This is a genomic window from Paracoccus sp. NFXS7, from assembly GCF_040148865.1.
Taxonomy (GTDB): Bacteria; Pseudomonadota; Alphaproteobacteria; order Rhodobacterales; family Rhodobacteraceae; genus Paracoccus; species Paracoccus marcusii.
This window is the reverse complement of the sequence record NZ_JAKEKV010000006.1, coordinates 57,672-170,652: the sequence shown is the minus strand read 5'-3', so window position 1 is coordinate 170,652 and position 112,981 is coordinate 57,672. Positions and strand designations below refer to the sequence as shown.

Genomic DNA, 112,981 nt, shown 5'->3' with positions numbered 1-112,981 from the left:
GAAGGGTCTGACGCTGGAGGTTCCGGCCGGAGAGGTCCATGCGATCATGGGCCCGAACGGATCGGGCAAGTCCACGCTGTCCTATGTCCTGTCGGGCCGCGACGGCTATGAGGTCACCGACGGCAGCGCCACGCTGGACGGCGAGAGCCTGCTGGACATGGAGCCCGAGGAGCGTGCGGCCGCGGGCCTGTTCCTGGCGTTCCAGTACCCGGTCGAGATTCCGGGCGTCGGCAACATGACGTTCCTGCGCACCGCCGTGAACGCGCAGCGCAAGGCGCGCGGCGAGGCCGAGCTGACTGCAGGAGAGTTCCTGAAGGTCGTGCGCGCCAAGGCGGCAGAGCTGCAGATCAGCCCCGACATGCTGAAGCGCCCGGTCAATGTCGGCTTTTCGGGCGGCGAGAAGAAGCGCAACGAGATCCTGCAGATGGCCATGCTGGAGCCCCGCATGTGCATCATGGACGAGACCGATTCGGGTCTGGACGTCGATGCGATGCGCCTTGTCAGCGACGGTGTGAACGCCCTGCGCAGCGAAGGCCGCAGCTTTCTGGTCATCACCCATTATCAGCGCCTGCTGAACCATATCCAGCCGGACGTCGTGCACATCATGTCCAACGGCCGGATCATCAAGTCGGGCGGCCCCGAACTGGCGCTGGAAGTCGAAGAGAACGGCTATGGCGACCTGTTGGCGGAGGCCGGCTGATGTCCGAATCCGCCGTTCAGGAAATCCAGACCCCGCAGGTCACCGGCGCGCCCAAGCCCGCCAATGCGCTGGATGCGCGGCTGGCCGCGACCACGCTGCCCACGGGTGGGTTCACCGCCGCCGCCCGCGCCGACGCGCTGGCACGGCTGCGCGCCATGGGCCTGCCGGGCCCGCGTGACGAATACTGGCGCTATACCGACCCGCGCCCGTTCAACGCGCCCGAGCCGCAGGCGCTGGCCATCGATACGGGCCCGGAATCGCCGCTGTTCACCGCGCGTGACAAACTGACGCTGGTCTTTGTCGACGGCGCGTTCGACGCCTCGGCATCCGACGACCTGTCGCTGGAAGGGATCGAGATCACCACCTTGGCGCAGGCCGACCGGGCGGGCGATCATTGGTCGGCCGACCTGTACGGGACGCTGGAACTGGCAGGTCAGACCCCGGTCAAGCGCCCCTTCGCGGCGCTGAATACGGCCGTGGCGGCCGATGGCCTGCTGATCCGCGTGACAGGCAAGCCCTCGCGTCCGGTGCATGTGCTGCATCGCCGCGGGTCGGACCGCGCGGATGCCGTCTGGCATCACGTGATCCGGGTCGAATCGGGTGCCGAACTGACGCTGCTGGAAAGCGGCATGGTCGGCGCGCGGTCGAACGGCATGATCGAGGCCGATCTGCTGCCGGGCGCCACGCTGCACCACATCGCGGCCAAGCGCGCCGTCGATCCCAAGGTCGGCCTGTCGCACCTGTTCGCCCGCGTGGGCGAGGGTGCGGTGCTGAAGAGCTTCGCGCTGGTCGTGAACGGCACCACCATGCGCCACGAGGCCGTCGTGGACATGGTCGGTGACGACGCGGTGGCCCATGTCGCCGCGGCGGTGCTGGGCGACGGCGATGTCGGTCCGTTCCACCACGACGACACCGTCTTCGTGACCCATGGCGCGCTGCGCGGCGAAAGCCGGCAGGTGTTCAAGAAGGTCCTGAAGAACGGGGCGACCGGCGTGTTCCAGGGCAAGATCCTGGTCAAGAACGGCGCGCAGAAGACCGACGGCTATCAGATCAGCCAGGCCCTGCTGCTGGACGAGGCCAGCCAGTTCCTGGCCAAGCCCGAGCTTGAGATCTATGCCGACGACGTCAAGTGTTCGCACGGGTCCACGACGGGCGCGATCGACGAGGGGGCGTTGTTCTACCTGCGCTCTCGCGGGGTGCCCTATGACCGGGCGATCGTGTTCCTGGTGCTGTCGTTCCTGGCCGACGCCCTGGCCGAGGTCGACGACGAGAGCCTGCGCGACGAGATCAACGAACGGCTGGACGCGTGGCTGACCGAACGCCCGCAGGGATGACCGGCCCGCGCGGCGGGATGGTGCTGCGCGTGCTGGAAAGCTGGTGGGCCCCGCGCCGGGTGGTGCGGGGCCTGTCGGCGATGCCCGACAGCACGCTGCTGGTCGTGCTGATGGTGGCAATGCTGATCACGCTGGTCGGGCAGGCGCCGGGCCTGTCGCGCGCGGCGCAGTTGGACCCGTCGATCCCGCTGGACGCGCGGATCGGGGGTGCGGCCCTTGGGACCATGTTCATGATGCCGCTGGTGGCCTATGCCATGGCGGGGCTGACCGCGCTGCTCAGCCGCCTGACCCCGTGGCGGCTGGAGGCGCGCCATGCACGTCTGGCGCTGTTCTGGGCGTTGATGGCGGTGGCGCCCGCGACGCTTTTGGGCGGGATGGTGGCGGGGCTGATCGGCCCGTCCCCCGCGCTGACCCTGACCCGCACGGTGGCGGGTGCGGGATTCCTGTTCATCTGGGGCGCCGGGATCATGGCGCTGGCGAGACGCAAATGACCTTCGACGACTTCAAGGCGCTGGCGCGCCGGACCCTGCGCGATCCCGAAGGGGCGGCCCGCTGGTTGATCGACCAGCGCTGGCCGATGCAGGTGCGCTGGATGGCGCTGGTTCTGGCGGTGTCGCTGTCGGGGCTGCTGGCCTACGGCTCGACCCTGCTGTTCCCGCTGCCCTCGGACGAGGGGGCGGCCGTGTTCTCGATCAGCCGGCAGCCGCTGGTCCTGGCCGGAATGCAGCTGGTCGCGATCGTTCTGGGCGCGGGTCTGATGGCCGGGGTCGGGCGCATGTTCGGCGGCCACGGCCGGTTCGAGGATGCCCTGCTGCTGACCGTCTGGATCGAGGTGATGCTGCTGGTCGTGCAATTGGCCCAGATCGTGCTGTCGCTGGCCCTGCCGGGGCTGGCGGGGATCCTGGGGATCATCGCGGTCGCGCTGTTCCTGTGGCTGACGGTGCAGTTCACCAAGGCGCTCCACGGGTTCACCAGCGGCCCCAAGGTGCTGCTGGTCATGTTCGGCACGCTGCTAGTCATGGGATTCGTCCTGTCGTTCTTCATGGCCGCGCTTGGCCTCATGCCGGAGATGCCGCAATGAGCTTTGACGTCAACGCCGTCCGCGCCGATTTTCCAATCCTGTCGACGACGGTCAACGGGCGCCCGCTGGTCTATCTGGACAGCGGCGCCAGCGCGCAAAAGCCGCGAGTCGTGATCGACGCCATCACCCGCGCCTATGAAGGCGAATACGCCAATGTCCATCGCGGCCTGCATTACCTGTCGAACCTTGCGACCGACAATTACGAACGCGTCCGCGGGATCATCGCACGGTTCCTGAACGCGCCCGCGGTCGACGAGGTGATCTTCACCAGTGGCTCGACCGAGGCGCTGAACCTGGTCAGCTATGCCTGGGCCGCGCCGCGCCTGCAGGCCGGCGACGAGATCGTGCTGTCGCTGCTGGAGCATCACGCCAATATCGTGCCCTGGCATTTCCTGCGCGAACGCCAGGGCGTGGTGCTGAAATGGGTCGAACCCGATGCGGATGGCAGCCTTCCGCCGGAAAAGGTGCTGGCCGCGATCACGCCGCGCACGCGGATGCTGGCGCTGACGCACATGTCGAACGTGACCGGGACGGTCGTGGACATCGCGGCGATCCGCCGCGGCACCGACCTGCCGATGGTCGTGGACGGGTCGCAGGCCGCGGTCCACATGCCGGTGGACCTGTCGACGCTTGGCGCCGATTTCTACTGCATCACGGGGCACAAGCTTTACGGTCCCTCCGGCTCGGGCGCGATCTGGATCCGCGCCGACCGCCAGGCCGAGATGCGGCCCTTTCTGGGCGGCGGCGACATGATTCGCACCGTCAGCCGCGACGCCGTCACCTATAACGACCCGCCCCTGCGGTTCGAGGCGGGCACGCCCGGCATCGTCAACCAGATCGGACTGGGCGTCGCGCTGGAATACATGATGTCCCTGGGGATGGAGAACATCGCCGCCCATGAGCGCGCGCTGCGCGATCATGCCCGCGACCGCCTGCGGGCGCTGAACTGGCTGCAGGTGCAGGGCGATGCGCCGGGCAAGGGCGCGATCTTCTCCATGACGATGGACGGGGCGCACGCGCATGACATCTCGACCATCCTGGACAAGAAGGGAATCGCGGTCCGTGCGGGCAGCCATTGCGCCATGCCCCTGATGGAGCATCTGGGAATCAATGCCAGCGCCCGTGCCAGTTTTGCGATGTACAACACGCAGGCAGATGTGGACGCGCTGGTCGAAGGATTGATCTTCTGCCGCGAGCTTTTCGCCTGATTCTTGCAAAGATTTCGAGGGGCGTCGAAGAATGCCCGATAAATCTTGCCGGATGGCGGGAATGTCTGCATCCCTGACCCATCATCAGCGATGGGGGCGGGAATGGCCGAGGTTCTGGTTCTGGGTGCGGGTATGGTGGGCGTCAGCACCGGTCTGGCGCTGCAGGCGCGCGGGCATGACGTCACCATCATCGAACGCGGCGTACCGGGGCGCGAGACCAGCTATGGCAATGCTGGCCTGATCCAGACCGAAGCGGTCGAGCCCTATGCCATGCCGCTGTCGCCCGGCGCGCTGTTCCAGATCGCCCTGGGGCGCGGCTATGACGTGAAATGGACGCCACAGGGCCTGCTGTCGCAACTGGGCGCGGTGGCCACCTATGCGTGGAATTCGCGGCCTGCCGCGCACAGGCGGGCATCGGTGACCTGGGGCAAGCTGATCCGCCAGTCGACCGACCGTCACGGCCCGCTGATCGCGGCGGCGGGCGCCGACAACATCATCCGCCGCAATGGCTATATCGAGATCCACCGCACCCCCGCCAAGATGGATGTCGCCCGAAAGACCGCCGAACGTTTCGCGACCGAGTTCGGCGTGCAGGCGCGGCTGATGAGCGGGGCCGAGCTGCGCGCCATGGAGCCCGCGATCCGCATCGAGGTCGAGGGCGCGACTCACTGGTCCGACAGCTGGAACTGCGCCGATCCGGGCGGCTTGGTCGCCAGCTATGCGGCGCTGTTCCAGAAGCGGGGCGGGCGCGTCGTGAACGGTGATGCCGGTGACCTGCACCGCCATGGCGCGGGCTGGTGCGCCGACGAGGTCGAGGCGGAACATGCCGTCATCGCACTTGGGCCCTGGTCGCCGATGCTGACGCAGCGCTTTGGCCTCAAGGTGCCGATGGTGTTCAAGCGCGGCTATCACAAGCATTATCACATGGAGCTGCCGCCCCATCACCCGATCGCCGATTTCGGCAATTCAGTCGTGTTGTCGCCCATGCGCCGCGGTTTGCGCATCGCCACCGCGGCCGAGCTGACGCCCCATCCGCGCCTGTCGCCGCCGCAGCTGAAGCATGGCGAGAAGGCCGCGCGCGAGCTGTTCGACATCGGGGCGGCGGTCGAGGCCGAACCCTGGACCGGACGGCGCCCCTGCATGCCCGACATGCTGCCCGTGGTGGGCCGCGTGCCGGACCAGCCGAACCTGTGGGCGCATTTCGGTCACGGCCACCAGGGCTTTACCCTGGGCCCGGTCACGGCCGAAATCCTGGCGGATGAGCTGTCGGGCGGCGAAGGCTGGGCGGAACTTCAGCCCGGGCGCCTGAAACGCGGTTGAAACCGGGCGGCTGCCATCACATCTTGAGGGCAACTCCGAACGGATCAGGAACCTCATGGGTCACAACAACACCAACGCGCCCGTGATGCGCGTTCCCGAAGTGACCCGCCCCAAGCTGGAGGGCGGGAAACGCTTTGCATTGAAAAGCGAATTCGAACCGGCGGGCGATCAGCCCACGGCCATCGCCGAACTGGTGGCGGGCGTCGGCGCCGGAGAGCGCGACCAGGTGCTGCTGGGGGCCACGGGGACGGGCAAGACCTTCACCATGGCCAAGATTATCGAGGAGACGCAGCGTCCCGCGATCATCCTGGCGCCCAACAAGACGCTGGCCGCCCAGTTGTACGGCGAATTCAAGGGGTTCTTCCCCGACAACGCGGTCGAGTACTTTGTCAGCTACTACGACTATTACCAGCCCGAGGCCTATGTGGCCCGCAGCGATACCTATATCGAGAAGGAATCGCAGATCAACGAGGCCATCGACCGGATGCGCCACAGCGCCACGCGGGCGTTGCTGGAACGTGATGACGTCATCATCGTGGCCTCGGTCAGCTGCATCTATGGCATCGGTTCGGTCGAGACCTATTCGGCCATGACCCAGGATATGGTCGTGGGCGAAAGCTATGACCAGCGCGAGTTCCTAGGCCAGCTGGTCGCGCAGCAGTACAAGCGGCTGGACACCAGCTTTCAGCGCGGCAGCTTTCGCGTGCGCGGCGATCTGGTCGAGGTCTGGCCCGCCCACCTTGAGGACCGCGCCTGGCGGTTCGACTTCTTCGGCAACGAACTGGAGGCGATCACCGAGTTCGATCCGCTGACCGGGGTCAAGACCGACAGCTTCAAGCAGATCCGCATCTATGCCAGCAGCCACTATGTGACGCCGCGCCCGACGCTGCAGCAGGCGATCAAGGGCATCAAGCAGGAACTGGCCATGCGCCTGAAGCAGCTGACCGAGGAGGGCAAGCTGTTGGAGGCGCAACGCCTGGAGCAGCGCACCGCCTTTGACATCGAGATGCTTGAGGCGACCGGCGTCTGCAACGGCATCGAGAACTACAGCCGCTATCTGACCGGGCGCGCGCCCGGAGAGCCGCCCCCCACGCTGTTCGAGTTCATCCCTGACAACGCCATCGTCTTTGCCGACGAAAGCCACGTGTCGGTTCCGCAGATCGGCGGCATGTATCGGGGCGACTTCCGGCGCAAGTTCACCTTGGCGGAACACGGCTTCCGCCTGCCGTCCTGCATGGACAACCGCCCGCTGAAGTTCGAGGAATGGGACGCGATGCGGCCCCAGTCGGTGTTCGTGTCAGCCACGCCTGCGCAATGGGAGATGGACCAGACCGGCGGCGTCTTCACCGAACAGATCATCCGCCCGACGGGCCTTCTGGACCCCAAGATCGAGATCCGCCCGGTCGAGATGCAGGTCGACGACCTGCTGGACGAGGTGCGCCGCGTGACCGCCGCAGGTTACCGCACGCTGGTCACCACGCTGACCAAGCGCATGGCCGAGGATCTGACCGAATACCTGCACGAGCAGGGCATCAAGATCCGCTACATGCACAGCGACATCGACACGATCGAGCGGATCGAGATCCTGCGCGACCTGCGGTTGGGCGCGTTCGACGTGCTGGTGGGCATCAACCTGCTGCGCGAGGGGTTGGACATTCCCGAATGCGGGCTGGTGGCCATTCTGGACGCCGACAAAGAAGGCTTCCTGCGGTCCGAGACGTCGCTGATCCAGACCATCGGCCGGGCGGCGCGAAATTCCGAAGGGCGGGTCATCATGTATGCCGACCGGATCACCGGCAGCATGGAACGCGCCATGGCCGAAACCGAACGGCGTCGCGCCAAGCAGATGGCCTATAACGAGGAGCACGGCATCACGCCCCAGACGGTCCGCAAGAACGTCGAGGACGTGCTGGCAGGCCTGTGGCAGGGCGACACCGACCAGTCGCGCGTGACCACGAAGGTGGACAAGCCGCTGATCGGCGCGAACCTGGCCGCCCATCTGGACGCGATGCGCACCCAGATGCGCAAGGCCGCAGAGAACCTGGAGTTCGAGGAGGCTGCGCGCCTGCGCGACGAGGTCAAGCGGCTGGAGGCGGTGGACCTGGCGATCTCGGACGATCCGATGGCGCGGCAGTCGGTGATCGAGGAGGCGGCCGAGGCCGCCGTCAAGTCATCGGGCCGTTCGACCGCCGGACGGGCCGGTCAACGAGGCGGCAACAAGCGATCCAAGCGCGGCCGCTAGCTGCATTCCACCCGGGCGATCCAGCCCTTGGCGTCCAGGAACATGGTCAGGCGCGCGGGATTGTAATCGCGCGTCATGACGCCCTGGTTGTGCACCTCGCGCTTGCGCAGGTTGGGCGGCAGACGGACCTCTCCGATGTTGCGTCCGACCAGGGCCTGGTGCTGGGACAGGTCGCACTGGCGGGCGGGAACGTCATAAGGGCTGCCGGCGCAGGCGCCCAGGGTCAGCATCAGCAGCGACGCGCAAAGGACAGGGTGGCGAAAGGGGGTCATGATCACGTCTCTCTCATGTGACAACGGCGTGTTGGAATGCCAACGTGGGCCATGTTCAGTTGTTCCGGTGGCAAGATGATGAAACATACGGTTTGGGTGGCGATGGTGGCATTCTGGCCCGCCGTCGCGCAATCCTCGACGGACGAGGCATGGGCCGAACTGCGCGACCGCACCGTGGCGGAATGCACACGCCTGGCAGAGGACGCGGCGCCCGACGCGGAACTGTCCGTGACCCCGAACGAATTCGGCACCGAGACCCACGCGCTGGCACTGGTCGTCGCCACGCTGCCGGACCTTCCCTCGGAACTGTCGGTCTGCCTGCTGGACAAGCAGACAGGCGTGGCGCAGCTGAGCGTTCCGTTCCAGGATCTGCCCGATACCCTACAGCCCTGACCTGCGTCGGCATGACCGGGGCAGGGGGCTTGATCCGCCGCGCGGATTTGGCGATACAGCGGACAGTCAATCCGAAGGATCACCCATGCCCGTGCGCATCTATCAGCCCGCCCGCACCGCGATGCAGTCCGGTACCGCCAAGACCAAGGGCTGGGTGCTGGAATTTCCGCCCGCCGACGCGCGCGAGGTCGATCCGCTGATGGGCTGGACCAGCAGCGGCGACACCCAAAGCCAGGTCCGCCTGCGCTTTGACACCCGCAAGCAGGCCGAGGATTACGCTCGCGATCATGGACTGGAATTCGTGGTGCAGGAACCGCACCGCCGCGGCACGAACATTCGCCCCCGCGGCTATGGCGAGAATTTCGCCACCGACCGCCGCGAGCCCTGGAGCCACTGAGGCCGCATCCGCCATCGACACAAATCTTTGCTGACCGCCCCCGGGCGGTCATCTGCATTTGAGGGATATTCCATGACCGTCACGCATCTCGTCACCCATTCCGGCGGCTTTCACGCCGATGAGGTCCTGTCCTCGGTCATCCTGACCCGCCTGCACCCGCAGGCTCGGATCATGCGGACGCGCGACGCCGACTGGATCACGCCTGCGGAAGGGCGGATCATCTATGACGTGGGCCGCGATTTCGACGCCGCGCGGATGATCTTTGATCACCATCAGAAATCTCCTCCGCTGCGCGACGACGGCCAGCCCTACAGTTCCTTCGGACTGATCTGGCGGCAGTTCGGGCGCGACTACCTGGCCGCGCTGCAGGTGCCCGAAGCAGATCTCGGGGCGATCCATGCGGCGATTGACGCCGACCTGGTGCTGCCCATCGACCTGGTCGACAACGGCGCGCTGTCGCCGACGGGGCCGCTGGCCGATCTGTCCCTGCCGATGCTGCTGGAGAGTCTCAAGCCCGTCTTCGATGACCGTAGCCCCGACGCCGACGACCGTGCCTTTGACGGTGCGGTCGCGATCGCCCGCGCCTTCGTCGAGGCGGCCGTGGCCCGCAAGGCCGCAAAACATCGCGCCGAGGCCGTCGTTAAGGCAGCCATTGCCGCCGCGGGCGACGGCCGGGTTCTGGAACTGCCGATGGGGATGCCGTTTCGTTCGGCCATTACCGCGGCGGGGGCGGACCATCTGCTGTTCGTGATCCATCCGCGGGACACGGACTGGGCGTTGACCGGCATCCGCCGCGATGCGGACGGGTTCGCCCTGCGCGCAGACCTGCCGGCAGCCTGGGCCGGCCTGACCGATGGCGCCTTCGAGGCTGCATCGGGCGTTCCCGGGGCGCGCTTCTGTCACAATGCCCGCTTTATCGCCGTGGCCGCCGATCGCGACGCCGCTTTGCATCTTGCAGACCTGGCGGTGGCGGCAAGCGAAGTGTGACGGCGGACAGCTTGAGCTATTGGACAGCCCTGCGGTCAGACGACTGCAGGGCGGCAGGTAGAATGTAAGAGATACCAACGTGAGGGCGCTGCGGGGATCATCGAAGTTGGGAGAGTGCTGTGCCGTCCGTCCGACACCCGTGTGTTTAACCAAACCTACTCAAGAACTTAGAGAGGTCTGGCTCCGGCGGTAGGGATCGAACCTACGACCAATTGATTAACAGTCAACTGCTCTACCGCTGAGCTACGCCGGAACACGGGGCGGATATAGCAACCTCGGTCAGGGGCGTCCAGTGGCGTTCTGGGGTTTTTTGTCATCCGGTCGAAAAAACCGTCTCGATCGTCAAAACGCCGGGAAAATCAACGGCTCCGATCTGGGACAGGGCGATCAGATGGGCCAGGACGTTGCGCGTGGCGATGGGAAGGACCGGTTCGGGCACCGCATAGATGCGGCGCGCGAGGCCCGCCGCGGAATCGGGCCGGACCCGCAGGGCGGCCAGGATCTGGGACGTGCGGTCGCGGCGGTGCCGCGTCAGTTCCGCGATCCGGTCCTGCGGGGCCGTGATCGCGGGCCCGTGGGTCGGCAGCAGGACGCGCGGCGACAGTGCCGCCAGCCGTTCCAGCGAGCGGAAGTATTCCGCCAGGTCCCCATCCGGCGGAGAGATCAGAGTCGAGGACCAGCCCATCACCAGGTCGCCGCAGAAGATCCGGTCACCCCATTGGAATGACAGGTGCCCTGCCGCATGACCGGGCGTGTGCCACGCGGTCAGCGACCAGTCGGGCGTGGTGATCACCTCCTGGTCGCGCAGGTGGCGGTCGGGCGCGAAAGCGTGGTCCAGCCCCTCGCCCCCGCCAAGACCCTCCAGCGCCAGGCGGGACATCAGCGGCGACCGCCCTGCCAGCGCATCGCCGAAGGCCAGCACCGGGGCGCCGGTCAGGCGGGAAAGGCGTGCGGCTCCGGCGCTGTGGTCGCGATGCGCGTGCGTGATCAGGATATGGCTGATGCGGCCGCGGCCGGCGCGGGCGACGGCGTCAATATGGGCGGGATCGTCGGGGCCGGGGTCGATCACCGCGACATGGCTGTCGCCCAGCAGGAAGGTGGTCGTGCCCGGCCCGGTCAGGGGGGACGGATTCGGGGCCAGGATCTGCAGCGGCTCTTTCGCAGGCGGGGTCATGGGGCTAGCCTAGCGCGCAACGCAGGAGGCCGCCATGTCGAACAATGCCGACGCCATGCAGATGCGCAAGCTGGTCCCGCGGGGCCTCTATGCGCGCGCGGCGCTGATCCTGTTCCTGCCGGTCGTGGTGGTGACGACTGTGGTCAGCGTGATGTTCCTGCAGCGCCATTTCGAGGGCGTGACGCGGCAGATGACCGCCAGCATGTCGCACGAACTGACCTTCGTCGCGCGGCTGATCGACAGTGCCGCGACGCCCGACGCGGCGCGGCGCGCCGGGGTGTCCGTGGCGCGCCCGCTGGAGCTGGAACTGGCGCTGCCGGTCGATCCGCCTACCGAGGATCGGCGGCTGTTCTACGATTTTTCGGGACGGGTGGTGACCGAGGTGCTGCGCGACGCGCTGCCGCAGGTGATCTCGGTCGATCTGGCCAGCAGCGACCGGCGGGTGTCGGTGGCGCTGGACGGGCCGCACGGACCCTATGCGCTGAGCTTCGAGCGGCGGCGGGTCAGCGCGTCGAACCCGCACCAGCTGCTGGTGCTGATGGTGTTCACGTCGCTCCTGATGACGGGGATCGCGATGATCTTCCTGCGCAACCAGCTGCGGCCGATCCGGCGGCTGGCCTATGCGGCCGAGGAATACGGCAAGGGGCGGATCGTGCCCTATCGCCCGTCCGGTGCGGTCGAGCTGCGCAGCGCGGGCACCGCGTTCCTGGACATGCGCAACCGGCTGGAGCGCCAGAACGACCAGCGCAAGCTGATGATGTCTGGAATCAGCCACGACCTGCGCACGCCGCTGACGCGGATGAAGCTAGGGCTGTCGATGATCGGGCCCGACATGCCGCCTGAGCCCGGTGACATCAGCGCGATGGAGGCCGACATCGCGGAGATGAACCGCATGGTCGACGGCTTTCTGGACTATGCCCGCGACGACGCGCAGGACAGCGCGCCCCAGCCCATCGCCGCCGCGGGTTTCCTGGAGGGCCTTGTCGCGGACGCGCAACGCGCCGGCCAGCAGGCCAGCCTGGTCCAGTTCGAGGGCGATCGGGACGGGTTGGCCACCTTCCGCCCCGACATGCTGCGCCGTGCGCTGGAGAACCTGATCGGCAACGCGGTGCGTTACGGCAGCCGGGCCGAGATGGACGCCTCACTTGGCCCGCGCAGCCTGCGGATCGGGATCGAGGATGACGGCCCCGGCATCCCGGAGGACAGCCTGGACGCGGCCATGCGGCCCTTTACCCGGCTGGATCCGTCGCGGCGCAGGAACAGCGCGCAGGGGGCCGGGCTGGGCCTGGCCATCGCTGCGGACGTGGCGCGCGCGCATGGCGGGCAGCTGCGGCTTGGCCGCGGCCCGCGTCTGGGCGGTCTGCGGGCAGAGATCGTCATTCCGCGCTGACGAAATAGGTGGCATTGTTGCGGTCATATTGAACGCGGGGGGCGACACCCCTAGATTGATCGCATGCAGAGGCCGCGCGTCGCCATGACGGGGCCGCGGCTTCGGGCAGAAAGGACATACCATGACGGAATTCACCACCCAGACCTATCCGGTGCTGCCCCTGCGGGATATCGTCGTCTTCCCGCACATGATCGTTCCCCTGTTCGTCGGACGCGAGAAATCGGTCCGCGCGCTGGAGGCCGTGATGGAATCGGACAGCCCGATCCTACTGGCCGCCCAGAAGGACGCGGCCATCGACGAACCGACCGAGGAGGGCATCTTCCGCGCCGGTGTTCTGGCCAACGTGCTGCAGTTGCTCAAGCTGCCGGACGGCACCGTGAAGGTGCTGGTCGAGGGCCGCGAGCGTGTCGAGATCACCGACTTCGTGCCCCATGACGACCATTTCATGGCCGAGGCCCGCGTCCTGGACGAGACGATGGGCGACGAGGCCACGGTGGCCGCGCTGGTGCGCACCGTGACCGAGGAGTTCGAGCGTTACGTCAAGGTCCGCAAGAACATCCCCGAGGAGGTCGTGACCGCCGTGTCCGAGGCGTCCGAGCCCGGCAAGCTGGCCGACCTTGTCGCTGGCCACATGGGCATCGACCTGGAGCGCAAGCAGGACCTGCTGGACACGCTGGAGGTCGCGGCACGCCTTGAGAAGATCTATGGCCACATGCAGGGAGAGATGTCTGTCCTGCAGGTCGAGAAGAAGATCAAGTCGCGCGTCAAGACCCAGATGGAGAAGACTCAGCGCGAATACTATTTGAACGAGCAAATGAAGGCGATCCAGAAGGAGCTGGGCGACGGCGAGGACGGCCAGAACGAGCTGGCCGAGCTGGAGCAGAAGATCGCCGCCACCAAGTTCAGCAAGGAGGCCCGCGACAAGGCCGACAGCGAGCTGAAGAAGCTGAAGTCGATGTCACCCATGTCGGCCGAGGCGACCGTCAGCCGCAACTACCTGGACTGGCTGCTGTCGCTGCCCTGGGGCGTCAAGTCGCGCACCCGCAAGGATCTTGGCCGCGCCGAGGCGATCTTGGACGCCGACCACTATGGTCTGGACAAGGTCAAGGAGCGGATCGTCGAGTATCTGGCCGTGCAGGCCCGCAGCCAGAAGCTGAAGGGCCCGATCCTGACGCTGGTCGGTCCTCCGGGCGTTGGCAAGACCTCGCTTGGACGGTCCATCGCCAAGGCGACGGGGCGCGAGTTCATCCGCATCAGCCTTGGCGGCGTGCGCGACGAGAGCGAGATCCGCGGTCATCGCCGGACCTATATCGGGTCCATGCCGGGCAAGATCATCCAGGCGCTGAAGAAGGCCAAGACGACCAACCCGCTGATCCTTCTCGATGAGATCGACAAGATGGGCCAGGATTTCCGGGGCGATCCGGCATCCGCCATGCTGGAGGTGCTGGATCCGGAACAGAACTCGACCTTCGTGGACCACTATCTTGAGGTGGAATACGATCTGTCGAACGTGATGTTCGTGACCACGGCCAACAGTTACAACATGCCGGGCCCGCTTCTGGACCGCATGGAGATCATCAGCCTGTCGGGCTATACCGAGGACGAAAAGCGAGAGATCGCCAAGGGCCACCTGCTGTCCAAGCAGATCGCCGCGAACGGTCTGCGCAAGGGAGAGTTCAGCGTCTCGGACGAGGCCCTGACCCACATGATCCGGTATTACACCCGCGAGGCCGGGGTTCGCTCGCTGGAGCGCGAGATCGCCAAGCTGGCCCGCAAGGCCGTGACCGAGATCCTGAAGGGCAAGGTCAAGTCGGTCGAGGTGACGCCGGAGAAGGTCGAGGAATACCTTGGCGTGCGCCGCCACCGCTATGGCCTGGCCGAGAAGGAGGACCAGGTCGGCGTGGTGACGGGTCTTGCCTGGACCTCGGTCGGGGGCGATCTGCTGCAGATCGAGGCGCTGCGCCTGCCGGGCAAGGGTCGGGTCAAGACCACCGGCAAACTGGGCGAGGTGATGAAGGAATCGATCGACGCGGCGTCCAGCTTCGTGCGCTCGATCGCGCCGGATATCGGGGTCAGGCCCCCGGAATTCGACAAGCGCGACATCCATGTCCACGTCCCCGAGGGCGCCACGCCCAAGGATGGACCGTCGGCGGGCATCGCCATGGTGACCTCGGTCGTTTCGGTCATGACCGGAATCGCGGTCCGCAAGGACATCGCCATGACCGGCGAGGTGACCCTGCGCGGCAATGTGCTGGCCATCGGCGGGCTGAAGGAGAAGCTGCTGGCGGCCCTGCGTGGCGGCATCAAGACGGTGCTGATCCCGCAGGACAATGAAAAGGATCTGGTCGAGATCCCGGACAACGTCAAACAGGGGCTGACGATCATTCCGGTCAGCAACGTTCGCGAGGTTCTGCGCCACGCCCTGGTGCGCCAACCTAAGGCCATCGAATGGGACGAGGCCGCCGAAGAGGCGGCCGAGGCCGCGCGGCTTGCCAACCATCGCGGCAGCGATGGACAGGGCAGCGCCGTCGCACACTGACAGGGAGAGGGCCGGGGCGATCCCCGGCCCTTTTTCCATGGCGCGGGCGGGCGTTAACAAAGATTGACGCAACGTCAAATCGCGCTAGGCTGATCCCATCATTGCCTGACGGGGGGGAACAGCAATGCCAGCCGAAATCATCGGGGCCGACGGCCCGACGCCCGTGCTGCACGATCCGCATGTGGCGATCGTCGTTCAGAAGCGCGACTTCATCGACCGGGTCGTGGCCGCGACGGGCGCCCGGCGCACCGATGCGCGCCCAATCATCGAGGCGACGCTGGCGCAGCTTGGCATGGTCCTGTCCGCCGGGCACACCCTTGCAGTGCCGCCCCTGGGGCGGGCGCGAATCAATCTGGAGCGTGACGCTCGCGGCGGCGATGTCATCACGCTGCGGCTGCGCCGCCGTGCCCCCCACCGGCCTGATGGCGTGGAAAACAGCTAGGCGAAACGCGCATCGCCCTCTTGCAACCGGCTGCGGCTGGCGGTAATGACCAGCCCGACGGGTGATTAGCTCAGTGGTAGAGCGCTTCGTTCACATCGAAGATGTCAGGGGTTCAAATCCCTTATCACCCACCATTTCCCTTGCCGGTTTGCGCTTTTCGCCGCGGGCGCCTATATCGGCGGCCTTGACCCGCAATCCCGGACCGCCCATGCCCGACCCGATCAGTGATGCCGCGCGCCTTTCGGTCGCGCCGATGATGGACTGGACCGACCGCAACTGTCGGCGGTTCCATCGGCTGATGTCGCGCCGTGCGCTGCTGTACACCGAGATGGTCACCGCGCCGGCGATCATCCACGGCGACCGGCCGCGCCTGCTGGATCATGACGCCGCCGAACACCCGGTGGCGCTGCAGCTGGGCGGATCGGACCCTGCGGAACTGGCCCAGGCCACGCGCCTGGCCGCCCCCTGGGGTTATGACGAGATCAACCTGAACTGCGGCTGTCCAAGCGACCGCGTGCAGTCCGGCGCCTTTGGCGCAATCCTGATGACCACGCCGCAGGTGGTCGCCGATTGCGTGGCGGCCATGCAGGACGCCAGCGCCGTGCCCGTGACCGTCAAGTGCCGCATCGGGGTGGACGACCAGCAGGCCGAACAAGTGCTGCCCGAATTTCTGGACATGCTGCAGCGCACCGGCATCCGGCGGGTGACGATCCACGCGCGCAAGGCTTGGCTCAAGGGCCTTAGCCCCAAGGAAAACCGCGAGGTCCCGCCGCTGGACTATCCGCTGGTCCACGCGATGAAGGCGCAGTTCCCGGCGCTGCATCTGTCGATCAACGGCGGCATCGCGACGCTGGATCAGGCCCGTGACCAGCTTGCTGTGATGGACGGGGCGATGATCGGCCGCGCGGCCTATCACGAACCGTGGAACATCCTGGGCGGCGCGGATGCGCTGTGGGGCGACGTTCCGCCCTTTGCCGCCCCGGCCGAGGTCGCCGTGGCGATGCGCCCGATCATCGTCGACCACATCGCCAAAGGCGGGCGGCTGCACCAGTTCACGCGGCACATGCTGGGCCTGTTCCACGGCCAGCCCGGCGCCCGCGCCTGGAAGCGCACCCTGTCCGAGGGGGCGTCCAAGGGCGGGATCGAGGTCTATGACGCGGCCCTGGCGCAGGTGACCGAGGCCGCGCTGGCCTAACCGGCGGTCTTCTCCGCGACCTTGGCCGCGTTCCACAGGCGGTCCATCTCGGCCAGGTCGCTGTCCTCGGGGCGGCGGCCGTCGGCGGCCAGCGCGGCCTCGATGGCAGCAAAGCGACGCGTGAACTTGGCGTTGGCGCGACGCAGGGCCAGTTCGGGGTCGATCTTCAGGTGGCGGCCCAGATTGGCCATCACGAACAGCAGGTCGCCGAACTCCTCCTCCATCGCGTCGGGGCCCAGGGTGTCGCGGGCCTCGACCAGCTCGGCCGTCTCCTCGGTGATCTTGTCCAGGACATCCGCGGGGCCGGGCCAGTCAAAGCCCACACGCGCTGCCCTATTCTGCAGCTTAAGCGCCCGCGTCAGCGCGGGCAGGCCCATGGCGACCCCGTCCAGCGTGCCGCGTTCGGCCTTGCCGGCCCGTTCGACGGCCTTGATCGCCTCCCAGTCCTTGACCTGCTGTTCGGCGGACTTGTCGCGGGATTCGTCGCCGAAGACATGCGGATGCCGGAAGATCAGCTTGTCGCTGATCGCGGCGGCACAGTCGGCGAAATCGAACATCCCGGCCTCGCGCGCCATCTGGGCGTGAAACACCACCTGCAGCAGCAGGTCGCCCAGTTCTCCGGGCAGCTCGTCCCAGGCCTGGCGCTGGATCGCGTCCTCGACCTCGTGGGCCTCCTCGATCGTGTAGGGCGCGATCGAGGCGAAGTCCTGTTCGATGTCCCAGGGGCAGCCGGTCCTGGGGTCGCGCAGGGCGGCCATGATGTCCAGCAGGCGCGTGATCTGCGCGGCAGGGTCGAGGGTCATTGCAATTCCCTTCGTCAGGCGGAAGATGGCCCATCGACTGCCACAGCATAAGGCCCAAGTCCACATGCCCGTCCTGAACCGCATCGCCGATTTCGCAGATCAGATGACCGAATGGCGCCGCCACCTGCACCAGCATCCCGAACTGGGCTTCGACTGCGGCCAGACCGCGGCGTTCGTCGCGGCGCGCCTGCGCGAGTTCGGCGTGGACGAGATCCACGAGGGGATCGGCCGCACCGGGATCGTGGCGATCATCCGCGGGCAGGGAGAGGGCCCGACCATAGGCCTGCGCGCCGACATGGACGCCCTGCCCATGACCGAGACGACGGGCCTTCCCTGGGCCTCGACCGTGGCGGGGCGGATGCATGCCTGCGGGCATGACGGGCACACGACGATGCTGCTGGGGGCCGCGAAGTACCTGGCCGAGACGCGCAACTTTGCCGGCCGCGTCGCGCTGATCTTCCAGCCCGCCGAGGAGAACGGCGGCGGCGGCGACGCGATGGTCCAGGACGGGATGATGGACCGCTTTGCCATCGAACGCGTCTTTGCGATGCACAACAATCCCGGCCAGCAGACCGGCAGCTTCCAGACCACCCCCGGTCCGATCATGGCCGCCGTCGACACGTTCGAGATCGACGTGCAGGGCCGCGGCGGCCATGGCGCGATGCCGCACCTGACCGCCGACCCGATCGTGGCCGCCGTGGCGGTGGTCGGGGCGATCCAGACGATCAGCAGCCGCAACCACCATACCGCCGACGACCTGGCCCTGTCGGTCACCCAGATCCACACCGGTAGCGCCGACAACATCGTGCCGGACACGGCCTATATCTGCGGGACGGTGCGGACCTTTGCGCCCCATGTGCGCGACATGGTGCGCCGCCGCATGACCCAGATCTGCGACGGGCAGGCCCAGGCCTATGACGTGGAGATCCGCCTGAACTATCAGGAAGGCTATCCCGCGACGGTCAACGACGCCGAACAGACCGCCTTTGCCGTGCGCGTCGCCAAGGAGATCGCCGGCCCCGCCAATGTCGATCCCGACGCCGGCCGCGAGATGGGGGCCGAGGATTTCAGCTATATGCTGAACGCGCGGCCCGGCTGCTACCTGTTCCTGGGGCAGGGGGACGGGGCGGGGGTCCACCACCCGGCCTATGACTTCAACGACGCAATCTCTCCGGTCGGGGCCAGCTTCTTCGCGCGGCTTGTCGAACGCGCGCAGCCGGCGCAACCCTGATCACAAGGACGTTCGCCGCCCTTGCCAGCAAGGCGGCGGGCGCTTTCTTGCCAAGGGCGGACAGCGCGGCTAGGTTGCGCGCCAATCCTGACGCGGCCCCGGTCGCGCCCCCAGACCGAAAGGACCCTTGATGTTCGTGACCCCCGCCTATGCCCAAGCCGCCGGCGGCGCCGGTGCCGGTGCTGCATTCGCGCAGTTCATCCCGCTGCTCCTGATCTTCGCGATCATGTACTTCCTGATGATCCGCCCCCAGCAGAAGCGTCTGAAGGCACATCGCACGATGGTCGAGAACGTCAAGAAGGGTGACCGCGTCGTCACCCAGGGCGGCATCCTGGGCAAGGTCGTGTCGGTGGGCGAGGACGAGCTGGAGGTCGAGATCGCGACCGGCGTGCGTGTCCGCGTGATCCGCAGCACCCTGGCACAGGTCGTCACCAAGACCGAACCTGTCGCCGCAAACAGCTGAAAAGGCCCTAGCCAAGATGCTTCAGATCGACCGATGGAAGCGCGTCCTGATTTTCGGGATCTGCCTTCTGGGCCTGCTATATGCCTTGCCCAACGCCTTCTACGCCCGCGTCGAGGCGCATAACGATGCCGTGGCCCAGATCGAGGCCACCGGCGTCGAGACGCCCGAACTGGCCGCGGCGCGGGATGGGTGGCCGTCGTGGATGCCGTCGCATCTGGTCAATCTGGGGCTGGACCTGCGCGGCGGCGCCCATCTGCTGGGCGAGGTGCAGGTCGACCAGGTCTACAAGTCGCGCATGGATGCGCTGTGGCCCGAACTGCGCCGCGCGCTGTCGGATGCCCGCGACACCGTCGGATCGGTCCGCCGCGTGGCCTCCCCCGACGGCGTCCTGGCCATCGAGATCGGCAATGCCGACCAGATGGCCGCCGCGACCGAGATCGTGCGCGGATTTTCCACGCCCGTCACCACGCTGACCGGCGCGGGCCAGCAGTCGCTGGCCATCAGCACCCAGGGCGCGACCCTGACCATCCAGCTGTCGGATGCCGAAAAGGCCGTCACCGACGACCGCACGATCCAGCAATCGCTGGAGATCGTGCGCCGCCGCGTCGACGAGGTCGGCACGCGTGAACCCACCATCACCCGCCAGGGCGAGGACCGCATCCTGATCCAGGTGCCGGGCATCGGATCGGCCGCGGAACTCAAGGAGCTGATCGGCACCACCGCGCAGCTGACCTTCAACCCGGTCGTGGGCACCACTGCCGACCCGCAGGCCCAGCCCGGCGTCGGCCAGACGATCGCACCGTCCATCGACCAGCCGAACCTGTTCTATATCCTGGAGCAAAGCCCCGTCGTCACCGGCGAGGATCTGGTGGACGCCATGCCCGCCAGCGACGAGAACGGCCTGCCTTCGGTCAACTTCCGCTTCAACCCGACGGGGGCGCGGGCGTTCGGGGCCTATACCTCGGCCAATATCGGCCAGCCCTTCGCGATCGTCCTGGACAACGAGGTCATCTCGGCCCCGGTCATCCGCTCGGCGATCACCGGCGGATCGGGCCAGATTTCGGGCTCGATGGACTTCGACCAGGCGAACCAGCTGTCGATCCTGCTGCGCGCCGGCGCCCTGCCGGCCGAGCTGACCTTCCTCGAGGAACGCACCATCGGCCCCGAACTGGGCCAGGACAGCATCGAGGCCGGGCGCATCTCGGCCATCGTCGCCACCGGGCTGGTCGCGGCCTACCTGATCGCCAGCTATGGGCTGTTCGGCGTGTTCGCCTCGATCGCGGTCACGGTCAACGTCATCCTGATCCTGTCGATCATGAGCATGATGGGCGCAACCCTGACCCTGCCGGGCATCGCGGGCATCGTCCTGACGGTGGGCACCGCGGTCGACGCCAACGTCATCATCTTCGAGCGCATCCGCGAAGAGCTGCGCCGCGCCAAACGACCGTTCCGCGCCATCGAGGACGGTTTCCGCGAAGCGATGAGCGCGATCATGGACGCCAACGTCACCAGCTTCATCGCGGCGGCGGTCATGTTCTATCTAGGCTCGGGCCCGGTCAAGGGCTTTGCCGTCACGCTGACCATCGGTCTGGTCACCTCGGTCTTCACGGCGATCTTCCTGACGCGCCTGATGATCCTCACCTGGCTGGAATGGCGCAAGCCCGTCCAGCTGAACCTGTAAGGGGGACGCAATCATGGCCTTCCGTCTGAAACTGGTCCCCGACGTCACCCGGATCGACTTCTTCCGCTGGCAATGGCTGACCGTCGGGGCGTCCGCCGTGGCGGTGGTCGTGTCGATCCTGGCCACGATCTTCATGGGGCTGAACTACGGCATCGACTTCCGGGGCGGCACGACGATCCGCACCGAAAGCACCACCGCCTTCGACATCGGCGACTATCGCCAGGCGTTGGACGGCATGGGTTTCAGCGACGTGTCCATCACCGAGGTGTTCGACCCGTCCTTCGGGGCCGACCGCCACGTCGCCATGGTCCGCATCGGCACCACGGACGAGGCGGGATCGGTCTCTCCCGAGCAGTTGGCCGAGGTCGAGGCTGCGTTGCAGCAGGTCGACCCGCAGGTGACCTTCGCCTCGGTCGAATCCGTCGGACCCAAGGTGTCGGCCGAACTGATCCGCACCGCCATCATGGCGGTGGCGGCGGCGACCGTGGGCATCCTTCTCTACATCTGGCTGCGGTTCGAATGGCAGTTCGCGGTCGGCGCGGTGGTGTCGCTTCTGCATGACATCATCCTGACCGTCGGCGTCTTCGCGCTGTTCCAGATGAAGTTCGACCTGACGACCATCGCGGCGCTGCTGACGACATTGGGCTTCTCGGTCAACGACACCGTCGTGGTCTTCGACCGGCTGAGGGAGAACCTGATCAAGTTCAAGACGATGAAGCTGATCGACGTCATGAACCTGACCGTGAACGAGACGCTGTCGCGGACCGTCATGACCGCGGTGACCACCGCCATCGCGCTGACCGCGATGCTGGTCCTGGGCGGCGACGTGGTGCGCGGGTTCGTCTTCGCGATGCTGTGGGGCGTGTTCGTGGGCACCTATTCCACGGTCTATGTCGCCAAAAGCGTCGTTCTGTGGCTGGGCGTGAAACGCGACTGGTCCAAGGACGGCGACGGTCCCAAGAAGAACGTGTCTCCCTTCGAGGGCGCCGAGGAGGTCTGATGCCCGCCCTGACGCCTACGGATTTCACCGGCCAGAACGCGGTCGACGGCTATGGACCCGGCTTCTTCCGCATTGCCGGAAAGGTCCATCAGGGCGCGCAGGTGGTCGAAGCCGATCGCGTGACGCCCTGGGGCGGGCTGGACGATCCCGGCCCGCTGCTGGCGCTGGCCGGGCGCGTGGACGTGCTGTTCCTGGGGCTTGGGGCGCAGGTCGGCTATGCCCCGCGCGACCTGGCAGCGCAGCTGGACGCGCTTGGCGTGCGGGTCGAGGCGATGGCCTCGGCCACCGCGGCGCGCACCTACAACGTCACCCTGTCCGAAGGGCGGCGCGTCGCCTGCGCCCTGATCCCCGTGTGAGCCTGCTGGCCGTCCATGACCTTGCCGTCGCGCGCGGAGGTCTGCGGACGGTCGAGGGCGTCAGCTTTGCCCTGGACCCCGGTCAGGCGCTGATCCTGCGCGGCCCGAACGGGCTGGGCAAGACTACGCTGCTGCGCACGGTCGCGGGGCTGCAATCCCCCGTCGCAGGGCGGATCGACATGGCCGACGACGTCGTCGCCTATGCCGCCCATGCCGACGGGCTGAAACCGGCCCTGACGGCGCGCGAGAACCTGACATTCTGGGCGCGGGTCTTTGGCGGGCAGGGCGTCGATCGGGCCTTGGCCGCGATGGACCTGACCACGCTGGCCACGCGTCCCGCCGCGGCGCTGTCGGCGGGGCAGAAACGCAGACTGGGGCTGGCGCGACTGCTGGTCACGGGCCGTCCGCTGTGGGTGCTGGACGAGCCGACGGTGTCGCTGGATGCCGCCTCGGTCGCGCGCTTCGCGCAGGTGGTGGCCGACCATCTGGGGCAGGGCGGTGCGGCGCTGATCGCCACGCATATCGACATGACCCTGCCGCAGGCGCGCGTCCTGGACCTGACCCCGTTCCGCGCCCGGCCCGGCGCGCCCGTCGCGCGGCCGTCCGGCTTCAACGAGGCGTTCGGATGATCGCGCTCTTGATCCGCGACCTGCGTCTGGCCACGCGGGCGGGCGGCGGGTTCGGCCTGGGCGTTGCGTTCTTCCTGATCCTATCGGCGCTGGTGCCGTTCGGCGTCGGTCCGGACCGTGCGACGCTGGCCCCCGTGGCGCCGGGCATCCTGTGGGTCGGGGCACTGCTGGCATGCCTTCTGTCGCTGGATCGCATCTTTGCGCTGGATCACGAGGACGGCAGCCTGGACCTGCTGGCCACCGCCCCCCTGCCGCTGGAGGGGGCGGTCGCGATCAAGGCCCTGGCCCATTGGATCACCACCGGCCTGCCGCTGGTGCTGGCCGCCCCGATCTTCGGGCTGCTGCTGCACCTGCCGCTGCAGGCCGTGCCGGCGCTGGTGCTGTCGCTGGCCCTGGGCACGCCGGCGCTGTCGATGCTGGGGGCCTTCGGGGCGGCGATCACCGTCGGACTGCGCCGGGGGGGGCTGCTTTTGTCGCTGTTGGTCCTGCCGCTGTATATCCCCACACTGATCTTCGGCGCCGAGATCACCCGCCGCGGGGTCGAGGGGCAGGCCATCGGCACGCCGCTGGTGTTCCTGGCGGGCATCACGCTGGCGGTGCTGGCGCTGATCCCGCTGGCGGCAGCGGCGGCACTGCGCGTCAATCTGCGGTGAGACGCCCTTGAGGGCGCGGGGAAAACAGGGAATACACGGACACATGTCGATCTGGGAATACGCAAACCCCGCCAAGTTCATGCGCACCACCGAAGGGGCCTTGCCCTGGCTGGTCGGCAGCGCCGCAATCTGCTGCGTGGGCGGGGTGGTCTGGGGCTTCCTGACGCCCGAGGATTTTCGCCAGGGATCGACGGTCAAGATCGTCTTCCTGCACGTGCCCGCCGCGATGATGGCCATCAACATCTGGGTGATGATGCTGGTCGCGTCGCTGATCTGGATCATCCGCCGCCACCATGTCAGCGCGCTGGCCGCCCGGGCCGCGGCCCCCATCGGGGCGGTGATGACGCTGATCGCGCTGGCGACCGGGGCCATCTGGGGCCAGCCGATGTGGGGGACGTGGTGGGAATGGGACCCGCGCCTGACCTCGTTCCTGATCCTGTTCCTGTTCTACATCGGCTATATCGCGCTCTGGGCATCGGTCGAGGATCCCGACAGCGCCGCCGACCTGACGGGCGTGCTGTGCCTGGTGGGGTCGGTCTTTGCGCTGCTGTCGCGCTATGCGGTGCTGTTCTGGAACCAGGGCCTGCACCAGGGCGCCAGCCTGTCCGTCGCCCCCGGAGAGCGGATGTCCGCGGTCTATCGCCATCCGCTGTACCTGTCGATGCTGGGGTTCTTCCTGCTGACGCTGGCGCTGATCCTGATCCGCACCCGAACCGAAATCCGCAAGCGCCGCCTGGCCGCGCTGCAAGCCAGGGAGATGCGCGCATGATCGATCTTGGACGGTATGCCGGCACCGTGCTGGCAGCCTATGGGGTCAGCATCGTGCTGATCGCGGGGCTGGTCTGGCACACCGTCGCGGCCAATGCCCGCGCCCGCCGCGCCCTGCAGGAGTTCGAGCGCAATGGCTAGGATCGCGCCGCTGATGCTGCTGCCCCCGCTGGCCTTCGCGGCGCTGGCCGCGACCTTCCTGTGGGGCATGAACCGCGATGATCCGGGCAGCGTGCCGTCGGCCATGATCGGGCGTCAGGCACCGCCCGTGCCCGCCACGACCCTGCCCGGCAAGACCCAGCTGACCGACGCGATGCTGCGCGAACCGGGGGTCAAGCTGGTGAACTTCTGGGCAAGCTGGTGCCCGCCCTGCCGGATCGAACATCCGACCCTGATGGCGCTGTCCGAACAGCTGCCCGTCTATGGCGTCGATCTGCGCGATGTCGAGGCCAACGCGCTGCAGTTCCTGTCTGCCGACGGCGACCCCTTCGCGGCGCTGGCGACCGATCCGCGCGGACGGGCAGCCATCGACTGGGGCGTGACCGCGCCGCCGGAAACCTTCATCGTCGATGGCGAAGGGACGGTTCTGTACCGGTTCGCCGGGCCGCTGGTCGACGCCGATTACCAGACGCGATTTCTGCCAGAGCTGGAACGCGCACTGGCCGACCAAGACTAGGCTGCTTGCACCCAGTCCCCTTGCGCGACATGCTGACCCAAAGGCACGCACAAATAGGGGAGACGGCAGATGACACGGACAGGTCTGGCACTGGCGCTGCTGATGGGCAGCACCACTTGGGGCATGGCCCAGCAGGCGACCGACGCGATCGCGCCCGAGGCCGCGTCGGGCACGCGGATCACGACCGAAGGCTTTGGTGATCTGACGCAGGCCGCCCGCGACGGGCTGGCCGCCAAGGCCGAGGGTCGTGCGGTCACCGCCCCCGACTGGATGATCAGCGCCGCCCACCCGCTGGCCGTGCAGGCCGGCGCCCGTGTGTTGGAACAGGGCGGCAGCGCGGCCGACGCGATGGTCGCGGTCCAGGTCGTGCTTGGCCTGGTGGAACCGCAAAGCTCCGGCTTGGGTGGCGGGGCGTTCCTTGTCTGGTACGATGCCGCCACGGGCGAGGTGACCACGCTGGACGGCCGAGAGACGGCACCGATGGCCGTGACCCCCACGCTGTTCCAGGATGACGAGGGTCAGCCGCTGGACTTCATGGAGGCGGTGGTGGGCGGTCGGTCCGTCGGTACCCCCGGCACGCCGCGCCTGCTTGAGACCGCGCACCGCAAATGGGGTCGCGCCAACTGGGCCGGGCTGTTCCAGGACGGCATCGATCTGGCCCAGAACGGGTTCACGGTGTCGCCGCGGCTGGCCTCGCTGGTCGCGTCCGAAGGCGATGCCCTGGCCCGCTATCCGGCGACGACGGACTATTTCTTTCCCGGCGGTCAACCCATCGCGCAGGGGGCAACCCTGACCAACCCCGCCTATGCCGACACGCTGCGGGCGCTGGCCCGCGACGGTGCGGATGCCTTCTATGACGGTCCCATCGCGGACCAGATCGTCGCGGCGGTCCGCGGGGCCGAGGACAATCCCGGCCTGCTGACCCGGTCCGACCTGTCGGCCTATCGCGTCGTGGAGCGTCCGGCGGTCTGTGTCGAGTATCGCGATCACGACGTCTGCGGCATGGGGCCGCCATCCTCCGGGGGTCTGACGGTGGGGCAGATCCTGGGGATGCTGGGCGGCTATGACCTGGCTTCGCTTGGCGCCGAAAGTCCCGAGGCGTGGCGCCTGATCGGCGACGCCTCGCGCCTGGCCTTCGCGGATCGGGGCCGCTTCATGGCGGATGCCGATCATGTGGCGATGCCGACCCAAGGGTTGATCGACCCGGCCTATCTGGACGAACGCGCAGCCCTGCTGCAGGGGGACGACAGCCTGCCAGAGGTCACCGCCGGCCAGCCGGGGTGGAGCCACGCCGCTCTGTGGGGCCAGGACAGCGCGCTGGAACTGCCCTCGACCACCCATATCTCGATCGTGGATGGCGACGGGAATGCGCTGTCGATGACCACCACCATCGAAAACGGTTTCGGGTCGCGGATGATGGCGGCGGGGTTCCTGCTGAACAACGAGCTGACCGATTTCAGCTTCGAGACGCATGACGCGGACGGCTGGCCCATCGCCAATGCCATCGCGCCGGGCAAGCGGCCGCGGTCGTCGATGGCGCCGACCATCGTGCTGAAGGACGACGCCCCGGTGATGGTGATCGGATCGCCGGGCGGCAGCCGGATCATCGGCTATGTCGCGCGGGCCATCGTGGCGCATCTGGACTGGGGCCTGGACATCCAGGCCGCCGTGGCCGGGCCGAACCTGGTGAACCGTTTCGGCCCGATGGACGTCGAGGCGGGGCTGCCCGTGGCCCTGACCGACGGGCTGACCGCGATGGGGTTCGAGCTGAACGAGACCGAGCTGACGTCGGGCCTGCAGGGGATCGTGGTCACCCCCGACGGGTTGCAGGGCGGCGCCGACCCGCGCCGCGAGGGTGTCGCCATCGGCGGCTGATCAGCGCCGGGCGGGGTCTGTCCCCGCGTCGGTCCTCGCGGGGTTTTCGGCAACAAAGATGCCCGCCCCGCCGTGGTCGGCGCCCATCCTGGCCTTGGTCATGAAAAAACCCCCGGCGCGGTGCCGGGGGTTTCCTTTTCGCAGCGCGGGCCGATCAGGCGGCGGCGAGGTTGCGCAGCACATAGTGCAGCACACCACCGTTCTTCAGATAGTCGATCTCGACCTCGGTATCGACGCGGGCCTTCAACTGGATCGTCTTCTCGGTGCCGTGGGCGTACTTGATCGTGCAAGGCACCATCGACAGCGGCTTGAAGTCGCCGGCCAGCCCCTCGATCGTCACGACCTCGTCGCCGGTCAGGTTCAGCGAATGGCGGGTGTCGCCATTGGTGAACTCGAACGGGATGACGCCCATGCCGACCAGGTTCGACCGGTGGATCCGCTCGAAGGATTCCGCGACCACGGCCTTGACGCCCAGCAGGTTGGTGCCCTTGGCCGCCCAGTCACGCGACGAACCTGCGCCGTATTCCTTGCCGCCGAAGATCACCAACGGGGTGTCCTGTTCGACATAGGACATCGCGGCGTCATAGATTGCAGCCTGGTTGCCCGACGCGTCCTTGGAGTAGCCGCCCTCGACCCCGTCCAGCATCTCGTTGCGGATGCGGATGTTGGCGAAGGTGCCGCGCATCATGATCTCGTGGTTGCCGCGACGCGAGCCGTAGCTGTTGAAATCGCGCGGCGAGACCTGGCGCTCCGTCAGGTACTTGCCTGCCGGAGTGGTAGGCTTGAACGAACCTGCGGGGCTGATGTGGTCGGTCGTGATCATGTCGCCCAGCAGCGCCAGGACGCGGGCGCCCTTCACGTCGCTGATCGTGCCCGCATCCTTGGACATGCCCTGGAAATAGGGCGGGTTCTGGATGTAGGTCGACGAGGCCGGCCAGTCATAGGTCTCGCTGTCGGTGATCTCCACGCCCTGCCAGCGCTCGTCGCCCTTGAAGACGTCGGCGTATTTCGCCTGGAACATCTCGCGGGTGACGATGGTGTCGACCAGGTCCGCGACCTCCTTGGAGGTGGGCCAGATGTCCTTCAGGTAGACCGGCTTGCCGTCGGGCGTGTGCGCCAGCGGGTCCTTGGTCACGTCGATGTTCATGTCGCCCGCGATGGCATAGGCCACGACCAGCGGGGGGCTGGCCAGATAGTTCGCACGGACGTCCGGGCTGATGCGCCCTTCGAAGTTGCGGTTGCCCGACAGGACCGACACGGCGACCAGGTCGTTGTCGTTCACGGCCTTCGAGATCTCGGGCTGCAGCGGGCCCGAGTTGCCGATGCAGGTGGTGCAGCCGAAGCCCACCAGGTTGAAGCCCAGGGCGTCCAGGTCTTCCTGCAGGTTCGCAGCCTTGAGGTACTCCTCGACCACCTGCGAGCCGGGTGCCAGCGAGGTCTTGACCCAGGGCTTGCGGGTCAGGCCCAGGGCGCGCGCCTTGCGGGCGACCAGGCCCGCGGCCATCAGCACATAGGGGTTCGAGGTGTTGGTGCAGGAGGTGATCGAGGCGATCACGACCGAACCGTCACGCAGGGTATAGTCCTCGCCCTCGACGGCACCGCTGTTCAGGTGGCCGTGGCTGCCGCCGGGGATTTCCTCGGGTGCGGGATCGGGGGATCCGGCTTCCTCGGTCATCTCGGCCTTCTCCTCGGCCGGGACGGACAGTGCCGGGCGGATGCCGCGGATGTATTCGCCGAAGGCGGTCGCGGCCTCGGTCAGGGGAACGTGGTCCTGCGGGCGCTTGGGCCCCGAAATCGCCGGGACGACCGTGCTCTGGTCCAGCTCCAGCGTCGAGGAGTAGACGGGCGCATAATCCGCCGTGCGCCAGAATCCGTTCTCCTTGGCATAGGCCTCGACCAGGGCAATGCGGTCCTCCTCGCGACCGGTCTGGCGCAGATAGCGCAGCGTCTCGTCGTCGATCGGGAAGAAGCCGCAGGTGGCGCCGTATTCGGGGGCCATGTTGGCGATGGTCGCACGGTCGGCCAGCGGCATGTGGTCCAGCCCCTCGCCGTAGAACTCGACGAACTTGCCGACGACGCCGTGGGCGCGCAGCATCTGGGTGACCTTCAGCACCAGATCGGTGGCGGTGACGCCCTCGCGCAGCGCGCCGGTGACCTTGAAGCCCACGACCTCGGGGATCAGCATCGAGATCGGCTGGCCCAGCATCGCGGCCTCGGCCTCGATCCCGCCCACGCCCCAGCCCAGGACGGCCAGGCCGTTGACCATGGTGGTGTGGCTGTCGGTGCCGACCAGCGTGTCGGGATAGGCGACGGTCTTGCCGTTCTGGTCCGTGTCGGTCCAGACGGTCTGGGCCAGGTATTCCAGGTTCACCTGGTGGCAGATGCCGGTGCCGGGCGGGACCACGCGGAAGTTGTTGAACGCCTTCTGGCCCCATTTCAGGAACGTGTAACGCTCCATGTTGCGCTCGTATTCCAGTTCGACGTTGCGCTGGAAGGCGCGGGGGGTGCCGAATTCGTCGATCATGACCGAGTGGTCGATGACCAGGTCGACCGGGTTCAGCGGGTTGATCTGTTGCGGGTCGCCGCCAAGCGCCTTGATGCCGTCGCGCATCGCGGCCAGGTCGACCACCGCCGGAACGCCGGTGAAGTCCTGCATCAGCACGCGGGCCGGGCGATAGGCGATCTCGCGGCTGGACTTGCCGCCGTCGGTGGCCCATTGCGCGAATGCCTTGACGTCGTCGACGGACACGGTGCGGCCGTCATCCTCGAAGCGCAGCATGTTCTCCAGCACGACCTTCAGCGCGGCCGGCAGTTTCGAAAAGTCGCCAAGCCCCGCCTCGGTGGCGGCGGCGATCGAGTAATAGTCGACGCTCTGCGCGCCCGCGCTCAGCGTGCGGCGCGTCTTGGCGGTGTCGGTTCCGGTCTGGATGGGCATCAAGGCCTCCCTGTCTGCAAGAATGGATGGGTCCGGCGTGTGCCTTGCTTTGCCCCATCGGGGGGCATCGCGCAAGGGTTGCGTCGTGAATTGTATGCGATTGCATACCATCTTTCGCGCTGTTGCTCAAGAGGCACGCATCGGTCCGTCGCACGCGCTGACGAAGCCTTGATTTGGTGTTTCACCGCGCCACCCGTTAACACGCTGGATGTGAAACATGACGGGAAACATCTTATGGCCCTGTGGCCCCGATCTGCGTTGCGGCCCTGCCGCGGGATGGGCGGGACCATGATGCTGGTGGCGATGCTGGCCGCGGCGCCGGTGCTGGCGCAGGATGGCGGCCATGCCGACATCACGCAGCGCAGCGCGCCAAGCCCCGCGCCCAGCCAGATGAACCGCCCGGAGGCGCCGCTGATCCTGGCGCCCGACGATCCGGGCCGGCAGAGCCCCTCGACGATGTCGCTGACGGAATCGGGCGGCGTGAACGGTTTCGTCCCTGCCGAGGCCGCGCCGCCGGTGACGGCGGACCTGCCCTCGGCCAACCTGCCGGTCGTGGTCGAGCTGTTCACCTCTCAGGGCTGTTCGTCCTGTCCCCCGGCCGATGCGATGCTGACCATGCTGGCGGGACAGCACGACGTGCTGCCACTGTCCTTCCATGTCGACTACTGGGACTATCTGGGCTGGGCCGACAGCTTTGCCCGGCCCGAATTCACCGAACGCCAAAGCGCCTATGCCCATGCGGTGGGCGAACGGTCCGTCTATACGCCGCAGATGATCGTGGACGGACAGGACACCGCGGTCGCGCCGGGGCCCGCGCAGCTGATGGGCCTGATCGACGCCCACCGCTTTGCCCCCGCCGAGGTCACCATCCAGCGAGAGCGCACCGATGCCGGAGAGACGATCGAGCTGCAGCCCCTGTCCGATCTGGGCGGCAAGGTCGACGTGCTGCTGGTTCGCTATGCCCCCGAACGCCCCGTCGACATGACCGCCGGAGAGAACCGCGGCAAGACCGTCATCTATACCAATGTCGTCCTGGGGATGCAGCATCTGACCCGGTGGAACGGGCTGCAGCCATTGCGCCTGACGGTGCGCGCGGACCTGGTCGGCGATGCGTCCTTTCCCGACGACACGCGCTACGCCCTGCTCGTCCAGCAGATGATGGGCAAGCGTGCCCTGCCGGGACCGATCGTGGCGGCCATCCGGCTGGACTGACCCGTCGCGTCTTGCACATCCTGCAAATCGGGGCCATCAGGCGGGATGGGCGATTTCATCATCCAGATCGCCGGGACCGAACAGGGTGCGCGGCTTGCGTCGATCCTGGCGATCACGGCAGCCTTCCTGCACGCGGTCTTCGGCGCGCTGCAGAAGGGGCGGCACGATCCCTGGATCAGCCGCGCCGCGATCGACCTGTCCTATCTGGTGCTGGCCTTGCCGGTCGCGCTGTTCCTGGTGCCGTGGCCCGATCCGCATCTGTGGCCGGTGCTGGCGGGCGCGATGGGCATACACATTGCCTACAAGATCGCGCAGGCCAAGACCTATCAGCGGGGGGCCTTCACGGTCGTCTATCCCGTGGTGCGCGGGTCCGCGCCGCTGGTCGTGGTGCTGGTCGCGATGATCGTCTTTGACGAACGCTTCAACGCGGTGCAGTGGGTGGGGCTGGGCCTGCTGGTCGGCGGCATCTTCGGGCTGGCGCTGAACAGCCTGCGCAAGCTGAAGGTCGGTCGCGACACGCTGGTCCCGGCGCTGGCCTGGGCGCTGATCACCGGCGTGACGGTCGCGGCCTATACGACCTATGACGCCTGGGGCATCCGGCTGGCGGCGAACCCGTTCACGTTTCTGGCATGGTTCTTCGTGCTGGACGGCCTGTTCATGCCGCTGCTGAGCTGGCGCCGGCTGGCCGCCCTGCCGCGCGCCGAGGTCGCGCCCCTGGCTGCGCGCGGCATGATCGGCGCCGTGGTGGCATTCGCCAGCTTCGGGTCGGTGATGCTGGCCACGCGCATCGACGACGTGGGTCGCGCCGCCGTGCTGAGAGAGACCTCGACCGTGTTCGCCGCCCTTGTGGGCTGGGTCATCCTGGGCGAAAAGGTGGGGCCGCGGCGCGTCGCGCTGATGGCGCTGATCGCGCTTGGCGCGGTCATCGTGGAATTCGCCGCCTGACGGGCGGCCACAGGAAGGCAGTCGGGATGGAAAACACGAAACCCTGGGTCAAGCCGGCGCTGGAGTTCGGCCCCCTGATCCTGTTCTTTGCGGTGTTCATGCTGTATCGCAACGACACCGTGACCATCGCGGGGGAAAGCTATGGCGGGTTCATCCTGGCCACGCTGGCCTTCATTCCCGCGCTGATGCTGACGACCGCGGTCCAGTGGCGCATCACCGGCAAGCTGGCGCCGATGCAGGTAGCCACGCTGGTGCTGGTCATCGTCTTTGGCGGGCTGTCGGTCTGGCTGAACGATCCGCGCTTCTTCAAGCTGAAGCCCACGATCATCTATCTGCTGTTCGCGGCCATCCTGGGCGTCGGGCTGATGCTGCGCCGCAACTGGCTGGGCGCCGTCCTGTCCGAGGCGCTGCCGATGGACGCGGAAGGCTGGCGCAAGCTGACGCTGCGCATGGCGCTGTTCTTCGTGGCGCTGGCCATCGCGAACGAACTGGTCTGGCGCAACCTGTCGGACAGCACCTGGGTCTGGTTCAAGACCTTCGGCCTGCCGGTTCTGCTGTTCGCGTTCCTGCTGGGCAATGCGAAACTGTATCGCGATCACGCCTTGCCCGCCAAGGACGACGCCCAGCCCTAGGCCCGCATTCCGCCCAGGGACACCGGCCCCGCCCGCAGCCGCGACCAGCGCGGCTGTGGCCGCAGCGGCAGGTGATGGCGCAGCAGGCCCAAGGGCAGGGCCCAGGGGTGGCACAGCGCCGCACGGTAGAAGGCGAACAGTCCCTGGCGCCGATAGGGCGTCCAATGCGACATCAGCCGGGCTCCGCGGGCGGTGGGAAAGCCCAAGGTCTCCAGCGCCTCGAGGGTGGCGGCATCGTCGATCTGCAGGTCGACCCAGTTGGCGCGGGCCTGCGCCAGTCCTGCGCCAAGCGCCCGCCTGCGCCCGCGTGACAGCAGTTGTTCCAGCGCGAAATCGAACAGGTCGTTTTCGCGGGCGGTGACGTTCAGCACCTCGGCCATGCGGCCCGCCGGACTGTCCAGCGCCGATTGGGCGGCCTCCTGGAATTCGGCGGCGTTCAGCAGGACGATCCGGCCGATGCTGCCGGGCGCGGCATGGGCCAGCGCCTGCAGCGCCACGCGGCCGCCAAGCGAATGCCCGATCAGCCCGACGGGCCGCCCCGCAAGCGTCGCCAGATCGTTGATCATTGCGCCCAGGCCCGCCCCGGCCCCGGCGGCGCGGTCATAGGCGTGGCGCAGTCTGCCCCGCGCCTCCCATCCGCAAGCCAGGGCCAGGCCTTCGGACGGATCGCCCTGAAAGCCCAGCTGCTGCGGCCACGAGATGCCGCCGGGACCGGCCTGGGGCGACAGGATGTGGCGATGCGGGTCATGCGCCGGATGGGCCGGGGAATAGCGATAGCCGTGCAGCATCACCAGGACCGGCGCCCCCGCGGGCAGGCGGCGCGCGGCGTCCCGCAGGGCAGGGGGCACAGGCTGGTCGGCATCCATCCGCATCACGGGCATCGCGGCCTCCGTTCCCGGTCGATCCCGGACTAGGGACAGGCTGCGACGGGCGCGTGAAAAATCTGTTAATGCTGCGTGACGTTGCGCGGCTGCCGCAAATTCGCCCATGCCGGGCCCGGATCGTTTTCGGCATTGAATTTTGATGGGTTCCACCGCTATGTTGGCCCCATGCGCAGGGCTGCCCGCAACCGGGGGTTGCCACGCGCCGAAAGTTTCGCAGCGCGGCACCTCTGATCCCGATACCGGGCAGCCATGTGTCCCGCGGAAAACCAAGCCTCCGTCGCGCCACCGCATTGCGGGGCGGCGCAGGAGGTCAGATGAACAGCGGCCCCGCCTTGCGGCATCGGGCCATCCTAGGGAACAGACGCGATGACGCGCGCTTTGGACGGCAGACTTCGGGACGGGCGGGCAGGATGCCCCGTCCGACCGGACGTCTTCGACGGTGACGCGCCCGTGTCCTCATCACACCGCAGACCGAACCGGGGGATGCCGATGGCGCCACCCGGTCTTCGGCTGCGCGAAAGACATAACAATGGCAATGAAAATGCTGATCGACGCCACCCATGCCGAGGAAACTCGGGTGGTCGTGGTCGATGGAACCAAAGTCGAGGAATTTGATTTCGAGACGGCCAACCGGCGCCAGATCGCCGGGAACATCTACCTGGCCAAGATCACGCGGGTCGAGCCCTCGCTGCAGGCGGCCTTCGTGGATTACGGCGGGAACCGCCACGGCTTCCTGGCCTTCGCGGAAATCCATCCGGACTATTACCAGATCCCCGCGGCCGACCGCGAGGCGCTGAAGGCCGAGGAACGCGCCGATGCCGAGGCCCAGGAGGCCGAGGAGGAGCGTGGCCGTTCGCGCCGCAAGCCCCGCGCCGAGGCGGTCGATGCCTCGGACGAAACGACGACCGACGACGCGGGCCAAGACGCGACCGACAAGGACGACGAGATCGAATCGGTCGCCGACGAGGACGTGACCGAGGAGGTCCGCGCACCCCGAAAGCCGCGTGCGCGCCGCTACAAGATCCAAGAGGTCGTCAAGGTCCGCCAGATCATGCTGGTGCAGGTCGTCAAGGAGGAGCGTGGCAACAAGGGTGCCGCGCTGACCACCTATCTGTCGCTGCCCGGCCGCTACTGCGTCCTGATGCCCAACACCGCGCGCGGCGGTGGCATCAGCCGCAAGATCACCAATGCCGCGGATCGCAAGAAACTTAAGGACATCGCGGGCGAACTTGATGTGCCCAAGGGCGCCGGTCTGATCATCCGCACCGCGGGCAGCGAGCGCACCCGGATGGAGATCCGCCGCGATTACGAGTACCTGCTGCGCCTGTGGGAGCAGATCCGCGACCTGACCTTCAAGTCGATCGCACCGGCCGCCATCTATGAGGAAGGCGACCTGATCAAGCGCAACATCCGCGACCTGTACTCCAAGGACATCGACGAGGTGCTGGTCGAGGGTGAGCGCGGCTATCAGCAGGCGCGCGACTTCATGCAGATGATCATGCCGACGCATGCCGACAGCGTGAAGCACTACCAGGACCAGATGCCGCTGTTCGCGCGCTTCCAGGTCGAAAGCTATCTGGCGGGCATGTTCAACCCGGTCGTGCAGCTGAAATCGGGCGGCTACATCGTCATCGGCATCACCGAGGCGCTGGTCGCGATCGACGTGAACTCGGGCCGGGCCACCAAGGAGGGCTCGATCGAGGAGACCGCGCTCAAGACCAACCTTGAGGCCGCCGACGAGGTCGCCCGCCAGCTGCGCCTGCGCGACCTGGCCGGGCTGATCGTCATCGACTTCATCGACATGGACGAGCGTCGCAACAACGCCGCCGTGGAGAAGCGCATCAAGGACAAGCTGAAGTCCGACCGCGCCCGCATCCAGATCGGCCGCATCTCGGGGTTCGGCCTGATGGAGATGTCGCGCCAGCGCCTGCGCCCCGGCATGCTGGAATCGACCACGCAGCCTTGTGCCCATTGCCACGGCACCGGCCTGATCCGCAGCGATGACAGCCTGGCGCTGACCATCCTGCGCGCGATCGAGGACGAGGGCACCCGCAAGCGTTCTCGCGAGGTTCTGGTCAAGGCGCCCGTCGCCGTCGCCAACTTCCTGATGAACGCCAAGCGCGAGCATGTCGCGGGCATCGAGGCGCGTTACGGCCTGTCCGTGCGCGTCGAGGCGGACCCGGCACTGGTGTCCCCGGACTTCGCGATCGAGAAGTTCAAGACCGCGACCCGCGTGCTGCCCGAGCCCAGCCACGTTCCCCTGGGCGTCAATGCCGACCTGATGGCCAGCATCGACGAGGAGGAGGACCTGGACGTCGCCGAGCCGCAGGAGGAGCCGGTGGCCGAGGTCGTCGAGGCGTCCGAACCCGCCGCCGAGCCGCGCGCCGAGCGTCCCGCCGATGCGGATGCCGATGGCGAGGGTCGGTCGCGTCGCCGCCGTCGTCGTCGTCGCCGGAAATCCGGCGAGCGTCCCGAGGGCGAGGATCTGCGCGCCGATGATGATCAGGACGACGATGGCGAGGACCAGTCCGACGAGGACGTGGCAGCCCCCGCCGCCGCCGAACCGGTTGCCGCTGCTGCCGATGATCAGCCCGAGGCCGATACGCCCCAGGCCGAGGAGGAGGCTCCTGCCGGTCGCACCCGGACGCGTTCGCGCGGCCGGTCGCGGTCCAGAAAGCCGGTCGATGCGCAGCCCCTGGCCGAGGTCGTTGATCTGCAGGACAGCCAGGATGCCCGCGCCGATGCGCTGCCCGGCATGAACGCCGCCCCCGTCGCCGCCGAAGCGGTAGCCGAGGCGCTGGTCGAGACTGCCGCGGCCCCGGTCGATGCGGCACCCACGGAGCCCGAACCGCAGGTCGAGGCCCAGCCCGAACCCGTCGCCGAGGCCGCGCCCTCCAAGCGGCGCGGATGGTGGTCGGGCCGGTAAGGTTCGCTGAACCAGGGGCGCGGTGGCAACACCGCGCCCCTTTTGCCATCCGGCCCACGCATCCGTGACGCCATGGCCCCTGTCCTTTGCATCCCCACCCGCTAAGGTGTCGCGATGTTGGGAATCGAACTCGCCACCGCCGCCTTCCTGCCTGCCGCCTTCGTGGCGTTGCTGGCGGGTGTCCTGTCCTTCCTGTCGCCCTGCGTGCTGCCGATCGTGCCGCCCTATCTAGCCTACATGACCGGGGTGGGGGTGAACGGGCTGAAGACGCGCGAACGCAGCGCCGTCGTGCCCGCGCTGTTCTTCGTGCTGGGCCTGTCGACGGTCTTTCTGGTGATGGGCTTTGCCGCGTCGGCCTTCGGGCGCGCCTTCCTGCAGTATCAGGACATCCTGGCCCGCGTCGCCGGTGTCATGGTGGTGGTGATGGGCCTGCATTTCCTGCACGTCATCCGCATCCCCCTTCTGGACCACGAGGCCCGGCTGCAATCGGGCCAGCAAGGCGGCGGCGCGTTGGGCGCCTATGTGCTGGGGCTGGCCTTCGCCTTTGGCTGGACGCCCTGCATCGGCCCGCAACTGGGCATGATCCTGTCGCTGGCGGCCACCGGGGGCGAACTGTCCCGCGGAACCGCACTCCTGGCGGTCTATGCCCTTGGGCTGGGGATCCCGTTCCTGCTGGCCGCAATCTTCATCAACCGGGCCATCGGCCTGATGAACCGCGTCAAGCCGTACCTCAAGACCATCGAACGCGTCATGGGCGCGCTTCTGGTCGTCGTGGGTGTCATGCTGCTGACCGGTGCCTTTTCTGCCTTCAGCTTCTGGCTGCTGGAGACGTTCCCCGCCCTGGCCACCCTGGGCTGAACCGCACGGCCGGCGCAGCCGGCACGGGGCCGGGCGGCAGCGCGCCGGAGGCCGCTTGCGGGCTCCGGCCCCGTCGCGCGATCACGTTGCGGCGCGAGCCCCGCCCCGCGGACAATCTCTGGTAGCGCGCCTGCGACAATCGCGCTATCCTTGTGCCCAGATCCGGGCAAACCGGACAGGACAGAGGCAGTGACGGCGGTATTCCCATGACCGAGATGGTCTTCGGCACGACGCCCGTTCGGGCGGGCGACCCGATTCTTCCACGCTGGTGGCGAACCCTGGACAAATGGTCGTTGACCTGCGTCCTTGGCCTGTTCGCCATCGGTCTTCTGCTGGGGCTGGCCGCATCGGTGCCCCTGGCAGAAAAGAACAACCTGCCGCGGTTCTACTATGTCCAGCGGCAGATGGTGTTCGGGGGAATGGGCCTGTTCGTGATGCTGGTCATCTCGATGCTGACCCCCCGCCAGATCCGCCGCATCGGCGTTCTGGGCTTTGCCGTGTCCTTCCTGCTGATCCTGGCCCTGCCGATCATCGGCACCGACTTCGGAAAGGGCGCGACGCGGTGGCTGTCGCTCGGCTTCGTGTCGGTGCAGCCGTCGGAATTCCTCAAGCCGGGCTTCGTGGCGCTTTGCGCTTGGTTCATGGCCTCGGCGCAGGAACCGGGCGGCCCTCCGGGGCGGATCTATTCCTTTGGCGCCGCGCTGACGATCGTCATCCTGCTGGCCCTGCAGCCCGACTTCGGCCAGGCCTCGCTGGTGCTGTTCTCGTGGCTGGTGATGTATTTCGTCGCCGGGTCGCCGGTCATCCTGATCGTCTGCGTCGCGGGACTGGCCGGGATGGGCGGTCTGTTCGCCTATAACGCGTCCGAACACTTTGCCCGCCGGATCAACAGCTTCCTGTCATCGGAAATCGATGCGAACACCCAGATCTACTTTGCCACGAATGCCATCCAGGAAGGCCGCTTCTTCGGCGTCGGCGTGGGCGAGGGGACGGTGAAATGGTCGCTCCCCGATGCGCATACCGACTTCATCATCGCCGTCGCGGCCGAGGAATACGGCTTCATCATGGTCCTGGCGATCATCCTCCTCTACATGACCATCGTCATGCGCTCGCTGCTGCGGCTGGTGCGGGAACGCGATCCGTTCGCCCGCATCGCCGGCACGGGCCTGGCCTGCGCCTTCGGCGTGCAGGCGCTGATCAACATGGGCGTCGCGGTGCGCCTGCTGCCCGCCAAGGGCATGACGCTGCCCTTCGTCAGCTATGGCGGCTCGTCCATGATCGCGTCCGGCATCGCGCTTGGCATGCTGCTGGCGCTGACCCGCACCCGTCCGCAGGGCGAGTTCGCCGAAATCCTGCGCCGGTCCCGCTGATGGCCGCCCCCCTTGCCCTGATCGCCGCCGGAGGCACCGGCGGCCACATGTTTCCGGCCCAGGCCCTGGCCGAGCTGCTGCTGGCGCAGGGCTGGCGCGTCAAGCTGTCCACCGATGACCGCGGTGCGCGCTATGCCGGCGGCTTCCCCGAGGCGGTCGAGCGCCAGGTGGTGAAATCCGCGACCACCGCGCGCGGCGGGCTGTCGGGCAAGCTGGCGGCACCGTTCAAGATCGCCGCCGGGGTGCTGGCCGCCCGCCGGGCCTTCCGGCGCGACCGCCCGTCGGTCGTGATCGGGTTCGGCGGCTATCCGACCATTCCGGCGCTGTCGGCGGCGCATCTGATGGGCCTGCCGCGGATGATCCACGAACAGAACGGCGTCATGGGTCGGGTGAACCGGATGTTCGCGGCGCGCGTGCACCGCGTGGCCTGCGGCACCTGGCCCACGATCCTGCCGCAGGGCATTTCGGGTCAGCACGTCGGCAACCCGGTCCGCGGCGCGGTCCTGGACCGGGCCGCCAGCCCCTATGTCGCGCCGGGCGAGGGGACGCTGAACCTGCTCGTCATCGGCGGCAGCCAGGGGGCGCGCGTCCTGTCGCAGGTCGTGCCAGCGGCCATCGCCGCCCTGCCTGCGGACCTGCGCGCCCGTCTGCAGGTCAGCCACCAGGCCCGCCCCGAGGATGCCGATCAGGTCACGGCTGCCTATGCCGCAGCCGGCATCGCGGCCGAGGTTCAGCCCTTCTTCACCGACGTGCCGGACCGCATCGCGGCCGCGCATCTGGTGATCAGCCGGTCGGGCGCATCGTCGCTGGCCGACATCACCGTGATCGGCCGCCCGGCGATCCTGATCCCCTTTGCCGCCGCCACCGGCGATCACCAGACCGCGAATGCGCAGGCGCTGGCCGATGCGGGCGCGGCGCATGTCCATCCCGAATCCGTGCTTGACGCGGACAGCCTCACGCGCGACATCCGCGCGATCCTGACGGACCCCGCCCAGGCCACGGCCATGGCGCAGGCGGCCCTGACCCTGGCGCGCCCCGACGCGGCGCGCCGCCTGTACGACCTCGTCGAGGAGATCACGCGATGAACGCAGCGACAAAACTGCCCGGAGAGCTGGGCCCCATCCATTTCGTGGGCATCGGCGGCATCGGCATGTCGGGCATCGCCGAGGTGCTGCTGACCCTGGGCTATCGCGTCCAGGGCAGCGATTCCAAGAAATCCAAGATCACCGACCGGCTGGAGACCCTGGGCGCCACCGTCTTCGAGGGCCAGCGCGCCGAGAACGTCGCGGGCGCAGGCGTCATCGTCATCTCGACCGCGATCAAGAAGGGCAACCCCGAGCTGGAGGAGGCGCGCCTGCGCGGCCTGCCAATCGTGCGCCGGGCCGAGATGCTGGCCGAACTGATGCGGCTGAAATCGAACATCGCCATCGCCGGCACGCATGGCAAGACGACGACCACCACGATGGTCGCGACCCTGCTGGATGCGGGCGGGCTGGACCCCACGGTCATCAACGGCGGCGTGATCCACGCCTATGGCTCGAACGCGCGGGCCGGTGCGGGCGAGTGGATGGTGGTCGAGGCCGACGAATCCGACGGCAGCTTCAACCGCCTTCCCGCCGACATCGCGATCGTAACCAATATCGACCCCGAGCACATGGAGCATTGGGGCAGCTTCGATGCGCTGCGCCAGGCCTTCACCAACTTCGCGTCGTCGGTGCCGTTCTACGGCCTGGCCGTCTGCTGCACCGACCATCCCGAGGTGCAGGCGCTGGTGGGTCGGTTGACCGATCGCCGCGTGGTGACCTTCGGCTTCAACGCGCAGGCCGACGTGCGGGCGATGAACCTGACCTATGACAAGGGCATCGCGCATTTCGACATCGCGCTGCAGGGCGAGGCGACCGACGGTCCGATCCCGATGATCGAGGGCTGCACCCTGCCCATGCCGGGCGACCACAACGTCTCGAACTGCCTGGCGGCCGTGGCCGTCGCACGCCACCTGGGCATCAAGAAATCCGAGATCCGCACCGCGCTGGCGAAATTCGGCGGGGTCGGCCGCCGCTTTACCCGCGTCGGAGAGATCAATGGCGTGACCATCATCGACGATTACGGCCACCACCCGGTGGAGATCGCCGCCGTCCTCAAGGCCGCGCGCCAGGCCAGCACCGGCCGCGTGATCGCGGTCCACCAGCCGCACCGCTATTCGCGCCTGTCGAACCTGTTCGAGGATTTCTGCACCTGCTTCAACGAGGCCGACGTGGTCGCCATCGCCGACGTCTACTCCGCCGGAGAGGAGCCCATTCCCGGCGCTTCGCGCGACGACCTGGTGGCGGGGCTGATCGCCCACGGCCACCGCCACGCCCGCGCCATCCTGTCCGAGGACGACCTGGAGCGACTGGTCCGCGAACAGGCGCGGCCCGGTGACATGGTGGTCTGCCTGGGGGCTGGCACGATCTCGACCTGGGCCAACGGGCTGCCCGCGCGGTTGCAGGGCCAAGCCGCGTGACGGCCACGCCCGATCTTGCGATCCTGCCGCTGCTGGCGCTGGTGGGGGCGGCGGTCTGGCTGGCGCTGGCCTGCCTGACCCCGCGCCTGAACCGCCGCTGGCAGCGACGCGCCAGTTGGGTCCTGGTACTGGCAGGCGTCCCGGTTCTGGGCTGGCTGACGCTGGAATGGGGACCGGGCCTGGGCGTTCTGGGCTTTGGACTGGGTCTGCTGATGCTGCTGGGCCGTCCGACAGCGCGGCGCCGCGCGGCGCGGCTGCCCACGCCCGCCCCGATGAACACCGCCGAAGGACAGCGATGAATCCCTGGATCATCGCGGGCCTGTGCCTGTCGGGCGCGGGCGTCATCGCCTGGGGCAGCGCGCGGCTGCAGCTGCGCTGGCCGCTTCTGGTCCTGGCGGCACTGCTGGCGGCCATCGCGCTGCAGCTGTTTCGGGCAGCGCAGGGGCAGGGGGGCTTTCACGACCTGGCGGCCGTCGTCGCGCAAAGCTTTACCGTCCTGCCCGCACTGCTGGGCATGGTGACCGGGCTGGCACTGGCGCGGATCCGCGGCCACCGCCTGGCATGGCGCAGCCCCCAGATCGTCCTGGCGCTGGCGTCGATGCTGGTCGCGGGTCTGGCCGCCGCGGCGACGCTGGTTCTCTAGTCCCGCGGTTGACGGGCGGGGCGCCGCTGGCTACCACCCAAGGCCATGAGCATCGACCTTCCCACCCCCCGCGGCAGCCTGATCCCTGACAGAGCCCTTGACGGCCTGACCTGGCTGCGCGTCGGCGGCCCCGCCGACTGGCTGTTCCAGCCCGCGGACGAGGATGACCTGGCCGATTTCATGGCCGCGCTGGACCCCGGTGTCCCGGTCTTTCCGATGGGCGTGGGCAGCAATCTGATCGTGCGCGACGGCGGCATCCGCGGCGTGGTCATCCGCCTTGGCCGTGCCTTCAACAGCGTCGAGATCGACGGCGACACCGTCACTGCGGGCGCCGCAGCGCTGGACGCACAGGTCGCGCGGCGGGCGGCGGAGGCGGGGCTGGACCTGACCTTTCTGCGCACCATTCCGGGCAGCATCGGCGGGGCCGTCCGCATGAACGCAGGCTGCTATGGCAGCTATCTGGCCGACCACCTGATCGACGCGCAGGCCGTCACGCGCCAGGGCGTGCGCGTCACGCTGACGCCTGCCGATCTGCGCTTCGGCTATCGCGAGACGCATCTGCCTGCCGATTGGGTGATCACCAGCGCGCGGCTGCGCGCGGCGCCGGGCGATCCGGACCGCCTGCACGCCAAGATGGCCGATCAGCTGGCGCGCCGCGACGAAAGCCAGCCCACCCGCGAACGCAGCGCAGGATCGACCTTCCGCAACCCCGCGGGGTTCAGTTCGACGGGCCAAGCGGATGATGTGCACGATCTGAAGGCATGGTCGCTGATCGACCGGGCGGGCCTTCGCGGGCACAGCTGGGGCGGGGCACAGATGTCGGAAAAGCACCCGAATTTCCTGCTGAACACCGGCGGCGCCACCGCAGCCGAGCTGGAGGCCCTGGGCGAACTGGTCCGACGGCGTGTGCTGGAGGAGAGCGGCCACGACCTGCAATGGGAGGTCATCCGCATCGGCGACCCCGGTCCCGACACGGACTGACGCCCGCTGCGCAACATTCTGCGCAGACAGCCGAAATTGAGCTTTTGCGGTTCGCGCTTTGCTTGTAACCTGATGCGACATGACGCCTCCGTTCAAGGGGGCGCGGACCAGATCAAGCCCGGATCAACCGGGCACGAAAGGCGAAAAGTGGCGGGCAGGTCGAGCAGGACAGCCCACTCGGTCGCTGTTCTGATGGGCGGACCCTCGGCTGAACGCCAGGTGTCGTTGTCGTCGGGGCGCGAATGCGCAGATGCGCTGCGGGTGGCGGGATATCAGGTAACCGAGATCGATCTTGGCACCGCGCGCGGGGACGAGATCGTCCGGCGTCTGGCCGATGCCGCACCCGACGTCGTCTTCAACGCCCTGCATGGCCGGTGGGGAGAGGATGGCTGCGTCCAGGGCCTGCTGGACTGGCTGGACCTGCCTTATACCCATTCGGGCGTGCTGGCCTCGGCGCTGGCGATGGACAAGACGCGCGCCAAGCAGGCGTTCCGCGCCGCCGGCCTGCCCGTGGTCGAGAGCGTCATCGCCGATGCCGCCGAGGTGCGCCTGCGCCATGTCATTCCGCCCCCCTATGTGGTCAAGCCCAATGACGAGGGATCGTCCGTCGGCGTCTATATCGTCCATGACGGCGCCAACCAGCCGCCCGCGCTGTCCGCCGACATGCCCGAGCGCTTGATGGTCGAGACCTATGCCCCCGGGCGAGAGCTGACGACCACGGTCATGGGCGACCGAGCGCTGGACGTGACCGAGATCCTGACCAGCGGCTGGTACGATTACGCCGCGAAATACACCGTCGGCGGGTCGCGCCACGTGATCCCCGCGGACATTCCCGACGACATCCGCGCCGCCTGCCTGGAGATGGCCGTGCGCGCGCACAAGGCGCTTGGCTGCACCGGCCTGACGCGCACCGATTTCCGGTGGGACGAGACGCGCGGCGTGGACGGGCTGATCATCCTGGAGCTGAACACCCAGCCCGGCATGACGCCGACCAGCCTTGCCCCCGAACAGGCGGCCCATGCCGGCATCGACTTTCCCGCGCTGATGCGCTGGATGGTGGAGGACGCGCTGTGCCGGTCGTGATCGATCACCGTCCCGGAAAGCAGATCACCCCGCCCGCCGCGCGGCAGCGCCGCGACCCCGCGCCGTCGCGCCTGAAGTACCGCCTGGAGCGGATGTGGCTGACGCCGCTGTACCGCCGGGTGCTGCGCGTGGGCCTTCCGGCCTTTGCCATCGCGATGGTCGGGGGGCTGTGGCTGGCCGACGAGGACCGTCGCGCCGCGCTGAACGACACCGTCGCCAGCGTGGTGACCAAGGTCCAGAGCCGCGACGAATTCCAGGTCCGCATCATGACGATCGAGGGGGCGACCCCGGTGGTGGACCGCGCCCTGCGCGCGATGCTGCCGGTGGATCTGCCGGCCTCCAGCTTCGACATCGATCTGGCGGCGCTGCGCCTGCAGGTGCTGCAGCTGGACGCGGTCGAATCCATCGACCTGCGCATCAAGCCGGGCGGCATCCTGTCGGCGGTGGTCAAGGAACGCGAGCCCGCGATCCTGTGGCGCCACGCGCGCGGCATCGACATGCTGGACGCCGGCGGTCATCGCGTGGCCAGCCTGACCTCGCGCGAGGTGCGCGCCGACCTGCCGCTGATCACCGGAGAGGGGGCGGACCTGGCCACGACCGAGGCGCTGGCCCTGTTCGACGCCGCGGGTCCGATCCTGCCCCGCGTGCGTGGCCTTGTGCGGCGCGGCGAACGGCGGTGGGACCTGGTGCTGGATCACGGCCAGCGCATCCTGCTGCCCGAGACCGGCGCGGTGATCGCGCTGGAGGCCGCGATCGCGATGGACCGGTCCGAGGACATGCTGGGCCGCGACATCACCATCGTCGATCTGCGCGACCCGACGCGGCCCGTCCTGCGGTTGGGGATCGACGCGCGCAACACGATACGCACCGCACGCGGCCTGCCGCTGCTGGGACCCGATGGCAGCGTGCTGCCCGATGACAAGAAGACGGAGGGCTGAGGAATGGTGGACCTGTATCAGACGCAACGCGCGATGCGTAACATCCGCCGGGCGGCCCTGCAGCGGGGCGTGATCGGCATCCTGGACATCGGCACGTCCAAGATCGCCTGCCTTGTCCTGCGCATCGACGGCAACGGCACCTTCCGGGAAACCGACGGCGTGGGCCCGATGGCGGGGCAGGTCAATTTCCGCGTGATCGGCGCGGCATCGACCCGGTCGCGCGGGATGCGCCGCGGCGAGATCGAAACCATGGCCGAGACCGAGCGTGCGATCCGCACGGTCGTCGCCGCCGCGCAGAAGGTCGCGGGCGTGCGCGTCGATCATGTCATCGCCTGCCTGTCGGGCGGCCGGCCGGCCTCGTATGGCCTGGCCGGAGAGATCGTGCTGGAATCCGGCAAGGTCGGCGAACATGACGTGGCATCCGTGCTGGCCGCCTGCGACGCGCCCGATTTCGGCCGCGGCCGCGAGGTGCTGCACGCGCAGCCGGTGAATTTCGCGGTCGACAACCGCAGCAACCTGGCCGACCCGCGCGACCATCTGGGCAACAAGCTGTTCTGCGACATGCATGTGCTGACCGTGGACGGCGATTCCATCGGCAACCTGGTCCAGTGCATCCGCCGCTGTGATCTTGAACTGGCGGGGATCGCCTCGGCGCCCTATGCCTCGGCCCGCGCGTCGCTGGTCGAGGATGAGCAGGAGCTGGGTGCGGCCTGTGTTGATTTCGGCGGTGGCGGCACCGGCGTGTCGATCTTCGTCAAGAAGCACATGATCTTTTCCGATCACGTGCCCATCGGGGGCAACCTGATCACCCAGGACATCGCCCAGGGTCTGCGTGTCAGCCTGCCCGTGGCAGAGCGCCTGAAGACGCTGAACGGGGGCGTCGAGGCGACGGGCCGCGACGACCGCGACATGATCGAGGTCGGCGGAGAGACCGGGGACTGGGAGGCGGACCGCCGCCAGGTCAGCCGCGCCGACGTGATCGGCGTGATGCGCCCCCGCGTCGAGGAGATGCTGGAGCATGTCCGCGAGGTGCTGGACGCGGCCGGGTTCGACTGGATGCCCAGCCAGCAGATCGTGCTGACCGGGGGCGGCAGCCAGATCCCCGGCCTGGACGGGCTGGCGACCCGCATCCTGGGTCCGAACGTGCGCTGCGGACGGCCGCTGCGCATCGACGGTCTGGCCCATCAGCTGACCGATCCCAGCTTTTCCAGCGCCGTCGGCCTGGCGCTGTTCGCCGCACATCCGCAGGATGAATGGTGGGATTTCGAGATGCCGGCCGACCGTTATCCCGCGCGCAGCCTGCGTCGCGCCTATCGCTGGTTCAAGAACAACTGGTGATTGCACCGCCTTGGTTCTGGGGGGTGGCAAGGGTTTTCCCACCACATTCGGAAGACATGGCAAGATGCCGCCTATTTCAAGGGTAGCCCCTCCAGATTTTGCGAAACGCCCGGCTTTTTCGGGTGACGGAACTGGTGCCAATTGTTACGGTAACCATTAAGAAACGGGATTCGAGCGGTACACCCGCCTCCCCAATGCAGCAGCGGTAACAGGCGGACACCATGAACCTCAATCTGATGATGAATGACGAAGAAGAGCTGAAGCCGCGCATCACCGTCTTCGGTGTCGGTGGCGCAGGTGGCAACGCCGTCAACAACATGATTCAGAAGCAGCTCGACGGGGTCGAGTTCGTGGTCGCCAACACCGACGCGCAGGCGCTGCAGCAGTCGCGTGCGACCTCGCGCATTCAGATCGGGCCCAAGGTCACCGAGGGTCTGGGCGCGGGCGCCAAGCCCACGATCGGCGCCAAGGCCGCCGAGGAGACGATCGAGGATATCGTCGATCACCTGATGGGCGCGCATATGTGCTTCATCACCGCGGGCATGGGCGGCGGCACCGGCACCGGTGCAGCGCCGATCATCGCGCAGGCCGCGCGCGAGATGGGCATCCTGACCGTCGGCGTGGTGACCAAGCCCTTCCAGTTCGAGGGCACCAAGCGGATGCGCCAGGCCGAGGAGGGCGTCGAGGCCCTGCAGAAGGTCGTGGACACGCTGATCATCATTCCGAACCAGAACCTGTTCCGGCTGGCCAACGAAAAGACCACCTTCACCGACGCCTTCGCGCTGGCCGACGACGTGCTGTACCAAGGCGTCAAGGGCGTGACGGACCTGATGGTCAAGCCGGGCCTGATCAACCTGGACTTTGCCGACGTGCGGTCGGTGATGGACGAGATGGGCAAGGCCATGATGGGCACCGGCGAGGCCTCGGGCGAGAACCGCGCCCAGGAAGCCGCCGAGCGTGCCATCGCAAACCCGCTGCTGGACGAGATCAGCCTGAACGGCGCGCGTGGCGTGCTGATCAACATCACCGGCGGCTATGACATGACCCTGTTCGAACTGGACGAGGCGGCCAACGTCATCCGCGACAAGGTGGACGCCGATGCCAACATCATCGTCGGTTCGACCCTGGACCCCGACATGGACGGCACGATCCGCGTTTCGGTCGTGGCGACCGGCATCGACGCCGCCGTCGCGGTGGCCGAGGTTCCCTCGCCCCGCCGCGGCATGGCTGCGCCGCTGACCCAGAACCCGCAGGTCGGTGCCGCCGCCGAGGAGCAGCCGGCGATCCCGGCGCGCCGCGTGGCGCCCCCGATCGCATCCTCGGCCGAGACGGCCCGCGTCGAGGCCCCGCGCAACGACCCGCGCGCCGAGGACGACATGCCGCAGCCGGCCTATCAGCCGAAGGACAGCGCCCGCCAGAACGCCGTGCGCATCGACGACGACGCGTCGGCCTTTGTCGCGCCCCGTGCGCCGCAGTCCCCGCGTGCCGGCCAGCCCGCACCCGAGGTGATGGACCGCCTGCGCCGCGCCGTGGACAACCACGGTCGCGTCCCCGCACAGCCGCAGCAGCAGCCTGCACAGCCCGCCACCAGCCGGATGAGCGGTCTGGGCCGCATGCTGGAGCGCATGGCAGGCCATGGCAACGACCAGCCGGGCGGCGCCAAGCCGGCCGCATCCTCGATCGCTGAGCGTGTGAACGACCGCGTCGCCGTCCGCGCCCGTCAGCACGACACCGACTTCGACGATCTGGCCAGCCCCGACTCGAACGGCAAGGACAATGTCGAGATCCCGGCTTTCCTGCGCCGTCAGGCCAACTGACGTATCACGAAACCGGCACATCCACTGGTTGCAAGGGCCGCTGCAAAGCGGCCCTTTCCCTTTGCCAGTCAACCTCTTGGGCGAAAACGGCCATCGGGTTGCAGGGCAGGGCAGGGGAATGTTTCACCCCGTTACAAAACGTTAATTGAATGCGTTCACTGCCGGACCTAGCTGGAGTGACAGAAGGGGCCAAGTGCGCCCCACGACGAATCCGAAGGCAGGCAGATCATGCAGGCGACGCTGAAAGACACAGTGACATTGCAGGGCGTCGGGCTCCACTCCGGTGCGCCCGCGCGTCTGGTCATGCATCCCGCACGGCCCGGCCACGGGATCGTCTTTCGCCGCACCGACCTGTCGCCTGCGGTCGACATTCCGGCATTGTGGGACCATGTGACGCCGTCCAAGCTGTGCACGCTGCTGGACAACGGTTTGGGTGTGACCCTCTCGACGGTCGAGCACGTGATGGCTGCGCTGGCCGGCACGGGTATCCACAACGCGCTGATCACCGTCGATGGGCCCGAAATTCCGATTCTGGACGGTTCGGCCGCGCCCTTCGTGGACGCGATCCTGGATACCGGCATCGCGCGTCAGGCCGCATCGCTGCGCGCGATCCGCGTCCTGCGCACGGTCGAGGTCCGCGAGGGCGAAGCCTTTGCCCGCCTGTCGCCCGCCGACCACCTGGAGATCGATTTCGAGATCAACTTTACCGACGCCGCGATCGGGCATCAGGAAAAGCGTCTGGACATGGCCAATGGCGCGTTCCTGCGCGAGTTGGCCGACAGCCGCACCTTCTGCCGCGCGTCGGATGTCGAGGCGATGCGCCGCAACGGTCTGGCCCTGGGCGGGACCTATCTGAACGCGGTCGTGGTCGATGGCGGGCGAGTCCTGTCGCCGGGCGGTCTGCGTCACGCGGACGAGGCCGTGCGCCACAAGATGCTGGACGCCACCGGCGATCTGGCGCTGGCCGGTGCGCCGCTGCTGGCGCGCTATACCGGCCACCGTGCGGGCCACGCGATGACCAACCGCCTGCTGCGGGCGCTGTTCGCCGACCCCACTGCATGGACCTGGGAGCGGTGCACGCCTGAGCTGGAAGGTCGCCTGCCGGGCGCGGGTGTCGCCGACTATGCACGCCCCGAACTTGCCGCGGCCTTTGCGGCCGAATGACGGTGCGGGGCGCCGGGACCTTGGCCGAATTCAACGGATTGCCATTTTGCGCCCCCTGATGTTCTGTGCTAGAGGATCCCGGCAGCGCCGCCCGCACGCGGGCAGCGCATCGGCAAATCGTAGGGCAGGATAAAGATGGCGGGCTCGAAAATCTCGGCTTCGGTGGTGGCTGCGGTGCTGGCGGGCGTTGTCCTGACTGGCTGCGGCGGCAACCGGGACGCGGCGCAAAAGCAGAATCTGGACCGCTTTACGGCCGAGGAAATCTACAAGCGGGGCGAGTTCGAGCTGGAGAACAGCGGCGATCCCGAGGATGCCGTCGTCTATTTCAGCGAGATCGAGCGGCTGTATCCGTATTCCGAATGGGCCAAGCGCGCGCTGATCATGCAGGCCTATGGCAACCACAAAGCGGGCAATTACGAAGAGGCCCGTGGCGCGGCGCAGCGGTTCCTGGACACCTATCCGACCGATGAGGATGCGGCCTATGCGCAGTATCTGCTGGCGCTGTCCTATTACGATCAGATCGACGACGTCGGGCGTGATCAGGGCCTGACCTTTCAGGCATTGCAGGGGCTGCGGACGGTGATCGAGCAGTATCCCGACAGCGAATATGCCCGCAGTTCGATCCTGAAGTTCGACCTGGCGTTCGATCACCTGGCCGCCAAGGAAATGGAGATCGGGCGTTATTACCTGAAGCAGGGGCATTACGCAGCGTCGGTGAACCGGTTCCGTGTGGTGGTCGAGGAGTTCCAGACGACCAGCCAGACCCCCGAGGCGCTGCTGCGTCTGGTCGAGGCCTATCTGGCCCTTGGACTGCTGGACGAAGCGCAGACGGCGGGCGCCATCCTGGGACACAACTTCCAGTCCTCGCCCTTCTATGATGACGCGTTCCGGCAGCTGCGCGGCCGCGGCCTGTCGGCCGAGGTGCGCGGTGACAGCTGGCTGACCAACGTCTATCGCCAGACCATCCAGGGACGCTGGCTGTAATGCAGGCCGTGCGCAGGGGCCGTGGCCCATGCTGAGATCGCTGGACATCCGCGACATGCTGCTGATCGACCGGCTGGAGCTGTCGTTCGGCCCCGGCCTGAACGTGCTGACCGGAGAAACCGGCGCGGGCAAGTCCATCCTGCTGGATTGCCTGGGGTTCGTCCTGGGCTGGCGCAGCCGCGCCGAATTGGTCCGCCAGGGGGCGGCGCAGGGCGAGGTTCAGGCGGTGTTCGACCTGCCGGAGGTTCATCCCGCCCGCGCCCTGCTGGCCGAGGCCGGGATCACGATCGATGACGACGAACTGATCCTGCGCCGCGTGAACACGCTGGACGGGCGCAAGACGGGCTGGGTCAATGACCGCCGGGTGTCGGGCGAGGTTCTGCGGCAGCTGTCCGAGGTCCTGGTTGAGCTGCACGGGCAGCATGACGACCGCGGGCTGTTGAATCCGCGCGGGCATCGCACCCTGCTGGACGCGTTCGGCGCGATGGACCTGTCGGCGGTCCGCCGGACCTGGGCCGCACGGCGCGATGCGGACCGGGCACTGGCCGAGGCCGAGGCCGCGCTGGCCGCCGCCCGGCAGGAGGAGGAGTTCCTCCGCCACGCCGTAGCGGAACTGGACAAGCTGGCCCCCGAACCCGGCGAGGAACAGCGCCTGGACATCGCGCGCCGCGCCATGCAGGGCGCGGAGCGCATCCGGGATGACGTGGCGCGCGCTCTGCAAATGCTGGCGGGAGACGGTGCCGAAGGCGCGATGGTCGACGCCGCGCGCTGGTTGGAGGGCGCATCCGAGCAGGCCGAAGGTCGACTGGACGAGCCCCTGGCCGCCCTGTCACGCGCGCTGATCGAGCTGGGCGAGGCCACCCGCGGGGTCGAGGACACGCTGGCCGCGCTGGATTTCGATCCGCACGCGCTGGAATCGACTGAGGAGCGTCTGTTCGCGCTGCGTGCCTTGGCGCGAAAGCATGACATCCTGCCCGACGATCTGGCCGGGCTGGCGCAGCAGCTGCGCGACCGGCTGGAGCGTCTGGACGCCAGCGAGGCGCGGATGGGCGACCTGCGCCGTGCCGCGCGGGACGCTCAGGCGGACTATGATGCCGCGGCTGATGCGCTGACCGCCGCCCGCACCGAAGCCGCGACCCGGTTGGACCGCGCCGTGACCGCTGAATTGGTGCCGCTGAAGATGGAACGTGCGGTCTTTCGCACCGTCGTGTCGCCCGCCGAACCCGGGCCGGACGGGCGCGATACCGTGGCGTTCACGGTGGCGACCAACCCGGGCGCGCCGTCGGGGCCGCTGGACAAGATCGCCTCCGGTGGCGAACTGTCCCGCTTTCTGCTGGCGCTGAAGGTCTGTCTTGCGCGGGGGAACGACGCGCTGGTCATGATCTTCGACGAGATCGATCGCGGGGTCGGCGGGGCCACCGCCGATGCCGTCGGCCGCCGTCTGCAGAATCTGGCGGATGGTGCGCAGGTGCTGGTCATCACCCATTCGCCGCAGGTCGCGGCCTTGGGCGCGGTGCATTTCCGTGTGTCGAAATCAGTGACCGACGGGATGACCACCTCGACCGTCACGCCGCTGCCCGAACCCGAGCGCGTGGCCGAGATCGCGCGCATGCTGTCAGGCGACCGTGTCACCGATGCCGCGACCGAGGCTGCGCGCGCCTTGTTGGACGGTTAGTCCAGAATCCGCGGTGCGGGTCGCAGCACCGACAGGATACGCCCATCATCGGCATCGATCCGCACCAGATGGCCACCGACCACGGCATAGCTGTCGCCATCGGGCGCCTGAGACAGGCCATAGCGGCCCGGTGCGCTGACACGATGCAGCTGGTCCTCCGGAACGCTGTCACCGACCATCGGCATGGTCGCATTCCCGCCCAGACATTCCGTCGTGCATGCCGGCACGGCCTGCAGGCCACGGGTCGGCGTGGTGTTGGGGGCGGTCAGGGCGGCGAGGCCGAGCATTGTCCCGGCCGCCACGGCGGCAAGGGGGTGCAGCGGCGTCATCATGTCCTCGGATCAGTTACAACGGGTCAACCCGGGATTGCCTGACGGGTTCCGCTGCGACGCCGCATGGCAGGCATGCCGATGCGGAACTGCCACGTTCAGTCGGGCAGGGGCCGCAGGATCGACAGGATCTTGCCGCTGCCGATCTGGATGCGGACCAGATGGCCCGATACGACGGCATAGACGCTGCCCGGCAGCTGCGGCCCAAGGCCCACGGCGCCGGGCTTGTCGATCTGGCGAACCTGCTCGGGCGCCGGCACCTCACCGACGGTGGGGCGCTGCTGGGCAAAGCCGTCCTGAGGGACCAGCGCGCATGCGCCGATCAGCAGGGCGGAGGAGAGACGTCGCAAGATCCGGTCCATGATGGCTGCACCCCGTTCGCAGGCTCGCCACCGCATATCACCACGGCAGGGGTTAACAACCCGTTCCGATCAACCGTTCCGCGCCGTAAATCGGGGCAGCATGGCCGAAAAATCCTGTCCCCGGCCGTCTTCGCGGGTGACGAAGTCGTCATATTGTTGATGCGCCAACGCCCCCATCGGGGTCTGCGCGCCGACCGATTCGGCCGCCTGCTGGGACAGGCCAAGATCCTTGAGCATCAGTTCGGCGGCAAATCCGGGCTTGTAGCCGTTGTCCGCGGGGCTGACAGGGCCCACGCCCGGCGCCGGGCAATAGGCGTTCATCGACCAGCTATAGCCCGAACTGGTCGACACGACGTCGAACATCTTCTGGCGGTCCAGCCCCAGCTTGTCGGCCAAGGCAAAGGCTTCGCAGGTTGCGATCATGGTGACGCCCAGGATCATGTTGTTGCAGATCTTGGCCGCCTGTCCGGCGCCGCTGTCGCCGCAATGGACGGCCTTCTGGCCCATGATCGCGAACAGCGGCTGGACGGTGGCGAAATCGGCTTCGGCGCCACCCACCATGAAGGTCAGGGTGCCGGCCTGTGCGCCGCCGGTGCCGCCCGAGACGGGCGCGTCCAGCGCACCCAGCCCCGCTGCGCGGGCCGCTTGCGCCACGGCGCGCGCGCTGTCCACGTCGACGGTGGAACAGTCGCACAGGACCGCGCCCTGCTGCATGACGGGGATGATCTGGTCGGCCACGTCGCGCAGGATCTGGCCATTGGGCAGCATGGTGAAGACAACATCCGCGCCCGACACCGCCTTGGTCGCGCTGGCGGCGAGGGTCACGCCCGCGGGGGCGGGGGCTGCGGTGTCGAAACCCGTGACCTGATGGCCCGCGGCAGCCAGGTTGGCGGCCATGGGCGCGCCCATGTTGCCCAGTCCGATGAAGCCGATCTTCATTCTGCAGTCTCCCATTGCAGTTCGTCATCCCCAAGCGGGGCCAGCATCGCGCGCAGCGTGTCATCGGACGCGTCGCGGCGCCAGACGGGCTTGCGATCCTTGTCTATGATCTGGGCGCGCACGCCCTCCAGGAAATCGCTTTCGGCCGTGGCGCGGGCGGTAAAGCGGTATTCGCGCGACAGCGACTGCTGCATGCAATCGTCGCCGCGGGCCGCACGCACCATCGCCAGCCCTGCCGCCATCGACAGCGGCGAATTGCGCCGCAGCGCCTCCAGCGATTCGTCGTCGCCCGCCTCCTGCAACGCGGCGGTGATATCGGCTAGGGTGCGGCCACCAAAGGCGGACAGGTCGCGCCGGTCCAGCGTCGCCGCGGGGGCAGGGTGGCCGCGCAGGCCGGTCACGTCGCCGCTGTCCTCCAGCATGGCGATCAGGCCCGGCCAGTCCGCTTCGGGAATGTACATGTCCGCAAAGCCAGCATGGATCGCGTCGCCTGCCGTCATCCGACCACCGGTCATCGCCAGGTATTCACCGATCCGCCCCGGCGCGCGACCCAGCAGCCAGGTGCCGCCCACGTCGGGGATCAGGCCGATGCCGCTTTCGGGCATCGCGATGCGCGTCGTGTCGCCGACGATCCGGTGGCTGGCATGACCGCCCACCCCCACGCCGCCGCCCATGACGAACCCTTGCATGAAAGCCACGATGGGCTTGGGGAAATCGGCGATGGCCGCGTTCATGCGGTATTCGTCGCGAAAGAAGTCGCGCCCGACCTGGTGATCGCCCGCGCGGCCCGCGTGATAGACGGCGGCGATGTCGCCCCCGGCGCAGAAGGCGCGGTCCCCTTCGGCATCGATGATGACCAGCGCGACCGCAGGATCGTCGCGCCAGCCGTCCAAAGCGTCGTGGATGGCGCGGGCCATGGCATGGGTCAGGGCGTTCAGCGCCTTGGGCCGGGTGAAGGTGATGCGCCCGGCGCGCCCGGCGGTGCGGATGGTCAGGTCGTCCATGTCAGGCCCTTTCCGCCAACAGGGCGCGGCTGATGATCAGGCGCATGATCTCGTTCGTGCCCTCCAGGATCTGGTGGACGCGCAGGTCGCGCACGATCTTCTCGATCCCGTAATCGGCCAGATAGCCGTATCCGCCATGCAGTTGCAGGCACTGGTTCGCGACCTCGAAGGCGCGGTCGGTGACGTGCAGTTTCGCCATGGCGCAGAACTTGGTCGCATCCGGCGCGCCCTGATCCAGCTTCCAAGCCGCCTGGCGCAGGAAGATGCGGGCCGATTGCAGGGCGGTCTCCATCTCGGCCAGGCGGAACTGCAGGGCCTGGAACTGGTCCAGCGATTTGCCGAAGGCGCGGCGGTCGCCCATATAGGCCAGCGTCCGGTCCAGCGCCGATTGCGCGCCGCCCAGGGCGGCGGCGGCGATGTTCAGGCGCCCCCCGTCCAGTCCGGCCATGGCGTAGGAGAATCCGCGCCCCTCCTCGCCCAGCAGGTTGTCGGCGGGCACGGTGCAATCGTCGAACTGGACCTGGGTGGTGGGCTGCGAGCGCCAGCCCATCTTGTCCTCCAGCCCCCCGAAGGACAGGCCCGGCGTGCCGTTCTCGACGATGACGGTGCTGATCCCCTTGGGGCCGTCGCCGCCGCTGCGGACCATGGCGACATAGACGTCGCTGTAGCCGCCGCCGCTGATGAAGGCCTTGGTCCCATTCAGCCGCCAGCCATGATCGTCGCGATCGGCGCGGGTGCGCAGCGCGGCGGCGTCCGAGCCGGAGCCCGGTTCGGTCAGGCAATAGCTGAAGATGCGGGTCATCGAACACAGGTCGGGCAGCCAGCGGTCGCGGGCCTCGGCGCTGCCGAACTTGTCGATCATGCCGCCGCACATGTTGTGGATCGACAGGAAGGACGCGACCGAGGGGCAGGCCATCGACAGCGCCTCGAAGACCAGCGTGCCGTCCAGACGGGAAAGCCCCGTGCCGCCGTGATCCTCGGAGACGAAGATGCCGCCCAGGCCCAGGGCCGCCACATCGGGCCAGAGGTCGCGCGGGATGGTGCCCTGACGCTCCCAGTCCTGGGCATGGGGCGCGATGCGGTCGGCCCCGAAATCGCGGGCCATGTCGAAGATGGCCTGCTGTTCCTCGGTCAGTGCGAAATCCATCGGCAGCCCCTCCCCAGGCCGGTCTGAATTGAACGTGTGTTTAATTGCCAGATGTTGCGACAGTGTTGCAAGCGGTCAGAGGTCGCGGGTGAACTCCTGCACCAGATGGCGGGTGACGGCGCGCAAGGCGTCGTCGCGGTCGGCCCCGGCCTGACGGGCGCGGGCATGGACGGCGCGCTGCGCCTCGGCCGCGGTGCCATGCGCCACCATCTCGCGCAGGCGGGCGACATGGGGCTGACAGTCCAGCGCATCGGCATCCTGCGCGACCAGGCCCAGCCAGTCATCGGCGATCTGCTCGAAGGGGATGATCCGCCCCGCGCCGAAATCGATCAGACCCTCGGTGGTGCCGTAGCGCAGCGCGCGCCATCGGTTCTCGGCAAGCAGGAAGGGCTCGTACTGCCGCCAGCGCTGATTGGCGCGCGACAGGCGCCACAGCATGCGCAGCGTGGTCTGGATCAGGGCAGCCAGGGTCAACGCATCCTCGATCCGCGGGCAGGCGTCGCAGATGCGGGTCTCCAGCGTGGGATACTTGCTGCTGGGGCGCAGGTCCCACCAGATCTTGCTGCTGTCCTCGATGATGCCAAGGTCGGTCAGGGCCTGGACCGAGCGTTCGAATTCGTCCCAGCTGCCCATCTGCGGCGGCAGGCCGGTGCGGGGCATGTCGCCGAAGACCGTGGTGCGGTACGAGGCAAGGCCCGAATCCTCGCCCATCCAGAAGGGGCTGGAGGCGGATAAGGCCAGCAGATGCGGCAGGAAATAGGCCAGCTGGTTCATCAGGTCGATGCGCTGCGCAGGGTCTGGGATGCCCACATGGACATGCATGCCGCAGATCAGCATGCGCCGCGCCACGCCGCCCATGTCGCGCGACAGCTGATTGTAGCGGTCCTTGTCGGTATGATCCTGTTCGCGCCAGTCGGCCTGCGGGTGGCAGGAGGCCGCGATGGGCGCCAACCCATGTTCCGCGGCGCGCCGGGCGACGGTGCCGCGCAGGTGGCGTAGGTGATCGCCCGCGGCGCGGATGTCGGCGCTGACCGGGGTGCCGATCTCGACCTGGCAGCGCAGGAATTCGGGGCTGACCTGCTCGCCCAGATCGGCCGTGAGCGCCTGCATCAGCGTTTCCGGCGCCGCGGCCAGCTGCAGCGTGTCGGCGTCGACAAGGAGATATTCCTCCTCGATGCCCAGGGTGAAGTCGGGATCAGTCGACATAGGTCCGTCCTGGTTGCCACGACGCGCCGGGCTTGCGTCCCGCGAGGTGCCGGGGGGCTGGCTGCCCCCCGGACCCCCCGCGCAGCGCCCCCCGCATCGGGAGGGCCGGTTCCGGCGTCAGTCCATGGCCTTGAAGTTGAACTCTCCGCCTTCCTTAATCCCCGACGGCCAGCGCGCCGTCACGGTCTTGGTCCGCGTATAGAAGCGGAACGCATCGGGGCCGTGCTGGTTCAGGTCGCCGAAGCCCGATTTCTTCCAGCCGCCGAAGGTGTGATAGGCCAGCGGCACCGGGATCGGCACGTTGATGCCCACCATGCCGATGTTGATGCGGTTCGCGAAGTCTCGCGCCGTATCACCGTCGCGGGTATAGATCGCGGTGCCGTTGCCGTATTCGTGGTCCAGAGCCAGCTTGATCGCATCCTCATAAGTCGCGGCGCGGACGGTGGAGAGGACCGGGCCGAAGATCTCGGTCTTGTAGATGTCCATGTCCGGGGTCACGCGGTCGAACAGGTGGGGCCCGACGAAGAAGCCGTCCTCATAGCCCTGCAGGTTGAAGTCGCGGCCGTCGACGACCAGGTCGGCGCCCTGATCCACGCCCGACTGCACCAGGCGCAGGATGTTCTCCTTGGCGGCCTTGGTCACGACCGGGCCGTAATCGATGTCGTTGCCGGCGGTCCAGGGACCGACCTTCAGCTTCTCGATCCGCGGGATCAGCTTCTCGATCAGCGCGTCGGCGGTCTTCTCGCCTACCGGCACCGCGACCGAGATCGCCATGCAACGCTCGCCCGCCGCGCCGTAGCCCGCGCCGACCAGCGCATCGGCGGCCTGGTCCAAGTCGGCGTCGGGCATGATGATCATGTGGTTCTTGGCACCGCCGAAGCACTGCGCGCGCTTGCCGGTCGCGGCGGCGCGTTCATAGATGTACTGCGCAATCGGGGTCGAGCCCACGAAGCCAACGGCCTGGATGACCTCGCTGTCCAGGATCGCGTCGACCGATTCCTTGTCGCCGTTCACCACCTGCAACACGCCGTCGGGCAGGCCCGCCTCCTGCAGCAGCTTGGCCAGCATCAGCGGCACCGAGGGGTCACGCTCGGAGGGCTTGAGGATCATCGCATTGCCGGCGGACAGGGCCGGGCCCATCTTCCACAGCGGAATCATGGCCGGAAAGTTGAAGGGCGTGATGCCCGCGACCACGCCCAGGGGCTGGCGCATGGAATACATGTCGATGCCGGGGCCGGCGCTGTCGGTGAACTCGCCCTTCAGCAGATGCGGCGCGCCGATGCAGAACTCGATCACCTCCAGGCCGCGCTGGATGTCGCCCTTGGCGTCGGGGAAGGTCTTGCCGTGTTCGCTGGACAGGGCCTCGGCCAACTTGTCCATGTCGCGGTTGATCAAGCCGACAAAGGCCATCATCACGCGGGCGCGGCGCTGCGGATTGGTGGCGCCCCATGCGATCTGGGCCTTGGCGGCGCGGGCGATGGCGTCGTCCATCTCGGCCTTGGTGATCAGCGACAGGCGGGCCTGAACCTCGCCCGTGGCGGGGTTGTAGACCTCGGAAAACCGGCCAGAGGTGCCCTTGTATTCCTTGCCGTCGATCCAGTGATGTATCTCTTTCATCGCGTCCTCCTGCAACTGTTGGGCGCAGCCTAGTCTTGCGGATTTGCGGAAGAAAGGGGAATGCTGGCAAAAGGGTTTTGCGTTTTTGCAAAGGACGGCGATGGATTGGGATGATCTGCGCATCTTTCTGGCCGTCGCGCGGGCCGAAAGCCTGTCCGGCGCCGGGCGCAGGCTGGCGATGGACGCATCGACCGTCGGCCGCCGCATCGCGCGCCTGGAGGCGTCGGTCGGGGCGGCGCTGTTTCTCAAGACGCCCGGCGGCTATCAGCTGACCGCCGAAGGGTCGCGCCTGATGGCCCCGGCCGAGGCCGCCGAACGCGCCGCCACCGCCGCCGCCGAGGCCGTCAGCGGGGATGCGGGCCTGTCGGGACAGCTGCGCATCGGGGCGCCCGACGGCTGCGCGAACTATCTGCTGCCGCAGGTCGCGCGCGACCTGTGCGCCGCCCATCCGGGGCTGGAGATCCAGATCGTGGCCCTGCCGCGCGTCGTGAACCTGACCCGGCGCGAGGCCGACATGGCCATCGCCGTGTCGCCGCCCGACACGGGGCGGCTGATGGTCCAGCGGCTGGTCGACTATTATCTGCACCTGGCGGGGCATGACGACTACCTGTCGCGCCACCCGCCGCTGGACCGGCTGGAGGATCTGCGCGGGCATCGGATGATCAGCTATATTCCGGACATGATCTTTGATCGTGAGCTGGATTATTTGTCCGCGACGGGGGTCGAGGCGGCCCAGATCAGCAGCAATTCCGTGGCTGTGCAGATGCAGGCCGTGCGCGCCGGGGCGGGCCTTGGCATCGTGCATGATTTCGCGATCCCCTTTGCGCCGGGGGTGCGCCGCGTGCTGACCGGGCGCATCGCGCTGAAACGCAGCTTCTGGCTGATCCGGCATGCCGACGACCGCGCCTCGCGCCGGCTGACCCTGCTGGCAGAGGCGGTGGCCCAGGGCATCCGCACCGAGGTCGCCCGGCTGGAGGGGCAGCTTTCCGCGGCCCCCGATGGTCGCACTTGACGCGAACCGATTTGGCGAAAATGATGAAGGGGAACAAGTCCGAGGGAGGCCCGTGATGCTGGTCAAACAGTTGCTGTCGATGAAGTCCGACAATGCCAAGCCGTGGATCGATTCCGCGACGATCGTGACCATCGCGCCGACCACCACCCTGGGCGAGGCCGCGACGCTGCTGGCCGAAAAGCGCATCGGCGCGGTGGTCGTGTCCACCGATGGCCGGAGGCCCGAAGGCATCCTGTCCGAACGCGACATCGTCCGTCAGCTGGGCAAGCACGGACCCGACGTGCTGTCCCAGCCCGTCAGCGGCGTGATGACCACCCAGGTCCAGACCTGCACCACCGGAGAGGACGCGCTGACCATCCTGGAGCGCATGACCCAGGGGCGGTTCCGCCACATGCCGGTGGTGGACGGTCAGGGGGACATGCTGGGCGTGATCTCGATCGGCGATGCGGTCAGCGGGCGCCTGAAGGAACTGGCGGCCGAAAAGGAAGCCCTGACTGGGATGATCATGGGCAGCTGACGCATCGTCGCAGCCGTTCACGATCTTGCAATCCGGGGTCAAATGCGGTTTGCCTTGGGGTCAGGACCATGACCCCAAGGACGCGACATCCATGCGCATCGGCCTTTATCCCGGAACCTTCGATCCGATCACGCTTGGACATATCGACATCATCCAGCGCGCGATGGCGCTGGTCGACCGTCTGGTGATCGGCGTCGCGATCAACCGCGACAAGGGCCCGCTGTTCGACCTGGAGGCGCGCGTGGCCATGGTTCAGGCCGAATGCGACGCCATCGTCGCCAAGACCGGCGGAGAGATCGTCGTCCACCCGTTCGAGAACCTGCTGATCGACTGTGCGCGCGACGTGGGTGCCAGCATCATCGTGCGCGGCCTGCGCGCGGTGGCCGATTTCGAGTACGAATTCCAGATGGTCGGCATGAACCGTGCCCTGGACAGCAGCATCGAGACCGTCTTCATGATGGCCGACGCCCGGCGCCAGGCCATCGCCTCCAAGCTGGTCAAGGAGATCGCGCGCCTGGGCGGGGACGTGTCGAAATTCGTCACCCCCCCGGTCGCGGACGCGCTGCTGCGCCGCTATGGCTAGCCGCGCCCGATGAAGGGCATGTTGGTCGCCATCAGCGTCATGAACTGAACATTCGCGCCCTGTGGCAGCGTGGCCATGTGCCAGACGGCATCGGCCACGGTGGCGACGTCGATCACCGGTTCGGCATCGGGATCGCGGGCGGCGGCCTCGCGCAGCAACTGCGTCGCGGCATTGCCCACGTCGATCTGGCCGCAGGCGATGTTCACCGCGCGCCCGTCCAGCGACAGGCTGCGCGTCAGGCCGGTCACGGCATGCTTGGACATCGTATAGGCGACCGACCCCGCCCGCGGCGCATGGGCCGCGACCGAGCCGTTGTTGATGATCCGCCCGCCCTGGGGCGACTGCGCCCGCATCGCCGCAAAGGCCGCGCGCGCGCAGAGGAACATGCCCGTCACATTGGTCGCGATCACGTCGCGGAAATCGTCCGGCGACAGATGGTCGGGATCGGCCAGCGGGGCGGCGCGTCCGGCATTGTTGAACAGGACATCCAGGCGGCCCCAGCTGCGGACGGCCTGCGCGAATGCCGCCTCGACTGCGGCGTCGTCGGTGATGTCGCAGGGCAGGACCAGCGCGCCGTCATGCCCGTCGGCGGTCTGGTGCAGGGGTTCGGGCCTGCGCCCGACCAGCCCCACGCGCCAGCCTCGGTCCAGGAACAGCTGCGCCGTGGCCTGTCCGATGCCGCTTCCGGCGCCCGTGATCAGAATGCTGTCCATCATATTCTCCCGTGATCGCCTATCCCCTGGCGGGCGCGCCCGCATGGGCATCCGTCGCCGTCCCGCGGTTCAGGCGCATTGGACCCGCATCGCAGGGGGACCGCAATCCATGAAAAAGGCCTGCGAAATGCGGGCCTTGTCGGGATGGGTGGCAGGGGCCGATCACTCGGTCGGCGGGGCCAGCTTCTTGGTGCCGCCGTTGTTCAGCGGGTCTTCCTGGCGCTGGACCGAACCCTCGAAATGGGCGCCCGATTCGATGGCGATGGTCTTGTGGATGATGTCGCCCTCGACCCGCGCGGTAGCGGTCAGGCGGACCTTGAGGCCGCGCACGCGACCGATGACGCGGCCGTTGACGATGACGTCGTCGCCGACGATCTCGCCCTTGATGGTGGCGGTTTCGCCGATGGTCAACTGATGGGCGCGGATGTCGCCTTCGACCGTGCCCTCGATCTGGATGTCGCCCTGCGTCTTGATGTTGCCCGTCACCGTCAGGTCGGCCGACAGGACCGAGGGTGCCACGCGCGCACGGGGTGCGGCGGCCGGTGCCTGCGCCTCGGGGGTGCTGCGCTCTGGCGCGACGGGGGCCGCCTGCGGCGCTGCGTCGGGGGTCGGGCGGGTCTCGGTCACGCGGGTCTTACTGAACATTGTCTGCTGCCTTGATGAAGCTCATCGGGTCCACGGCCCGACCGTTCATGCGCACTTCGTAATGCAGATGCGGCCCGGTCGAGCGTCCGGTATTCCCCATATCACCGATCCGGTCGCCTTGCGACACCCGATCGCCAACTTTTACATGGATGCGGCTCAGGTGCGCATAGCGGGTCTCGGTGCCCAGCTCGTGGCGGATCTTGATCAGGTTGCCATAGGCGCCGCTGCGCCCGGCAAAGGTCACGACGCCGTCGCCCGTGACGTGGATCGGCGTGCCGACGGGACCGGCCATGTCGATGCCCTCGTGCATGCGGCCCCACCGGCGGCCGAAGCCCGAGGTATAGCGGAAGTTGTCGGTGACCGGCATGGCCAGCGGCAGCTTCTCGATCGCGATGCGATATGTGTTCATCTGGTCCAGCGTGACGATGATCTGGCGGGCCTTCAGCTCGGTGTCGGTCAGCGCCGCGTTGCCGCGGGTCGAATAGGACATCGGCGTCAGCGGTCCGCCCTGCCCGGAATAGCCGCTGCGGATGGTGCGCAGAACCTCGTCCGGGTTCATGCCGACATTGCGGAAGACCTCGTCCAGGGGGGCCACGGACACGGTCACGGCGTCCTCCAGCTGGGTCAGGATCTCGTCGTTGCGGGCCAGGATCTGGTCGCGCTCGACGGTCAGTTCCTGTGCGGTCAGCTTGGCGGCCTCGGCCTCCTCGACGGCCTCGGACCGCTGGTCGGCCGAACTGCGCAGCTCTCCCGACAGGATATCCAGCGCGACCGAGAATTCCTCGGTCCGGTCGGGGGCGGGGGTCGTGCCCGCATCGGCGGCGGCGACGGCGGTGTCGCGATCGGCCAGCGTGTCGCGCAGCGTGGACTGGACGGCAGCCAGGCCGGTCTCCATCTCGCGGCGGCTCTCCTCGGAGGAGAGGAGCTGCGACTGCATCTGAGAGACCTGGTCCAGCGCCACGGCAAAGCGCGACTGCGCGGCCAGCGCCTCGGCGGCGCGGGCGTCGCGTTCGGCCTGCAGCTCGGCCAGGCGTTCCTCGAAGGCGGCCTGGCTGCGCTGGATCTGTTCGCGGGTGTTGCCCGAACTGACGGCGTCGATGACCAGGAAGGAACTGGCCACCAGCGTCCAGCCGAAGACCAGCGTGATGCCGCTGATGCCGACCATCTGGGTCACGGGGCGTAGGCGGACAAAGCGTGTCGTATCATCCGAGCGGAGGAAAAGCCGTTGCTCCGGCAGCCACTTTTCCAGCGACGCGTTCAGTCGATCCATCACCGTCATTGTCAGATACTGTCCCTCGAAGGCACGCCGTTGTCAGCAGTTCGGCGGGTTGTTCCGTTCGGTCACGGGTAAACAGCAGCTGTGCCTTCTTGGCAACAAGACCCTGGGGTCTGGTTCCCCGCATTGGCGGAACCCTGCCTTTATCGGCAAGGATCCGCCAATCGTGCAACCTGGGGGCGAGAAACCTAAGTGATTTCATAGGGCAGGGGGCCATCGCGATCCGCGGGGATTCGCAGCGGCCGGTCGATCGGCGGGACCGAGCGCTGATGGCAGTCCGGGCGCGGGCAGATCCGGCACGAAATCCCGATGGGCTGATAGGCGCGCGGTTTGGTCAGGTCCAGCCCGTCGGCATACACCAGCCCGCCCGCATGCGCGACCTCGACCCCCAACCCGATGGCAAATCGGCGGACCGGCGCGTTGAAGGCGCCCGCATGCTTCGAGACGTCGCGTGCCAGCAGCAGGTAGCGGACCCCGTCCGGCGTCTCTGCCAGCTGGCGCAGGAAGCGGCCCGGCTGCTCGAACGCCTGATGGACGTTCCACAGCGGGCAGGCACCGCCAAAGCGTGCGAATTGCAGGCGGGTCGCGGAATGGCGCTTGGTGATCGTGCCCGCCTGATCGACGCGCACGAAGAAGAACGGCACCCCCTTGGCGCCCGGCCGCTGCATGGTCGAGAGGCGGTGGGCGACCTGCTCCAGCGACGCATCGAACAGGTGCGACAGCCGTTCCAGGTCATGGCGTTCGGCCTGGGCGGCGGCCATGAACGCGCGATAGGGCATCAGCGCGGCGCCGGCAAAATAGTTGGCCATGCCAAGGCGGGCGATCTGGCGGGCGGTGGGGCTGCGAAAGCGTGCCAGGTCCAGGGTCGCCTCCAGCAGGTCGGACTGGCGTTCCAGGGCGACCAGATGCAGCAGCTGGAACAGGCGGGTCGGCGCCTCGGCCGCGGCATTGACCAGCAGCCGGTCGCCGTCGCGACGGAAGACCGCGTTGGCAGGCAGCTCGGTCAGCTGGACACGGATGCCCTTGGCGGCCAGGGCTGCGACCGCCATCGCCCAGAGGTCGCCCCGCCGCCCGTCGGGGCAGGCAAAGCGTTCGGCCGCACGGTCGACGGCGTCGATGTAGTTGTCGCAATAGTGGAAAAAGTCACGAACTTCTTCCCAGGGCGTCGACAGGCTGTTCTGGCTGGCGGCGCCGATCGCCTCGTCCAAGGCGGCCAGGCGTTCCTGGCCTTCGCGATGGGCGCGGTACAGGTCCAGGAAGGCGCGGGCCAGCACCGGGGCATTGGTCGCGGCCAGGCGCAGGTCGGCCAAAGGGGGTGCCGCATCGAACAGCGGGTCGGCCAGGGCCTCCTGCATGTCGATGACCATCCGTTCGGCATCGCCTGCGGCCAGGGTGGTCAGGTCGACGCCAAATTCCTGCGCCAGGCGCAGCAGGACGCCCGCGCTGATGGGGCGGTGGTTGTTCTCCATCTGGGACAGATAGGGCAGGGACACGCCCAGCTTTTCGGCAAAGCGGCGTTGGGTCAGGGCGGCCCGGGCGCGGGTTTCGCGCAGCGCGCTGCCGGCATAGATCTTTTGTGTCGCCACGTCCCGTCCCCCGTTTGCAAAGCCGGTTCTAGCGGTTGCAAAGGCGGTCGGGCAAGGGGTTCAGCCCTGCAGGGCCAGCTGACGTTCGCGGCGCAGCACCCAGGTGATCGCCAGCAGCCCGCCCAGAGCGGAGGCGCACATGATCGCCAGCAGGGGCGTGGCGCCGCTGCCCGGTTGCAGCAGCGCGCCCGCCAGCGCCGAAAGTGCTGCGCCACCGGCCACGGCCAGGGCGCCGCCCAGGCCCGACGCGGTCCCGGCCAGTTCGGGGCGCACGCTCATCATGCCGGCATTGGCGTTTGGCAGGACCATGCCGTTGCCCAGCCCCATCAGCGCGATGGCGCCGAAGAAGACAAGCGGGTGCACCACGCCCGACAGGTCGACCAGCAGCGCGGCCGACAGCGCGACGAGGCAGATGACCGCGCCGATCAGGATCATCCGGTTCAGGCCCATGACCGGAGAGAAGCGCGCCGACAGGAAGTTGCCCAGCAGATACCCGATCGAGGGCGCCGCGAACCAGTAGCCCACCTGGGCGGGGGTCAGGCCGAAGACCTGTTCCCCGACGAAGGGCGCGCCGCCCAGATAGGCGAAGAACGCCCCCGACGACAGGGTCGCGGCCAGGCAATAGCCCCAGAACCGATGCGATCGGGCAAGGATCGGATAGTTGACCATCTGGGCGCGCAGGCTCATCCCGCCGCCGCGGACGGTCTCGCCCATGTCGCGATAAGCAAGCGCCAGGACGGCGATGCCCAGAAGGCCCATGACGGCGAAGTTGGCCTGCCAGCCGAACAGCTCGTCCAGGACGCCGCCAAAGACGGGGGCCATCATCGGCACGACGGCCATGCCCATCGTGACGTAGCCCAGCATCGAGGCAGCGCGATCGCCGTCATAGAGATCGCGGATCACGGCGCGGGGGACCAGCATACAGACGGTGATGACCGACTGCGCCAGCCGGAAGACCAGGAAGGTGGTGGCCGTGGTCGCCAGCAGCGTGCCGACGGTGGCCAGCAGGAAGCCGATCAGCCCCCAGATGACCACGGGCCGGCGGCCAAAGCGGTCGCTGAGCGGGCCGCCCAGCAGCTGAAGGACCGCGCTGGCCCCGATATAGGCCGAGACCGACAGCTGCATCACGCCGTAATCGACCTGGAAATCGCGCGCCATGCCGGGCAGCGAGGGCAGGAACACGTTCATCGACAGCGCGGACACCCCGGACAGGGCGACGAGGGTCAGAAGATGGGGGGGCGTGCGCATGGTCGGACCTTTCGAGGGGCGGAATGCACGATCTGCAAAACCTCCGCACGAAATCCATAGCGCGGCTGCGGGGGGATGCGCCAGATGGATTGCGTCCCGCGCAGCGAGCCGGGGGGCCGGCCCCCCGGACCCCCCGCCGGCGGGGGCGGCGCCCCCTCCGGGCCACCCCCGCGATCAGCCGAAGTCGTGGAAGATGAACCAGGCGCCCAAGCAGATCAGGGAGAAGCCCACGCCGTGCTGCCAACCGATCCGTTCGCCCAGATAGACCCAGGAGAAGATCGCGAAGACCGAGAGGCTGATGACCTCTTGGATGGTCTTAAGCTGAGCGGCGCTGAAATAGCCGTAGCCGATGCGGTTCGCGGGCACCTGCATCAGGTATTCGAAGAAGGCGATGCCCCAGCTGATGAAGATCACCGTCACCAGGGGGGCGGTCTTGAACTTGAGGTGACCGTACCAGGCCACCGTCATGAAGATGTTCGAGGCCAGCAGGAGGCCGATGGTCGCCACGGGGACGGGCAGGTTCATGGCGTCAGTCCCACTGGCTCTGGCGGTCGCGGGCGAGGTTGCCAAAGCGGGTGAACTGACCCTCGAAGGCCAGCTCGACCGTGCCGATGGGGCCGTGGCGCTGCTTGCCCAGGATCACCTCGGCCTTGCCGTGGACGTTCTCCATCACTTGCTGCCAGCGGGCCATCGCGTCCAGGTCGCTGTCCGAGGGCTTTTCGCGTTCCTTGTAGTATTCCTCGCGGAACACGAACATCACGATGTCGGCGTCCTGCTCGATCGAGCCGGATTCGCGCAGGTCCGACAGCTGCGGGCGCTTGTCCTCGCGGTTCTCGACCTGGCGCGACAGCTGGGACAGGGCGATGACGGGGATGTTCAGCTCCTTGGCCACGGCCTTGAGGCCCTGGGTGATCTCGGACACCTCGTTCACGCGGCTGTCCTTGGCGGTCGCGGCCTTCAAGAGCTGAAGGTAGTCCACGATCAGCACGTCCAGCCCATGCGTGCGCTTCAGCTTGCGGGCGCGGGCGGCCAGCTGGTTGATGGGCAGGGCGGGCGTGTCGTCGATGAACAGCGGGCAGTTCTGCAGCGCATGCGCGGCCTCGACGAAGCGGCGGAATTCGCCCTCGTCCATGTTGCCGCTGCGGATGCGCTCGGACGGCACCTCGGCGGCCTCGGACAGGATGCGGGCGGCCAGCTGTTCGGCCGACATCTCGAGGCTGAAGAAGCCGACGACGCCGCCCTCGATCGAGCCTTGGGTGCCGTCGGGCTTTTCGCCCAGCTTGTGAGACTTGGCGATGTTGAAGGCGATGTTGGTCGCCAGCGCGGTCTTGCCCATCGACGGGCGGCCGGCCAGGATGATCAGGTCCGAATTGTTCAGACCGCCCATCTTGCCGTCCAGGTCGATCAGCCCGGTGGAAATTCCCGACAGCTTGCCGTCGCGCTGATAGGCGGCGTTGGCGACCTGAACCGCGCCGGTCACGGCCTTGAGGAAGGACTGGAACCCGCGTTCGGCCACCCCGGCCTCGCCCAGCTTGTAGAGCGTCTGTTCCGCGGCCTTGATCTGCTCCTCGGCGTCATCGCCGACCTCGACGGTGGCGGCGCGGGCGGCGATGTCTTGGCCCAGGGTCATCAACTCGCGCCGCAGGGCGAATTCGCGGATCATCTGGGCATAGTCGCGCGCGGCATAGGCGCTGATCGCCGCTGCCGCCATGCGCGCCAGATAGGCCGGGCCGCCCAGTTCCTTCAGGCCGTCGTCGTTTTCAAGGAAGGCCTTGATCGTGACGGGGCTGGCCAGCGCGTTGCGGCGGATGCGTTCGGCGCAGATGTCGAAGATGCGGGCATGGACCGGGTGATAGAAATGGTCCGACTTGATGATCTGGCTGACCCGGTCGAACACGTCGTTGTTGGTCAGCAGCGCGCCCAGCAACTGCTGCTCCGCCTCCAGCGAAAAGGGAATGGCCTGCTTGTCCTCGGGCCCGTCGGCCTGTCCGGGAACGATGAAATGCGCGCTGGTGACGGTGAGAGTGCTCATGGTCTGCCTGCCCCTTCGTTGGTTGCGGTCTAGATTAAACCGAAGCGGCCGGCCGCGTCATGGGGCCGGCCGCAGTTTGTTGGGGATAACCCCGGATCAGCCGTTTGCCGCCTGCCATGCGCGGGGGTCGGTCAGGAAGGCCTCGACCTCGGTCAGGGTCGCGTCGTCGAAGGCCCCCTGGGCGCGGGCTTCGGCCAGGACGTCCCACCAGGTGCACAGGTGGTGCAGCGCCACGCCGTGATCGGCCAGCCGCTGCGTGGTCTCCGGGAAGATGCCATAGTAGAAGATCACCGCCGTATGCGCGCAGGTTGCGCCCGTCTCGCGGATCGCGTCGACAAAGGACAGCTTGCTGCCGCCATCGGTGGTCAGATCCTCGACCAGCAGGACCCGCTGGCCCTCGGTCATCACGCCCTCGATCCGGGCGTTGCGGCCGTAACCCTTGGGCTTCTTGCGCACATAGGTCATCGGCAGGCCCAAGCGTTCGGCGACCAGCGCGCCGAAGGGGATCCCCGCGGTCTCACCGCCCGCGACGTTGTCGAAGGCCTCGAAGCCCGCGTCGCGCATGACCGTCGCTGCCATGAAATCCATCAGCGTGGCGCGGACGCGCGGAAAGCTGATGATGCGGCGGCAATCGACATAGGTCGGCCCCTTGAGACCGGACGCATAGGTGAAGGGCTGGGCCGCGTTGAAGTCGACGGCCTTGATTTCCAGCAGCATCCGGGCGGTCAGGCGGGCGATCTCGTCGCGCGCGGGGAAGGTCAGGCTCATTGGTCCTCCAGATGCCAGAACAGTGGGAAACCGGGGTCGAAGACGGTGACGGTCTCGTCGCTCGCGGTGATCTGCGCCGGATAGTCGACGGCCGTGTCGCGGCGCGTCAGGGTGATGCGGTCCTCGTTCGGCGCCATGCGATAGAAGGCTGCGCCGTTCAAGCTGGTAAAGGCCTCCAGCCGGTCCAGCGCGCCGTCGTCCTGGAACACCTGCGCCAGGATCGACATGGTGTTCGGCGCCGTGAAGCAGCCCGCGCAGCCGCAGGGCTGCAGCTTCGCCGCGTCTGTGTGCGGCGCGCTGTCGGTGCCCAGGAAGAACCGCGCATCTCCGCTGGTCGCGGCCTCGCGCAGCGCCAGGCGGTGGGATTCGCGTTTCGCGACCGGCAGGCAGTAGTAATGCGGCCGGATGCCCCCCGCCAGGATGGCGTTGCGGTTGATGACCAGGTGATGCGTGGTGATCGTCGCGCCCAGGTCGTCGCCGCCCGCGCGGGCGTAATCGACGCCCTGCGAGGTCGTGATATGCTCCATCACCACACGCAGCCCCGGCGTGCGGCGGCGCAGCGGGTCCAGGACCGTGTCGATGAACACGGCCTCGCGGTCGAAGATGTCGACGGACGGGTCGGTGACCTCTCCGTGCACGCACAGCGTCACGCCGGCCTCGGCCATCGCCTCCAGCACGGGCTGGACGCGGTCGAAATCGGTCACGCCCGATGCGCTGTTCGTGGTGGCACCCGCCGGATACAGCTTGACCGCGCGGATGATCCCGTCCCGGAACGCGCCCACGACATCGGTCGCATCCGTCGTGTCGGTCAGGTACAGCACCATCTGCGGGTCCAGCGCGGCACCCTGGGGCAGGGCGGCGCGGATGCGGTCGCGATAGGCGGCGGCCTGGGCGCCGGTCGTGACCGGTGGCACCAGATTGGGCATGATGATCGCGCGGCCGAATTGCGCGGAATGCGGCGCGACCGCGGCCAGCATCGCGCCGTCGCGCAGATGCAGGTGCCAGTCGTCCGGGCGGCGAAGGGTCAGCGTCTGTGTCATGAGGCTGCCTCTAACCACGGCAGCACCGTCTTGCCAAGCAGCCGCGTTCAGATTTCGGGAACCCTGTCCGAAAGTCGCGGTTGAGTGTCTGCGCCATGGGGCGCAATGTGGCTTTGCCGGGCAGTTCCTGTGATGGCAGCCGAAAGGACCCTCGCCGATGAACCCGATGATGCCGATGATTCTTCCCGCAGCCCAGGCCCGGCTTGCGTCCCAGTTCGCGCGGATCGCGATCGAATCGAACATGGTGATCGGGCTGCGCATGGCGGGGATGATGGGCCTGATGGTCCAGGCCCCCGGAGAGCCGTTCCGCATGGTCGCCGAAAAGCAGGCTGCGGTATCTGAATCGCTGTTTGCGATGGCCAGCGCGGGGATGCGTGGGCACAGCGCCGAACGCATGCTGTCGGCCGGCATGCGGCCCTACGCCCGACGGACCCGCGCGAATTCCCGGCGCCTGTCCGCGGTCAAGGCCGGCTGAGGCGGAACAAGCCGTGCATCCACCCCGTTGGTCCCTGACGCAACATCGGGATGGAGCGGGCGGATGAAGACGGCACTGATCACCGGCGGCGCACAGGGCATCGGCAGGGGCATCGTGACCCGCCTTCGGTCAGACGGCTGGCGCGTCGCGGTCTTTGATCTGGATGCAGAGGCGCTGGACGAGATCGGCGCGGCCGATCCCGGCCTATTGGCCCTGCCCATCGATGTCGGCGACGAACGGCAGGTGGCGCAGGGGATGCTGGCCCTGCAGGGCTGGCTGCAGGGGGCAGGTCTGAACCTGGTGGTGTCGAATGCGGGTATCGCCGACCCGGTCAGCGGCCCCATCGAGGATCTGAGCCTGGAGGACTGGCAGCGGTGGCAGGACAGCCACGTGACCGGGGCGTTTCTGGTGATCCGCGCGACGGTGCCCCTGCTGCGTCAGGCGCGGGGCAGCATCGTCACGATGGCATCGACCCGTGCGCTGCAATCGGAACCCGACACAGAGGCCTATGCCGCGGCCAAGGGCGCGCTGGTCGCGATGACCCATGCGCTGGCGGTCAGCCTGGGGCCCAAGGTGCGCGCGAACTGCATCCTGCCCGGCTGGATCGACACAGGGCCGTGGCAGAAGGCCGCGAACCGCAGCGATGCCGACCATTCCGACGCCGACCGCAATCAGCATCCCGTGGGCCGCGTGGGCCGGGTCGAGGATATTGCCGGGTTGGTCGCCTGGCTGGCCTCGGACGAGGCTGGGTTCGTGACGGGCCAGCGCTTTGTCGTCGATGGCGGCATGACGGTGCGGATGATCTATGCCGACTGAATGCGGCGTCTCGCCATGAAAAAGGGCCCCGCAACGGGGCCCTTTCCTTTGGTCCGGCGGGGGTGTCAGATCAGCTTGCCCATCGCCACGGCCGTGTCCGACATGCGGTTCGAAAAGCCCCATTCGTTGTCGTACCAAGTCAGGATGCGGACCATGCGGCCCTCCATGACCTTGGTCTGGTCCATGTGGAAGATCGACGAATGCGGGTCGTGGTTGAAGTCGGACGACACCAGCGATTCCTCGGTATAGCCCAGGACGCCCTTCAGCGGGCCGTCGGCGGCCGCCTTGATGGCGCCGTTGATCTCGGCGACCGAGGTGTCGCGGCTGGCCTCGAACACCAGGTCCACGACCGAGACGTTGGGCGTCGGCACGCGGATGGCCACGCCGTCCAGCTTGCCCTTCAATTCCGGCAGGACCAGGCCCACGGCCTTGGCGGCCCCGGTCGAGGTCGGGATCATCGACAGCGCCGCGGCGCGGGCGCGGTACAGGTCCTTGTGCATCGTGTCCAGCGTCGGCTGATCGCCGGTATAGCTGTGGATCGTGGTCATGAACCCGCGGTCGATGCCGATCGTGTCGTTCAGGACCTTCGCCACCGGCGACAGGCAGTTCGTCGTGCAGCTGGCGTTCGAGACGACCAGGTCGTCCTTGGTCAGCGTGTCGTGGTTCACGCCATAGACGATGGTCTTGTCCGCGTTCTCGCCCGGGGCCGAGATCAGGACGCGCTTGGCACCGGTGGACAGATGCGCCTGCACCTTTTCCTTGGAGGTGAACAGGCCCGTGCATTCCATGATCACGTCGACATCGCCCCAGGGCAGTTCGGCCGGGTTGCGGATCGCGGTGACCTTGATCGGGCCGCGGCCCACGTCGATGCTGTCGCCCGACACCGTGACCTGTGCCGGAAAGCGTCCGTGGACGCTGTCATAGCGCAGCAGGTGGGCGTTGGTCTCGACCGGGCCAAGATCGTTGATGGCGACGACCTCGATATCGGTGCGGCCCGATTCGATGATTGCGCGCAGGACGTTGCGACCGATCCGGCCGAAGCCGTTGATGGCGACCTTGACTGCCATGGGTATCCCTCTCGAGCAGGTGATGGTTGCCCGTGGTGTAGCGTGGCGGCAGGGGCGATGCAAATGCCGAAACGGGCAGCGCCCCGCCCGTCAGCGCCAGAAGCTGAGATACTCTATCAACCGATCCATCGCTCGCGCGGCCATCAGCGGCAGGTGTCCGTCCAGCCACACATGGTCCACGGCAAAGGCCGCGGCGATCAGCAGCAGCAGGGCAATCGCGATCTGGTTGGTCATCTGCGCCTCCGGTCGTCGGGGTTATCGCGCGGGGACCTGCCCGCGCCAAGACCCTATTCGTCGTCCTGCGGCATCTTCAGGGTCAGCTGACCCGCCTCCTGCAGGCGGCGGATCGCGCTGATGACCTCGGTCATTGCCTCCTCGACATCCTTGGGGCGGGGCTTGCCCAAGGCCTCCCGCTCTTCTCGCAGGCCGTCGGACATGCGCTGCGACAGGTTCGACAGGATGAATTCCGCGGCAGCCGCATCGGCCTCGGCCGGCGCGGCCAGGGCGCGGACCAGCGTGGTCTGATCCAGTTCGCGGACGATCTTGGGCACCTCGCGCGGTTCGATCCGGGTGGGGATATGGGCAAAGATGAAGATCGCCTTGCGCACGCCATCCGCGAATTCCATGTCGCGTTCGTCCAGCGCGCCCAGCACGTCATCGCGCAGATCGGCGGTGGCAAAGTTCAGGATCGCGCCCATGCGGTCGCAGGCCGGCGTGGCGATGGCGGGCTTGGGCAGCGCCTCGGCCGCCTGCAGCAGCACCAGCCCGACCCGGCGCAGCGCCGCGGGCGTCACGCCCGAGGTCATCGACATCGCCTGCGCCACCACGCGCGCCCGGTCGCGGGGCAGGGCCATGAAGGTGGCCGATGCCGCCTCGACCGGCAGCTTGGACAGCATCAGCGCCACCAGTTCGACGGATTCGGCATTCGCCAGCGCGATCAGGGATTCCTTGGGCAGGTTGCACAGGCGCACCCAGGGGTCGGACTGCCCGGTGATCGCCGCGGTGCGCCGCAGGGCGTCAGAACTGTCGTCCGACAACCGTGCGCCCAGCATGGCAAGCGTGCCGTCCAGATCGCCCGGAAAGGTGACGCCGACCGATTCCAGCCGGTCGCAGAATTCGGTGATGACGGCGTCGCGGGTGTTGCGGTCGATCAGCTCCATCCCCGCCATCTCCTGCGCCAGCAGGGTCTGGGCATTGGGGTTCAGGCGGTCCAGTCCCGCGACCTCGTCATCGTCCAGCAGAAGGCGCACGATCACCGCCGCCTTCTGCCGCTGGTTCAGCCCTGTCTGGCCCGTCATCGCCGCCTCCGTCATCGCATCCGACGGCAGATTGCCACGACAGCCTTAACGCAAGGTTGACGGCGACCCGAAATTACAGCGGGTCGGCGCCGAAGACGCGGGCAAAGATCGTATCGACATGCTTGGTGTGATAGCCCAGATCGAACTTCTCGTTGATCTCGTCCGGGGTGAGGGCGGCGGTCACCTCGGCATCGGCCAGCAGTTCGGTGCGGAAATCGGCGCCCTTTTCCCAGACCTTCATGGCGTTGCGCTGAACCAGGCGATAGCTGTCCTCGCGCGACACGCCGGCCTGCGTCAGGGCCAGCAGCACCCGCTGGGACATGACCAGACCCTTGAACTGGTTCATGTTGCGCAGCATGTTCTCGGGATAGATCACCAGCTTCTCGACCACGCCCGCCAGGCGGTGCAGCGCGAAATCCAGCGTGATGGTCGTGTCCGGCCCGATCGCGCGCTCGACCGAGGAATGGCTGATGTCGCGCTCGTGCCACAGGGCGACGTTCTCCATCGCGGGGATGACCGACATGCGCACCAGCCGCGCCAGACCGGTCAGGTTCTCGGTCAGGACGGGGTTGCGCTTGTGGGGCATCGCGGACGAGCCCTTCTGGCCGGGGCTGAAGAACTCCTCGGCCTCCAGAACCTCGGTGCGCTGCATGTGGCGGATCTCGATGGCGATGTTCTCGATGCTGGAGGCGATCACGCCCAGCACGGCAAAGAACATCGCATGGCGGTCGCGCGGGATGACCTGGGTGCTGATCGGTTCGGGGCGCAGGCCCAGCTTCGCACAGACATGCTCCTCGACCGCCGGGTCGATATTGGCAAAGGTGCCGACCGCGCCGCTGATCGCGCCGGTGGCGATCTCCTCGCGCGCGGCCTGCAGGCGCGCGCGGCCGCGGGCCATCTCGGCATAGAAGCGGGCGAAGGTCAGGCCCATGGTGGTCGGTTCGGCGTGGATGCCGTGGCTGCGGCCGATGCGGACGGTGTCCTTGTGTTCATGCGCGCGAGCCTTCAGCGCGGCCAAAACCCGGTCCATGCCCGCCAGCAGCAGGTCGCTGGCACGGACAAGCTGCACGTTCAGCGTGGTGTCCAGCACGTCGCTGCTGGTCATGCCCTGGTGGACGAAACGCGCCTGGTCGGCGCCCACATGCTCGGCCAGATGCGTCAGGAAGGCGATGACGTCATGCTTGGTGACGGCCTCGATCTCGTCGATGCGGGCCACGTCGAACTGGACGTCGCGGGCCTTCCAGACGGCCTCGGCATTCTCGCGCGGGATCACGCCCAGATCGGCCTGCGCGTCGCAGGCATGGGCCTCGATCTCGTACCAGATGCGGAACTTGGTCTCGGGGGACCAGATGGCGACCATTTCGGGGCGGCTGTAACGCGGGATCATGGCGGGCTCCTTTTGCTGGGTCGGGGCATAGCGGGGCAGGGGGACGGGGGCAAGTTTTCATGCGCCCCGGCTGGCTTTGCGGGAACATTCCCTGCGCAAGGGGGGTTCGGTGGCAACAGACGCGACAACCGACCGGAGATTGCCATGCGCCGCCCCCAGACCCCCCGCCCGCCCCTGACCGAGGCCGACCGCACCAGCCAGACCCGCTTTGGTCCGCGCCCCGTGCCTGCCGGCCATCGTGGCCCGCAGCCGCGCCGCACGGACGACACCTCGACCGTCGCCAAGGCCGTGGTCTGGGCCGGCGTCGCGCTGGGCATGGCCGGGGTGACGGCCGCTGCGGCCATCGCCGCGCGCAAGCTGGCCGGAACGGACGATGCGCCCCGCCCGGCCTATCGCCCGGCAGCCGCCCCCCGGTTCGCCCATCTGGACGAGGACGAGCGCGAGGCGATGCGCCGCCGCGTCCGTGCCCAGGCCCGCGAGGACAACGCCCATGCCGCCCGTCTGCGCGCCAAGGCGTCGCGCGGCCGCAGCGGCAATTTCGCCAAGGACCTGACGCGCACCGCGACCGACCTGTCGGACGGTCTGAACGGCGTCGCGCAGTCGCTGGCGGGGGCGTTCCAGTCGTTCCGCGGCGTCTCCAGCCAGGCGACGACCATCGTGGGCGATTTCGTGGCCGCGGCCGATCAGCTGCGTGCCATCCTGAATGGCGCGCCCGGTCCCAATCCGGGCCCCGTCCAGCAGCGTGCCCCGCGCCCGCAATCCGACGACACCCGGATCTGATCCGCCCATCAGGGACGACGCATGACCCAAGGGACCGGCATTCGCGACGCCCTGTTCGGCCCGCTGGATGACGACACGAAACGGCGTTTCGGCCTGATGGCCGCTGACCCCGCCCCGGTGCCCGCCAAGCGGATGCCGGGGCTTCGCGACATGAGGCGCGCCGACCTGCTGGCGGTCGCGAAATCGACGTTTCGCCAGATCGGCGACGATCGCGTCACGTCGGTGTCCGGGGGCGTCACCTTCTTCGGCCTGCTGTCGCTGTTTCCGGCCATCACCGCCTTCGTGTCGCTGTACGGGCTGTGGGCGGACCCCTCGACCATCCAAAGCCATCTGGAACTGATCGAACCGCTGCTGCCCGAAAGCTCGCTGGAGATCATCCGCGCGCAGGTCGTGTCCATTGCCTCGGCCTCGACGGGCGCGCTGTCCCTGGCGGGGGTCGTGGCGCTGCTGGTCGCGTTCTATTCGGCGAATGGCGGGATGAAGGCGCTGCTGTCGGCGCTGAACGTCGCATTCTTTCAACGCGAGACGCGCGGCATCGTGCGTCTGAACCTGGTGGCGATGTGCTTTACCATCGGTGGGCTGGCGATGATCGCGCTGATGCTGGCGGTGATCGCGGTCGTGCCCATGCTGCTGCGGCTGTTACCCATCGGCTGGGGGGCCGAGACGATCCTGGCCGTGATCCGCTGGCCGCTGATGCTGGGTCTGCTGATCGCGGCGCTGGCGGCGGTCTATCGCTGGGGGCCTGCGGCGCCCAAGTCGCGCTGGCGCTGGATCTCTCCGGGCGCGGTCTTTGCCGGGCTGGCGCTTGTCGCGACCTCGATGCTGTTTTCCTGGTACGCGGTGAATTTCGGCAATTACAACGAGACCTACGGATCGCTGGGTGCAGTGGTCGCACTGATGACTTGGCTGTGGCTGAACGCGACGATCGTGCTGGTCGGGGCCGAGATCAATTCCGAACTGGAACGCCACCTGAAACATATGGCAGGCTTGCCCGACGACCGTCCCCTGAAGCGTGAGGCCCGATGACCCTGTCCCCTTACATCCCCCTGGGGTTCGCCATCGCGCTGGAGGTTCTGGGCACGACGCTGTTGCAGCGCTCGGAACAGTTCACGCGCTTGGCGCCCACGGTGGGGATGGCCGTCTGCTATCTGGCCAGCTTCTACCTGCTGTCTGTCAGCCTCAAGGTGCTGCCCCTGGGCGTGGCCTATGCGATCTGGAGCGCGTTCGGCGTGGCCCTGGTCGCGATGATCGGGCTGGTTGTGTTCGGTCAGCGGCTGGACCTGCCGGCGGTGATCGGGCTGTGCCTGATCGTTGCCGGGGTCGTCGTCATCAACGTGTTCTCCCGTACCGTCGGGCACTAACGCTCGGTCAGCTTCAGTTCGATCCGGCGGTTCAGGGCGCGGGCTTCGGGCGTGTCTTGGGTCGCGATGGGGCGGGTGTCGGCAAAGCCCGTGGGCGCCAGGCGCGCGGCCGGAAAGTCCAGATCGTCGGAAAGATAGCGTACCACGGCCAGGGCGCGGGCCTGGCTCAGTTCCCAGTTGTCGGCATAGCGGCCGGTCCCCGACAGGGGCAGGTTGTCGGTATGCCCGTCGACGCGGATGATCCAGTCGATTTCGGGCGGGATCTCGTCGGCGATGTCGCGCAGCAGGGTGGCAAGCCCGGCGACCTGCTCGCGGCCAGCCTGGGACAGGGTGGCCTCTCCGGGGGCGAACAGCACTTCGGACTGGAACACGAAGCGGTCGCCCACGACCTGCACGCCCTCGCGCCCCGATAGGATCTGCGACAGCCGGCCAAAGAATTCGGACCGATAGCGGGCCAGGTCCTGGGCCTCGGCCTCGGCCGCCAGGCGGGCCTCCTCCTCCAGCGCCAGGCGGGCGCGGGTCTCCTCGGCGGCGCGGACAAGGGCGGCGTTCAACTGTTGGCCCAGGTCGGACACGCGGAGCTCTGCATCCGCCTGCTCCTGCCCCGCCGTATCCAGCAGCGCCTGCAACGACCCCAGCTGAGATCGCAGCTGCGCCACCTGTTCGTTCAGCGCCGCCACCCGGCGCTGGCTGTCCTGCGACAGGTCCTCCTGATCGGCCAGCTCCGCCCGCGCGGTGGCCAGCAGGGCGGCCTGACGCTCGGCCTCTGTCAGCTGGGCCTGGGCCTGCGTCTCCGCCGCGTCGCGGGCGGCATTCGCGGCAGCCAGCAGAGTCAGCGTCTCCTCCGCCTCGCGGCGACGCTCCTCCAGGGCCAGGGTCATGGCGGTCAGTTCGGCATCCGCCCCCTCCAGCCGCTCGCGCAGCAGGGCTGCGGCCTCGGCCTCAGCCAGCCGGGTCTGTTCGGCCTCGGTCAGGCTGGCCTGGGTCCGGTCCAGCTGCGCCTGCTGCTGGCCGACCTGTGCGCGCAGGTCCGCGGCCAGCGCCTCCAGCGCATCGCGGCGGGCGGCAGCAAGGCGCGCGGCCTCGGCCTGCGCGTCAGTCTCGGACCGCGCGGCCGCGACCGCCAGCTCCGCGGCCGATGCGCGGTCCTCTGCCTGATCCAGCTGCGTCTCCAACGTCTCGAGCCGCGCCTGACCCTGTGCGCGTTCGGCCAGCAGGGCAGCGACCTCGGCCTCGAAGTCGGTCAGGCGGGTGCGCGCCTCGGCCAGCTGGGTCTCTCCGGTGGCCAGCTGGCTGGACAGGCGGGCGATGCGGGCGGCACGGTCGCGGGCCTCCGCCTCGGCGCGGGCGGCACGCTCGGCCTCGGTCTCCAGCGACCGGGTCAGGTCGGCCTCGCGATCCTGGGACGCGTTCAGCGCCTGGCCCAGGGACGCGACCTGCGCGCCCAGTTCGTTCAGCTGGCGTTCCTGGCGCGAGATGACCTGACCCTGGTCGGTGATCGTTTCGTCCTGGGTGCTGATCGTGTCGTCCTGGGTGGTGATCTGTTCGCGCAGCACCCCCTGGACCACGGTAAAGATCGTCAGCACGAACATCAGCACCAGAAGCAGCGCCGTCATCGCGTCGACGAAGCCCGGCCAGATCGTGGACGAGAAACGCTGTGCCGAGGATCCGCGGGACAGGCGCATCGGTCTAGCCCTCGCCGCGGGCGGGGTCGCGGCCCAGCAGGTCGTCGCGGAACGGGTCGCCAAAGCGCGCGGCGCGGACCGCGCGGGTCAGCACCTGGATGTCGGCGCGCAGATCGGCCACCGCCTCGTTCCGGCCACTGGTCAGTTCGGTGGTCAGGCGGTCCAGCGCGGCCTCCAGCCGCGTCAGGTCGGGGGCGGGCGGCTGGTGATCGGCCAGCTGCGTCAGGGCCTGCGTCAGGCGTTCGGACTGGCCATCGGGCGCGTCGCGGTCGGCCTGCGCTTGCTGGACCAGCGCGTCGATCGCCTGTGCCATGACCACGACGCGTTCGTCGGCCATCAGCGCGGCCTCGTCCCGCATGGCGTCGCGTTCGGCGTGATAGGCCTGCAGGCGGTCCATCTGCCCCGCCATCTGGTCCAGGAACCCGGCCAGTGCCGCCTGATCGACACCGTCCCCATCACCCGAGGCGATGCTGATCCGGGTAAAGCCCGACATCCACTCCTCCAGTTCGCGATAGAACCGGTTCTGGCCGTGCGTCACGAACAGCTCCAGAAGGCCCACCACCAGCGACCCTGCCAGACCCAGCAACGACGAGGAGAATGCCGTAGCCATCCCGCCCAACTGCGATTCAAGGCCCGTCATCAGGTTCTGGAACAGGTCCAGCCCCGACTGTCCGTTTTCAGGCGACAGTGCCCGGATGGTCGCCACGACCGCCGGGATGGTTGTCGCAAGACCGTAGAATGTGCCCAGAAGCCCCAGAAAGATCAGCAGATTTGCTAGATAGCGGGTGATGTCGCGCGCCTCGTCGATGCGCGTCGCGACCGAATCCAGGATCGAGCTTGCGGCGCTGGCGCTGATCGCCTCTCCGCCGGGCCCGCGCGATCCCAGCAGGGCCGCCAGGGGGGCCAGCAGGCGCGGCGCCTCGTCCTGGGTGGTGCCGTTGCGGTCGGTGTCGCGGCGCCGGGCGGCGAACCGTTCGATCCAGCTGACCGACCGGGTCAGCTGCCCCACCTGCCAGAAGCAGGCCAGCACGCCCAGGGCAAAGACCGTCAGGATCAGTCCGTTCAGCCAGCGGTTCGCGTCGAAGATGGACAGGATCCGCCCATAGGCGAACCAGCCCCCCGCCAGGACCAGCCCCAGCACGATCAGCATCATCAGGATCTGCCGCACCGGTTGGGAAAAGCGCGGCGCGCCCGCCGCCCCGATCAGGGCCTTGTCCCGCGTGGCCGAGATGCGCCGGTTCGTCAGGGTCAGCCGCGAGGGCGCCCTGGGGTCGCCATGTGTCGGATCGCTCACCGGTAAATCCCCGTCCCATCGATGCTTTTGCTCGACTGTAGGACGGGGCGCCTCACTTGCCAAGCATTCCGACGGCGCAGGTTAGCCGGGCGGCGGCAACAGCGCCCGGACGGCATCAGACAGCGCGTCCAGATGGTCGTCGGGCATGCCGATTTGCGCCAGATGGGCGGCAGTGTTGAACAGGTAATCGGCGTTCGGGCCGCGCCCGCCATGCGCCTGCGCGATGATGCGGGCCTGTTCGTCGGCGGGCAGGCCGCCGGCATATTGCCAGTGGTCGCGCCGCATCACATAGGCCAGCGCCTGTACCCGCCGACCGTCCTGCAGATCGACAGGCAGGATCGCCTCGCGATAGGCGTCGGTCACCAGTTCGCGCGCACGCAGGTCGGCCAGGACGCGGTCGTGATCGCGGGGGCGGATGCGCAGGGCCACGCCCTGGCAGCTGGCGCCATCCTGCGGATCGAGGCCCAGCACCAGGCCGGGCACGGCCTCGGTCCCGCGATGCTGGATCGACCGCAGGCAGAAGCTGCGGGCATATCCGGCCAGGCGCGCATGCACGGTCTCGGCCGGATCGAAACCGGGGTTCCAGATCAGCGAGCCATAGCCGAAAACCCAATCGATGCGTTCCATTGTCCGTCCTTTCGGGGCACAAGGTAGGGCAGGACGGGGCGGGAAAAAAGGGCAGGGCGGGCATGCGCGGGATGGTGATCGGGACGGGACTGGTGCTGGCGCTGCTGGCGGGCGGCTGGCTGGGCGCCGAGACGCTGGCCAGCAACCGCGTGGCCGCACTGATCGCGCAGGACCCGGCGCTGCAGGCCGTATCGGTCGCGCCCCTGCGCGATCCGCGCCGGATCGGCGTCGCGCTGTCCGAACCGTCCTGGTCGGACCCGGCGCTTTCCATCAGCCTGCCCTGGGCGCGGCTGTTCCTGTCGCCGGCATCGCCGCTGACCGCGCGGCTGGACCTGCCCGACGGAGCGGCGGTGACCCAAGGCGGGCAGGTGATGCAGCTGGGCCTGTCTGCGCCCGTGGCCAGCATGGCCCTGTCGCCCCTGAACGGTATGGCGCCCAACCGGCTGGACGTGCAGGCCCGCGACCTGACGCTGGACGGCCAGCCCCTGGCGCAGGGCCTGTCGCTGCAGGCGCGGCTGGCGGGGCTGGGATCGGATGCGCCGCGCCCCGCGCGCGCCGCCTATGACCTTGATCTGGGACTGACCGGCCTGCAGGTCGGTGGACTGGCGCAGCTGGGGCTGGACCCCGGTCCGATCCCCGGACCGCTGTCGGTCACGGGGCCGCTGCGGATCTGGCTGGACGGCACGCCCACGGTCACCGGCGACGCCGCGCCGCAGATCGTCGGCTGGCAGACCGCCGGTCTGGACCTGCGCGCCGACACGATCGGCCTGCGCATCGTGGGTCGCCTGTCGCGCGACGACCAGGGCTTGGCCGAAGGGCAGGTGGCGCTGTATTCCGCAGACGCGGATGCGATGATCGGGATGGCCACCGGGCTGGGGCTGATCCCGGCGCAGGCCGCGATGCTGCTGCGGGCAGGCCTGTCGCAGCTGTCGCAGTCGGATCTGGACGACACGCTGCCCGGCCCCGACTTTCCCGCAGCGGCCGAGGGCGAGCTGCGCGTGGCCGTCATCATGCGCGATGGCCAGCTGATCCTGGGCGGTGTGCCGATCGGCCCCGCCCCGGCGATCTAGCCCGCGGGGCGCGCGCCGGGAGTGCGGCCGAAATCGGGGGCCTCGGTGTCCTGTCCGGCCTCGATGATGCCGCGGCGGATTGCCCGCGTGCGGGTGAAGTAGTCGTGCAGCTGCTGGCCGTCGCCCATGCGGATCGCGCGTTGCAGGACGAACAGCTCCTCGGTGAAGCGGCCCAGGATGTCCAGCGTCGCCTCCTTGTTGTGCAGGAACACGTCGCGCCACATCGTCGGGTCGCTGGCCGCGATCCGGGTGAAGTCGCGGAAACCGGCGGCGGAATACTGGATCACCTCCTCGCCGGACACACGGCGCAGGTGGTCGGCCACCCCCACCATCGTATATGCGATCAGGTGCGGCGCGTGGCTGGTCACGGCCAGGACCAGGTCGTGATGGGGGGCGTCCATCCGGTCGGTCTTGGCGCCCATCGCGGTGATCAGCCGGTCCAGCCGCGCAAGCGCCTCCGGGTCGGTGTCGGGCAGCGGCGTCAGCAGCCACCAGCGGTTGCGGAACAGGCTGGCAAAGCCCGCGCGGGGCCCTGAATGTTCAGTGCCGGCCAGTGGATGGCCGGGGATGAAATGCACGCCTGCCGGCAGGCAGGGGGCGACCGCGTCGATGACCGACTGCTTGACCGAACCGACATCGGTGATCGTGGCACCGGGGGCCAGATGGGGCGCGATCTCGGCCATGACCTCGGCCATGGCGCCGACGGGGACGGCCAGCACCACCAGATCGGCCCCGGCCACCGCCAAGGCGGCAGTGTCGCAGACCTCGCACAGGCCGATCTCGCGTGCGGTGTCGCGCGTCGCCTGGCTGCGGGCATAGCCGGTGACGCGGCCCGCCAGCCCGCCATCACGAATGGCATGGGCCATCGATCCCGCGATCAGGCCCAGCCCGATCAGGGCCACCTTGTCATAGACCTGCGTCATTGCGCGCGCCCCTGCATGAAGTTGCCCAGGCAGTCCAGCACCCGCGTCACGGCCGCCTCGTCGCCCACGGTGATGCGCAGCGCGTCGGGCAGGCCGTATCCGCCGACGCGCCGCACCAGGATGCCTTCGGCGCGCAGCGCCGCATCGGCCGCGGCCGCGGTCTGGGGGCTGTCAAAGCGGGCCAGCACGAAATTGGCAAAGCTTTCGTCGCAGCCGATGCCCATCTGGATTAGCGATTGCCGCATCCGGTCGCGCATCCGCGCGTTCAGTGCGATGCAGCGGTCGGTGAAGTCGCGATCCAGGACGGCGGCACGTGCGGCCTCCATCTGGGCGTTGGACAGGTTGAAGGGCTGGCGGATGCGGTTCAGCACGTCGATCACCGCGCGCGCGGCATAGCCCCATCCGATGCGCAGCCCGCCCAGGCCATAGGCCTTGGAGAAGGTCCGCGTCATGATCACATTCGGATGCCGGTCGACCAGCGACGCGCCGCCGTCGAACCCGTCGGCGAATTCCGTATAGGCGCCGTCATGGACGAACAGCACCTGCGGCGGCAGGCCGTCGACCAGGCGCTGCAACTCGTCCGCGCCTAGCATCGTGCCGGTCGGATTGGCCGGGTTCGCGATGAAGACGACGCGCGTGCGCTCGGTCACCGCGGCCAGGATCGCGTCCACATCGACGCGGCGCGTGTCCTCGGGGACCGTTACCGGGATCGCGCCGACCATGCGCGCCAGGATGGGATACATCGAAAAGCCGTGCTCGGTCGTGATGACCTCGTCGCCCGGACCGGCAAAGGCCTGAACCACGAACTGCAGCACCTCGTCCGAGCCCACGCCGCAGATGATGCGATCCGGATCCAGCCCGTGCACCTGCCCGATGGCCGCGCGCAGCCCCGCGTGATCGGTCGCCGGATAGCGGTGCAGATCGCCCGCCGCGCGGCGGAAGGCCTCCTGCGCCGCGGGGCTGGGACCAAGCGGGTTCTCGTTCGACGACAGCTTGAGCACGTCGTCGCGGCCCGCCAGCGTGCTTTCGCCGCTGACGTAAAGCGCGATATCCATGATGCCGGGCTGCACGGGGGTCTGGGTCATGGGGGTCCATCCTTGTGTCCGGCCCCGTTTAGTGCCGTGCCGATGCCAAGGAAAGCCCCCAAACCGTCGCGTGCCGCATGCTTGGGCAAGGACGAAATCCGCTGCGTTGATCGGCGGGACGTCGACATGGCGCAGCACGATGCCATCGCCGCCACAGCGGATGACAGTGTCCCGATCAATGATGCGCAGATCCGCAATCCGACTTGACCCGATGGCCGCTGGGATGCGCGATCCAAGCCCCGTTTCCGCCCAAGCGGCCAGAACCGGGATTGGTCGGGGCGGTCAGTTCAAAGGGTCCGCGCTGGATGCGGGCTATCACGGCAATCCGACAAGGACGAATGCCGCCCCGCCAGCCGATCCTGATTGAACGGCAATTGGGAAAATGAGTGCAATGCCATACAAAAGGCCGCATCCGAAGATGCGGCCCAAAGACGGTCGATCTGGCGAAGATCAGTTCTTCGCGTAGAATTCGACGACCAGGTTCGGTTCCATCTGCACGGCATAGGGGATGTCGCCCAGGGCCGGGGTGCGCACGAAGGTCGCGGTCATCTTGTTGTGGTCGACTTCCAGATAGTCCGGAACGTCACGCTCGGTCAGGGCGACGGCTTCCAGCACGATGGCCAGCTGGCGCGAACGCTCGCGGATCGAGATGACATCGCCTTCCTTGACGCGGTAGGACGCGATGTTCACGCGCTGACCGTTGACCTGGATGTGGCCGTGGTTCACGAACTGGCGGGCGGCCCAGATGGTCGCCACGAACTTGGCGCGATAGACGACGGCGTCCAGGCGACGCTCCAGCAGGCCGACCAGGTTCTCGCCGGTGTCGCCGCGGATCCGCTCGGCTTCGGCATAGATGCGGCGGAACTGCTTTTCCGTCAGGTCGCCGTAGTAGCCCTTGAGCTTCTGCTTGGCGCGCAGCTGGGTGCCGAAGTCCGACAGCTTGTTCTTGCGGCGCTGGCCGTGCTGGCCGGGGCCGTATTCGCGACGGTTGACGGGCGACTTGGCGCGGCCCCAGATGTTCTCGCCCATGCGGCGATCGAGTTTGTACTTGGCAGACGTGCGTTTGGTCACGGCTGATCTCCTTCAACAGGTTGCGAAGGGCGTTGTCCTTTGGCCCAGGGGTCTTGCGATCCGGGGCCTGACAGGGTTCCCCTTGCGGGGTCCACCAACACCAACGAAGCGTGCCGTATAGACGCGCAGGCCCCGGTGTCAACCGCAATCGCCCTAGTCCAGCGCCCCGTCCGGCTGAAAGAAATGCGCCAGCGGCAGCCCCGCGGCCCCCAGGATGCGCGCGCTGCGGCCAAGCGATCCCTCGATCACCTGCGGACGGTCGATGCCGGCGGTCGGCATCCCCTCCAGCGCCGCGCGGGTCGCCTGGGCCAGCCGCGCGCGCGTCGCGGACGGCACCGCCCCGTCGATCACCACCAGCGGCAGATCGACCAGAGCCACCGCCGACAGCGCGACGAAGGCCAGTGCCCGGCCCGCCTGGTCGGCCCATTCCGACTCGATCCCGGCGGGAACGTCCCAGCCCGAATCGTCGGGCGGCAGCGACCGCCCGATCAGGGCCTCCAGCGCCGAGACCGAGGCCTTTTCCAACAGCTGGCCGCCCTGTGCGCCCATGACCGGAATGGGCATCGACCCCAGGGCGCCCGCGTTGCGGGTCGGGCCGTGGCGCAGCGCGCCGTCCAGGACGATGCCGCCGCCCGCGAAATGGGCGATGTAGATATGGATGAAGTCCCGCGGCAGGTCGGTCTTGCCGAAGATCAGCTCTGCCCCGCAGGCGGTGGTGGCGTCGTTTTCCACGAAGATCGGGACGGGCAGGCTGCGCGACAGTTCGGCCTGCAGGTCGTGGTCCAGCCAATCGGCCATCTCCTGACCCCAGTCCCACAGCCGATAGGGGGTCGCGACACCCAGTCCCATCAGACGTGCGCGCTGGCCGGGGTCCAGCGATGCGGTCATCGTGTCCAGTCCCTGACGCGCGAATGCCAGCACGCGGTCGGGGGTGGGGTGGGCATAGACCTCCTGGCGGTGCATGCGCACGCGGCCCGCGAAATCGACCAGCGCCAGTTCGACCAGCCGGCGTCCGATCTTGAGCCCCAGGAACCACGCCCCGTCCGGGGCCAGCGCCAGCGGGGTCGAGGGTTGGCCGACCTTGCCCCGCACCACCGCACCGGCGTCCAGATAGCCCGCCATCATCAGCTTGCGCGTCAGGTTGGTGATGGACTGTGCCGACAGCCCCGTCAGCTGCGCCAGCGCCGCGCGCGGCATCGGTCCCCGCCGTCGGATCAGCGACAGGATCAGCCGTTCGTTCCGGCTGAGCGCGCCGGGGCCGTCACGATCTAGGGGCATGGGTTCCGTCCTCCTGAATCGCATTAATCAACATGATTGATTTATTGACAAGCGCAATCTTCTGGTGCTTTGTAACGTCAAGACGGCCGAGGAACCGTCGTGCTGGAGGAGTTAGTCAAGTGACCATCAAAACCGTTATCCGCGCATCCGTCGCGGTGTCCGCGCTTGGCCTGTCGGCAGGCTTTGCCCAAGCGCAAGAGGCCACCAAGGCCTGCCTGATCACCAAGACGGACATCAACCCGTTCTTCGTGAAGATGAAGGAAGGCGCCACCGCCAAGGCCGCGGAGCTGGGCATCGAGCTGATGACCTTTGCCGGCAAGATCGACGGCGACCACGAGACCCAGCAGCAGGCCGTCGAAAGCTGCATCGCGGCGGGCGTCAAGGGCATCCTGATCACCGCGTCCGACACCAAGGCCATCACCGAATCGCTGGGTCAGGCCCGCGAGGCGGGGATCCTGGTCATCGCGCTGGACACGCCGCTGGACCCGATCGATGCGGCCGACGCGACCTTTGCCACCGACAACCGCGAGGCGGGCCGCCTGATCGGCGCCTGGGCCGCAGGCCAGATGGGGGATGCGGCTGCGGATGCCAAGATCGCCATGCTGGACCTGTCGGCCAGCGCGCCGTCGGTCGACGTGCTGCGCGATCAGGGCTTCATGGCGGGCTTTGGCATCGACGTGAAGGACGAGAACGTCATCGGTGACGAGGACGACGCCCGCATCGTCGGCCACGAGGTCACCTCGGGCAACGAGGAAGGCGGCCAGCAGGCCATGGAGGCGCTGATGCAGCGCGATCCGGCGATCAACCTGGTCTACACGATCAACGAACCGGCAGCGGCCGGCGCCTATGAGGCGCTGAAGTCCTTTGGCATGGAAGAGAACGCCCTGATCGTGTCGATCGACGGAGGGTGCCCCGGCGTCCAGAACGTCGAGGCGGGCGTGATCGGCGCCACCGCCCAGCAGTATCCGCTGCTGATGGCGTCGATGGGCATCGAGGCCATCGCGGCCTTTGCCGCCGACGGCACCAAGCCGGAAACCAGCGAGGGGTTGGATTTCACCAACACCGGCGTGAACCTGGTCACGGACAAGCCGGTCGAGGGCGTGCCGTCGATCAGCGTGGCCGAAGGCCTAGAGCAGTGCTGGGGCTGATGCCCCCCGCCGCATGACGTCGCGACGGCGGGTTGGCCGCCGTCGCCTTCCGTGACACGCCACGAGGTCCCCGATGTCCGACACCCCCGATCCCGTGGTCGAGCGCGTTGCCGGTGAGAAGGTCGCGCAGTTCGACCATCGTCACCGCAGCACGCTGGACCGGGTGCAGCATTTCCTGCACCAGTATCCCACCATGGTTCCGGTCATCGTGCTGGTCCTGTCGCTGATCGCCTTCGGGCTGATCTCTCCCAACTTCTTCTCGGCGTTCAACCTGTCGCTGATCCTGCAGCAGGTGGCCGTCGTGGGCACGCTGGCGGCGGCGCAGTCGCTGGTCATCCTGACCGCGGGCATCGACCTGTCGGTCGGCGCGGTCATGGTGCTGATTTCTGTCGTGATGGGGCAGCTGGCGGTCAACTTCGGCATCCCGGTGCCGATCGCCATCCTGGTCGGCCTGGCCTGCGGGGCGGGAACCGGCGCGCTGAACGGTTTCCTGGTCACGCGGCTGAAGCTGCCGCCCTTCATCACCACGCTTGGGACCTGGAACGTGTTTCTGGCACTGAACTACTACCTGTCGGGTCGAGAGACGATCCGCAGCCAGACCCTGGACATGGACGCGCCGCTGCTGAAGTTCTTCGGCACCCGGTTCAACCTGGGCGGCGCCGTGCTGACCTATGGCGTGGTGCTAATGCTGGTCGTGTTCGCGGTGCTGTTCTATGCGCTGTACTATACCGCCTGGGGGCGGCGGGTCTATGCGGTCGGCGACGACCCGGAATCGGCCGCGCTGGCCGGCATCCAGACCAAGCGCGTGCTGCTGTCGGTCTATGTCGTGGCGGGCCTGATCTGCGGCCTGGCGGCATGGTCGTCCATCGGTCGCGTGGGGTCGATCAGCCCGACGTCGTTCTTCGAGGCAAACCTGGAATCGATCACGGCTGTGGTCATCGGGGGCATCTCGCTGTTCGGGGGGCGCGGGTCGATCGTGGGGCCGCTGATCGGGGCGCTGATCGTGGGCGTGTTCAACTCGGGCCTGCGGCTGGCGGGTGTGGATGTGCTGTGGCAGCTGTTTGCGACCGGCTGGCTGATCATCTTCGCCGTCGCCATCGACCAATGGATCAGAAAGGTGTCGTCATGACCGAGCCGCTGCTTACCGCCCGCAACCTGGTCAAGCGCTATGGCCGCGTGACTGCCATGGATCATGCCGACTTCGACCTGTATCCCGGCGAGATCCTGGCCGTGATCGGCGACAACGGCGCCGGCAAGTCCAGCCTAATCAAGGCCATCTCGGGCGCGGTCAAGCCCGACGAGGGCGAGATCCGGCTGAACGGCCAGGTGGTCAGCTTTGACAGCCCGCTGGATGCCCGCAAGATGGGGATCGAGACGGTCTATCAGACGCTGGCCCTGTCGCCCGCGCTGTCGATCTCGGATAACATGTTCATGGGGCGCGAGATTCGCAAGAAGGGCATCATGGGCCAGTGGTTCGGGATGCTGGACAAGCAGGCGATGGACGATTTCGCCCGCGCCAAGCTGTCCGAACTGGGCCTGATGACGATCCAGAACATCGCCCAGCCCGTCGAGACCCTGTCCGGCGGTCAGCGCCAGGGCGTCGCCGTGGCGCGGGCGGCGGCCTTCGGCAGCCGGGTGATCATCCTGGACGAGCCGACCGCCGCACTGGGCGTCAAGGAAAGCCGCCGGGTTCTGGACCTGATCCAGGACGTGCGGTCGCGGGGCATCCCGATCGTGCTGATCAGCCACAACATGCCGCACGTGTTCGAGGTGGCGGACCGCGTCCACATCCACCGCCTGGGCAAGCGGCTGTGCGTGATCGACCCCAAGCAACATTCGATGTCGGATGCCGTGGCCTACATGACCGGCGCGCGCGCACCCGAGGGGGTTGCCGCCTGAGCCTTGCGTCCCGCGGCGGCCGGGGGGCCAGCCCCCCGGACCCCCCGTGGGCGGTTCCATGACGAACGGGCGGGACCGAATGGCCCCGCCCATCTTCAGTCGTTCAGACGCCGCATCAGCGCCCAGGCCAGGCCCGAGCAGATCAGCGTCGCCGTGATCGCCGGGATCGCCGTGCCGTTATAAAGCAGTCCAACCGGAGCCGCGATCAGCACCGCCGCCAGCGTCGAGATCGCCGCGACGATGGATGCGGCCATGCCTGCGATATGGCCCATGCGCTGCAGCGCCAGCGCGTTCAGGTTGCCGAAGGTTACCCCGGCCATGAAGAACACGCTGACCGCCCAAAAGAAGAAGACCGGGAATTCCAATCCCTGCGGCAGCACGCCGGACAGGATCAGCGTCAGCGCCAGTCCCGACACGATGGTCTGCATCACATAGGCCCATTTCGCGATCCGCCGCATGCCAAAGCGCATCACGAAGGTTGCGTTCAGTACCGTTCCCGACCCCGACAGCAGCGCCATGGCGGCGAACCAAAGGTGGAAGTTCTCTCCCTTGCCGTAGGTTTCGCCGAAAAGCTGCTGGGCCGAGGACAGCAGGCCGAACATCTGCCCAAAGCCGAGCGTCAGGATCAGCGTCGCCAGCATCACCTGACGGTCGGACAGGACCTCGCGCGCGGCGGCATAGAGGGTGCCGATGCGCAGGGGACGGCGGGCGGCGGGGGGCAACGTCTCTGCCTGGCGGATGTTCAGCCACAATGCGCCGATCACGGCGAAGGCGATGAAGGCCAGGAACACCCCGTGCCAGTCCGAGATCGCGATGATCCCCGCACCAAGCGTCGGCGCCACGGCCGGGATCATGATAAAGATCATCATGACGAAGCTGCTGATCCGGGCCATCTCGCGCCCTTCGTAGAGGTCGCGGACCAGGGCCAGACCCACGATGCGCGGACCGGCGGCGCCGAGACCCTGCACGAAGCGCGCGACCAGCAGCAGTTCTAGCGAATCGGCATAGATCGCGGCGATGGTCGCGGCGATGTAGATGCCAAAGCCGATGGTGATCGTGCGCTTGCGGCCAAGCGCGTCGGACAACGGGCCCGCGAATAGCGTGCCAAGCCCCATCCCGGCCACGAAGGTGGTCAGGATCAGCTGGGCGCGGTTTACGTTGTCGGGCGTCAGGTCCGCCGCGATGTCAGGCAATGCGGGCAGCATCGCGTCGATGGAAAAGGCGATGGTGGCGAACAGGAATGCCAGCATCGCGATGAATTCGGGCAGGGGCAGGCGTTGCTGCTGCGCAAGCCCGGGGTGGGAAACGTCTGTCATGGGGTCACCGGTTGGGTCAGACCCTCAGATAGGCCCATCTTGCAGAGTCTGCAAGTTGACCCTAGCGGGATGCTGCCATGATCTCGTCGATGACGCTCTGCCACAGGTCCGCGGGCTGGGCGCCGCTGACCGCATGGGCATCCGCGACGATGAAGGTCGGGACCGACGAGATCCCGCGCTGTCGGGCGTGCGACTCGCGACGGGCGACCTCGTCGCGGTCGGCGTCGCTGGCCAGCAGGCGCGCGGTTAGGGCAGGGTCCATGCCGGCCGCCCCGGCGATCGCCGACAGGACGGACGCATCGCCGATGTCCTGGGCATCCTGCCAATGCGCCCGCAGCAGCCCGGCCATCACCCGGCCTTGTGCACCTTCCAGTCCGGCCCAGTGCATCAGGCGATGCGCATCGGTCGTGTCGGGTTCGCGTGGCGAGGGGTTCAGGGTCAGGCCGAGGGCCGCGGCGCGTTCCGCCAGCGCGCGCGCGGCGGCATCGACCTGATCGCCCAGCTTGGCCCGCAGATAGGCCACGCGGTCCATCCCTTCGGGCGGCATGGCGGGGTTCAGGCGGAACGGGTGCCAGGTGATCGCGAAGGGATGATCGGGGCGGCTTTCCAGGGCGCGGTCCAGTTCGACCTTGCCGATCAGGCACCAGGGGCAGACGGGATCGGCGAAGATGTCCAGGCGGGTCATGGTCGGTCCTTGCGATGCGCCTCGCGCAGGGCGCGGCGGTTGATCTTGCCGGTGGGCGTGCGCGGCAGCGCGTCCAGCGGGATCCACGCGCGGGGCTGCTTGTAGCGGGCAAGGCCGGCCTCGGCCAGAGCCTGCATCTGGTCAGGCGTCGCGGCACCGGTCCAGAAGGCCGCGACGATGCTGACCCCCGGCGCGGTGGGCAGTTCCGCTACCGCCACGTCGCCCGCATGGGGATGGGTGGCCAGATGATCCTCGATCTCGGGCGGGGCGACGCGAAAGCCGCCGGCATTCATGATGTCGTCGGCCCGCCCCAGCAGCGTGATCGCGCCGCGATCATCGGCCTGCGCCATGTCGCCGGTCACGAACCAGTCGCCGCGAAAGCAGGCGCGCGTCGCATCGGGATCGTCCAGATAGCCCAGGAACAGGCCCGGATCGTCGCGCCGGACCGCCAGCGCGCCCGGCTGTCCCGGCGGCAGGGGGCCATCGTCGCCCAGGATCGCGACATGACGGCCGGGCTGCGGAAAGCCCGCCGTGCCGTGGGGGGCGGGCCGGGACGGGCTGCCCGAAAGGAAGGTCGAGATTTCGGAGGCGCCCATCGCCTCGTGCAGGTCGGTGCCGGTGCGGGCGGTCCAGGCGGTGCGCAGGCCGGGGTCCAACCGCTCTCCGGCGGCCAGGGCGTGGCGCAGGGTCACGATCGGGGGCCAGTCCGCGCGCAGCATCCGGCGAAAGACACCGGGCGCCCCGGCCAGGATCGTCGCGCCGTGACGCGCAGCCAGCAGGGGGATGCGTTCGATCGGGGTGCCGTCGGCGGGAATCAATGCCGTAGCCCCCAGGGTCCACGGGTCCAGCAGCCCGGTGCCAAGGGTGAATGTCCAGTTGAACGCCCCGGCATGCAGCAGGCGATCGTCGGCGCGCAGCCCGTACCAGCCCGCCATCATCGCCTGCCGCGCCAGGATCGCGCGATGCGCGTGCATGACGGCCCGGGGCTGGCCCGAACTGCCCGAGGTGAAGACGATATAGGCCAGCCGATCCGCGGACCCTTGGGCGAAATCGGCCGGGGGAAGCGTGGCAAAGCCGTCAAGGTCGCCCTCGGTCAGGACGGGGGCGGGATGGTCGGGCAGGGGCACGCCCGCGCCGCCCACGATCATCGCGGGTGCGATGCGGGCAGCGATGTGCGTGATCTCGGCCCCGGTCAGCTGGGCCGAGGTCGGCACCGGGATCACCCCCGCAGCGATGGCCCCCAGATAGGCGATGGGAAAGGCCGGGCGGTTCGCCAGCCGCATCAGCAGCCGGTCGCCCGGCCGCAGGCCCGCGCGCGTCAGGCCCGTGGCCGTGCCCAGCACCGCGCGGCGCAGATCGCCATGGGTCCAGACCTGCGCGTCGTCCGCGCCCATGACGACCAGGGCCTGGTGGTCCGGGACAGCCTGCCCCGCCCGCAGCACATGTTCGGCCAGGTTCATTCCTGCGTCCTGCCTGTCGCCCAATAAAAAACGGCCCGCGCGAACGGGCCGTCCGGATCACGCGCGATGGCGGATCAGAGCAGTTTCAGATCGCTGGCCGAGGCGCGGCCGTCACGGCCGGACTGCAGCTCGAATGCGATCTTCTGGTTGTCCTGAAGGCCCGTCAGCCCGGCACGTTCCACGGCCGAGATGTGCACGAACACGTCCTTGCCGCCGTCATCGGGCGCGATGAAGCCGAAGCCCTTGGTCGAGTTGAACCATTTTACCGTTCCGGTCGCCATAACCGTATTCTCCTTCAAGTCATCCCGACGCAGGATTGCGCCAGGCCGTGCAGCCCGCTTTCGGTCTTCCGGCTGCCCAAGAGGGAGGCGGTAGAAAGTCTTCGCTCACGCGACTGAGAGGATGCCCGAATCGTTGCAAAACGCAAGAGTCAAACGCGGCCCCGTGGTGCCGCGTTTGACGCAGGCGGGGTTCAGCGCAGGTCCGGGGGCGTGGCCTCGGCCGCCAGATCGGCCACGACCTGGTCAAGGGTCACGGTGCGACTGCCCTGCGCGTCCAGGCGGCGCAGCGAGACGGTGCGGTCCTCGACCTCCTTCATGCCGATGGCCAGGATCGCGGGAACGCGGCCGACGGAATGCTCGCGAACCTTGTAGTTGATCTTTTCGTTGCGGATGTCCGCCTCGGCCCGGATGCCGCCGGCGCGCAAGGCGGCCACGACCTCGTGCACATAGGCGTCCGCATCCGACACGATCGAGGCCACGACCACCTGACGCGGCGCCAGCCAGAAGGGCAGCTTGCCGGCGCTGTTCTCGATCAGGATGCCGATGAAACGCTCGAAGCTGCCCAGCACCGCGCGGTGCAGCATGATGGGCCGGTGCTTGTGCCCGTCGGCACCGACATATTCCGCATCCAGGCGTTCCGGCAGGTTGGGGTCCACCTGCAGCGTGCCGCATTGCCAGTCGCGACCGATGGCGTCGGTCAGCACGAATTCCAGCTTCGGCCCGTAGAACGCGCCCTCACCGGGGAAAACCGTGTAGTCATGGCCCGCGGCCTTGCAGGCGTTGCCCAGGGCGGCCTCGGCGCGGTCCCAGCTTTCCTCGGTCCCGATGCGTTTTTCGGGGCGCGTCGACAGCTTGATGCGCCAGCCCTCGAAGCCCAGGTCGGAGTAGATCCCGGCCAGGAAGTCGATGAACTTCTTGGTCTCGGCCTCGATCTGGTCCTCGGTGCAGAAGATGTGGGCGTCGTCCTGGGTAAAGCCGCGTACGCGCATAATGCCGTGCAGCGCGCCCGAGGGCTCATAGCGGTTGCAGGACCCGAACTCGGCCATGCGCAGCGGCAGGTCGCGATAGGATTTCAGGCCGTGGTTGAAGATCTGCACGTGGCACGGGCAGTTCATCGGCTTCAGGGCGTTGATCGTCTTGGTCTTGGCATGTTCCTCGTCGACCTCGACGATGAACATGTTTTCCTGATAGTTCTCCCAGTGCCCTGATTCTTCCCACAATTTTCGGCTGACGACCTGGGGCGTGTTGACCTCGACATAGCCGTCGGCGCGCTGCTTGCGGCGCATGTAGTCCTGCAGCGTGGTATAGATGTTCCAGCCGTTCGGATGCCAGAACACCTGGCCCGGCGCCTCCTCCTGCATGTGGTACAGGTCCATCTCGCGGCCCAGCTTGCGGTGGTCGCGCTTGGCGGCCTCCTCCAGCATCGTCATGTGCGCCTTGAGTTCGTCGCGGTTGCGGAAGGCCACGCCATAGATGCGCTGCAGCATGGGTCGCGTCGCGTCGCCCAACCAATAGGCCCCGGCGATATGGGTCAGCTTGAAGGCATCGGCGGGCAGCTGGCTGGTATTCTGCAGGTGCGGACCGCGGCACAGGTCCTGCCAGTCGCCGTGCCAGTACATGCGCAGGTCCTGGCCCTCGGGGATGCGGTCGATCAGCTCCAGCTTGAAGGGCTCGTTCGCCGCCTTGTAATGGGCGATCGCGCGGTCGCGGTCCCAGATCTCGGTGCGGACGGGTTCGCGGGCGTTGATGATCTCCTTCATCTTGGCCTCGATCGCGCCCAGGTCGTCGGGAGTGAAGGGTTCGGCCCGGTCGAAATCGTAGAACCAGCCGTGGTCGCGGACCGGGCCGATGGTGACCTTGACGTCGGGCCAGATCGCCTGGACCGCACGGGCCATCACATGGGCGAAATCGTGGCGGATCAGCTCCAGCGCCTGCGCCTCGTCCTTCATCGAATGGATGGCGATCTGGCCGCTGGCGGTGATCGGCCAAGCCAGGTCGATGTGGCTGCCGTCCAGGCTGGCGGAAATGGCGCGCTTGGCAAGGCTGGGCGCGATGCTCTCGGCGACCTCGGCGGCGGTCACGCCGGCGGGATAGTTGCGCGCATTGCCATCGGGAAAGGTGAGGGTGATCTGGGACATGTTGTCCTCCTCGTCGGTTTGGCGCCCACGGAACGCCCGGTTGCGGGTTATGGTCGGGCAGGCATGGACGTGCCCGCGCGATTAGTCAAGATTACGGCAACACACGGGAAGCCAGCATGAGCCACCACAGCGATTTCGAGGAGCAACTGTTCGAGCGTCTGGTCGAGGACCCCGACAGTGACGGCGGCCTGTCCGACGCCCAGAGCCGGGTCGAGCCGCGCAACTTCCTGCGCCACATCCTGTCTCTGGCCGCGTCGAAACTGGCCGACGGGCTGGTCGACGCGAAACTGGTTCTGTCCTGGCTGCTGACCCATCTGGGTGCGGGGGCGGGCGTGATCGGCCTGCTGGTGCCGGTCCGCGAGGCCGGGTCGCTGCTGCCGCAACTGTTCACCGCAGGGGCCATCGGCGCACTGCCGCGACGCAAATGGGCCTGGGCCGTGGGCAGCGTCGTGCAGGGTCTGGCGGCGCTGGCCATCGCGGGCATCGCACTGACGATGGAGGGGCCGGCCGCGGGCGGGGCCATCATCGCAGCCCTGGCGGTGCTGGCCTTGGCGCGGTCGGTCTGTTCGGCCAGCTACAAGGATGTCTTGGGCAAGACGGTGGGCAAGTCGCGGCGCGGCGCGGCCACGGGTTTCGCCAGCAGCGTGGGTGCCGCGGGGGTCATCGTCTTTGCCGGCCTGCTTCTGTGGCAGCCGCTGGACCGGGCGGTGCTGGTCATCGGCGCGGTGGCGCTGGCGGGCGTCGCCTGGATCCTGGGCGGCGCGAGCTTTGCGACCTTGGACGAGGAGGCGCAGCCGCGTGAGGAGGTGCTGAGCCTGTCGCAATCCATCGGCCAGCTGCGCCTGGTGCGCGAGGATGGACAGCTGGCCCGGTTCATCGTCGCGCGGTCGCTGCTGGTGGGATCGGCCTTGGCGCCGCCCTATCTGCTGGTGCTGGCCGCGGCGGGGCAGGGAGACCGTCAGTTGGGCCTTCTGGTGCTGGCATCGGCGCTGGCATCCCTGCTGTCATCCTGGGTCTGGGGGCGGATGTCGGACCGGTCGGCCCGCCGGGTGCTGATCTGGTCGGGCGTCGCGGGGGCAATCGCCCTGGGTGCGGCCCTGGTTCTGGCGGCGATGGGGCTGGCACAGGTGACGGGCGCGATCGCGGTGGTTCTGTTCGGCCTGATGATCGCCTATCACGGCGTGCGGCAGGGGCGGACGACCTATCTGGTCGACATGGCGCCCGATGATCAGCGCGCCGCCTATACCGCGGTGTCGAACCTGGTGGTCGGTGTCGTCCTGCTGGTGGCCGGCGCCGCCTCTGCGGGGCTGGCGGTGCTGGGCGCGCAATGGGCGGTGGCCGCCTTCGCCGCGGCGTCGGCCTTGGGGGCCTGGGTCGCATGGGGATTGGACGAGGTGAGCGAATGACGGATTATCTGACGACGGAGACGGGACGGCGCATCGCCTACGACCGCCTGGAGGGGCAGGGCCCCGGCATCGTGTTCCTGGGCGGGTTCCGGTCCGACATGCAGGGGTCGAAGGCAGTCCATCTGCGAAACTGGGCGGCGGCGCAGGGGCGTGCCTTTTTGCGGTTCGACTATTCCGGGCACGGCGCCAGCGACGGCGCGTTCGAGGAGGGCTGCATCGGGGATTGGGCCGCCGATGCCCGTGCAGCGATCGAGGCGCTGACACAGGGCCCGCAGGTTCTGGTCGGATCGTCGATGGGCGGGTGGATCAGCCTGCTGATGGCACGAACGATCCCGGACCGCGTTGCCGGGCTGGTCACGATTGCCGCGGCGCCGGATTTCACCGAACGCGGGTTCTGGGCCGGGTTTTCACCCGGCCAACGCGAGGTGCTGATGCGCGACGGCCGCGTTGCCCTACCAAGCGAGTACGGAGAGCCGCTGATCCTGACGCGCCGGTTGATCGAGGATGGCCGCGATCAACTGGTCCTGAACCAGCCGCTGTCGCTGCCTTTTCCGGCGCGGATGCTGCAGGGGACAGCGGATGCGGATGTGCCGGTGTCCTGGGCGATGGACCTGCTGGATCACGCGTCGGGCGAGGATCTGCGGCTGACCCTGGTCAAGGGGGCCGATCACCGGTTCTCTTCGCCCGACTGTCTGAACCTGATCGTCGCGACGATCGAGGAGGTCGTTCAGAACGTCAGGGAGTAGTGGTCGCCCATGTCGGGCTTGTCGCCGGTGATCTTGGATTTGGCGATCTGGTACAGGAAGGCCATGCTGCCGCCGGTGGCCCAAACCTCCGCCTCGGTCAGGTCCAGACGCAGCAGCTGGACGTCGGGGTCCTGCTTGCCATCCTCGAACCAGCTGGAAGCGACGGCATTCCACAACTCGTCCAGCTTGGCGCGGTTGTCGGACAGGGACAGGGTGCCGTGGATGCGGGCGTAAAGGCCTTGGCCAGCATCGCTGACCACATGCATCGCATCCTGCGGACCCGATGCCACGCTGCGGGCCAGATCGGTGTCCTTGGCGGTGATGAACCACAGCACGCCGACCTTGCGGTCGGTATAATGCGACATCGGAACAAGCCGCGAATCCTGGGTCACACCCAGCATGCCGCTGTTGATGTCGTCCAGACGGCTCCAGAACTGGTGATTGTGGTCGGTCATCCTGCGATCCTTTCGTGCCGCATCAGGCGGCGATCGCGGGATAAACAACGATCCGCGGGACCGGGTTCCCCCGTCCCGCGGGACCGACGTCAGACCGCGACGTTGTCCGAGTGGACCGGATCGTTGACGCCGCAATCGGCGGCCGCGCCGCCTGCCCGACGCTTGCGACGCGGCTTGACGCTGTCCGGCAGCGCTGCGTTTTCGTCAATGAAGTCAAGAACCAGCGGGCGGATGTTCAGGCGCCACGACTTGCCGGCAAAGATGCCGTAATGGCCGGCGCCCGGTTCCAGGTGCTGAACCTTCCTGGCGTCGGGCACGCCGGTGCACAGGTCCAGCGCCGCGACGCATTGGCCCGGCGCCGAGATGTCGTCATTCGCCCCCTCGACCGTCATCACGGCAACGTCGGTGATCTTGCCGATATCGACGGGACGGCCGTCGACGGTGAAGCGGTTCTGCGCGATCTCGAGGTTCTTGAAGATGCGTTCGACGGTCGACAGGTAGAATTCGGCCGTCATGTCCATGACCGCCAGGTATTCGTCATAGAACTTGTTGTGCTTGTCGCCTTCGCTGGCGGTGCCGCGCGCCTCGGCATAGATCTGTTCGATGAAGGCGCGGGTATGGGTCTGCATGTTCATGGTGATGAACGACGACAGCTGCGCCAGCCCGGGATAGACCATGCGCCCGGCACCGCGATACTTGAACCCCACGGACTGGATCGCCAGATGCTCCAGCTCACCCATGGTGATGCGGTTGCCGAAATCGGTGACCTCGGTCGCGGCGGCGTCGGGGTCGACGGGGCCGCCGATCAGGGTCAGGGTGCGCGGCTGCGCAGCCGGCTCCTCCTCCGCCAGTATGGCGGTCGCGACCAGGGCCAAGGGCGCCGGCTGACACACCGCAATGACATTCACGTCGGGGCCCAGGTGGCGGATGAAGTCGACCAAGTAGCGGGTATAATCCTCGACGTCGAACTTGCCCTCGCTGACAGGAATGTCGCGGGCATTGTGCCAGTCGGTCACGTAGAGTTCGCAGTCGTTCAAAAGCGACAGCACCGTCGAGCGCATCAGGGTCGCATAGTGACCCGACATCGGCGCGACCAGCAGGACCTTGCGGGGCAGGGGGTCGCGACGGGCGACGCGGAAATGGATCAGGTCGCCGAAGGCCCGGCGCAGGACCGGCTCGACATAGACGACGTGGTCCTGCCCGTCCTCTCCGGCGATGGGGGGGATCTCCCAGTCGGGCTTGATCACCATGCGTGCGAAGCTGCGTTCGGTGACACGGCCCCAGGCCCCCAGCATCCGGAACGCGGGATGCGGGACCAAGGCGAAGGCGGGATAGGCCCCGATCGCGCGGGCGGTCGCGCCCATCCATTCGTTCGTGTTCCGAATCGTCTCCATCGCGTCATAGGACACGATGCCGCGAAGACCTTTGACCGACATGTAACCCCACAATTGCTGCGCCGCGGCACATGATCTGCGCGCGACGGGGCGGCGGGAACGGGGTCAGAAGCCGGGTTTACGCCTTGCCTGCCCTGCGCATATCATGACCGTATAAGTAGGGGGGATTACGGATCATGGCAAGACAGCCGGACAAGACGGGTAAAAATGTTGCCAAATCACGTGCGAAACCGGCAACAACCGCAAAGGCGCGCGCGAAGCCCAAGCCCCAGGCCAAGACCCCGGAGGTCGAGGTGAAGACGCCCCAGGCCAAGGTGGAGGCCGCCGAACCCAAGATCGAGACGCCCCAGGTCCAAGGCACGCCGCCCGAAGGCGAAGCTAAGGTCGCGGCGCCCAAGCCCGCCCCTGCCGCCCACAAGCTGGCCGAGAACATCGAGCGGATCGAAACCCTGGGTCACCGCCTGATGGCCGCGCTGGCCGATCGCAACCTGCCCAATCCCGGCGTCGAGGGGCCGGGCGCCGAGCTGTACCTGACCGCCGCGAACGCGTTCCTGAAGACGCTGGCGGAACATCCCGCCAAGATGATCGAGACGCAGGTCACCTTCTGGGGGCAGACCCTGTCGAACTATGCCCGCGCGCAGAAGGCGCTGGCCACCGGGCAGCTGACCGCTCCCGAGGATGACAGCCCCGCCGATCGCCGCTTTGCCAACCCGCTGTGGCAGACCCATCCTTATTTCAACCTGATCAAGAAGCAGTACCTGACCAATGCGCGCGCGCTGAAGGATGCGACGGCGACGCTGGACCTGCCCGACGATGTGACCCGCAAGCGTGTCCACTGGATGACCGCGCAGATCATCGACATGATGGCGCCCACCAACTTTCTGGCGACCAATCCCGACGCGCTGGAGAAGGCCGTCGAGACCGAGGGCGAGAGCCTGGTCAAGGGGCTGGAGAACCTGGTTCGCGACGTCGAGCAGCATGGCGGAGAGATGATCGTGTCCCTGGCCGATCGCCGCGCCTTCACGGTCGGAGAGAACATCGGAACCGCGCCCGGCACCGTCGTCTATCGCGCGCCACTGTTCGAGCTGATCCAGTACGCGCCCACGACGCCCAAGGCGCATGCCCTGCCCCTGGTGATCTTTCCGCCCTGGATCAACAAGTTCTACATTCTGGACCTGAAGCCCCAGAACAGTCTGATCCGCTGGCTGGTGGATCAGGGCCAGACGCTGTTCGTCGTCAGTTGGAAGAACCCCGATGCCAGCCTGTCCGACACCGGCATGGAGGAGTACGTCCAGGCCTATCTGGACGCGATGGACCAGGTGCAGGCCCTGACGGGACAGGCGCGGCTGAACGCGGTCGGCTATTGCATCGCGGGCACCACGCTGTCGCTGACTCTGGCGCTGCTGAAGCAGAAGGGCGATCGCCGCGTGAACTCAGCCACGCTGCTGACCACGCTGACGGACTTTTCCGACCAGGGCGAATTCACCAGCTTCCTGCAGGACGATTTCGTCGGCGGCATCGAGGCCGAGGTCCAGCGCCACGGCCTGCTGCGGGCACAGCTGATGTCGCGCACCATGAGCTTCCTGCGCGCCAACGACCTGGTCTGGGGCCCTGCCATCCGCAGCTACATGATGGGAGAGACGCCGCCGGCCTTCGATCTGCTGTTCTGGAACGGCGACAGCACGAACCTGCCGGGGCGCATGGCGATGCAGTACCTGCGCGGCCTGTGCCAGAAGAACGCCTTTGCCGAGGAGGGGTTCGATCTGCTGGGCCACCGCCTGCACCTGTCCGACGTCACGGTGCCCCTGTGTTCTGTCGCCTGCGAGGGTGACCACATCGCACCCTGGAAGGATTGCTGGCGCGGGGTGGCGCAAATGGGATCGAAGGACAAGACCTTCATCCTGTCGCAATCGGGGCATGTGGCGGGCATCGTGAACCCGCCCACGCGGCAGAAATACGGCCACTATCTCAGCGATCACGGCTTTGGCGGCACGCATCAGGACTGGAAGGACGCGGCGGCGTTCCAGCAGTCCAGCTGGTGGCCGACCTGGGGCGCATGGCTGGCCGAGCGGGCCGGTCCGATGGTGCCCGCCCGCGACCCCGGAGCGGGTCTTGATCCCGCCCCCGGCCGCTATGTCCACGAGCGCGCAGGCTGAAGCGGGGCTGGCGCACGGGACTTTCCAAGGGCTTGCGCCGGCCCGCCGGATTTTCGCCGCGCCGCAGAAAAAATACTTGAAATGCTGCGGTGCAGCATTCATATTGATGGCATGGAATGGATCGCAGCGACCCGTTCCCTCTGTCTCTCGGTCGCTGCATCACAGGAGTGAACGACATGGCAAAGACCCCCGATATGACCAAGACGATGCAGGACATGATGGCGAACTTTCCCATCGACACCAGCTCGATGCAGGACGCGATGAAGTCGCAGTCGATGATGGGCGAGAAGCTGGCCCGCGTCGCGCTGAGCGCCGCCGAGCGTTCGACCGAGATCTCGGCCCGCTGGGCCAAAGACTCGATCTCGCGCATGGGTGAGCTGGCTGCCGTCAAGCAGGACCCGTCCGAATACGCCAAGGCCATGAGCGATTTCGCCTCGGCCGCAGCCGAAATGGCCGCCGAGCACATGGCTGCCTATGCCGAAGTCGCCAAGAAGGTCCAGATGGACACCGTCGACCTGATGCTGACCGCCGGCAAGGACATGGCGTCGGATGCGCAGAAGGTGGCCGAAAAGGCCGCCCGCGACACCCAGACCGCCGTCAAGAAGGCCGCCACGGCGACCGTCGACAAGTGATCGCCTGATCACTGCAACCGACGGGGCAGGGGCGACTTCGGTCGCCCCTGTTCGCATTTGCGCGCCGGGGCTTTTTCCTTTGCGTTTTGCGGGTGCAGAATTCATCATGGCGGCCAGGATGAATTCAAGGAACCCAGGATGGCCGCATCGACTGCGCCGCTGCTGATCAAGCGTTATGCCAGCCGCCGCCTCTACAACACGCAGACCAGCGACTATGTTACGCTGGAGGATATCGCGGGCTTCATCCGCGATGGCCGCGAGGTCAAGATCATCGACCTGAAGTCGGGCGATGATCTAACCCGCCAGTACCTGCTGCAGATCATCGCCGAACATGAAAGCCGGGGCGAGAGCGTCCTGCCGCTGGACGTGCTGACCGACCTGGTGCGCAGCTATACGACCAACGCGCAATCGGTCGTCCCGCAGTTCCTTGCCGCGAGCTTCGAGATGCTGCGCGAGGGACAGTCCAAGCTGATGGAGAACATGGCGGCGATGCCCAATCCCATGGCCACGATGCCGGGATTCGACGCGCTGCAGCGCCAGCAGCAGATGTTTCTCAAGGCCATGATGGGCGGCTGGCGCGGTGGTGCCTCGGGCCCCGAACGGGAGGACGGCACGCCCGCGCCCCCCGCCAGCCCCGCAACCCCCGAGGACGAGCGCGACATGGCCGAGATCCGTCGCCAACTTGCCGAACTGCAAAAGCGCGTTTCCAAGCTGTGATCCCCTTGCACCGCGCCGTGCGTCGGGCTAGACCCGCCTCACGGAGCGGTGGCCGAGTGGTCGAAGGCGCACGCCTGGAAAGTGTGTAGGCGGGAGACCGTCTCGAGGGTTCGAATCCCTCTCGCTCCGCCACTAGCCCCCGCGAAAGCGTTCTCCCGATTTGGCTGCGGCCGGATTTTTCCGTTGTTTTCGAGGGTTATGCGGGAGGGGCTGAGCACTGGCCTTGGCGCCGGGAGGCCCGGAAGCGGTCTCTCAGGGCCGTTATTCTCCGGACCTCATGACTGAGCCATTTTGGTGAATTGCTTGTAAGATTCTGACGTCGCGCTGTTTTTTCAAAGTTATGCCGATCATTTGGACTCAGGTCGCGCTCTAATAGATGGACCATAAATCCAAAACTCAGGGCGGCATTGAGGCCGTTCTGTTGTTGAAATGTCGTTCGCAACCACCGCCACATGCCTCCCACGAGCAGCGAAATAATCGAAGAGAATCTTTGGGTCAAAGCTGTCTCCCGCCATAGCCAGCTCCACGCGAAGCGCGTTCGACAGTCCAGGATTTTGAAGACCCGAGTAGCGATATCAGAACCCCATTTGATCGGCCCTGTGTTCTTGCCTAGAAAACAAGGTATTCAAAATAGAAATCCAATAGAACAAAGCTTCTTGCGTCGTTTCTCTGACACCTTTCCCTGTTTGAAGCGCTTCCTCTGATCTGAGACCCATGAGCCCAAGCTGGAGTGTTCTGGGTGTTCAATGGGGACATTGCAGTTGCCATTCATGCTCTTGTAGGCTTTTAACTGTTGGAACTTTGCCTCCCACGCCTCTTCAAATCTGTCCCAGGCGAAGCCCAAATCATCCAGGCGCGACACAAGGTGACTGGGCAGACTACCCATTCTCCTCTTTCGCCGCTGAGTGCCAACCCAGTTCGCAAGTTCCGAATTACCGGTCAGCTTTCGCGGCACAATACATGTTCCGTGTATTTTCTGGTATTTAGCAAGCTCTAAGAACATTTTTTCCCAACGATCTCTACTTGGAGACCAATGGAAACCTACGGCTTCCAATCGCTTTACCTTGTCTTCCGGTAGAATGCCCTCCTTATAGTCAATGCGCTGCGTGTTCACCCAATAGCCGAGATGCCTATTCTCCTTCCAATGTCTCGGTACGTTGCAGTCCCCATGCTTCGATTTATAACGACAGAGTTCTGAGAACCTTGCCTCCCATATTTTGGACAAGACATCCCAAGCAAACCCCAGTGCCTCGAGGCGATCGATGCGGTCTTTCGGCAATTCACCCCGGTCGTAGGAGCGTCTCTGTCTAGCCACCCAAATCCCAAGAGATTTATGTGTCGAGCTGTTTTGGGGAACATCACAGTCGCCGTGCTCTTCTTTGTACTTGATTAGTTCCCCGTAACGTTCGTCCCAATTGTTGCCGAGGCGCTCGACTATCGAAGTAGAAACACCTTGCTTCAGCGCCGCCAAGGAAACCTGCGGTCCAAGAACTTCGAACTTTTCCCGCAAACGACTGTCGTCAAAAACGCCGGTCCTGCCTCGTTCGACACGCATCTCTTCGATGATGTCGGCCAGTTCAGCGTCCTGCTCCTGCATGGCCTGAAGGACATCCCATGCCTCGTTGAATCCGGTTCGTTCCAGTGCGTCCTCGACGCTTTCGCCGGCTTCGGTCTCCAGGAACAACGGCAGCAGCAGGTAGCCATATTTCTTGCCGGTCCCGTCCGACTTGCGCATCGCTCGACCGGCAGCCTGCACGATGTCCACCTTACTCTTGCGTGGCGACAGGAACGCCACCACGTCGACTGCGGGGACATCCACTCCTTCGGTCAGACAGCGGGCATTGGAAATTATGCCCCGATCGGCATCCCTGAACTCACGCATGACCATCTCACGCGCCGCCGTGCGCATCGCGCCGTTGACGTGCAGCGCCTGATAGCCAGGCATGTGCGTCCTGATTCCGCTGGCGGTGTCTCCGGTGAAGTCCTTCGCCGCCGCGACGCTGCTATGGAACGAGAACACCTTGTGAAGGTCATGCTCCTCGCAGGCCTGCTTCAGGGCGATCTGGATGGCGACGCTGCGGGCCCTAACCGGATCGCCGCCGACCAGCACTTCGCCATGCTTCAGCAGCTCGTCATTGATTACCTCCGAGGTGACCAATGAAATGATCACTTTGAAGTCGCAGATGATGCCTTCGCGAGCGGCCTCCGCGAAGGATAGGGTGTGTACGATGGGGCCGTAAACCTCCGGTACATCCATCGAGTAGACGAGTTTCTTATCGCCTTCCTTGTCCTTCTTGCGGACGTTGTAGTGCCGGGGCGTGGCGGTCATGAACACGCGCTTGGCGATGGGCAGGTTCGCATCCTCGAGGGCGAAGGCGAAGCGGTTGCCTTCTCGCCCTGCGGTCTTGTGGGCCTCGTCAAAGATGCCCAGGTCGAAGGGCTTCTGACCTTCCATGGCCGCGCCGACCACATGGGCAGACTGGTATGTCGAGAAGACGACCTGAACGCTGTCTGACCGCTCGTTGAGGAAACGCTTCATCTCATCGGCCTCTGTCGTGACGGGGAAATCGAGATCCGCCTGGTGCACCACCATCATGTCTTCTGTGCCGCTGGTGACCGTCGGGTCGGAGCAGACCGCCAGGAACCTTGGGCTCTGCCAGCGCGTCTGCTTCAGCCACTCGTGCAGGGTCTGGCGTACCAGCGACAGCGACGGCAGAAGCACGATGACGCGCTTAGGTTCTCGGCGTTCAGCCAGCCACAAAGCCGTGAGCGTCTTGCCCGTCCCGCAGGCCATCACCGTGGTGACCCGGTCATGGTCCTGCAGACCGGCGAGGATCGCCGTCAGGGCCTCTCCCTGATGGGGCTTGGGCTCCCAGAGCCTCCGCTTTATGACGCCGCCCCTCAACCATGTGTCGATGGCTGCGACGTCATCTGCCGACAGACGATCCAGATCGGCGCCGCGGATGCAGAACACGTCCCGCCGGTCGGTCACGACCTCGAGGACTTCGCTGCTGTTGGTGAAGAGCACCTTCAGATCGGCGCGATCAGCGAGGCCGGCGAATGTGGACAGCTCGCTCCATGTCTGCGCCTTACGACCCGCTCTATACTTAACCTGATAGGCGGCATAGTTACCGTTCAGAGTTCGAAAGACACCATCGACGCCCATGTCCGTCGCGGGAAGTTTGAGCCGCTGCATGACACCTAGGGGCACGGCACCTTCGGGCCAGACATCGGCTGCCTGCATGATATTCTGGGTGTTCAGGTAGGCCTCCGCGAACACCTCGAAGGCGTCGCCACGGTCCTTCGCAGAGGTAAGCTTCTCGATGCGTCGCTCAAGCTCTTCGAAGCTTCTCAGGTTGGAGAATAGCCCAAGGCACCTGAAGTGGCTGGCCCGCACGTGCGCAGGGCTGGAGGGAAGTCGTCGGTCCATACCGAATTATCTACGTCAGGTCTCAGCTTGTCGACCGCTCTCCCGCCAAGTCTCGAAGCCCTCTTCCGAGTGGGGTGGTCGCAATATTGCCGCTGTGTGCAAGAAAAGAGCCACCATTTGTGGTGGCTCTTTGGGGCTTTATGTACGACCGGTTCTTCTATTTCAGACGTCCTTGACCTTACCCATAAGGGTGTCGACAAACTGACCCCAGTACATCGTTAGGTCCTGATACTTGCTGGGATCAGCGTCCATCGACTCGGCCTTTCCGAACGCGACGACCATTAGGGCCAGACCCTCGACCGCCCGTCGGGCAGCCTTAGCAGCGTCTTCGCCCGAGATTGCGCCCGGCGACCTCTTGGCAATCTCATCCAGCGGTTGCCAAAGCTCTCGGTAGAAGCGGTGGCGCGTGTTGAGCCGGATCACCACCGTATCGCTCAAATGCAATACGTCGATGAATTGCTTGCCCGGGAAGTCCACCGGTTCGAGTACAAAGGGTAGTCCACGAATTTTCTCCAGATACGCCTTCTTATCGTCAGCCGTATCGTGGCCCGTGTCGCGCGCAAGATCCTCAAGCGCCTCTCTCTCCTTCTCCGGATCAACCTCATGCCGCGGACCCTTCGGCATCTTAGAATCCGCGTCTTTGACCCGCTCCATAACCGGTGAAAACTCACCGTTTTCACGCTTAGTCGTTTTGTCAACCTCGCCCCATCGATCATCAAGCATCCGCCGGGCCGTGTCGATGAAGCGTTTCAAAAGCTCACGTATCTTGTCACGCAGCTCCCCATGGGGCTCGACTCCGCGCTTCACATTTCGGACGCCGAAGTAATCATCGAGTTTAGGATCAAAGGCCACTTCTATGCCAATGAACCGGTCAGGATCCTGGACGCCACGCGGCAAAATACGAGGGACATTGGTGTACGCAATCTCGCGTCCTTTTCGCATAAAGCTAATGGCTCCCTGGTTCTCAGGGACGCGCAGTTTCTGCGCAAGCTTATCGCCACCCTTCCCCCGCTCCCGGGTCACTTCTTCTGGATACAGCGTAATCCGTACTCGCGCGTATGTATCGCGAACCTTCACCTGCTCGTCAGCTATCAGAGTGGCAGGGAAATGGGATTTTTTAACGCCACCGGCCTTCTTAGGCTCCTTCGACAGCACCGAGTCAGCCCACGTGTCTTCTAGAAGAAGCAATGGGTCATGCGCTTTGAGCATCGTGCCATTGACCTCAAATTTGATACCCCCGCTGATGAATTCGCGGTAGATGCGCGAAAGCTCTTTTTGGACATCTACGACAAGTTCATCGAAGCTTCCGAAAACGCGGCCGTCTTCGAGTTTGTCGATACGCCCCCAAACAACGAGAGTGCCCTTTTCCGCAGGAAGGTACTGTTGCAGCTCCACGGGAACATCATCCGCCCTTGGAGCGTCGATGCCTACAGAGTGCCCTTGCTCAGATTCTTTGGACAACGCATCATCCAGGTCGAAGGAGACATGCAGCCACGGGTCCTTTGCACTCTGACGGCTGAAAACGTCGATCCGCTTTGCGAAGTTCAGGGCTGCGAGCTTTGCACCAACACCATACTTGCCAATAGTATCCGTCCGCATGTATCGGCTAGAATAACCAATCTGCAAATAATGGTGGAGAGTCTCTGGGTCCATACCGTCTCCGTCATCAGAGATGGCGATCTGGGAGACCACACCCCGGCCGTTTACGATCCCTTTTTCGAGGTGAATTGCCACTTTGCTCGCCCGGGCTTCCAGCGAGTTGTCGATTGGCTCAGCCAGGGCTGTCGGCAAGCTGTGGCCCGAGTCGCGAAGTGAAAGCAACGCTTGGCCGGTCAGCACCATCGGGATCCGGTCAGGCGACATCTCTGAGGTGGCGGAAGCAGACGCCTGGCTGCCAATGCTTTGTGTCGTAGCTTCGTTCATCTTGTTTCTCCTTGTTTTGGCGCCTCCTGCCATTCAAGATCAGGAAACGCTCTGGATTGACTTGGAGGCTGCGTTGCGCCGTAGCCTCCAATTAGTATGGGGCGGCGGCGTCAGGCCGAGGGTACCAAGATTTCGGGCTCTTCCTTGCCGGGGATCTTCTCATCCCAATTCGGCAGAATATGCGCCACGTGCTCGGGCTGGATCGCGCAGAATGGGCAGCCGTCGAGGTGCCCGTCAGGTTTTGCCGGATGCATCTTGTTTACCAGTAGGCCACTTGGCGCGAGCTGATCATACCAAAATGCTTCAGTGTGATACGCCGTCTCTCGCGTGTGGCATCGATGCCAGATGAAGTGATTGGCATGTGCCAATTTCTCGTGGTTGAGCAGGCGAGCGAGCACGCATTGGTCAGAGCGACCAACATAGAACGGCTTGCCGTGCCTTAGCAGCATGTAGACACCAATTTGGTTAGGTACGATCACCGCACGTAGCCAGCCTCTTGAAGCCGGGAACGCCATCCGGGACAAATGCTGACTAAGAAGATTGACTGTCTTCATTACGCAGCCTCGCTTTCAGCGTGATGGTTCTTAGCGGCTGCGTAAATCAGCTTTCTGATCTTCTTCACGTAGTCAGGTGATATCGACAAGTCGAACGCAGTATGGGCGACGGATTCACCGTTCAGCCAAAGCTTCAGCACGTCTTCGGCTTTTGGATTCGCCCCGTTCACGTTCTTCTTGAACTGAAGGAACTGCTCAGCTCGGGCGAGCTGCACCTCTGCAGAAGTCGGCCGCATCGCGACGACTACTGGGTCGCGATCTACTTCGCAGCTGATTTCGGGCTGATCCAGTGAGCCGCCGAAGCGACGAATTTCGAGCTTCTTACGGCGGCGGAGCGTCGTTTTTGCGTCGCGGATGACGTTCCGCAGAAGGTAAGGCTCTTCGCGCCGGGAACCTGAGAGGACGAGCTCGATGGCATGGTCGTAAACGTCGTACCAGAAGCCGCCACTGGGCTGGCGAGCCATCCGTTCCTGGAGAGTTTGCACGGCGGTCCAGTCCACCGCGTCAACCGCGTGGGTCATTTCATTTTCCTTTGTTTTGGCCCGTCAGCCCCTTTCGGTGGCCAAGAGCGCTAGGGTCGGTCGGCGCGTGCTCATCACAGAGCATCGACGCTAGTATGTGGGAGCCTGACGCGCCATTTCAATCGATTGCGACGCAGCTCCCGGAAGTCTTGGGGTGCTTAGTCGTGTGTTCGGGTACCGGAAGTCGCGCAACGCATCGACCGTCGGCCAAAGCCATGCCTAGCAGGCTGCTGAAGAAGTCGACCCTCGACCCGGTTTGAGGAACATGATTCACCCTTCGCACGACGACGGCGGGGGTAAGGATGCGTGGGACGGACGAGGCGAGCGGGTCGCTGTTCAGCTATGTGGATCTGGAGGATCGGATCCCCGCGCGGCATCCGCTGCGCAAGATCCGGCAGGTGGTGAATGACGCGCTGGCACGTTTGGATGCCGAGTTCGACGCGCTCTACACGGACTTTGGACGCCCCTCGATCCCGCCGGAACGGCTGATTCGGGCGAGCCTGCTCCAGAGTCTGTTCTCGGTCCGCTCCGAGCGCCAACTGATGGAGCAGATACAGTAAAATCTGCTGTTCCGCTGATTCGTTGGCCTCGGGATCGATGACCCCGTGTGGGTGCCGACGGTGTTCACCAAGAACCGCGACCGGCTGCTGACGACCGAGATGTCGCGCAAGGTCATGGCCGCCATCCTCGCGCATCGCGAGGTGGCGCCGCTCCTGTCGGACGACCATTTTTCGGTCGACGAGACAATGGTGAAGGCCTGGGCGTCCATCAAGAGATTCCAGCCGAGGGTGGGCGATGCGCCGCCCGATGACGATCCGGGCAGCCCGCCCGGATCCGACGCCCCTGCCGGACCCCAACCTGAATCGACCGAACACGAGACCGATCCGATGCCACGTCAGAACCGCAATTCCGAGGTCGACTTCCGGGGCGAGAAGCGATCGAACGCCACCCATGCTTCCACGACTGACCTGGATGCCCGGCTCTACAGGAAGTCTCCCGGCACCAGGACGATGCTGTGCTTCATCGGCCATGCGCTGATGGAGAACCGCTCCGGCCTGATCGTGCAGGGTGATCTGACACAGGCCGATGGCCATGCCGAACGGCGCGCTGCCCTCGACATGATCCACCGCCATTCCCCCGGATCGACCCGGCAACTGACGTTGGGTGCGGACAGGGGCTTTGATGCCGCAGGGTTCGTCGCCGACCTGCGGCAGGCCTGCGTCACCCCGCACGTCGCCAGGAAATCCAGATATTCAGCGGTCGACGGGCGCACCACACGGCACGGGGGCTATGCCCTGTCACAGAAGCATCGCAAGCGGATCGAGGAGGCCTTCGGTTGGGCCAAGACCGTCGGCGGCATGGCCCAGACCGTCTATCGAGGCGCTGAGCGCGTACGAGCGCGCTTCATACTGACGATGGCGGCCGGCTATGCCGGGTCCGGCAAGAGCACCGTCCTGAAGTTCGCGCTCGAGGAGCTCGGCCTCTCGCCCCATCGCAGCGCGAAGGAGGGCCGCTGCGTGCCCGGCGTGGTCACCGCCACCTTCACCGGCAAGGCCGCGCTGGTGCTGACCCGCAAGGGCACGCCCGCGCGCACCATTCACAGCCTGATCTCCTCGGTCATCGAGGCGACCGAGGAGGAGATCGAGGAGGCTGCCCGCAAGATCGCGCTGGCCGAACGCGACGCCCTCCGCCTCACCGGGTTCGCGCGCACCACGGCCGATGCCGCGATAGAAGCGATGCGCCAGGGGCTTTCGGCGATGAAGCACCCGCGCTTCGCCCTGAACCCGCAGAGCGACGCGGCCGACGCGCGGCTCATCGTGCTCGACGAGGTGTCGATGGTCGGCGAGGAAATGGCGCGCGACCTGATGAGCTTCGGCAAGCCGATCCTCGTTCTCGGCGATCCGGGCCAGTTGCCGCCGATCCGGGGCGAAGGCGCCTTCACCCGAGACGAGCCCAACGTGATGCTGACCGAGATCCACCGCCAGGCGGCCGAGAGCGCGATCATCCGTCTCGCCACCATGGCGCGGGAGGGGCGGCCCATCGGCTTCGGCGTCTACGACGACCATGTCGCCAAGCTCCGCAAGGGCGACATCACGCCGGAACAGGCGCTGCGCGGCGGCCAGCTGATCTGCGGGCTGAACGCCACGCGGCTGCAGATCAACAACGCCATGCGCGCGGCGGCCGGTCTCGGCGGGACGTGGCTGCCCACGGGACCGGCCGAAAAGATTATCTGCCTGAAGAACCAGAACGATCTGGGGCTGATCAACGGGATGTTCGTGATGCTCAAGGACATCGTCGACGAAGGCAGCCTCTACTTCTCCGCCGTCGACCATGACGAGGACGGGCGCCACATCGGCGAGCCCTATGACGACGTGCGTCCGGGCCGGCTGCACATTTACAAGGGGCATTTCGAGGACCATGTCGCCTACGACAACAAGCGCCATGACCGCGACTACAAAGAGAAGCGCCTGCTGACCGAGGCGACCTTCGGCTGGGCGATCACGGCCCACAAGGCGCAAGGCTCGCAGTGGGAGAACGTGATCGTCTGGGACGACGGGCTGGGCCGCACCGAGATCGACCGGCGCCGCTGGCTCTACACCGCGATCACCAGGGCCGAGCGCGGGCTCGTCCTTCTGGCCTGAGGGACGCGATGATCGACCTCAACGACATCGCGGTCCCGAAGACCCGGCACGATCTCGCGGCGGTGAAGGAGCGGCTCGCCTGCACAGCCGCCGACTGGCTGCCGGGGCTCTTCCCCGAGGCCCGGCTTGCGCGGGGCCGTCGATCCTTGCGCTGCGCAGACCTCTCCGGGCGCCCGCCGCGCAAAGAGGGTTCCTGCACCATCCATCTCGACGGACCCTATGCCGGCTGGGGCTTTGATTACGCCACCGGGGAGCGGGCCGGTCCCATCGACCTGATCTCGCAAGCGACCGGCCTCTGCGATGGCGCGCTCTTCGACGAGGCGGCGCGGCTCGCGGGGATGAACCATCCGGTGCGGAAGCTCGCGCCAGCGTCGCCCACGCGCGTGCGCCCCGACCATTCTGCCGAGATTGCGCGGCTGGTCGGCGGGGCCGAGCCGTTCGCAGGCACGCCGGGCGAGACTTACCTGCGCGCCCGCGGCTTGTCGGATCCCGGATCGCCCGACCTGCTGTTCCATCCCGATCTTCCGGACTTCGACAGCTACCGTGGCTGGCCCGGCCTCATCGCGATCCTGCGGCTGCCGGACGGGGAGCGCGCGCCGGGCATCCACCGCACCTTCCTGCTCGACGACGGCAGCGCCAAGGCGCCCACGGGCAAGAAGATGCTCGGCAGCGTGAAGGTTGCCGTGGTCCGGCTGTTCCCGATGCCGGAGGACGGACACATCGGCATCGCCGAGGGCATCGAGACGGCGCTCGCCGCGCACGCGCTCTTCGGCACACCGGTCTGGGCGGCGCTGTCGGCCGACGGTCTGGCGCGGTTCCAGTGGCCCGAGGGCACCCGGCGCGTCACCATCCATGCTGATGCCGGAGACGCCGGCCGCCAGGCGGCCGCGACGCTTTCGGACCGCCTGAACCGGGCCGACATCCCGAACGAGATCGTTGCGCCGCTGCATGGCGACGATTTCAACGACGACCTGCTGCGCGGCGCCCGCGCCAAGGATTACACGCGCCCGGCAGACGCGACAGCGGGTACGGAGGCCGCGGATCCGGTCGAGCCAGAGACGGCCACCCCCATCGTCGCCTCCGCCGACGATCCCGCAACGCTGATCGCCGCGGCCGAGGCGCTGACCAATCCGCCCGAGTTCGAGGCCCTATCCACGCTGCTCGGGCGCATAGCGCTGGCAAAGCTCGATCCTCTGCCCGAGCGGCAGGTCAACACGCGGATCAAGTCAGCGACCGGGATCGGCATGTCGGTGCTGACCCAGCAGCTGGCCGAGCTTCGCCGCCGCGTGAACGCCACCGGCGATCCACACGCGCCGATCCCGAAGCCCGCCTGGTTCAGGCGCCTCCGGCTCGATCTCGCAGGCGCGCCCGAGCGCAACGAGGCCAATGTCATCGTCGCGCTGACCTCCGATCCTGCCTTCGCCGGGGTTCTCGCCTTCGACGAGTTCGGGCAGGAGCTCGTGGTGCGCCAGCCGCTGCCGTGGGACGGTGCCGCCGCGTCGCTCCCGCGTCCCTGGGAGGACGCCGACGACATCCGTAC

Annotated in this window: 106 protein-coding genes, 3 tRNA genes and 1 pseudogene (2 of these 110 only partly in view); 66 read left to right on the top strand and 44 right to left on the bottom strand. The window is 67.2% G+C overall.

The features are described 5' to 3' along the window. The 7 genes from sufC to uvrB all read left to right on the top strand — a co-directional run. Positions 1–700, top strand: the 3' portion of a protein-coding gene (gene sufC / locus LZ686_RS11875) for a Fe-S cluster assembly ATPase SufC (RefSeq protein WP_045982236.1). The gene continues 56 nt to the left of window position 1, outside the view; only the last 700 of its 756 coding nucleotides appear in the window; the start codon falls outside the window, past its left edge; the stop codon is at positions 698–700. Continuing rightward, positions 700–2,034, top strand: a complete 1,335-nt coding sequence (locus tag LZ686_RS11870; RefSeq protein ID WP_273742831.1) for a SufB/SufD family protein — start codon at positions 700–702, stop codon at positions 2,032–2,034. Before sufC ends, LZ686_RS11870 begins: the two co-directional genes overlap by 1 nt. After that, positions 2,007–2,525 carry a hypothetical protein gene (locus tag LZ686_RS11865; protein WP_232303350.1) on the top strand — a complete coding sequence of 173 codons (519 nt, stop codon included), beginning with the start codon at positions 2,007–2,009 and terminating at the stop codon, positions 2,523–2,525. Before LZ686_RS11870 ends, LZ686_RS11865 begins: the two co-directional genes overlap by 28 nt. Beyond that, positions 2,522–3,115, top strand: coding sequence for a Yip1 family protein (locus LZ686_RS11860; RefSeq protein WP_046000959.1), 594 nt, complete (start codon positions 2,522–2,524; stop codon positions 3,113–3,115). Before LZ686_RS11865 ends, LZ686_RS11860 begins: the two co-directional genes overlap by 4 nt. Next, entirely contained in the window at positions 3,112–4,323 is a 1,212-nt protein-coding gene (locus LZ686_RS11855) for a cysteine desulfurase (protein ID WP_282029183.1), read from the top strand. The genes LZ686_RS11860 and LZ686_RS11855 overlap by 4 nt, the downstream gene beginning before the upstream one ends. A gap of 102 nt (positions 4,324–4,425) precedes the next feature. After that, complete coding sequence (locus tag LZ686_RS11850; RefSeq protein WP_349547919.1) at positions 4,426–5,643, top strand: NAD(P)/FAD-dependent oxidoreductase; 1,218 nt, start codon at positions 4,426–4,428, stop codon at positions 5,641–5,643. A 55-nt stretch (positions 5,644–5,698) separates the two neighbouring features. Then, complete coding sequence (gene uvrB, locus LZ686_RS11845) at positions 5,699–7,885, top strand: excinuclease ABC subunit UvrB (RefSeq protein WP_139597686.1); 2,187 nt, start codon at positions 5,699–5,701, stop codon at positions 7,883–7,885. Here uvrB and LZ686_RS11840 read toward each other — a convergent pair. Beyond that, positions 7,882–8,157, bottom strand: coding sequence for an I78 family peptidase inhibitor (locus tag LZ686_RS11840; protein WP_217844617.1), 276 nt, complete (start codon positions 8,155–8,157; stop codon positions 7,882–7,884). The two genes, uvrB and LZ686_RS11840, sit on opposite strands and share 4 nt — an antisense overlap. Positions 8,158–8,235: 78 nt before the next feature. Here LZ686_RS11840 and LZ686_RS11835 point away from each other — a divergent pair, with 78 nt between their 5' ends. The 3 genes from LZ686_RS11835 (at position 8,236) to LZ686_RS11825 (ending at position 9,934) form a co-directional block, all read left to right on the top strand. Further along, positions 8,236–8,550 carry a hypothetical protein gene (locus tag LZ686_RS11835; protein WP_349547918.1) on the top strand — a complete coding sequence of 105 codons (315 nt, stop codon included), beginning with the start codon at positions 8,236–8,238 and terminating at the stop codon, positions 8,548–8,550. Positions 8,551–8,635: 85 nt separating this feature from the next. Then, positions 8,636–8,947, top strand: a complete 312-nt coding sequence (locus LZ686_RS11830; protein WP_042248244.1) for an ETC complex I subunit — start codon at positions 8,636–8,638, stop codon at positions 8,945–8,947. A gap of 72 nt (positions 8,948–9,019) precedes the next feature. Beyond that, positions 9,020–9,934: an MYG1 family protein gene (locus tag LZ686_RS11825; RefSeq protein ID WP_349547917.1), complete on the top strand. Its 915-nt coding sequence runs from the start codon at positions 9,020–9,022 to the stop codon at positions 9,932–9,934. A 178-nt stretch (positions 9,935–10,112) separates the two neighbouring features. Here LZ686_RS11825 and LZ686_RS11820 read toward each other — a convergent pair. Together LZ686_RS11820 and LZ686_RS11815 are read right to left on the bottom strand one after the other, a co-directional pair. After that, a tRNA-Asn gene (locus LZ686_RS11820) sits at positions 10,113–10,187 on the bottom strand. A 60-nt stretch (positions 10,188–10,247) separates the two neighbouring features. Next, positions 10,248–11,108 carry an MBL fold metallo-hydrolase gene (locus LZ686_RS11815; protein WP_349547916.1) on the bottom strand — a complete coding sequence of 287 codons (861 nt, stop codon included), beginning with the start codon at positions 11,106–11,108 and terminating at the stop codon, positions 10,248–10,250. Positions 11,109–11,142: 34 nt separating this feature from the next. On the opposite strand from LZ686_RS11815, the gene LZ686_RS11810 reads away from it, so the two are divergent. The 5 genes from LZ686_RS11810 (at position 11,143) to dusA (ending at position 16,674) form a co-directional block, all read left to right on the top strand. Further along, entirely contained in the window at positions 11,143–12,498 is a 1,356-nt protein-coding gene (locus LZ686_RS11810; RefSeq protein WP_349547915.1) for an ATP-binding protein, read from the top strand. Positions 12,499–12,619: 121 nt separating this feature from the next. Then, a complete protein-coding gene (lon, locus tag LZ686_RS11805) occupies positions 12,620–15,037 on the top strand; it encodes an endopeptidase La (RefSeq protein ID WP_295165915.1) in 2,418 nt (805 codons plus the stop codon). Positions 15,038–15,161: 124 nt separating this feature from the next. Further along, a complete protein-coding gene (locus LZ686_RS11800; protein WP_252929935.1) occupies positions 15,162–15,479 on the top strand; it encodes a DNA-binding protein in 318 nt (105 codons plus the stop codon). Between the two features lie 59 nt (positions 15,480–15,538). Further along, a tRNA-Val gene (locus LZ686_RS11795) sits at positions 15,539–15,613 on the top strand. A gap of 74 nt (positions 15,614–15,687) precedes the next feature. Next, positions 15,688–16,674 (top strand): tRNA dihydrouridine(20/20a) synthase DusA, encoded by a 987-nt coding sequence (gene dusA / locus LZ686_RS11790; RefSeq protein ID WP_349547914.1) that lies wholly within the window; start codon positions 15,688–15,690, stop codon positions 16,672–16,674. Here the strand turns inward: dusA and mazG are convergent. Next, the gene (gene mazG, locus LZ686_RS11785) at positions 16,671–17,477 is read right to left on the bottom strand and encodes a nucleoside triphosphate pyrophosphohydrolase (RefSeq protein WP_349547913.1); all 807 of its coding nucleotides are present in this window, start codon (positions 17,475–17,477) and stop codon (positions 16,671–16,673) included. The two genes, dusA and mazG, sit on opposite strands and share 4 nt — an antisense overlap. A 64-nt stretch (positions 17,478–17,541) precedes the next feature. On the opposite strand from mazG, the gene LZ686_RS11780 reads away from it, so the two are divergent. The 11 genes from LZ686_RS11780 (at position 17,542) to ggt (ending at position 26,809) form a co-directional block, all read left to right on the top strand. Further along, positions 17,542–18,708, top strand: coding sequence for a M20 aminoacylase family protein (locus LZ686_RS11780; protein ID WP_282029177.1), 1,167 nt, complete (start codon positions 17,542–17,544; stop codon positions 18,706–18,708). Positions 18,709–18,838: 130 nt separating this feature from the next. Continuing rightward, positions 18,839–19,171 carry a preprotein translocase subunit YajC gene (yajC, locus tag LZ686_RS11775; protein WP_349547912.1) on the top strand — a complete coding sequence of 111 codons (333 nt, stop codon included), beginning with the start codon at positions 18,839–18,841 and terminating at the stop codon, positions 19,169–19,171. A gap of 16 nt (positions 19,172–19,187) precedes the next feature. Beyond that, positions 19,188–20,852: a protein translocase subunit SecD gene (secD, locus tag LZ686_RS11770; protein WP_304613820.1), complete on the top strand. Its 1,665-nt coding sequence runs from the start codon at positions 19,188–19,190 to the stop codon at positions 20,850–20,852. Between the two features lie 13 nt (positions 20,853–20,865). Then, the gene (gene secF / locus LZ686_RS11765; protein WP_349547911.1) at positions 20,866–21,852 is read left to right on the top strand and encodes a protein translocase subunit SecF; all 987 of its coding nucleotides are present in this window, start codon (positions 20,866–20,868) and stop codon (positions 21,850–21,852) included. After that, entirely contained in the window at positions 21,852–22,208 is a 357-nt protein-coding gene (locus tag LZ686_RS11760; RefSeq protein WP_045999530.1) for an Mth938-like domain-containing protein, read from the top strand. Before secF ends, LZ686_RS11760 begins: the two co-directional genes overlap by 1 nt. Then, complete coding sequence (ccmA, locus tag LZ686_RS11755) at positions 22,205–22,837, top strand: heme ABC exporter ATP-binding protein CcmA (protein ID WP_349547910.1); 633 nt, start codon at positions 22,205–22,207, stop codon at positions 22,835–22,837. Before LZ686_RS11760 ends, ccmA begins: the two co-directional genes overlap by 4 nt. Then, positions 22,834–23,490 (top strand): heme exporter protein CcmB, encoded by a 657-nt coding sequence (ccmB, locus tag LZ686_RS11750; RefSeq protein ID WP_127898150.1) that lies wholly within the window; start codon positions 22,834–22,836, stop codon positions 23,488–23,490. Before ccmA ends, ccmB begins: the two co-directional genes overlap by 4 nt. A 43-nt stretch (positions 23,491–23,533) precedes the next feature. Continuing rightward, complete coding sequence (locus tag LZ686_RS11745) at positions 23,534–24,259, top strand: heme ABC transporter permease (protein ID WP_045981130.1); 726 nt, start codon at positions 23,534–23,536, stop codon at positions 24,257–24,259. After that, complete coding sequence (ccmD, locus tag LZ686_RS11740; protein WP_045981131.1) at positions 24,256–24,399, top strand: heme exporter protein CcmD; 144 nt, start codon at positions 24,256–24,258, stop codon at positions 24,397–24,399. Before LZ686_RS11745 ends, ccmD begins: the two co-directional genes overlap by 4 nt. Beyond that, positions 24,392–24,934, top strand: a complete 543-nt coding sequence (locus LZ686_RS11735) for a DsbE family thiol:disulfide interchange protein (protein WP_255522035.1) — start codon at positions 24,392–24,394, stop codon at positions 24,932–24,934. Before ccmD ends, LZ686_RS11735 begins: the two co-directional genes overlap by 8 nt. 69 nt (positions 24,935–25,003) lie before the next feature. Further along, positions 25,004–26,809: a gamma-glutamyltransferase gene (gene ggt, locus LZ686_RS11730; protein WP_349547909.1), complete on the top strand. Its 1,806-nt coding sequence runs from the start codon at positions 25,004–25,006 to the stop codon at positions 26,807–26,809. Between the two features lie 154 nt (positions 26,810–26,963). Here the strand turns inward: ggt and acnA are convergent, their stop codons facing one another. Then, positions 26,964–29,744 (bottom strand): aconitate hydratase AcnA, encoded by a 2,781-nt coding sequence (gene acnA / locus LZ686_RS11725; RefSeq protein ID WP_349547908.1) that lies wholly within the window; start codon positions 29,742–29,744, stop codon positions 26,964–26,966. 234 nt (positions 29,745–29,978) lie between these two features. On the opposite strand from acnA, the gene LZ686_RS11720 reads away from it, so the two are divergent. The 3 genes from LZ686_RS11720 to LZ686_RS11710 are packed head-to-tail and all read left to right on the top strand — an operon-like array spanning position 29,979 to position 32,533. After that, positions 29,979–30,956 (top strand): DUF1223 domain-containing protein, encoded by a 978-nt coding sequence (locus LZ686_RS11720; protein ID WP_349547907.1) that lies wholly within the window; start codon positions 29,979–29,981, stop codon positions 30,954–30,956. 45 nt (positions 30,957–31,001) lie between these two features. After that, positions 31,002–31,901 carry an EamA family transporter gene (locus LZ686_RS11715; RefSeq protein WP_045981134.1) on the top strand — a complete coding sequence of 300 codons (900 nt, stop codon included), beginning with the start codon at positions 31,002–31,004 and terminating at the stop codon, positions 31,899–31,901. A gap of 26 nt (positions 31,902–31,927) precedes the next feature. Beyond that, positions 31,928–32,533, top strand: a complete 606-nt coding sequence (locus LZ686_RS11710) for an inner membrane-spanning protein YciB (RefSeq protein ID WP_349547906.1) — start codon at positions 31,928–31,930, stop codon at positions 32,531–32,533. Here the strand turns inward: LZ686_RS11710 and LZ686_RS11705 are convergent. Then, complete coding sequence (locus LZ686_RS11705) at positions 32,530–33,414, bottom strand: alpha/beta fold hydrolase (RefSeq protein ID WP_349547905.1); 885 nt, start codon at positions 33,412–33,414, stop codon at positions 32,530–32,532. The two genes, LZ686_RS11710 and LZ686_RS11705, sit on opposite strands and share 4 nt — an antisense overlap. A gap of 532 nt (positions 33,415–33,946) precedes the next feature. Here LZ686_RS11705 and LZ686_RS11700 point away from each other — a divergent pair. The 15 genes from LZ686_RS11700 (at position 33,947) to recN (ending at position 51,697) form a co-directional block, all read left to right on the top strand. Further along, positions 33,947–36,343 carry an Rne/Rng family ribonuclease gene (locus LZ686_RS11700; RefSeq protein ID WP_349547904.1) on the top strand — a complete coding sequence of 799 codons (2,397 nt, stop codon included), beginning with the start codon at positions 33,947–33,949 and terminating at the stop codon, positions 36,341–36,343. Positions 36,344–36,457: 114 nt separating this feature from the next. Continuing rightward, on the top strand, positions 36,458–37,201 hold the full coding sequence (locus LZ686_RS11695) for a cytochrome c biogenesis CcdA family protein (protein ID WP_045981138.1): 744 nt from the start codon (positions 36,458–36,460) through the stop codon (positions 37,199–37,201). 206 nt (positions 37,202–37,407) lie between these two features. After that, the gene (gene ftsW / locus LZ686_RS11690; protein ID WP_349547903.1) at positions 37,408–38,571 is read left to right on the top strand and encodes a putative lipid II flippase FtsW; all 1,164 of its coding nucleotides are present in this window, start codon (positions 37,408–37,410) and stop codon (positions 38,569–38,571) included. Then, positions 38,571–39,656 carry an undecaprenyldiphospho-muramoylpentapeptide beta-N-acetylglucosaminyltransferase gene (gene murG, locus LZ686_RS11685; protein WP_349547902.1) on the top strand — a complete coding sequence of 362 codons (1,086 nt, stop codon included), beginning with the start codon at positions 38,571–38,573 and terminating at the stop codon, positions 39,654–39,656. Before ftsW ends, murG begins: the two co-directional genes overlap by 1 nt. After that, positions 39,653–41,074, top strand: a complete 1,422-nt coding sequence (gene murC / locus LZ686_RS11680) for a UDP-N-acetylmuramate--L-alanine ligase (protein WP_045999519.1) — start codon at positions 39,653–39,655, stop codon at positions 41,072–41,074. Before murG ends, murC begins: the two co-directional genes overlap by 4 nt. After that, the gene (locus tag LZ686_RS11675; protein ID WP_349547901.1) at positions 41,071–41,373 is read left to right on the top strand and encodes a DUF2484 family protein; all 303 of its coding nucleotides are present in this window, start codon (positions 41,071–41,073) and stop codon (positions 41,371–41,373) included. Before murC ends, LZ686_RS11675 begins: the two co-directional genes overlap by 4 nt. Beyond that, a complete protein-coding gene (locus tag LZ686_RS11670; RefSeq protein ID WP_194885290.1) occupies positions 41,370–41,717 on the top strand; it encodes a hypothetical protein in 348 nt (115 codons plus the stop codon). Before LZ686_RS11675 ends, LZ686_RS11670 begins: the two co-directional genes overlap by 4 nt. A 45-nt stretch (positions 41,718–41,762) precedes the next feature. Continuing rightward, the gene (gene murB, locus LZ686_RS11665) at positions 41,763–42,698 is read left to right on the top strand and encodes a UDP-N-acetylmuramate dehydrogenase (protein ID WP_349547900.1); all 936 of its coding nucleotides are present in this window, start codon (positions 41,763–41,765) and stop codon (positions 42,696–42,698) included. Positions 42,699–42,845: 147 nt separating this feature from the next. Next, a complete protein-coding gene (locus LZ686_RS11660; RefSeq protein ID WP_187427272.1) occupies positions 42,846–43,781 on the top strand; it encodes a D-alanine--D-alanine ligase in 936 nt (311 codons plus the stop codon). After that, a complete protein-coding gene (locus tag LZ686_RS11655; RefSeq protein ID WP_349547899.1) occupies positions 43,769–44,719 on the top strand; it encodes a cell division protein FtsQ/DivIB in 951 nt (316 codons plus the stop codon). The genes LZ686_RS11660 and LZ686_RS11655 overlap by 13 nt, the downstream gene beginning before the upstream one ends. A 3-nt stretch (positions 44,720–44,722) precedes the next feature. After that, positions 44,723–46,057, top strand: a complete 1,335-nt coding sequence (ftsA, locus tag LZ686_RS11650; RefSeq protein WP_045981146.1) for a cell division protein FtsA — start codon at positions 44,723–44,725, stop codon at positions 46,055–46,057. Positions 46,058–46,278: 221 nt separating this feature from the next. Further along, complete coding sequence (gene ftsZ, locus LZ686_RS11645) at positions 46,279–47,874, top strand: cell division protein FtsZ (RefSeq protein ID WP_349547898.1); 1,596 nt, start codon at positions 46,279–46,281, stop codon at positions 47,872–47,874. A gap of 228 nt (positions 47,875–48,102) precedes the next feature. Continuing rightward, on the top strand, positions 48,103–49,038 hold the full coding sequence (lpxC, locus tag LZ686_RS11640) for a UDP-3-O-acyl-N-acetylglucosamine deacetylase (RefSeq protein ID WP_349547897.1): 936 nt from the start codon (positions 48,103–48,105) through the stop codon (positions 49,036–49,038). A 135-nt stretch (positions 49,039–49,173) separates the two neighbouring features. Further along, on the top strand, positions 49,174–50,022 hold the full coding sequence (locus LZ686_RS11635; protein WP_349547896.1) for an outer membrane protein assembly factor BamD: 849 nt from the start codon (positions 49,174–49,176) through the stop codon (positions 50,020–50,022). A 28-nt stretch (positions 50,023–50,050) separates the two neighbouring features. After that, positions 50,051–51,697 (top strand): DNA repair protein RecN, encoded by a 1,647-nt coding sequence (gene recN, locus LZ686_RS11630; protein ID WP_252929918.1) that lies wholly within the window; start codon positions 50,051–50,053, stop codon positions 51,695–51,697. Here the strand turns inward: recN and LZ686_RS11625 are convergent. The 7 genes from LZ686_RS11625 to LZ686_RS11595 form a co-directional block, all read right to left on the bottom strand. Then, a complete protein-coding gene (locus tag LZ686_RS11625) occupies positions 51,694–52,026 on the bottom strand; it encodes a hypothetical protein (RefSeq protein ID WP_349547895.1) in 333 nt (110 codons plus the stop codon). The genes recN and LZ686_RS11625 overlap by 4 nt on opposite strands. 98 nt (positions 52,027–52,124) lie before the next feature. Further along, on the bottom strand, positions 52,125–52,388 hold the full coding sequence (locus LZ686_RS11620) for a hypothetical protein (protein ID WP_349547894.1): 264 nt from the start codon (positions 52,386–52,388) through the stop codon (positions 52,125–52,127). Positions 52,389–52,457: 69 nt separating this feature from the next. Next, entirely contained in the window at positions 52,458–53,327 is an 870-nt protein-coding gene (gene mmsB / locus LZ686_RS11615; protein ID WP_349547893.1) for a 3-hydroxyisobutyrate dehydrogenase, read from the bottom strand. Next, positions 53,324–54,331, bottom strand: coding sequence for an enoyl-CoA hydratase/isomerase family protein (locus tag LZ686_RS11610; protein WP_295171091.1), 1,008 nt, complete (start codon positions 54,329–54,331; stop codon positions 53,324–53,326). The genes mmsB and LZ686_RS11610 overlap by 4 nt, the downstream gene beginning before the upstream one ends. A gap of 1 nt (position 54,332) precedes the next feature. Further along, complete coding sequence (locus LZ686_RS11605) at positions 54,333–55,478, bottom strand: acyl-CoA dehydrogenase family protein (RefSeq protein WP_349547892.1); 1,146 nt, start codon at positions 55,476–55,478, stop codon at positions 54,333–54,335. 75 nt (positions 55,479–55,553) lie between these two features. Then, complete coding sequence (locus LZ686_RS11600; RefSeq protein WP_349547891.1) at positions 55,554–56,684, bottom strand: carboxylate-amine ligase; 1,131 nt, start codon at positions 56,682–56,684, stop codon at positions 55,554–55,556. Positions 56,685–56,801: 117 nt separating this feature from the next. Next, on the bottom strand, positions 56,802–58,301 hold the full coding sequence (locus LZ686_RS11595) for a CoA-acylating methylmalonate-semialdehyde dehydrogenase (protein ID WP_349547890.1): 1,500 nt from the start codon (positions 58,299–58,301) through the stop codon (positions 56,802–56,804). A gap of 100 nt (positions 58,302–58,401) precedes the next feature. On the opposite strand from LZ686_RS11595, the gene LZ686_RS11590 reads away from it, so the two are divergent. The 3 genes from LZ686_RS11590 (at position 58,402) to coaD (ending at position 60,413) form a co-directional block, all read left to right on the top strand. Next, positions 58,402–59,313 (top strand): LysR family transcriptional regulator, encoded by a 912-nt coding sequence (locus LZ686_RS11590; protein ID WP_349547889.1) that lies wholly within the window; start codon positions 58,402–58,404, stop codon positions 59,311–59,313. Between the two features lie 55 nt (positions 59,314–59,368). Continuing rightward, positions 59,369–59,830 (top strand): CBS domain-containing protein, encoded by a 462-nt coding sequence (locus LZ686_RS11585; RefSeq protein ID WP_045981159.1) that lies wholly within the window; start codon positions 59,369–59,371, stop codon positions 59,828–59,830. Between the two features lie 91 nt (positions 59,831–59,921). Then, positions 59,922–60,413, top strand: a complete 492-nt coding sequence (gene coaD / locus LZ686_RS11580; RefSeq protein WP_045999505.1) for a pantetheine-phosphate adenylyltransferase — start codon at positions 59,922–59,924, stop codon at positions 60,411–60,413. On the opposite strand, the gene LZ686_RS11575 is transcribed toward coaD, so the two are convergent. From LZ686_RS11575 to pyrC, 9 genes are all read right to left on the bottom strand, one after another. After that, positions 60,410–61,126 carry an SDR family oxidoreductase gene (locus LZ686_RS11575; protein WP_349547888.1) on the bottom strand — a complete coding sequence of 239 codons (717 nt, stop codon included), beginning with the start codon at positions 61,124–61,126 and terminating at the stop codon, positions 60,410–60,412. The two genes, coaD and LZ686_RS11575, sit on opposite strands and share 4 nt — an antisense overlap. Positions 61,127–61,288: 162 nt before the next feature. Then, positions 61,289–61,771, bottom strand: coding sequence for a bactofilin family protein (locus LZ686_RS11570; protein WP_045981162.1), 483 nt, complete (start codon positions 61,769–61,771; stop codon positions 61,289–61,291). Further along, positions 61,761–63,041 carry a DUF5930 domain-containing protein gene (locus LZ686_RS11565; RefSeq protein WP_045981163.1) on the bottom strand — a complete coding sequence of 427 codons (1,281 nt, stop codon included), beginning with the start codon at positions 63,039–63,041 and terminating at the stop codon, positions 61,761–61,763. Before LZ686_RS11565 ends, LZ686_RS11570 begins: the two co-directional genes overlap by 11 nt. Before the next feature lie 194 nt (positions 63,042–63,235). After that, the gene (locus LZ686_RS11560) at positions 63,236–64,633 is read right to left on the bottom strand and encodes a helix-turn-helix domain-containing protein (RefSeq protein ID WP_349547887.1); all 1,398 of its coding nucleotides are present in this window, start codon (positions 64,631–64,633) and stop codon (positions 63,236–63,238) included. Positions 64,634–64,693: 60 nt separating this feature from the next. Continuing rightward, positions 64,694–65,881: a multidrug effflux MFS transporter gene (locus LZ686_RS11555; RefSeq protein ID WP_139597708.1), complete on the bottom strand. Its 1,188-nt coding sequence runs from the start codon at positions 65,879–65,881 to the stop codon at positions 64,694–64,696. Positions 65,882–66,055: 174 nt separating this feature from the next. After that, on the bottom strand, positions 66,056–66,406 hold the full coding sequence (locus tag LZ686_RS11550) for a DMT family protein (protein WP_127898173.1): 351 nt from the start codon (positions 66,404–66,406) through the stop codon (positions 66,056–66,058). 4 nt (positions 66,407–66,410) lie between these two features. Next, positions 66,411–67,913 (bottom strand): replicative DNA helicase, encoded by a 1,503-nt coding sequence (locus LZ686_RS11545; RefSeq protein WP_084693681.1) that lies wholly within the window; start codon positions 67,911–67,913, stop codon positions 66,411–66,413. 96 nt (positions 67,914–68,009) lie between these two features. Next, positions 68,010–68,681, bottom strand: coding sequence for an orotate phosphoribosyltransferase (locus LZ686_RS11540; protein WP_045981167.1), 672 nt, complete (start codon positions 68,679–68,681; stop codon positions 68,010–68,012). Continuing rightward, positions 68,678–69,721, bottom strand: a complete 1,044-nt coding sequence (gene pyrC, locus LZ686_RS11535) for a dihydroorotase (protein ID WP_349547886.1) — start codon at positions 69,719–69,721, stop codon at positions 68,678–68,680. Before pyrC ends, LZ686_RS11540 begins: the two co-directional genes overlap by 4 nt. A 157-nt stretch (positions 69,722–69,878) precedes the next feature. On the opposite strand from pyrC, the gene LZ686_RS11530 reads away from it, so the two are divergent. Further along, on the top strand, positions 69,879–70,196 hold the full coding sequence (locus LZ686_RS11530; protein ID WP_232303263.1) for an antibiotic ABC transporter: 318 nt from the start codon (positions 69,879–69,881) through the stop codon (positions 70,194–70,196). Positions 70,197–70,259: 63 nt separating this feature from the next. Continuing rightward, positions 70,260–71,012 carry an SDR family oxidoreductase gene (locus LZ686_RS11525; protein WP_349547885.1) on the top strand — a complete coding sequence of 251 codons (753 nt, stop codon included), beginning with the start codon at positions 70,260–70,262 and terminating at the stop codon, positions 71,010–71,012. A 65-nt stretch (positions 71,013–71,077) separates the two neighbouring features. Here LZ686_RS11525 and gap read toward each other — a convergent pair whose 3' ends face one another. The 4 genes from gap to purB form a co-directional block, all read right to left on the bottom strand. Beyond that, a complete protein-coding gene (gene gap / locus LZ686_RS11520; RefSeq protein ID WP_045981170.1) occupies positions 71,078–72,079 on the bottom strand; it encodes a type I glyceraldehyde-3-phosphate dehydrogenase in 1,002 nt (333 codons plus the stop codon). Positions 72,080–72,169: 90 nt separating this feature from the next. Continuing rightward, entirely contained in the window at positions 72,170–72,313 is a 144-nt protein-coding gene (locus LZ686_RS11515) for a hypothetical protein (protein WP_045981171.1), read from the bottom strand. Between the two features lie 53 nt (positions 72,314–72,366). Then, a complete protein-coding gene (locus tag LZ686_RS11510) occupies positions 72,367–73,377 on the bottom strand; it encodes a FliG C-terminal domain-containing protein (protein ID WP_349547884.1) in 1,011 nt (336 codons plus the stop codon). Between the two features lie 73 nt (positions 73,378–73,450). Further along, complete coding sequence (gene purB / locus LZ686_RS11505) at positions 73,451–74,764, bottom strand: adenylosuccinate lyase (RefSeq protein WP_148910648.1); 1,314 nt, start codon at positions 74,762–74,764, stop codon at positions 73,451–73,453. 144 nt (positions 74,765–74,908) lie between these two features. On the opposite strand from purB, the gene LZ686_RS11500 reads away from it, so the two are divergent. Genes LZ686_RS11500 through LZ686_RS11490 form a run of 3 tightly spaced genes read left to right on the top strand, consistent with a single transcriptional unit; the run spans position 74,909 to position 76,905 of the window. Then, positions 74,909–75,544 carry a hypothetical protein gene (locus tag LZ686_RS11500; protein WP_295166267.1) on the top strand — a complete coding sequence of 212 codons (636 nt, stop codon included), beginning with the start codon at positions 74,909–74,911 and terminating at the stop codon, positions 75,542–75,544. A gap of 21 nt (positions 75,545–75,565) precedes the next feature. Beyond that, the gene (locus LZ686_RS11495; RefSeq protein ID WP_349547883.1) at positions 75,566–76,570 is read left to right on the top strand and encodes a YihY/virulence factor BrkB family protein; all 1,005 of its coding nucleotides are present in this window, start codon (positions 75,566–75,568) and stop codon (positions 76,568–76,570) included. Continuing rightward, on the top strand, positions 76,567–76,905 hold the full coding sequence (locus tag LZ686_RS11490) for an SMR family transporter (RefSeq protein ID WP_045981174.1): 339 nt from the start codon (positions 76,567–76,569) through the stop codon (positions 76,903–76,905). The genes LZ686_RS11495 and LZ686_RS11490 overlap by 4 nt, the downstream gene beginning before the upstream one ends. Here the strand turns inward: LZ686_RS11490 and LZ686_RS11485 are convergent. The 3 genes from LZ686_RS11485 to LZ686_RS11475 form a co-directional block, all read right to left on the bottom strand. Then, the gene (locus LZ686_RS11485; protein WP_349547882.1) at positions 76,902–78,590 is read right to left on the bottom strand and encodes a peptidoglycan -binding protein; all 1,689 of its coding nucleotides are present in this window, start codon (positions 78,588–78,590) and stop codon (positions 76,902–76,904) included. The two genes, LZ686_RS11490 and LZ686_RS11485, sit on opposite strands and share 4 nt — an antisense overlap. Before the next feature lie 4 nt (positions 78,591–78,594). Next, positions 78,595–79,743 (bottom strand): biopolymer transporter ExbB, encoded by a 1,149-nt coding sequence (locus tag LZ686_RS11480; protein ID WP_349547976.1) that lies wholly within the window; start codon positions 79,741–79,743, stop codon positions 78,595–78,597. 222 nt (positions 79,744–79,965) lie between these two features. After that, positions 79,966–80,511: a gamma-glutamylcyclotransferase gene (locus LZ686_RS11475; protein ID WP_349547881.1), complete on the bottom strand. Its 546-nt coding sequence runs from the start codon at positions 80,509–80,511 to the stop codon at positions 79,966–79,968. Positions 80,512–80,573: 62 nt separating this feature from the next. On the opposite strand from LZ686_RS11475, the gene LZ686_RS11470 reads away from it, so the two are divergent. Then, complete coding sequence (locus LZ686_RS11470) at positions 80,574–81,581, top strand: DUF2125 domain-containing protein (protein WP_349547880.1); 1,008 nt, start codon at positions 80,574–80,576, stop codon at positions 81,579–81,581. Here LZ686_RS11470 and LZ686_RS11465 read toward each other — a convergent pair. Continuing rightward, entirely contained in the window at positions 81,578–82,504 is a 927-nt protein-coding gene (locus tag LZ686_RS11465) for a prephenate/arogenate dehydrogenase family protein (protein WP_045981178.1), read from the bottom strand. The two genes, LZ686_RS11470 and LZ686_RS11465, sit on opposite strands and share 4 nt — an antisense overlap. Beyond that, the gene (hisC, locus tag LZ686_RS11460) at positions 82,501–83,589 is read right to left on the bottom strand and encodes a histidinol-phosphate transaminase (RefSeq protein ID WP_349547879.1); all 1,089 of its coding nucleotides are present in this window, start codon (positions 83,587–83,589) and stop codon (positions 82,501–82,503) included. Before hisC ends, LZ686_RS11465 begins: the two co-directional genes overlap by 4 nt. Positions 83,590–83,670: 81 nt before the next feature. Here hisC and LZ686_RS11455 point away from each other — a divergent pair, with 81 nt between their 5' ends. Beyond that, entirely contained in the window at positions 83,671–83,796 is a 126-nt protein-coding gene (locus LZ686_RS11455; protein WP_349547878.1) for a hypothetical protein, read from the top strand. Between the two features lie 243 nt (positions 83,797–84,039). Here LZ686_RS11455 and rpsD read toward each other — a convergent pair whose 3' ends face one another. Further along, complete coding sequence (gene rpsD / locus LZ686_RS11450; RefSeq protein WP_045981180.1) at positions 84,040–84,660, bottom strand: 30S ribosomal protein S4; 621 nt, start codon at positions 84,658–84,660, stop codon at positions 84,040–84,042. Between the two features lie 153 nt (positions 84,661–84,813). Beyond that, a complete protein-coding gene (locus LZ686_RS11445) occupies positions 84,814–85,938 on the bottom strand; it encodes an ROK family transcriptional regulator (RefSeq protein ID WP_349547877.1) in 1,125 nt (374 codons plus the stop codon). Positions 85,939–86,063: 125 nt separating this feature from the next. Here LZ686_RS11445 and LZ686_RS11440 point away from each other — a divergent pair, with 125 nt between their 5' ends. From LZ686_RS11440 to LZ686_RS11430, 3 genes are all read left to right on the top strand, one after another. Continuing rightward, positions 86,064–87,086, top strand: coding sequence for a sugar ABC transporter substrate-binding protein (locus LZ686_RS11440; RefSeq protein ID WP_502922007.1), 1,023 nt, complete (start codon positions 86,064–86,066; stop codon positions 87,084–87,086). A 73-nt stretch (positions 87,087–87,159) separates the two neighbouring features. Continuing rightward, the gene (locus LZ686_RS11435; protein ID WP_045999488.1) at positions 87,160–88,215 is read left to right on the top strand and encodes an ABC transporter permease; all 1,056 of its coding nucleotides are present in this window, start codon (positions 87,160–87,162) and stop codon (positions 88,213–88,215) included. Continuing rightward, positions 88,212–88,985 carry an ATP-binding cassette domain-containing protein gene (locus tag LZ686_RS11430; RefSeq protein ID WP_045981184.1) on the top strand — a complete coding sequence of 258 codons (774 nt, stop codon included), beginning with the start codon at positions 88,212–88,214 and terminating at the stop codon, positions 88,983–88,985. The genes LZ686_RS11435 and LZ686_RS11430 overlap by 4 nt, the downstream gene beginning before the upstream one ends. A gap of 95 nt (positions 88,986–89,080) precedes the next feature. Here LZ686_RS11430 and LZ686_RS11425 read toward each other — a convergent pair whose 3' ends face one another. The 5 genes from LZ686_RS11425 to thrS form a co-directional block, all read right to left on the bottom strand. Next, positions 89,081–90,301 carry a multidrug effflux MFS transporter gene (locus LZ686_RS11425; protein ID WP_245008339.1) on the bottom strand — a complete coding sequence of 407 codons (1,221 nt, stop codon included), beginning with the start codon at positions 90,299–90,301 and terminating at the stop codon, positions 89,081–89,083. A 61-nt stretch (positions 90,302–90,362) separates the two neighbouring features. Next, positions 90,363–90,986 (bottom strand): DsbA family oxidoreductase, encoded by a 624-nt coding sequence (locus LZ686_RS11420; RefSeq protein WP_273742929.1) that lies wholly within the window; start codon positions 90,984–90,986, stop codon positions 90,363–90,365. Then, positions 90,983–92,446 (bottom strand): class I adenylate-forming enzyme family protein, encoded by a 1,464-nt coding sequence (locus tag LZ686_RS11415; protein ID WP_349547875.1) that lies wholly within the window; start codon positions 92,444–92,446, stop codon positions 90,983–90,985. Before LZ686_RS11415 ends, LZ686_RS11420 begins: the two co-directional genes overlap by 4 nt. A 74-nt stretch (positions 92,447–92,520) precedes the next feature. Next, positions 92,521–92,727 carry a cold-shock protein gene (locus LZ686_RS11410; RefSeq protein WP_042244736.1) on the bottom strand — a complete coding sequence of 69 codons (207 nt, stop codon included), beginning with the start codon at positions 92,725–92,727 and terminating at the stop codon, positions 92,521–92,523. A gap of 191 nt (positions 92,728–92,918) precedes the next feature. After that, positions 92,919–94,865, bottom strand: coding sequence for a threonine--tRNA ligase (gene thrS, locus LZ686_RS11405; RefSeq protein WP_349547874.1), 1,947 nt, complete (start codon positions 94,863–94,865; stop codon positions 92,919–92,921). Positions 94,866–94,981: 116 nt separating this feature from the next. Here thrS and LZ686_RS11400 point away from each other — a divergent pair, with 116 nt between their 5' ends. Together LZ686_RS11400 and LZ686_RS11395 are read left to right on the top strand one after the other, a co-directional pair. Next, the gene (locus LZ686_RS11400; protein ID WP_349547873.1) at positions 94,982–96,271 is read left to right on the top strand and encodes an MFS transporter; all 1,290 of its coding nucleotides are present in this window, start codon (positions 94,982–94,984) and stop codon (positions 96,269–96,271) included. Continuing rightward, the gene (locus LZ686_RS11395; RefSeq protein WP_349547872.1) at positions 96,268–97,017 is read left to right on the top strand and encodes an alpha/beta hydrolase; all 750 of its coding nucleotides are present in this window, start codon (positions 96,268–96,270) and stop codon (positions 97,015–97,017) included. Before LZ686_RS11400 ends, LZ686_RS11395 begins: the two co-directional genes overlap by 4 nt. Here the strand turns inward: LZ686_RS11395 and LZ686_RS11390 are convergent. Together LZ686_RS11390 and phaZ are read right to left on the bottom strand one after the other, a co-directional pair. Further along, entirely contained in the window at positions 96,999–97,472 is a 474-nt protein-coding gene (locus LZ686_RS11390) for a pyridoxamine 5'-phosphate oxidase family protein (protein ID WP_045981191.1), read from the bottom strand. The two genes, LZ686_RS11395 and LZ686_RS11390, sit on opposite strands and share 19 nt — an antisense overlap. A gap of 89 nt (positions 97,473–97,561) precedes the next feature. Next, complete coding sequence (gene phaZ, locus LZ686_RS11385) at positions 97,562–98,908, bottom strand: polyhydroxyalkanoate depolymerase (protein ID WP_127898190.1); 1,347 nt, start codon at positions 98,906–98,908, stop codon at positions 97,562–97,564. Positions 98,909–99,159: 251 nt separating this feature from the next. Here phaZ and phaC point away from each other — a divergent pair, with 251 nt between their 5' ends. From phaC to LZ686_RS11365, 4 genes are all read left to right on the top strand, one after another. Beyond that, positions 99,160–101,022, top strand: coding sequence for a class I poly(R)-hydroxyalkanoic acid synthase (phaC, locus tag LZ686_RS11380; protein WP_349547871.1), 1,863 nt, complete (start codon positions 99,160–99,162; stop codon positions 101,020–101,022). A gap of 176 nt (positions 101,023–101,198) precedes the next feature. Next, on the top strand, positions 101,199–101,654 hold the full coding sequence (locus LZ686_RS11375) for a Phasin (RefSeq protein ID WP_273742933.1): 456 nt from the start codon (positions 101,199–101,201) through the stop codon (positions 101,652–101,654). Between the two features lie 138 nt (positions 101,655–101,792). Next, positions 101,793–102,371 (top strand): polyhydroxyalkanoate synthesis repressor PhaR, encoded by a 579-nt coding sequence (gene phaR, locus LZ686_RS11370; protein ID WP_273742934.1) that lies wholly within the window; start codon positions 101,793–101,795, stop codon positions 102,369–102,371. A gap of 42 nt (positions 102,372–102,413) precedes the next feature. Then, positions 102,414–102,503 (top strand) — tRNA-Ser (locus LZ686_RS11365). A gap of 493 nt (positions 102,504–102,996) precedes the next feature. On the opposite strand, the gene LZ686_RS11360 is transcribed toward LZ686_RS11365, so the two are convergent. The 4 genes from LZ686_RS11360 to LZ686_RS11345 all read right to left on the bottom strand — a co-directional run bounded on the left by LZ686_RS11360 (position 102,997) and on the right by LZ686_RS11345 (position 108,799). After that, complete coding sequence (locus tag LZ686_RS11360; protein WP_349547870.1) at positions 102,997–105,801, bottom strand: DEAD/DEAH box helicase; 2,805 nt, start codon at positions 105,799–105,801, stop codon at positions 102,997–102,999. A 162-nt stretch (positions 105,802–105,963) separates the two neighbouring features. Next, positions 105,964–107,724 (bottom strand): ATP-binding protein, encoded by a 1,761-nt coding sequence (locus tag LZ686_RS11355; protein ID WP_349547869.1) that lies wholly within the window; start codon positions 107,722–107,724, stop codon positions 105,964–105,966. A gap of 110 nt (positions 107,725–107,834) precedes the next feature. Then, positions 107,835–108,278, bottom strand: coding sequence for a hypothetical protein (locus LZ686_RS11350; protein WP_349547868.1), 444 nt, complete (start codon positions 108,276–108,278; stop codon positions 107,835–107,837). Then, a complete protein-coding gene (locus LZ686_RS11345) occupies positions 108,278–108,799 on the bottom strand; it encodes a hypothetical protein (protein WP_349547867.1) in 522 nt (173 codons plus the stop codon). Before LZ686_RS11345 ends, LZ686_RS11350 begins: the two co-directional genes overlap by 1 nt. A gap of 302 nt (positions 108,800–109,101) precedes the next feature. On the opposite strand from LZ686_RS11345, the pseudogene LZ686_RS11340 reads away from it, so the two are divergent. The 3 genes and pseudogenes from LZ686_RS11340 to LZ686_RS11330 all read left to right on the top strand — a co-directional run. Then, positions 109,102–110,853, top strand: a pseudogene (locus LZ686_RS11340) (IS5 family transposase); the annotation flags it as partial. 114 nt (positions 110,854–110,967) lie between these two features. Continuing rightward, positions 110,968–111,441 carry an ATP-binding domain-containing protein gene (locus LZ686_RS11335; RefSeq protein WP_349547975.1) on the top strand — a complete coding sequence of 158 codons (474 nt, stop codon included), beginning with the start codon at positions 110,968–110,970 and terminating at the stop codon, positions 111,439–111,441. An 8-nt stretch (positions 111,442–111,449) separates the two neighbouring features. After that, on the top strand, positions 111,450–112,981 hold the 5' portion of the coding sequence (locus tag LZ686_RS11330; protein ID WP_349547866.1) for a VapE domain-containing protein. It continues 1,060 nt past the right edge of the window; 1,532 of the gene's 2,592 nt are visible here — the first part of the coding sequence; the start codon lies at positions 111,450–111,452; its stop codon lies off the right edge, out of view.

Coding starts and splice junctions, on each gene's coding strand:
- LZ686_RS11870 (WP_273742831.1), top strand. CDS start 700: ATGTCCGAATCCGCCGTTCAGGAAATCCAGACCCCGCAGGTCACCGGC.
- LZ686_RS11860 (WP_046000959.1), top strand. CDS start 2,522: ATGACCTTCGACGACTTCAAGGCGCTGGCGCGCCGGACCCTGCGCGAT.
- LZ686_RS11855 (WP_282029183.1), top strand. CDS start 3,112: ATGAGCTTTGACGTCAACGCCGTCCGCGCCGATTTTCCAATCCTGTCG.
- LZ686_RS11850 (WP_349547919.1), top strand. CDS start 4,426: ATGGCCGAGGTTCTGGTTCTGGGTGCGGGTATGGTGGGCGTCAGCACC.
- uvrB (WP_139597686.1), top strand. CDS start 5,699: ATGGGTCACAACAACACCAACGCGCCCGTGATGCGCGTTCCCGAAGTG.
- LZ686_RS11840 (WP_217844617.1), bottom strand. CDS start 8,157: ATGACCCCCTTTCGCCACCCTGTCCTTTGCGCGTCGCTGCTGATGCTG.
- LZ686_RS11835 (WP_349547918.1), top strand. CDS start 8,236: ATGAAACATACGGTTTGGGTGGCGATGGTGGCATTCTGGCCCGCCGTC.
- LZ686_RS11830 (WP_042248244.1), top strand. CDS start 8,636: ATGCCCGTGCGCATCTATCAGCCCGCCCGCACCGCGATGCAGTCCGGT.
- LZ686_RS11825 (WP_349547917.1), top strand. CDS start 9,020: ATGACCGTCACGCATCTCGTCACCCATTCCGGCGGCTTTCACGCCGAT.
- LZ686_RS11815 (WP_349547916.1), bottom strand. CDS start 11,108: ATGACCCCGCCTGCGAAAGAGCCGCTGCAGATCCTGGCCCCGAATCCG.
- LZ686_RS11810 (WP_349547915.1), top strand. CDS start 11,143: ATGTCGAACAATGCCGACGCCATGCAGATGCGCAAGCTGGTCCCGCGG.
- lon (WP_295165915.1), top strand. CDS start 12,620: ATGACGGAATTCACCACCCAGACCTATCCGGTGCTGCCCCTGCGGGAT.
- LZ686_RS11800 (WP_252929935.1), top strand. CDS start 15,162: ATGCCAGCCGAAATCATCGGGGCCGACGGCCCGACGCCCGTGCTGCAC.
- dusA (WP_349547914.1), top strand. CDS start 15,688: ATGCCCGACCCGATCAGTGATGCCGCGCGCCTTTCGGTCGCGCCGATG.
- mazG (WP_349547913.1), bottom strand. CDS start 17,477: ATGACCCTCGACCCTGCCGCGCAGATCACGCGCCTGCTGGACATCATG.
- LZ686_RS11780 (WP_282029177.1), top strand. CDS start 17,542: ATGCCCGTCCTGAACCGCATCGCCGATTTCGCAGATCAGATGACCGAA.
- yajC (WP_349547912.1), top strand. CDS start 18,839: ATGTTCGTGACCCCCGCCTATGCCCAAGCCGCCGGCGGCGCCGGTGCC.
- secD (WP_304613820.1), top strand. CDS start 19,188: ATGCTTCAGATCGACCGATGGAAGCGCGTCCTGATTTTCGGGATCTGC.
- secF (WP_349547911.1), top strand. CDS start 20,866: ATGGCCTTCCGTCTGAAACTGGTCCCCGACGTCACCCGGATCGACTTC.
- LZ686_RS11760 (WP_045999530.1), top strand. CDS start 21,852: ATGCCCGCCCTGACGCCTACGGATTTCACCGGCCAGAACGCGGTCGAC.
- ccmB (WP_127898150.1), top strand. CDS start 22,834: ATGATCGCGCTCTTGATCCGCGACCTGCGTCTGGCCACGCGGGCGGGC.
- LZ686_RS11745 (WP_045981130.1), top strand. CDS start 23,534: ATGTCGATCTGGGAATACGCAAACCCCGCCAAGTTCATGCGCACCACC.
- ccmD (WP_045981131.1), top strand. CDS start 24,256: ATGATCGATCTTGGACGGTATGCCGGCACCGTGCTGGCAGCCTATGGG.
- LZ686_RS11735 (WP_255522035.1), top strand. CDS start 24,392: ATGGCTAGGATCGCGCCGCTGATGCTGCTGCCCCCGCTGGCCTTCGCG.
- ggt (WP_349547909.1), top strand. CDS start 25,004: ATGACACGGACAGGTCTGGCACTGGCGCTGCTGATGGGCAGCACCACT.
- acnA (WP_349547908.1), bottom strand. CDS start 29,744: ATGCCCATCCAGACCGGAACCGACACCGCCAAGACGCGCCGCACGCTG.
- LZ686_RS11720 (WP_349547907.1), top strand. CDS start 29,979: ATGGCCCTGTGGCCCCGATCTGCGTTGCGGCCCTGCCGCGGGATGGGC.
- LZ686_RS11715 (WP_045981134.1), top strand. CDS start 31,002: ATGGGCGATTTCATCATCCAGATCGCCGGGACCGAACAGGGTGCGCGG.
- LZ686_RS11710 (WP_349547906.1), top strand. CDS start 31,928: ATGGAAAACACGAAACCCTGGGTCAAGCCGGCGCTGGAGTTCGGCCCC.
- LZ686_RS11705 (WP_349547905.1), bottom strand. CDS start 33,414: ATGCCCGTGATGCGGATGGATGCCGACCAGCCTGTGCCCCCTGCCCTG.
- LZ686_RS11700 (WP_349547904.1), top strand. CDS start 33,947: ATGGCAATGAAAATGCTGATCGACGCCACCCATGCCGAGGAAACTCGG.
- LZ686_RS11695 (WP_045981138.1), top strand. CDS start 36,458: ATGTTGGGAATCGAACTCGCCACCGCCGCCTTCCTGCCTGCCGCCTTC.
- ftsW (WP_349547903.1), top strand. CDS start 37,408: ATGACCGAGATGGTCTTCGGCACGACGCCCGTTCGGGCGGGCGACCCG.
- murG (WP_349547902.1), top strand. CDS start 38,571: ATGGCCGCCCCCCTTGCCCTGATCGCCGCCGGAGGCACCGGCGGCCAC.
- murC (WP_045999519.1), top strand. CDS start 39,653: ATGAACGCAGCGACAAAACTGCCCGGAGAGCTGGGCCCCATCCATTTC.
- LZ686_RS11670 (WP_194885290.1), top strand. CDS start 41,370: ATGAATCCCTGGATCATCGCGGGCCTGTGCCTGTCGGGCGCGGGCGTC.
- murB (WP_349547900.1), top strand. CDS start 41,763: ATGAGCATCGACCTTCCCACCCCCCGCGGCAGCCTGATCCCTGACAGA.
- ftsA (WP_045981146.1), top strand. CDS start 44,723: ATGGTGGACCTGTATCAGACGCAACGCGCGATGCGTAACATCCGCCGG.
- ftsZ (WP_349547898.1), top strand. CDS start 46,279: ATGAACCTCAATCTGATGATGAATGACGAAGAAGAGCTGAAGCCGCGC.
- lpxC (WP_349547897.1), top strand. CDS start 48,103: ATGCAGGCGACGCTGAAAGACACAGTGACATTGCAGGGCGTCGGGCTC.
- LZ686_RS11635 (WP_349547896.1), top strand. CDS start 49,174: ATGGCGGGCTCGAAAATCTCGGCTTCGGTGGTGGCTGCGGTGCTGGCG.
- recN (WP_252929918.1), top strand. CDS start 50,051: ATGCTGAGATCGCTGGACATCCGCGACATGCTGCTGATCGACCGGCTG.
- LZ686_RS11625 (WP_349547895.1), bottom strand. CDS start 52,026: ATGACGCCGCTGCACCCCCTTGCCGCCGTGGCGGCCGGGACAATGCTC.
- LZ686_RS11620 (WP_349547894.1), bottom strand. CDS start 52,388: ATGGACCGGATCTTGCGACGTCTCTCCTCCGCCCTGCTGATCGGCGCA.
- mmsB (WP_349547893.1), bottom strand. CDS start 53,327: ATGAAGATCGGCTTCATCGGACTGGGCAACATGGGCGCGCCCATGGCC.
- LZ686_RS11610 (WP_295171091.1), bottom strand. CDS start 54,331: ATGGACGACCTGACCATCCGCACCGCCGGGCGCGCCGGGCGCATCACC.
- LZ686_RS11605 (WP_349547892.1), bottom strand. CDS start 55,478: ATGGATTTCGCACTGACCGAGGAACAGCAGGCCATCTTCGACATGGCC.
- LZ686_RS11600 (WP_349547891.1), bottom strand. CDS start 56,684: ATGTCGACTGATCCCGACTTCACCCTGGGCATCGAGGAGGAATATCTC.
- LZ686_RS11595 (WP_349547890.1), bottom strand. CDS start 58,301: ATGAAAGAGATACATCACTGGATCGACGGCAAGGAATACAAGGGCACC.
- LZ686_RS11590 (WP_349547889.1), top strand. CDS start 58,402: ATGGATTGGGATGATCTGCGCATCTTTCTGGCCGTCGCGCGGGCCGAA.
- LZ686_RS11585 (WP_045981159.1), top strand. CDS start 59,369: ATGCTGGTCAAACAGTTGCTGTCGATGAAGTCCGACAATGCCAAGCCG.
- coaD (WP_045999505.1), top strand. CDS start 59,922: ATGCGCATCGGCCTTTATCCCGGAACCTTCGATCCGATCACGCTTGGA.
- LZ686_RS11575 (WP_349547888.1), bottom strand. CDS start 61,126: ATGGACAGCATTCTGATCACGGGCGCCGGAAGCGGCATCGGACAGGCC.
- LZ686_RS11570 (WP_045981162.1), bottom strand. CDS start 61,771: ATGTTCAGTAAGACCCGCGTGACCGAGACCCGCCCGACCCCCGACGCA.
- LZ686_RS11565 (WP_045981163.1), bottom strand. CDS start 63,041: ATGGATCGACTGAACGCGTCGCTGGAAAAGTGGCTGCCGGAGCAACGG.
- LZ686_RS11555 (WP_139597708.1), bottom strand. CDS start 65,881: ATGCGCACGCCCCCCCATCTTCTGACCCTCGTCGCCCTGTCCGGGGTG.
- LZ686_RS11550 (WP_127898173.1), bottom strand. CDS start 66,406: ATGAACCTGCCCGTCCCCGTGGCGACCATCGGCCTCCTGCTGGCCTCG.
- LZ686_RS11545 (WP_084693681.1), bottom strand. CDS start 67,913: ATGAGCACTCTCACCGTCACCAGCGCGCATTTCATCGTTCCCGGACAG.
- LZ686_RS11540 (WP_045981167.1), bottom strand. CDS start 68,681: ATGAGCCTGACCTTCCCCGCGCGCGACGAGATCGCCCGCCTGACCGCC.
- pyrC (WP_349547886.1), bottom strand. CDS start 69,721: ATGACACAGACGCTGACCCTTCGCCGCCCGGACGACTGGCACCTGCAT.
- LZ686_RS11530 (WP_232303263.1), top strand. CDS start 69,879: ATGAACCCGATGATGCCGATGATTCTTCCCGCAGCCCAGGCCCGGCTT.
- LZ686_RS11525 (WP_349547885.1), top strand. CDS start 70,260: ATGAAGACGGCACTGATCACCGGCGGCGCACAGGGCATCGGCAGGGGC.
- gap (WP_045981170.1), bottom strand. CDS start 72,079: ATGGCAGTCAAGGTCGCCATCAACGGCTTCGGCCGGATCGGTCGCAAC.
- LZ686_RS11515 (WP_045981171.1), bottom strand. CDS start 72,313: ATGACCAACCAGATCGCGATTGCCCTGCTGCTGCTGATCGCCGCGGCC.
- LZ686_RS11510 (WP_349547884.1), bottom strand. CDS start 73,377: ATGACGGGCCAGACAGGGCTGAACCAGCGGCAGAAGGCGGCGGTGATC.
- purB (WP_148910648.1), bottom strand. CDS start 74,764: ATGATCCCGCGTTACAGCCGCCCCGAAATGGTCGCCATCTGGTCCCCC.
- LZ686_RS11500 (WP_295166267.1), top strand. CDS start 74,909: ATGCGCCGCCCCCAGACCCCCCGCCCGCCCCTGACCGAGGCCGACCGC.
- LZ686_RS11495 (WP_349547883.1), top strand. CDS start 75,566: ATGACCCAAGGGACCGGCATTCGCGACGCCCTGTTCGGCCCGCTGGAT.
- LZ686_RS11490 (WP_045981174.1), top strand. CDS start 76,567: ATGACCCTGTCCCCTTACATCCCCCTGGGGTTCGCCATCGCGCTGGAG.
- LZ686_RS11485 (WP_349547882.1), bottom strand. CDS start 78,590: ATGCGCCTGTCCCGCGGATCCTCGGCACAGCGTTTCTCGTCCACGATC.
- LZ686_RS11480 (WP_349547976.1), bottom strand. CDS start 79,743: ATGATGCTGATCGTGCTGGGGCTGGTCCTGGCGGGGGGCTGGTTCGCC.
- LZ686_RS11475 (WP_349547881.1), bottom strand. CDS start 80,511: ATGGAACGCATCGATTGGGTTTTCGGCTATGGCTCGCTGATCTGGAAC.
- LZ686_RS11470 (WP_349547880.1), top strand. CDS start 80,574: ATGCGCGGGATGGTGATCGGGACGGGACTGGTGCTGGCGCTGCTGGCG.
- LZ686_RS11465 (WP_045981178.1), bottom strand. CDS start 82,504: ATGACGCAGGTCTATGACAAGGTGGCCCTGATCGGGCTGGGCCTGATC.
- hisC (WP_349547879.1), bottom strand. CDS start 83,589: ATGACCCAGACCCCCGTGCAGCCCGGCATCATGGATATCGCGCTTTAC.
- LZ686_RS11445 (WP_349547877.1), bottom strand. CDS start 85,938: ATGCCCCTAGATCGTGACGGCCCCGGCGCGCTCAGCCGGAACGAACGG.
- LZ686_RS11435 (WP_045999488.1), top strand. CDS start 87,160: ATGTCCGACACCCCCGATCCCGTGGTCGAGCGCGTTGCCGGTGAGAAG.
- LZ686_RS11430 (WP_045981184.1), top strand. CDS start 88,212: ATGACCGAGCCGCTGCTTACCGCCCGCAACCTGGTCAAGCGCTATGGC.
- LZ686_RS11425 (WP_245008339.1), bottom strand. CDS start 90,301: ATGACAGACGTTTCCCACCCCGGGCTTGCGCAGCAGCAACGCCTGCCC.
- LZ686_RS11420 (WP_273742929.1), bottom strand. CDS start 90,986: ATGACCCGCCTGGACATCTTCGCCGATCCCGTCTGCCCCTGGTGCCTG.
- LZ686_RS11415 (WP_349547875.1), bottom strand. CDS start 92,446: ATGAACCTGGCCGAACATGTGCTGCGGGCGGGGCAGGCTGTCCCGGAC.
- LZ686_RS11410 (WP_042244736.1), bottom strand. CDS start 92,727: ATGGCGACCGGAACGGTAAAATGGTTCAACTCGACCAAGGGCTTCGGC.
- thrS (WP_349547874.1), bottom strand. CDS start 94,865: ATGTCCCAGATCACCCTCACCTTTCCCGATGGCAATGCGCGCAACTAT.
- LZ686_RS11400 (WP_349547873.1), top strand. CDS start 94,982: ATGAGCCACCACAGCGATTTCGAGGAGCAACTGTTCGAGCGTCTGGTC.
- LZ686_RS11395 (WP_349547872.1), top strand. CDS start 96,268: ATGACGGATTATCTGACGACGGAGACGGGACGGCGCATCGCCTACGAC.
- LZ686_RS11390 (WP_045981191.1), bottom strand. CDS start 97,472: ATGACCGACCACAATCACCAGTTCTGGAGCCGTCTGGACGACATCAAC.
- phaZ (WP_127898190.1), bottom strand. CDS start 98,908: ATGTCGGTCAAAGGTCTTCGCGGCATCGTGTCCTATGACGCGATGGAG.
- LZ686_RS11375 (WP_273742933.1), top strand. CDS start 101,199: ATGGCAAAGACCCCCGATATGACCAAGACGATGCAGGACATGATGGCG.
- phaR (WP_273742934.1), top strand. CDS start 101,793: ATGGCCGCATCGACTGCGCCGCTGCTGATCAAGCGTTATGCCAGCCGC.
- LZ686_RS11360 (WP_349547870.1), bottom strand. CDS start 105,801: ATGGACCGACGACTTCCCTCCAGCCCTGCGCACGTGCGGGCCAGCCAC.
- LZ686_RS11355 (WP_349547869.1), bottom strand. CDS start 107,724: ATGAACGAAGCTACGACACAAAGCATTGGCAGCCAGGCGTCTGCTTCC.
- LZ686_RS11350 (WP_349547868.1), bottom strand. CDS start 108,278: ATGAAGACAGTCAATCTTCTTAGTCAGCATTTGTCCCGGATGGCGTTC.
- LZ686_RS11345 (WP_349547867.1), bottom strand. CDS start 108,799: ATGACCCACGCGGTTGACGCGGTGGACTGGACCGCCGTGCAAACTCTC.
- LZ686_RS11335 (WP_349547975.1), top strand. CDS start 110,968: ATGCGCGCGGCGGCCGGTCTCGGCGGGACGTGGCTGCCCACGGGACCG.